Source organism: Enterococcus sp. DIV0802b, assembly GCF_050543535.1.
Classification (GTDB): domain Bacteria; phylum Bacillota; class Bacilli; order Lactobacillales; family Enterococcaceae; genus Enterococcus_D; species Enterococcus_D entomosocium.
Genome location: NZ_CP172941.1, coordinates 230,534 through 345,876, shown reverse-complemented (window position 1 = coordinate 345,876; position 115,343 = coordinate 230,534). Strand labels below are relative to the sequence as shown.

Here is a 115,343-nt window from a genome sequence, read left to right as displayed (position 1 = left end):
GGGCATCTTCATCGATCGCCGCTTCGATCAGTGCAACCAAATCATCTAAAGGCGTTAATTCCAGCAGCAAGTCATTCCACTCGCCACGGTTGATCCCCTGCAGCAATTGCGCGATCAAAGGCACTTGCTCCAAAGAAGATTTCAACTGCAGCAAATCGCGGCCATTGACATTTCCGAAGGCGACCCGTCCAACTAGGCGTTCCATGTCATAGACTTTCGTCAACGCTTCTTGCAGATCTGCTCGCTCAAAGAAACTGTCCAGTAACGATTGGACCATTTCTTGGCGGGCAGTGATTTTCTTTGGCTGGATCAAGGGACGATCCAACCATTGCTTTAACAAACGTCCCCCCATTGCGGTCTTTGTCTCGTCCAGCAACCACAAAAGAGTCCCTTGTTTTTTTCCGGTTCGAATCGACTGCGTCAATTCTAAGTTGAATTTGGAATAATGATCCATTTTCAAGGCATGATCGGGCTGATATTCCACGGCTTGTTGAATATGCGCTAAACTGCGTTTTTGGGTGATCGCCAAATAACTTAGCAACTTCCCTGTGACTACTTTTTCTAACTCTTGGGAGAGAGGTTCTGTTAAAAATTGAAATTCGGCATTTTCTTCCAACGTTTCTTGCTTAGAAAACACGACATTCAAGCGATTGGTCAGTGTTGTTTGCAATGATTCAGGAATCTCGCTGCACAAAACGACTTCTTTCGTTTGCAGAGCGGCTGCCTCATTGACGACGGCTTCTTCATCTTCCAATTGCGCTGCTTTTAATTCACCGGTACTTAGATCGACATAGGCAAAGCCAAAACGCTCCCCTTGCTGCAAAACAGCTGTCAAAAAGTTGTTTTCTTTGGCGGATAGGCCTTTACTGTCCATCACCGTTCCCGGCGTGATCAGTTGCACGACTTCGCGTTTGACCATTCCTTTGGTGGTTTTTGGGTCTTCCACTTGCTCACAAATCGCTACTTTGTAGCCTTGCTCGATCAAGGTGTCGATGTAATTGCTGGCAGCGTGGTAAGGCACCCCACACATAGGGATCGGTTCCTCCGCATTTTTGTTGCGGCTGGTTAACGTCAGTTCTAAAATTTGTGCTGCCTTGACAGCATCCTCATTAAATAATTCATAGAAATCTCCTAAACGATAGAATAAAAAAGCATCTTGGTACTGAGCCTTGATGCTTAAATACTGTTCCATCATCGGGGTATTTTTAGTTTTTTGAGGCATTGGTTTCATCCTCCTCGATGGCTTTATTCATTTTCTTTTGGATCTCCGTCGTGACATATTGCAGCAATTCATCTGCTTGCAGTAACGCTTGGCGATAAGCAACCACTAAGGGGTGCTGCTCGTATTCGTTTGTCAATGACGCATAACGCTGCTCCGCAGCTTTTTTTGCTTCGGGTTTCTCATAATGCTCAAATTGAACGATTTCTTTTTGCGCTTGCTTCAGCGCTTCTTCCAACTCCAGTAGCCCTTGGTTTTGCAAGGCTCGTACTTGAATTTCTTGAAATTCTTGAACGATCGGATGATTAGACAAAAGCTTTTGCAAAGCAGCCAACTCTTGGGCAACGTTTGATTCTTTGGTTAATTGCTCTTCCATGCTTCTCCTATTCTGTAAACGGGCGATCTTCACTGATTTGGATCGGACGGATCGATTTTGCTTTACCAGTGGCTTCATCAATCTCAAGCAAGCAAGCCGACAAAATACTGCGGCCTTTTTCAATCACTTCAAACCGTTGCGGCAACGCCGTCAAAAATTTTTCAATGACTGGTTCGCGTTTCATTCCCAAAATCCCATCATAAGGACCAGTCATGCCGACATCTGACAAATAAGCCGTTCCTTGGGGCAAAATCCGCGCATCGTTGGTCTGTACGTGGGTATGCGTGCCGACGACTGCCGAAACTCGGCCATCCAAATACCAGCCCATCGCTTGTTTTTCGCTAGTAGTCTCCCCATGAAAATCCACAAAGATAAACGGTGTACGTTTGCGGGCAATCGCAACCAATTCATCCATTTTGCGAAACGGATCATCAAGGTCTACCATGAACGAGCGAGCTTGCATGTTGATCACCGCCAACTCAATGGTGTTGACTTTCACAAACACCATGCCGACCCCCGGTGTTCCCTCTGGAAAATTGGCTGGACGAATCATTTTCTTCGCATCGCCAATAAATTCAAAAATGTCACGGTTGTCCCATGTATGATTGCCTAATGTCACGACATCGACACCATCTTGCAAAAATTTCTTATAAATTTTACCAGTGATCCCACGACCCGCCGCCGCATTCTCGCCGTTCGCGATCGTCACCTGTGGTCGATACGCCTTCTTTAATTTGGGAAGGTACTCCGTGATTGTTTCTCTTCCTAATGAACCAACTACATCTCCAATGAATAATACCCGCACACATTTTTCCTCTTCTCTTTTAGCTTCTTTTCTATTATAAGGGTTTTGGTCCAGAAAAAAAAGGTTCTTTCACTTGCTGTTCTTCCCTGCAGCAAAACAAAAAAACACGCTAGACTTTTTCGCTTTAGTCTAGCGTGTTGCCGCGTTCTCTAGGAAATGGTAGTGTCTTCTTTCCCGACATGTTCCACGATCGCCACGATCAAATCACGGGCTTTTTCCATCGCTTCCACGGTAATAAATTCATACTGGCCATGGAAGTTTTCACCGCCAACAAATAAGTTCGGTGTTGGAATGCCTTTATAGGTGATTTTCGAGCCATCGGTCCCGCCACGAAACGGCGCTTCGATCGGTGTCACACCAATCGCTTGCATCCCTGCTCGGGCAGCTTCGATACTGCGGGGATCTTTCTTGATCAAATCCCCCATATTGTAATATTGGTCATACAGCGTATAGGTGATGCGTTCTTGCCCATAGGCTGTGTTCAATTCGTCAATGATCCCCACGATGTTAGCTTTTCGCTGTTCAAAAAGCATATGATCGTGATCACGAATGATATAAGAAACTTCTGCTCGACCAATATGTCCCGTCAAATTGTGCAGTAGGTAAAAACCTTCATACCCGCGGGTGCGTTCAGGAACTTCCTCTGCTGGTAAGGCATCGTCGATTTGATGCGCGATTTTCAAGGCGTTGACCAAACGACCGTAAGCAGTTCCAGGATGCACACTCGTACCATCAATCGTTATATCAATACGAGCAGCATTAAAGGTTTCATATTCCATATGCCCCACACGACCACTGTCCATCGTGTAAGCAAATGCCACTGGAAAATCCGCCGCATCAAAGCGATCAGCGCCAGTCCCGATCTCTTCGTCAGGCCCAAAAGCGACCCAGACATCGCCACGTTTATGCGCATCCATCGTTTGTAAGATTCGCAGCGCGTCAATGATCTCTGCGATACCAGCTTTATCATCTGCACCCAGCAGGGTCGTTCCATCCGTTGTGATCAGCGTTTCGCCGACATAGTCTTTGAGATTAGGAAATTCAGCAGTTGTCATATAAATGGCTTTTTCTTTATTTAAACAAACATCCTTGCCATCGTAATTTTCATGGATCTGCGGCTGAATATTTTCAGCTTCGAAATTTGCCGTGTCTACATGGGCAATAAAGCCAATCGCCGTTTTTTCAGGATTACCAGGTAGACGTCCGATCACAAAACTATTCTTTTCATAGTAAGCAACATCCGCTACCCCCATCTCGATCAACTGATCTTTCAATAAAAGAGCCAACTCAACTTGTCCCGGCGTCGTTGGGATGGTCTGACTCGTCGCATCTGAGCGAGTATTCATTTTTGCATAGGTCAAAAAATCCTTTAAGATTGCTTTCAATTCTGCACGTCCTTTTTCTTCAATTCTTCTACTATCTTTATAACGACAAGGGACGATTGTCCGTTTCGTGGATCACTTGTCGAAAATCAGCAAAGCCAGCTGCTAACCCCCGCAACAAGATTTCTGCCGTTCCCATATTGGTAGCTAAAGGAATCTCGTACACGTCTGACAAGCGAATCAATGCCGTTACATCTGGTTCATGGGGTTGCGCGGCTAAAGGATCGCGCAAAAAGATCACCATGTCCAAGTCATCTTGCGAAATCATGGCGCCAATTTGCTGATCTCCTCCCAGCGGCCCTGATTTGTAGCGGTGGACAGGCAACTGGGTTGCTTCTTCGATCCTCTTCCCCGTAGTTCCTGTTGCGAAAAGTTCATGCTGCGCTAAAATTTCTCGATAGGCAGTCACTAATTTTACCATTACATCTTTTTTTCGATCATGAGCAATCAATGCGATTTTCATTTGCTGCATTCCCCCTTTTTTCTATTGTACCAATTTATTTTCTTTGCGACCGAGAAAAAACAAAAAAACATAGCACAGATGCCGTAAACCGACTGTGCTATGTCTAAAGGATTCCTTTTTAAATCAGTTGTAATTCTTTCAAGGCTAACCAGATGCCATCTTCATCATTGCTAGCGGTCACCATATCTGCGACTTGTTGGATCTCAGGGACCGCATTGCCCATTGCCACACCGACACCTGCGGCAGTCAGCATTTCACGATCATTTTGGCCATCACCAAAACAGATCACATCTTCTTGCGCTATCCCTAATTGTTCCGCGACGCACAGGATCGTTGCTGCTTTGGAGCCTTCTTTTGGAACGACATCCACACTGTTTTCATGCCAACGCACAAAACGCAGTTTGCTGTATTTCTCGTCAAAGAAATGCTCATACTCTTTTCCGTAAAAAGCCAATGCTTGATAGACTTCTTTTTCTTCGGGAAAATCCATGTCCAACTCAGGAAGTTGGGCACCAAAAGAATGCATCGCTGCTTCCATTTTAGCAATATCCAAAGAAGACGCTCGTTTCGCTGTATCCATCCCGACAAATGCCGTGTCGATCCCAAGCTCTTGGGCTTCTGCCACGAAAGCAGCCAATTGCGTTTCATCGAGTAAGTTTTTATACACCTGCTGATGCGAAAGAAAAGCAGCTGCGCCATTACATAAAATGTAATTATCAAAGGACAACGAACGAATAATATCTTGAGCGTGGAAACGACTGCGTCCAGTGGCAACGGTCACGAAATGGCCAGCATCTCGCAAAAGATCAAGGGCTTTTAGCGTACTGTCGAGTGGCTGTTTGTTCGAGTCAAGCAAGGTTCCATCAATATCAAAGGCAAAGAATTTCCGATTCATAAAAGGTTAAGGCTCGCTTTCTATTAAGAAGTAACTAAGATTTTGGTCTTGGTTGCGGTCATTTTTACAAAAAACAGCAAGAAAAACCGTACATACTTATTCTTAACATAAATAGGCGCTGATTTCAACGCTCCGTTAAGGGATGATGGCTTCTTCCTGGAGAAATGTTAGAGAAAAGAAAAAAAAAGAAGCATCGCTGCTTCTTTTGGTAGGTTCTAATTAGTCGACATAGGTCGATTTTGAGTTGTTCAACCATGCATAGCCCAGCCCCATGACCAAGCCACCGCCGATATAGTTACCGATAAAGGCAAAAACTAAATTATGGATCACACTGCCGACAGTCATACCTGCCAAGTGTCCGCCTGAAGCCCAGAAAGCTAAGGTAAACGCTGGGAAGTTAGCAATAACGTGTTCGAATCCTAAGAAAGCAAAGATGAATATGATGAAAATGATTGCTGCAACTTTTCCGGCATCGTCTTTCATCCGCATGCTTACTAGCACAGCTGTGTTTACAACGATATTGGCGAACATCGCTTCTACTAAAATTTGGATGGTCGATTTTTCTAATTTCGCAGTGATCGAGGTCAGCATAAAGTTGTCTGCGGTCAGCCCTTGAAAAGGACCTGTCAGTGCAACGATTGAGCCGAAAATCACCCCGCCGATCAAGTTGAACAAGACACACGTAAGCAAAATTTTCAATGCCAAAGGAATACTTAGACGTTTACGGTAAACCCCAACAGTCATATACAACATATTTGATGTTCCTAATTCTGCGTTCATATAAAGAATCATGACTAAAGACCAGCTAAACATAAATGCATATAGAATTTTCCCTAACCCGTGAACCATCGATTCACCTTTCATAGCGATCGCAAAAGCAATAGCTGTTCCGAGGGTCAAGAATAAACAAGCCATCATCGCACGTACAGCGTAACGCAAATAACTACTCTTGATCAGATCGATTTTCTTTTCTATGGAAGAATCGATCTTCTCAAATAATGGGGATACTGGATTCATTTTTTCTACTCCTTTTATGAATAATTTCACTTCGTTATCATTTGCACAATACTTTCATATTCTAATGACGAAAAGCTGTTTTGTAAAGAGATATTTGAAAATATAAGTAATTAATGAAAAATTTCAAGATTTGTTTTCATCAAATCCAAAGCCAGCTCCATCTTGACTTTTGCCCCTAGTTTGTCGTATACTATTCCTTGTGTAAAATAATGCAGCAGGAAAATAACAGCTCGTCACCAGTTCGTTGCCCCTCGGGTGCAATTGCGTAACCGCGGCTGCAAAGGTGAAGATTGAAGAACGAACTGCACGAATGTGAGTTTTTCAACGGATTATTTTACTCCAAACTATTTTATTGGAGGAACTAAATTATGTCTCGTTATACAGGACCATCATGGAAAATTTCTCGTCGTTTAGGAATTTCTTTATCAGAAACTGGAAAAGAATTGGCACGTCGCCCTTACGCTCCAGGACAACACGGACCAAACAGCCGTGGCAAAAAATCAGAATACGGCATGCAATTAACTGAAAAACAAAAATTGCGTCATATGTATGGCATGAACGAACGTCAATTCCGTACATTGTTTATCAAAGCAAGCAAAATCAAAGAAGGTAAACACGGTGTTAACTTCATGATCTTGCTAGAACAACGTTTAGATAACGTTGTTTACCGTCTAGGTTTAGCAACTACTCGTCGTCAAGCACGTCAATTAGTAAACCACGGTCACGTTTTAGTTGATGGCAAACGCGTTGATATCCCTTCATACCACGTTGAAGTTGGACAAGTCATCAGCGTTCGTGAAAAATCACAAAACATCTCAACAATCAAAGAAGCAGTTGAAGCAACAGCTGGCCGCGCGTCATTTGTAAGCTTTGATAGCGAAAAATTAGAAGGTTCATTAACTCGTTTACCTGAGCGTGATGAATTGTCTGCAGAAGTTGACGAAGCACTAGTCGTTGAATTCTACAACCAAAAACTTTAAGATTTCAACCGACACGATTCCTTTTTGGAATCGTGTTTTTTTGTGGAATCAACGGATTTACTGATCCTCTTAAGAAGACCCTTGAAAAAATACCAAAAAAACCGACAATGATACATCGCTGTATTCATTTGCCGGTTTTGTTCCCATTATTAGATAAAGTTCGCAACAGATTCGCCTTCTTCTTGCTTTTGGCGATAATTAAACATGAGCAGCTCTGTTTGGCGTCGTTTGAAAATGATCTTTCGTAAGTTTCGTGGCACGAATTTACGAATGTCTTCTTCATTGTACCCCACTTGGAGCTTGTTCTCATCTAAGATAATTGGCCGTTTCAATAAGTTCGGGTATTGTTCGATCAATGAAAGCAGCTCTTCTAGCTTCAACTCTTCTAAATCGATGTCTAACTTTTGGTACACTTTCGAACGAGTAGATATAATATCTTCCGTTCCATTTTTTGTTAAAGAAAGAATCTCCATTAGTTCATCACTATTTAATGGATCGCTAAAAATGTTTCTCTCTTTAAATGGCAGTTCATTTTCGGTCAACCATGCACGGGCTTTACGACATGACGTACAGCTGGGTGTTGTATATAGTGATATCATTTGTTCATTCTTCCTTTCTCTTTGATGTACTTCGATTTTTTGCCTGGTGCTCAACCTTCGATTTGATCGATCGTTTCCTGTTTGACGATATCGGCGATTCGAATATTGATCTCTTTGACTTTCAAAGAAGTCAAGCGGCTAATTTCTTCTAAAACCACTTCTTGGACTTGCGCAAAGAGTTTGGGGATATCTTTGCCGTAAGTCACGATTACTTCCAAATCAACTGCAACCTCTTCTTTGCCAACTTCCACATCGATGCCAGAAGCGACTTGTGGCTGTTCTTCAAGGTTTTCGGTCATATCTGAAAGAAATCTGCCATTTACACTAATCAAGCCATCAATGGACTGCAAAGCGACACCAACAATTGTTTCAATGACTTTTTCTTCAAAGGACAGTGGACTTGCTTGCGCTGCTTCATTAGACAAATTCCTTGTTTGCTGATCGTCAGTCATTTTTCACACTCCTTGGTTAAATAAGAAAGGATACTAGAGACATCGCAAAGTCGCATACACGACCTTGTCTAAAGTGGACATTCCTCTTGGGAGTTTTTTTCCCTACCTTTCTAGCATAAATTCTTTTTGTTTTTTTTACAAAGAAAAACACTTGTTTTCGGAATAAATTTATCGTGCAAGATAAAATGAATGCGCTAAAAAAATCTCGAAGCATAATTTTCTTGAAATGATTCGTTTTTCTTGACAAAAAAAAGAAAGCAGCTACACTGCTCTCTTTTATTCTTTGTTATTTTGACAAGGCATCTAATGGATCAACCAGTTGATGCCGGGCTAAACTAGGTGAAAGACTAACTTCAAAATGCAAGTGAGGACCTGTACTGTTCCCCGTACTTCCCATGGAAGCAATCACTTCGCCTTGTTCGACCGTTTGACCGACTTCCACTAAATTGCGATGATTGTGCGCATACAATGTCGTCAGCCCATCTTTGTGCTCGATAGCAACATAATTCCCCCATGAAGAATGATATTCTGAGCGGATCACCGTTCCTGAAAGACTAGCCATGATCGGCGTTCCTTGCGGGGCGGCGAAGTCCACTCCACGATGAAACCCATTGCCTCGTGGACCAAAGACAGAAGAGACAACTGGATTGCTGACAGGATAGATCATCTGTTCGCTGCCTGTCGGTAATTCTGCTTTCTCTTTTTCATAACTCGTCAGAGCATATGCTTCGATCAGCGCATTTAGCTTCTCATTGTATTGTGTATCTGATGCATAACGCCCGGTCAGATATTCCGTGGCATCTTCATAAGACTCCGTTTCTGATTTCCAAACACCTTTATAAAAATTCGGATTGTGGTCCAATCCTTCTTTCAACAATTTCGCATAATCTTTCAAAGAAGATTCGATACTGTCATATTGGCGAAACGTGGCATGAACTGTGTATAAATTACCGGAACCATCGTCTTCTTGCGTTTGGAAGGAAATCCCATTCCCTTCATAAAGTCCCTTAATACCAAATAGGTTATAAAAAGGCTCCTGGCTCAGACGACTTCTTCCGCTACCAGACTCTAAAATCGCTTGTGCAATCATGACCGATGCGTAAAGATCTTCTTCTTGTCCAACTTTACGAGCATCTTCTCCAATCTCCATAATAAAGTCCCACGTTTCTTTGACTGGCGTGACTTCAAATTTTGCTGGCTCATCTTCTTGCGGCGGCGTTACCGTCAACTCTGGTACGTTCGGTACTTCTTTGATGTCAGGCGAAGGCTGGCTTGGTGTTGATTCTGGCTCTGGATTTGGTGTTGTCTCTGGTTCTGGGTTTGGTGCTGGTTCTTCTGGTTCTGGCGCCGGCTCAGGTGTTGGTTCTGGCTCTGGATTCGGCTCTGGATTCGGCTCTGGATCAGGATTTGGTACCGGTTCTTCTGGTGTTGGTTCTGGCGTCGGGGTTGGTTCCGGTTCTGGCAATGGTTCTGGTGTTGGCTGTTCAGGAACAGGTGTTGACTCTCCTGGAACTACTTCGCCGTTTTCTCCTGGTACCGTTGCGGCATCTTCAGGGACCAAGCCCATTGTTGGCCCGTTCACTCCCGGAACCGTTGACTCAGCTGTATTTTGACCAGCAGTAGACTCGCTCGTTAAAACAGCCGCAGCCGCTGATACTGGCAGCAATGTTGAAAATTGACTGGTAATAATGGCAATTGCCATCCATTTCTTTATTTTCATTCGTGAACTTTCCTCCTTTATTCCTCCCTCTATCATACAAAAAATGCAAGAAACTTTGTAATCAATTTTTGCATTCCTATATGAAAAAGGAGAAATACTTGATTTTTCTAACGAATGAATGATCCAAGCCATTCATTTGCTCTCTAGTAAAAATACGCAAAAACAGCTCAATACCATCTTTTCAAATGTCCAAAACAAAAACAGCAGCGAGCGTCCTCCCTGCTGTTTTGATCTATCTTGACTCTATATCGATATATTCGCGATCATTTGACACTTCTTTATAGGCGGGGCGCATGATTTTTTGTGCGTTGACCAGCTCTTCGATCCGATGGGCGGACCAACCAACGATCCGTGCAATAGCAAACATTGGTGTATACAGTTCTTCTGGTAGATCCAACATGTTATAAACAAACCCGCTGAAAAAGTCGATATTGGCACTGACTCCTTTGTAGATTTTGCGCTTTTCATTGATGACTTGAGGAGCAATGCGTTCGACCATCGTATACAATTGATATTCTTGCCAAGCTTCTGATCCTTTTTCTTGTGCCAGTTTGGCTACATAATTTTTAAAGATCGCCGCACGAGGGTCGTTGTCGCTGTAAACCGCGTGGCCCATGCCATAAATCAATCCTTTACGGTCAAATGCTTCTTTATCTAGGACTGCTTCCAAATAAGTGCGGACGGCCTGTTCATCGGTAATATCAGCAACGTTGCGCTTCAAATCTCCCATCATTTCCGTCACTTTGATATTGGCGCCACCGTGTTTAGGTCCTTTCAAAGAACCTAGCGCTGCAGCAATCGTTGAATAGGTATCCGTCCCACTGGAGGTAACGACTCGTGTCGTAAAGGTCGAATTATTCCCGCCGCCATGTTCCATATGCAAAACCAGTGCCATATCCAATGTTTGGGCTTCTTGGAAGCTATATTCTTTCGTTGGACGCAGCATAGTCAAAATCGTTTCAGCTGTACTCAACTCTTCGGTCGGGCGGTGGATGTACATGCTCTCCCCTTGATTGTAATGATTGTAGGCATGATAGCCGTAGATTGCCAAGAGTGGAAAGACACTGATCAGCATCAGACTTTGTTCCAACACATTTTCAATACTGATGTCATCTGCTTGCGGATCATAACTTGCCAGTGTCAAGATACTGCGAGATAAACTATTCATGATATCAGAAGAAGGTGCTTTCATAATGACGTCACGAACAAAATTGGTCGGCAAAGTACGTTTTTCTGCTAATAGGCAATGAAATGCCGCAAGTTCTGTTTTGTTTGGCAGTTCGCCGAAAAGTAATAAATATGCAATTTCTTCAAAGCCAAAACGTTTCTCATTGACGAACCCTGCTACTAACTCATTGATGTCAATTCCGCGATAACGCAGCTCGCCACAAGCTTCAACTGGCTTGCCGGCAATGATTTTTTCTGGATAAATGGTGGAGATCGTCGTAAGACCTGCTAAGACCCCCGTGCCATTTAAATCCCTCAGTCCACGCTTTACATCATATTCTGAATAAAGATTCATATCTATCAAATTGTATTTCTGACATTGCGATGCAAGATAGGACAATTTCTCTTTCTTTTCTAATCTTTCCACGGTGATGTTACCTCCAATCTTTCTACAAACTATCGACTACAATGTTATTTAACCGTATACAAACATCGTTAAAATAGTCATCCTATAAAATCGTTGCTTTTTAACAAACTTTCACACATTATAGCACGATGTTTAGAAAATGAAATATTTTTCATAAATTTAATTGATTTTTTAAATTATCAACGTATAATTATTCCTAATAAGTACGATTATCTTCGTAAAAAGGAGGATTCTTATGAAGTGGCAAACTCAACTCACCGTCAATGACACCCAATACACGTATATTGACTTAGCGAAAATCACCCAAGACTTAGGGGCTGATTTATCTCGCTTGCCCTACTCCATTCGAGTTTTATTGGAAAGTGTTGCTCGTCATCAGGACGAGGAAATTACAGAGGATTATTTACCATTTTTAGCGAATTGGCAGGCAGAAAGCCCTACCGGTGTCGTGCCATTCAAACCAGAGCGGGTCGTCTTGCAAGACTTTACTGGGGTGCCTGCAGTCGTTGATCTGGCTGCCATGCGGGATGCGATGGTCGCTTTAGGCGGTGCCGCAGAAGACATCAATCCTGAGATCCCCGTCACACTCGTCGTCGACCACTCTGTGCAAGTCGATCAAGCCGGTACGCCTGGGGCGATCGCTTTTAATACGGAGCGGGAATTTGAACGCAACGCAGAACGCTATCAATTCTTGAAATGGGCACAAGGTTCTTTCGACAATTTCGAAGTCGTTCCGCCTGAAACAGGGATCATTCATCAAGTCAACATCGAATCATTGTCTGATGTGATCTTGCAAAAAACACACGAAGACCAACGTCTGCTGTTTCCTGATACATTGCAAGGAACCGATTCTCACACCACGATGATCAACGGTTTGGGGGTCCTCGGTTGGGGGGTTGGCGGTATTGAAGCGGAAGCTGCGATTCTTGGCGAACCTTCTTTCTTTCCTACACCTGAAGTCATCGGGGTGAAATTTATCAACGAGATGCCTGCAGGTACCACAGCAACCGATTTAGCACTAAAAGTAACCGAAGTGCTGCGGATCGAAAAAGTGGTTGGAAAATTTGTCGAATACTTTGGCCCAGGCTATGGTCATTTGAGCTTAGCCGATCGGGCGACATTAGCGAACATGGCCCCTGAATATGGTGCCACTTGCGGTTTTTGTCCGATCGATCAAGAGACCTTGAACTACTTGGCAACGACCGGGCGCTCCAGCGAGCTGATCGAACTCGTTACCGCTTACGCCAAAGCCAACCATTTCTTTTATGATGAAACGACCGTGCCGACCTATACTAAGACGATCACCATTGATCTAGCAGAAGTTCAGCCGGCATTAGCGGGCCCCAAACGCCCGCAAGATCGGATTTTGCTTCCAGCAGTCCGTCAGGATTTTGAACAATCAGTCACGGCAGCCGTTGGTCCCAAGGGCTTTGGACTTTCGGAGGATGAATGGCAAAAAGAAACCAGCGTTACTTGGCCAGATGCTGCAGCAGACAAATTAGAGACCGGCGATATCGTTTTGGCGGCGATCACTAGCTGTACGAATACTAGCAATCCTTTCGTCATGCTCTCTGCAGGCTTATTGGCCAAAAAAGCCATTGAAAAAGGTTTGACCGTCCCTCGTACGGTCAAAACCTCCCTTGCACCTGGCTCCCAGATCGTGACCACCTATTTGCAAAACAGTGGTTTGCTGCCGTATTTAGAGCAACTCGGCTTTTATTTAGTGGGCTACGGTTGTACCACCTGTATCGGAAATTCCGGTCCTTTAGAAGCGCCGGTCGCTGAAGCAATTGAGGCGGAAAATCTACTGGTGGCGTCGGTTCTGTCAGGCAATCGGAATTTTGAAGGAAGAATCCATCCACAGATCAAAGCCAATTATTTGGCTTCGCCGCCGTTAGTTGTTGCCTATGCGATCGCTGGCAGCACTCGCAAAGATCTTACAAAAGAACCATTAGCTATCGTCAATGACGAGCCGGTGTATTTGTCTGATATTTGGCCTAGCAATGAAGAAGTCAATACTTACGTTCAAGAATACGTCGGACCAGAAGCATTTCGCGCTGCCTATGAGCATCTTTTTGATGCCAATGAACGCTGGAATGCGATCGAAACCACCACGAGCGCATGTTATGAATGGGAGGAACAATCTACTTACATTGCTCATCCACCCTACTTTGAAACATTGACCAAAGAATTGCCTAAAGCAGATGTCTTAGCCGATCTGAAAGTCTTGGCAAAATTGGGTGATTCCGTCACCACTGACCATATTTCTCCTGCCGGCAGCATCAGTATGGATTCAGCAGCTGGAAAATTTTTACAAGAAAAAGAAGTTCCATATCGTGAATTCAATTCCTTTGGTTCGCGGCGCGGCAATCATCAGATTATGATGCGGGGGACTTTCGGCAACATCCGTCTGCAAAACCAGCTGGTTCCTGGCAGTACTGGCAGTGTCACGCATTATTTTCCAACTGGGGAAACCTTGTCGATATTTGACGCCGCTATGAATTACCAAAAAGCCGGCCAAAGCTGTATCATTTTAGCTGGTAAAGATTATGGCATGGGTTCTTCTCGCGACTGGGCCGCCAAAGGGACACAATTGTTAGGCGTTAAAGTCGTCTTAGCAGAAAGCTTCGAACGGATCCATCGCAGCAACTTGGTCATGATGGGGATCATTCCTCTTGAATATCTGGCTGGTGAAAGTGCCGCCTCTTTTTCTTTAGATGGCAGCGAAACATTCTCGATCGCTTTGCCAGAAGAGCCAGCGGTCAAGCAGCTGGTCGAAGTCACTGCGCAACGGACCGACGGAGGGACTGTCTCCTTTATGACCCGTCTACGCTTTGATGCCCCGGCAGATATTCGCTATTGGAAGCATCAAGGAATTTTGCCAATGGTCATTCGAAAAAAAGCGGAATTAGGAGGAGCTGCCCATGTCTAACCAAACAACCCATGAAGCAACGACGATCACCATTCCTTACATTGCAGGAGACGGCATCGGTGCCGAGATTTGGCAGGCTGCGCAACCTGTGATTGATGCAGCTGTGAATAAAGCTTATGACAATCAGCGCCACATCGAGTGGCTGGAAGTTTTCGCTGGAGAAGCCGCCTTTGAACAGACAGGGGAATGGCTGCCGCAAGCAACCATCGATACGATCAAGGCCCAGCAATACGCCTTGAAAGGACCGTTGACTACCCCGATTGGCGAGGGCTTTCGCTCCTTGAATGTCACCTTACGGCAGACGCTGGATCTTTATGCCTGTGTCAGACCTGTTCGCTATTTTACAGGGGTCCCTTCGCCTTTAAAACAGCCAGAAAAAACCGATATGGTGATCTTTCGCGAAAATACTGAAGATGTTTATGCTGGCATCGAATTTGCCAAAGACGACGACGCAACACAGCGTTTGATCCAGACACTGCAAGCAGACTTTGCCGTCAAGGCGATTCGTTTTCCTAAAACTTCCGCTATTGGCATCAAGCCGATCTCTTTAGAAGGCAGTCAGCGCTTGATCGCTGCTGCCATTGAGTATGCGATTACTCAAAAGCGGCCCACGGTGACACTGGTGCATAAAGGCAATATCATGAAATTTACAGAAGGCGGCTTTAAAAACTGGGGCTATCAGCTTGCAGAAACCACGTACGCCGACCAGTGTTTTACAATGAATCAATACAACAAAATCAAAGCAGAAAATGGTTCAAAGGCAGCCGAAGCCGCCCTTGCCTCGGCCAAAGCGGCTGGAAAGATCGTTGTTAACGATGTGATCGCCGACAACTTTTTACAGCAGATCCTTTTGTATCCAGAAAAATTCGATGTCATTGCCACTTGTAATTTGAACGGCGACTACATTTCTGATGCACTCGCTGCACAAGTTGGCGGCATCGGGATCGCCCCCGGCGCCAATATCAACTACGATACTGGGGCAGCCATCTTTGAAGCTACCCACGGAACGGCACCGGATATCGCAGGACTTGGCAAAGCCAATCCCTGTTCACTGCTGCTATCGGCGTGCATGCTATTAGAACATTTGAACTGGCCGGAAGCTGCTGCAATACTGACGCAAGCCATTGAACAAGCCTTGCAAAGTCAGCACGTCACTGCCGACTTCGCACAGTTGATGCCCGAAGCGGTCTGTTTAACGACACAAGCGTTTGGTGAACACCTCCTTCAGCTGATCCATTCGTAAACTCAAGCTGTGATTGAGTCGGCATTTGCCTGCTCAACCGCAGCTTGATTGCGTTTCCACCTTCTGAGAAACTATACTTAGAGCATGAAAGGGGGAATTCATTTATGAGTGAATTCAACATGAGAAAAATTGGTCAGCAGATCGCTACCAAACGCAAAGAAAAAAATCTGACCCAAAGCAACTTGGCAGACCAATTACTTGTCAGCTATCAGGCGGTCAGTAATTGGGAGCGGGGCAACTCACTGCCGGACATAGAAAAATTGCCGCAGCTAGCGGCGATTTTAGGCCTATCGATCGATGAGCTGTTAGGGAAGCCAGCAGCTGCGATTCAACATTATCAAGCAGGAACCGCGCAGCCAAAAGAAATCGCCGAACTAGCTCCGCTGATCAAACCGCAAGAACTATCGGCACTGATTCAAGAAGAACCGTTTCAAGAATCTTCTTTAGACCTAGACTTATTGCCTAGACTAGCTCCTCATTTGAATAGTGCTGACTTGCAGCACTTGCTTAATGGCGCCGAAAATATCCCAGAAGATGTCATGGAAGAACTCTTGCCGTTTTTGAAAAAGCCCCAAATAGAAGAGCTCCTTAAAGGCAACCACTATTCCATGGCTTTTTGGGAAGAGGCGGCGCCCTTTTTAACCCCCAACTTTTTGGCGGGAGAAATCAAAGGTTGGCTTGAAACCCCTGACTTTCGCTTTTCTGAGATTGAAGAACTGCTTCCCTTTTTACCTGCACCGTATCTGGATGAACTCCTGCAGACGGCCCTGGAACAGCCAAACGTTACCGCATCAGAACGCTTGTCTTATGATGAAATCGAAGAACTGCTGCCGTTTCTGACAGAAGCAACGATCTGCCGTCTCGTTCAAGCACTGCCCTTCTCAACAGATGAATTGGAAGAAATCGCCCCTTTCCTCTCCTCAAAGAACTTACTTGTCCTATTAAAAAAAGGACACTAAAAAAACAAGATTCTTCTTTACTTTTGGTAAACCACCGTTTATAATTTCGTTAACCAAATAAATCTTTTTTAGGTTAACGAAATTATTACTAGAGAGAAGGATTCGATGAAATTATCATTACGTGAACAAATCCATGCCGCATTATTTGCGATCATTATTGCTGTTCTTTCCCAATTGACGATTCCGTTAGGTTTGATCCCATTGACAGGACAAACCTTTGCGATTGGACTGGCGGTGACTTTCCTCGGCACGCGAACAGGAACGATGGCGATCATCATCTACTTGCTGTTAGGATTGATCGGTTTGCCCGTTTTCGCTGGTTTTTCCAGCGGTGTCGGTGTTTTGTTAGGACCAACCGGAGGCTATTTAGTCGGCTTCCTCTTTAACGGATTGCTTACTGGATTGGTCGTAGAAAAAACGGCGTTTCGCTACACAGGAGCAGTGATCGGCAATATTGTCGGTGCGCTGGCAACTTTGTTGTTTGGTACATTATGGCTGAAATGGAGCACTGGCATGGCATGGCCGGCGGCTTTTAACGGTGGTTTTGTTTTGTTTATTATCCCCGGGATCATCAAAGCCGTTGCCGCAGCTTATCTAGGTATCTTTTTAAGAAACCGCTTGGCGCAACGACTGGCTTTGCGTTAATAAAAAACACTCGCGTCATATGCAGCGATTCCCATCAGTTAGCTTTTTCGTCTAACTTTTGGAAATCGCCACATCACGCGAGTGTTCTTTTTTAGTTGTCGATCTCTTCAATCAACAACTGCGGCCAAACTTTCTGCCACTGCTTCATCGCTTGGCGTTGTCGGTAAACCGCAAGGTACTGGTCATTTTGGGCGAAATGCGGTGTTGGACGCACCCGAAAACTGCAAACATCCTGCCAACCGAAAGGCGCCATCAATTCAATCTCGCCTTGTTTCATTCGTGCCGCCACCGCTGTACAACGCTCTGGAAACTTCGTTAAAGCATCGAAGGTACTTGTATAAGTGGGTTCCTCGGCAAAGTTGTGCTGGTGCATCAATGCTTGATTTCGAACCTCCCAAGGAAATTCGGGAAACGAACGGCGCAGTTGCGCTTCGATCGCTGCTGTTTCTTCTAAGCTTACAGTCGGATCATAAAACACGACATCAATATCGGTTATCGGCACCTCCGCTATTTTTCCGCTGAGAAAACCCCATAAATAATTCCGCAGGTACCCGGCACACAGCCAGCAATCCGGCAGCTGTAACGCTTCAATGATCGTAAGCAGTTGTCGACATTCACGATTTTTTGCAAACAAGTTCTGGATCGCTTGTTCCTTCATTGGCGTCCTCCTCTAATGGGCTCAGGCTAGTTATTTCAAGGTCCAACCACCGTCGATGGGCACGATCGCCCCCTGCAAGTAACTAGCTTGCGGGCTGGCAAGAAAAAGGGTCAGCGCTGCAACTTCTTCTGGTTGCGCCCAACGCTTGACCGGCGTCTCCTCTGCCACCCATTGCGCCATTTTTCCGTCACCGGCAAAATCAGCCGCATTCATCGGCGTTTGAATCGCACCTGGCGCGATGCCCTTCACCGAGATCCCTTGATCTGCAACATCCAATGCCAACTGTTTGGTAAACCCGACGATCGCGTGTTTTGCGGTTGTATAAGCGATCCCACCTCCACCAGCGACCATTCCAGCGATCGACGCCATATTAATGATCGTTCCGCCACCATTGGCTTGCATCAGCGGCAAAATTTCTTTCGTTAAATAAAACATGCTGGAGACATTGGTTTGAAATATCTCCTCCCACTCCATTGATGTCGTCTCAGCGATCGTATGATAGCCATCTAGTTTCCCGGCTGTATTCAACAAGATCGTCATGCCACCAAAGTGTGTAACACAAGCTTGGACCGCTGCAAGACAATTTTCTTCCACCGCTAAATCGCAACACGTGCCGAAAAAGCGGGGCTGGGCTAAAAGCGTATCAGGAAACGATTGGCAGTCAACCCCAAATACTTGAGCGCCTTCTGCAAGAAACGCCTCTGCTTGCGCTCTGCCGATGCCTGAAGCAGCTCCTGTGACAAACACAATCGTTTTGTCATCGATCCACGATGCTGTCATTCCACGATTTTCCAATCTTCCGCAAGAATGTCGCAAACAGTCGGTGCGAAACTCGAGAATCCCTCATCTGCTGTTTTGATCAAAAAGTAAGGGGTGACTGGGGCATTGTCGTACACTTCGCCTTCAACGAATGTCACATAAAGTTCAAAACCGCCCCAACCTTCACGGATGATTTTTTTGCCGGCTTTTAATTCTGGTAAGATTTCTTCAAATGTCATAATTTTTCTCCTTTGTGTTTTTCTTCTAATGGTTTAAATTGCTTGGAAATTCAATTACGAAAACAAGCAGGACTCGGTTGCTGCGCTAATACGGCAGTAGTGTGATCGCTTGCGCCAATTCTTCTAAAAGATGCGTCGTTTTATAGTCCTCAAATGCCTCATGATGGTTTCGCAGCAGCGTCCGAACTTTCGTTGGCGAATATGCTTCTGCTAAGTGATTTTCCATAACGAACCGGCGGGTCAACTGCCATTCATAATAGTAGCCGAAGGGGCGGCAATAGTAGCTGGTTCCCGCAAGTTCTTTTTTCTCAAAGCGTCGATGGGTATGCCCAAAGACAACTGCCCGAACATTGGCGTAGCGGTCGATCACTGCGCCAAAATCAGGCGACCCTAAAAACGCATTTAGGTGGTTCCAGCGGGCATACTTGCCGGTCTGACGAACAATAAACGCTTCTTGGGGCACAAAATGGGTAGAAAGAAGAATTTCTTGGTCTTGCGGCAAACGGGCCAATGTTTCCGCTAAACGCTCATTGATGGCTTGGCTGATTTCCTTATCCGATCCCTTTCGCTGAATCATGCGGTCATACCAAAACAAATTTTTCAGCCGCAAGATCTCAGATTCACTGGTCAGATCAGAATATTGGTAGTCATACCAGCCATTGATTCCCAACAGCAGTGTTTTTTCTGATAAGCGATACGTCTGAAAATTAAGAAAGGCGGGATCATCGAAAGCCTCGATCTCTTGTTCCGTCAAGTCCACCATTTCATGATTGCCCCAGTGAAAGGTCGTTGGCACCTGTCGACTTTGAAAAAATGCGACCACGTCTAATAGCCTTTGCTTTTTATTCGCCACATCTCCTGCCAGATGCAGATGGGTCACCTGATTTTGCTGCAAATAATCAGCGATCAGCTGCAGATGGGGGTCGAATAATTGGTTGATATCGACGTGCAAGTCGCTAATAACCGCCAGCGTGCCCATATCAGCGGCCTGCCGTCTGCTTTTCGATCCGTAACAATTGGACATCATTAGCTAAGATCCCGCTATTTCCCACCAATTGCAACCGTTGATAGGTCGGTTCCACCTGCATCCGAGTCTGTTCTTCTAAATACACCTGAGCCCCTTGCTTCAACCAAATCGTGCCTAAAGGTGTCGTTAAAGGGGTGTCGTAGATCGCCAATCCTTCTTCTGGATAGCTCTGTGGCACGATGATCAGGCGAAAATGGATGTCCAAACGGCAGGTGATCTCCGTTGCAGGAAACGGACCGACGCCGTCTTCAAAATCCAAATAGAGACGATCATCTGGCTGTACATAAGAGGTTATTTTTTCAATTGCTGCTGGCTCAATGTTCAGTTCCATGACGAGAGCCCTCCTTTACATAATACGTTTTTTCCATTCCTCCAGCGTGATGCCACGCGTGACTTCATCGATGATTTCTTCACCCGATTTGCGGGCAGCTGGGATCGTTGCTTCCAATTTCATCCCAATTTTCTCCATGACCCGTCCAGACTTGGGATTTCGAGCATCATGTCGAGCAAAAATCCGAATCAATTCGAGTGTTTCAAAACCAAAATGCAGCAGTGTCATTGCCGCTTCTGGCATGATCCCTTGCCCCCAGTAATCGCGACTTAATGTATAACCAAGCTCAGCGATCTCTTTTTCAGATTCCACCCGTAAATCGATGGTCCCGATCATTTTGCCTGAGTCTTTTTCTTCGATCGCATATTTCCCTAAGGGTGCAGCAACAAAATACTCGGCAATGCGCAGTTTTGTTTCGTCAACCGACCCATGTCTAGCAAAGACGAAGGTCGTCGTTTCTTCATCATTTGCATAGGCAAACATGTCTGCTGCATCCGCCAAGGAAACGGGGCGCAAGAGCAGCCTCGGTGTCTCCAACCGCTGATTTTCTGCTAATAATAGCAAATGTCGTTCTTTTGTTGTCATAGGATCCCTACTTTCTATCAGAACTCTCTCACGATCGCACCCCTCTTTTGCTATTTGTTGGATATGCTATAATAAGCATAAGTAAACGCTTTGAGGAGGATACTTCAATGTCAGACGAATTAGAAAAACGCCTTGATACAGGAATGTATGGGACGCCTCGCGTCAACCCAGATGAACAGCGCAAGTATTTAGGCACGTTTCGTGAACGGTGTTATCTTAGTATGACAGTAACAGAAATGAAGAAGAAGGACAACCAGAAAACGCTCTTGAACGCCTTACCAGATTATCAAGGTGCGCTCGTGCTGCTCAACGGAAAATTGCCAGAATCGATCCAGACCGATTACATCACTTTACTGACCAAACAACAGATGGAATTTCGGATCGTCTCCGATGCCCAAGATGCAGGTCCAGACAGTATCGGCTTGCTGATTGCCGGGAAAGAAGCCGTCAATCAAGACGTCATCGATATCGAAAAAAAATACCCTGCAGCTGCCGCTCCATCAGATAAAGAGCACGAACAACCAGAGAAAACGTCATTTTGGAAACGTCTTTTCCATTAATAGGAGGAACTATCATGGAACAATCAACACCGCCCTACCTTTCATTAAAGAAAGAACTGCTTGATGCTTTGGATTTGCATATCGATTTGTTGAAAACGGCCCCTACGATCGAATCGAGCCATCTGGATGGCGTATTGTTCATGATGCGCAGCTTGGGTTTTATGCTGGATCGCGCTCCGAAAGTACTCCTACTGGAGGATCAGAATGAAATGAACTTTATGATGTTTCAATATTATAGCCTCCTGTCGGAACTGAAGTACAATCTCGTTTTAAACTTTCCCTATGCCTCGATTCAAGGCGTACCGTTATTGACCTTGATCCAACGTTTTCCTACCACGTATGAAAAAGAAATGAAACAATGGTGGGAAGCCCGAACGGGTCTCAAGGTGGAAGAAACAAAACAAACGATTGAGATCGCTGCTTTTGAATCCTAATAAAAAAGACTGCACACTTTCGAAGGGAATCACCTTCCAGAGTGTGCAGTTCTTTGCTCTCTAAGCTTCCATCAGCTTTCGAAGACTTCAGGGAACAACAGGCGTAAAACAGACATAGTTAAGCGTCGGCCTTTCCCGCTGTATGGATAAACGTGCATATGCATCGCTGGGTTGAAATTGGCTTCAATGATTCCATAAGCCCCCGGTTCATTGGCTGGCTTGGTTTTATCTGGAATAATCAGATCGATTCCACTGATAGACGCTTGTAATGCGGCGACCGCATCGACTGCTACTTGTTTGTAGTCATCGTTGAAGTCATCCGTTACATCGATAGAATCACCGCCAGTACTGATATTCGAGTTTTCTCGCAGATAAACGATCTGCCCTTCTTCCGGCACTGAATCAACTTGATACCCTTGCTCTTTTAACATCAGTTGTTCCAGTTCCCCTAATTGAATCAACTCTAATGGAGTCCGATGATGGGTGCCGCGCAATGGATCGAGATTTTTCTCTGCGACGAGTTCCGTGATCGTACGCTTGCCGTCACCCACGACATTGGCTGGGATACGTAATAAAATCGCATCGACTCGCCCATCGATCACGAAGAACCGATATTCCGTCCCTGATAAAAAGGTCTCAACGAGGATCGAATCATCTTCCGCAAAGGCAATGGCGACCGCCGCTTGATAATCCGCTAAAGAGGCGCCTTCTTTGAAAATCGAGATACCGATCCCATAGTTGGTGGTTTTCGGTTTTACCACAAACCCGCTGTGGGCGATTTGCGGATAAAACGCGATCGCTTCTTCTGTCGAAGCGAATTCAGCACCACCTGGTACATGAAAGCCATTTTCGGCTAAGATTTTTTTGGTGACCGTTTTATTCGCCATGATCAATGGGACGATGTACTGATCCTTACTAGTCATATTGGCATTTTTAACATATTCGATGTGGTCTTTCACGGCTAATTTCAAGAACTGATCCGTTTCATCCAGTACCGTCACTTCGATGCCTTTTTGGATCGCATCGAACAAGAGAATCTGGGTCGACAATTCCATTGCTCGAAAGCCAGCTAATTGATACGGTTTTTCCCAAGCAGCTTGATGATACTTTTGTCCCAGCAATGTTGCTGTCTGCGCTTGGCTAGTTGCTTGACTCGCTGAGAAAAGACGTCCGGCGAAGGTTCTTTCTGGTTCAGCCAGCATCACAGAAAGCTGATCCAAAAATGGCGGATGCGGCAGCTCAAGGGCTTGGGCAAAGTCCATCATTTCAGCAATCAGTGCTTGCGCTTCTTGCTGATAAGTCAATCGTGCAAGTGGGTGTTCTAATGCGACCTGATCATTTTTCTGATTGCCCTCTTCGATCCACGCATCGGCATCGCTGCCTTCTTCTTTTGTACTTAAAAACAATAAGAAGAAATGTAAGAACGCGACTTGCTCTTTGGAAATGCCATAGCGGGCAAAGGGATCGATATCGATATTTCTTAACTCAATATAACGGATACCAGCTGAGGCTAGATCTGCGACCCGTTTTCCCCCACGTAAACGCACTGGCGCATAAAATTCTTTTTCTTCTGAAAGCTTTCCTGTCTCCACTAAGTTGGCAATATCCGCAAGATAGGTCTCTAACGAAGCATAAGATACCTTGACGTCTTCGTGATTCGTGTAGCCATAACGGCTATTGCGAATACTGCGGACTGGTTCTTGCGGTCCGTTTTCTGTCGTAAAATAATTGGCTTCTGATGCAGGGGTCGCCCCAAAGAAATACGTCAAAAACCAGCGATAATGCAAATAATTGCGAGTTACTTTCAAATAAAGCGCCGTTTTAAAGGCTTGATAGCTTTCCTTCGTTTCAGATAAAGCATACAGTTGCTGCAAAAAGTCTTCCGCAAATTCAAAATTGAAATGTATCCCACTGACCATTTGCTTACGGCGACCATAAGTTTTGGCCAAATAGCGGCGGTAGAGCACATCTTCAAATTGGTCTAATTTAGCAATGACGATGTCTTCTTCTTTTTCTGGTAAAGCCGGTGGCATGCTCAAAGGCCAGAGCATTTCTTCTGCTGACATCGAACGATACGCCACATCATGAATAGCCCCTAAAAAACGGAACAATTCATCCACTGAATCAGCGACCGGCGTGATCAGTTCCAGTTGATTTTCCGCAAAATCTGTTTGGATATACGGATGGAAGCGCCGATTGCCCAGCGCTTTCGGATGATCGGTTCCCGCGAACGTCCCATCGAGCCGCACCCGTTGCGCTTCACGCTCAATCCCATAGCGTCCTTTCAATAAATAGGGAAAAAGCTCTTTATGTGATAACAATGTTTTTATTTTCATTCGACTGCCCTCTATGTTCTTCTACTATTTTTTTCTTATATTCTGTTTCTTTCCATCTATTATAGTGAAAAATGGTGAAAAATGCAGAAATTTGCTCTTCACTTGTAATATCTCTTACTAAAATTACCAAGAATTTATAAAATACTTGAATAAATTTGATATTTACCTTCAAAATAAAGTATACTGCTTATAGAACAGTAAATTATTATGTCCATATTACTCTTTTTGAAAGGAAGAATAGTGAATGAAGCCACTTAATCTTACCAAACGCGAACGTCAAATCATGAATATCTTCTGGAATTCAGACAAACCTCTTTCTGCAAATGACATTGCTGTCCAACAGCAAGATCTAAGCAAGAATACCATTCAAGCAGTCGTACGTAAACTAAAAAACCACGACTTATTGAAAGTAGCAGATATCGGCTACAGCGGTACTGTTTTGACTCGGTTGTATTCTCCGAATGTGACCCAAGAAGACTTCTTAGCAGCAGAATTGTCTGATCAATCGTTATTGAATTTGATTACGAACTTTATCGAAACCAACAAAGACATCGATACGTTGAACAACTTGGAAAAAATGATCACTGAGCGCCAAGGGGAACTTAAGAAATAATCTTTCCCCCTCGTTCAACTCGTTGTATTCTGCCTGATACTTCCCAAAGTTTTTAGACAGTGCAGAAGAAAACGAATCGTTCAAACTGCTTTTCCTGATTTTTGGCAAAGTCGTGCATCGCTGTACCCACATTTGCCACGCCAAGTGTTCTCAGCTTTCCGTCACAAGTCAAGCTCATGGAAAGAGACGACGGACCCGTTTTCTCTTCCCTTTGATCTCACAAAAGCAACAATAAAGGAGAGCCATGTGCAGGTATTTGACCTGACACAGGGCTCTTCTTTTTTTATTCTTTGATCAAGCCTTTGAATAAGCCGACGACAAATTCATTTGGATCAAATGGTTCTAAATCGTTGATGCCTTCTCCAAGTCCCACTAATTTGACTGGCAGCCGCAGCTCGTTACGGATCGCCAAGACGATCCCTCCTTTAGCTGTGCCATCAAGTTTGGTTAAGACGAGGCCAGAAACATCCGTCGTCTCTTTAAACTGTTTTGCTTGATTCATGGCATTTTGCCCCGTTGTTGCATCCAACACGAGCAAGACTTCATGAGGGGCCGTTGGGTCCACTCGCTGAATGATCCGTTTGATTTTTTCTAATTCGTTCATCAAATTGACTTTGTTTTGCAAACGACCAGCGGTATCTACTAATAAAACGTCAGCATTTTCTCGTTTTGCGCGCTCCATCGCATCAAACACAACCGCTGCTGGATCGCCTCCTGCATTGCCACGAACGACTTCAACCCCAGCCCGTTCACCCCAGACCACTAATTGATCGATGGCACCAGCACGGAAAGTATCCGCTGCAGCCAATAAGACTTTCTTGCCTTCGGCTTTGAATTGATGGGCTAATTTCCCGATGCTGGTGGTTTTTCCAACACCGTTCACGCCAACAAATAAAATGACGGTCAACCCCGGTTGCATGTTCAACTCGTTGACTTCACCGACACCCGCTTCCCCATATAGGTCAACCAATTTTTCGATGATGACATTTTGGACATCTGCCGTTTTCTTCACATTACGCAATTTGACTTCTTGTCTCAATGCATCCGCGATCTTCATCGCCGCATCAAAGCCGACGTCTGCGCCGATCAGCGTTTCTTCCACTTCTTCGAAGAAGTCTTCGTCCACCGTACGGAAGTTGGCAAACAATTCGTTCATCCGTTGCCCAAAGGTTTTCCGTGATTTCGTCAATCCTTTGGTGTATTTGTCCTGCACACTTTCCGTCTCTGGCGCTGCTTGAAGGATTGGTTCAGAAGCTGGTACTTCCTCTGATGGTGTATCCTTAGCCACTTCTTCTGGAATACTTGGTGCCTCTTCTCCTTTATTCGCTGTCGTTGCTTCTTGCTGCGGGGACACTTCCGCAGTTTCTTGCTCTGCCTCCAAATCACTGGAGTCGGCGGCTTCTGCAGGTGCCACTGGTTCTGAAGCGCCTTGTTCAGCAGGAGTTTGTGCTGGCTGGCTTTCTTCTGAACGCTGTGCCTCTGGTGAGTCAGCATCGACTATCGGTTTGTCGATTTCTTGCTCTGCTTCTTTGGTTTCTCCAATCAGCGCTTTTTTGATTTTGTCAAAAAATCCCATCTTACGCACCTCCTTTTAAGACATATTCTTCAATCACTGCTGCCACACCGTCTTCTTGGTTTGAAAGGGTGACAACGTCAGCCGCTTCTTTAATGATTGGCACGGCATTGGCCATCGCTACGCCAATCCCTGCATAGCGAATCATCGGCAAGTCATTTTCTTCATCACCGATCGCCATCACTTCTTCTTGCTTGATCCCTAAATCTTGCGCCAATAGGCTGATACCATAGGCTTTGGTGATTCCTTTAGGCATAAATTCCAACAGGTTATTCCGGCTTTTGATGATTTCATATTTCTCGCGGATCTCTGAGGAAATCTCAGGGATCTTAGGATCCAAAACTTCCTGATGGTAGGCGATCACCGCTTTATTATAGAGCATCGATTCATCCAGATCAGCTACGGCAAAAGGACGACAATCCAATAAAGGATTCAAGGAGCCATAAATCGATGGATGCGCTGCTGAAGTCGGCAAACTCAAGACGATCTCTTCTGATACCACGTCTAGAGGCAAATTTAAGTCTTCCGCCACTGAAACCAATTCATGGATATCTGCCAGCTGCATCGCTGCTTTTTCAATGATCTCGCCAGTCTCATTTTTTTGAACCAAACCGCCGTTAAAGGTGATACTGTAGTCGCCGGGTTCTTTCAGCGATAATTCTTCTAAATAGGGACGGATCGCCCGCAACGGACGTCCGGTACAAATAACGATTTTCACGCCTTGTGCTTTAGCACGAGCAAGTACCTCTTTGTTGCGAGGAGTCACTTCTTTTTTGTCATTCAATAACGTTCCGTCTAAATCGATCGCAATCAGTTTAATCATACCATTCCTCCTCTATGCTTGATCTGCTGCAAAACTACCGCCTTCACGCACTTCTTCTAAGCGCACGGACACGGTCTTCGACACTCCGGACTCTTGCATGGTCACACCATACAACACATCTGCGGCTTCCATCGTTCCTTTGCGGTGGGTCACGACGATAAACTGCGTATCATTTTGGAAAGCACTCAAGTAATGACCGAAACGAGAGACATTGGCCTCATCCAATGCTGCTTCCACTTCGTCAAGCACACAAAATGGTACTGGACGAACTTGAATAATGGAAAACAATAACGCAATCGCAGTCAGCGCCCGTTCGCCCCCTGATAGCAAGCTGAGGTTTTGCAATTTCTTGCCCGGTGGTTGGGCTTCAATCTCGATCCCAGTGTTCAATAAATCTTTCGGATCTGTTAAGACTAATTCCGCATGACCGCCGCCAAACATATTAGGAAATACTTGTTTGAATTGCAGACGGATCGCATCGAAGACTTCGCCGAAACGGGTTTTGACTTCTTCATCCATTTCAGACATCGTATCAAACAGCTGTGCTTTAGCCGACAGCAGATCATCTCGCTGACTCGTTAAGAACAAATGCCGTTGATTGACTTGTTCATATTGTTCGATCGCATTTAAATTGACTGGACCAATTTGCTCGATCGCATGTTTTAGTTCCTGAATGTCGATTTTGGCTTGTTCTGCATCCTCGATTTCAGGGAAATCTTGCGCGGCCTTTTCAAAGGTGAGATTGTATTCTTCTTGTAAATACAACAAACGATTGTCCATCACCAATTCTGCGCGATTTTTTTCGATCTCAACTTCAGTTTTTTCTGACAGCTTTTCTTTTTGCGTTAAGTTTTCAGCACTCAGGGATTCGTCTAATGCGCCGATTTCTTGTTGAACCACTTGCCGTTGTTCACGAATCACCGTCAATTCCGCTGTTACCTGCTGCTTGGTTTTTGTGAATGCTTCAATTCGCTGAAGAATGTTTTCTTCTGAAAACTCATGATCGCTGACGTTACTTGTCAAGGCAGCTAACTGCCGTTCTAAGGAGTGCTGACGCGCTTCGTTTTCTTCCAATGCTTGATTCGTAGCGGCAATTTTTTGCTGCAAATGCGCCACTTGTTCTTTTTGAACGGCGAAAGCTGCCTGCAAGCGCGCACTTTCTTGTGCTAAGGTTTGGCGTTTTTCCTCGATCAAGTCTTCTTCGGCATTCATTTGATGAATATCTTGATCGATTTTCGCCAATTGCGCCGCAATATTCTTTTGCTGTTCTTCCAAACTCGTCTTCTTCTCATCATATTCTTCAAAGAAGGCTTGCACTTCGCGATGTTCAAAATCAAACACTTGCTGCTCTTGCTTCAAGCGGCTCAGGTCATTCTCAAGATTTTGTAAGCGGCTTTGCAGCTCATGCTCCGTCATACGAGCCTGTTCCCCTTGCGTCCGCAATTCTTCTAGTGCTGCTTGTGCTTCTTTGGTCGCTGCTTCAAAATGCTGGACTTGCTTTTCCGTTTTTAAAAGCCGCAAATCCAGTTGCGCCGCTTGTGCCGTCAATTGTTGCAGCTCATTGCTTTGGCTAAACAAACTACCGGCATTTTTCTTCGTTGCGCCACCCGTCATGGAACCGCCAGCATTCATGACATCCCCTTCTAAAGAAACGACCCGATAGCTATAGTTCAATGCCCGTGCTAACGCATTGGCACTTTGCAAGTCTTCGGCAATCAAGATACTACCTAACAAGTTATCCGTAATGGTTTGGACGTGTTCAGACGACTGGACCAATTCGCTGGCAACACCGATAAAGCCAGACACTTGCTTGGCTTGATTGCGGGCATAATCTGGCAAATGACGGGCTTTGATGGTCGTCAACGGCAAGAAGGTTGCACGACCGCCGCGATTTTCTTTCAAATACGTGATGGCTGCCCGTGCATCCCGCTCATTTTCAACGACAACATGCTGTGCAGCGGCGCCTAGTGCGGTCTCGATCGCCACAGTATAGTCTTGCGGCACATCGATCAACTCCGCTACTGCGCCAACGATGCCGCTGATTTGCTGTTTGTTTTTCAAAATCAAGCGAACGCCTTGATAGAAGCCGCTATAATTTTCTTGAATATCTTGCAGACTGCGCTGTTTCGCTCGTACTTGCTGCACTTGACTCATTAACTGATACATTTTCTTTTGTTCTTCATCAAAGCGTTTTTTGTTGGTCTGGGATTTTTCTTGAAGATGGATGTATTGTTTGCGTTGTTCTTCTAAAATCGCCTTAGCCTGCGTTAGCTGTTCTTCCACGATTTGCGCTTCCGTCGTCTTTTCTTTCAACGACGTATTCATTTGCGTCTGCTTGCTCAACGCCGTTTGATTTTTCGCGGCTTCTTGCTGGTATTGACGCTCCAAGTATTTCAATTCGTTTCCGATCGTTGCCTGCTCTTGCATGGCTTCGACATATTGGCTACGCAATTCTTCAATGATTTCTTTTGCTGAACGTTGGTACTTTTCCTGCTCTTGCTGACACGCCAGCATCGCTGCTTCAACTTCCTGCACACTCCGATTCTTTTGTGAAAGCAAGCCGATCAGTTCCGCTTTTTCTTCATTTAAAAGCGTGACCCGTTCCGTAACTTCCTCTAGGGTTTCTTGGTATTCCGCGGAGCTTTTTTGCGTATGTTTTGATCGCTCATCTAAGACTTCTTTTTGCCCTTCGGCTTGCTTCAGTCCTTCGGTGACCTCTAAAAGCTGCTGATTCAAACGCTCCAACGTTTCATCAAAGGCGGTACGTTGTTGCCGCAAAGAATGTAGCGACAGTTCCCCTTGGTTAATCTTTTCGGAAATCTGCGCCAGTTCTTGGTTAAAGGTACTCAGTTGAGCTTTGGCTGTCTCCCACGCTTCTTTTGCTTTCGTGATCTCTAAGACCGCATAGGCCACATCAACCGTCGTCAATTTTTCTTTTAACGCTAAAAAGCGATTGGCTGCGTCACTTTGGGCTGCCAAAGGCACCAACTGATCTTCTAGTTCATAAATGATATCTTGTAGACGGCTTAAATTGTCTTCCGTTTCAAACAACTTTTGCTCGGCTTTCTTTTTCCGCTGTTTGTACTTCAATACCCCCGCCGCTTCTTCAAAAATCCCACGACGGTCTTCTGGTTTGCTGCTGAAAATTGCTTCTACCTTGCCTTGGGAAATGATCGAAAATGATTCTTTCCCCAGCCCAGAGTCCATAAATAACTCTTGGATGTCCTTTAAGCGGCAAGCTTGTTTATTTAAGAAAAAGTCGCTTTCGCCGGTTCTTCTCAAGCGGCGAGTCACGCTGATCTCACTGTAATCCATCGGCAAGTAATGATCGCTATTGTCTAAAACGATCGTCACTTCCGCTATATTTAGCGCTCTGCGGGTGTCAGAACCTGCAAAAATAACATCAGGCATTTTGCCACCACGTAGATTTTTGGCAGATTGTTCTCCTAAAACCCAACGAATCGCTTCGGTAATATTGCTCTTGCCGCTGCCATTTGGTCCGACGACTGCAGTCACACGATGTTCGAAATCAATGACTGTGCGGTCGGCAAAGGATTTAAAGCCGGCAATCTCTATTCGTTTTAAATACACTCCGCCAGTCCTCTCTTACTGTTCAAGATCCGCCAAGGCATTCGCCGCGGCGTCCTGTTCTGATAATTTCTTCGATTTTCCTTGTCCTTTTCCGATCAAGGTATCATCGCAATAGACTTCCGTCCAAAAAATCCGTTCATGGGCGGGGCCTGCTTCTTTGATCAAACGATAGTTGATGGAAACATCGCCGCCACGTTGCAAGACTTCTTGCAAGCGGGTCTTGTGATCCATCTCATGGGAAAAAGCACCTGCTTTTACTTTTGGAAAAACAACTTTCGTCAAAAAGCCGCTGACACTTTCCAGTCCTTGGTCCAAGTATAACGCACCTAAAAAGGCTTCAAATAGATCACAAAGCAAAGAAGGTCGTTTACGACCGCCAGAGTTTTCTTCCCCTTTGCCTAGACGAATGTATTCATCGAATCGGCAATCTTTGGCAAACATGGATAAACTGTCTTCGCGAACGATTGCCGCCCGTAGCTTCGTCAGCTTACCTTCGGGCAGATCTGGCAATTCACGATACAAATACCGTGAAACGATCAACTCTAAGACAGCATCGCCCAAAAACTCTAAACGTTCGTTATCTGACAAGTGCAAGTTGCGGTGCTCATTCACATAAGATGAATGCGTAAACGCTTGTTCAAGCAGATCTACATCATGGAACACAATATCAAACTTTTCTTTTAGTTCTTTCGTTAATTGTGTATTCATTTGTCACATTCCTTCATTAGTTTATCGACACTTCCCTATTATACTGGTTTTTGCCGAATTATGAAATGTTTCCTCCAAATTCTTGGAAAGACCGTAATAAAATTTTATCTACTTATTCTTCTCCTGTATAAAAAAGCCTGTTTTCCTCAGATACCTGCAAAAAAACAAGAAAAAAGACGTCCCAGAAAGGACGCCTTTTCAACGATCATTGATTAACGAGATTCAGCTGTAACTGAAATTGTTGCCCAAGGATTGTAATTCACATCATAGGCCCATGTGAAGTCTTTGACACGATTTGATACAGGTAACACCGCACTACGGTAAAGTGTTGGGATAACAAATGCTTCATCAGCAGCATATTCTTGCCATGCATCAAACGCTTCTTTACGTTTTGCTTCGTCAAACGAATCTTTTGAATCGATTGCTTCTAGCAATTTCGTATTTTCTTCTGATTCAAAACGAGTGTAGTTGAACGCAGAGTTAGGTCCATACAAGCCCATTGGTGATGGGTCATAGCCAGTATTCCATGCACCTTGGTAAACATCAATCTCAGGATCATCATTTTCCAATTTGTCATAGAATGCTTGGAAGTCGATCAAGCGACCTGTTGTGTATTGTACATCAAGTCCGATTTCATTCCATTGTTGGATGTAGTAATCTGCTAACGGTTGTGCTGTTTCGCCACCGGACATTGAAGCAAAGTTGATGGTCAATTTCTCACCATTTTTGTCTTCACGCATACCGTCGCCATCGACATCTTTGTAGCCAGCATCATCAAGTAATTGATTTGCTTTGTCGATGTTTAAAGTATAACCTTCAACATCTGTATTGTGTAATGAGCCAAATACTGGTGGGATCAATGTCGTTGCATTTGTACGCAAGCCATTGTAGAAACGGCTTCCGACAGCATCATTATCTAATGCATACCCCATTGCTTGACGCAATGATTTGTCAGCCATTTTTGAATCAGGATTATATTCTACTTTTCCTTCATCAGCATTCCATTTACCTAATTTGAAACCTAAATAGGTGTAAGCAGTATCTGTTCGGCCTAAGATTTGATAACCATCAGTATCTTTATAAGTAGGATACGTATCTGTCGGCATTGATAAAGCCATATCATATTGTTTTGCGTTCATCGCTTCAACAATAGATGAAGTTGGAACTGCTTTAAATGATAATTTATCTAGTTTTGGCTTATCTCCATAATAGTATTCGTTTGGAACGTACTCTACGGATTCACCAGCTACGATATTTGACATTACATATGGTCCGAAGACGATTGGATTTTTACGAACTTGATCGCTTGATTCCATATCTTTGACTTCGATTCCTTCAAAGGCGTGTTTTGGTAATGCAGAAGCCCAAATACCACCACCTGCTTGCATCATACCAGGGTGAACTTCTTTGTATTCGATTTTAACGACTTTGTCACTTTCTTTGGTGATACCAGAAATAGTATCAGCTTTGCCATCATGGTAATCTTCCATACCAACAATGTTAGTAAAGTTACTATCATAACGAATACCAGTATAATCTTTGTTACCAATTACTTCGTATGTGAAGATGATATCATCTGCCGTAACATCTTCGCCATCAGACCATTTCAGGTTGTCGCGTAAAGTAATTGTTGCTGTGTTGTTGTCTTCATCTAGCTCAAGATTTGCAGCCCCGCCGTCAACAATTTTGAAATCAGCGTCATTGACGAATAAACTTTCATTACTTGGCAACATAAATTGTGCATCATAGTTATCTTGATAAAATTCTGTTTGGAACAACCCTTGGAATTGCGTATCCATCACTACTGCAACATCCAAAGTACCACCTTCGATTGCCTCTGCATCATTGCTAACTTCGATTGGGAAGTTGCTTACATCTTCCGTATCGTTTGCTGCATTGCCGCCACCAGAAGAATCGGTTCCGCCGCCGTTGCTGCCACAAGCTGCCAATGCTAACACTGACAAAAGAGTGACCATACCAAAAATATTTTTCTTCATCCTGTATCCTCCTTGTTTATCCTAGTCGTTGACGCGCATCCGCTGAACGCTTAAATGCTTGACCAACGTAATTGATACTCAACATCAAGACTAAAATTAGAATTGATGCGGGTAACCAGATCCACTGTCTGTTGACCAGCACATCACCGCTGCTGGCATATCCGATCAGTGTTCCCAAACTTGGAACATTGGTCGGCAGACCAAAACCTAAGAATGTTAGTGTCGTTTCAATACCGATATTCGCTGCAAAGTTCATTGTTAAGTTGGTGATGATCAATGAGCTAAGGTTCGGCATGATTTCGCGGAACATGATGACAAAGTCATTGGTTCCGAGGGTTTTCGATGCACTAACATAGTCGCGACGGCCTTCTGAAAGGGTCTTACTTCGGAAGAGCCTTGCTTTTCCGACCCAGTAAAAGGCACTCATGACCCATATAAAGGTCCAAACGTTATAACGAGGTACGATCGATACGATAACGATAATGATCAACATGATCGGCAAAATCATAACGAAGTCAACGATACGCATCAAAATGTTATCAATGATGCCGCCGTAGTAACCTGAGATGATCCCTAGTCCGACCCCAACGATCGACGTAATGATCGTGATTGAAAAACCAATCAAGATTGAGTTACGCGCACCGATGATCAATTGTCCCCAAACATCACGGCCACCTTCATCCGCCCCTAAAAGGTAGGTGCCGCCGTTTGGCGAAATCGCGCCAGGTACAGCGTATTTATCAAGGATGCTGACACGCATCACTTGTGATTGATCGATAACTGCCGAGCCGATAAACACGAATAATAAAACTGCGACTAACAAAACTAATGAAAAGATCGCCATTTTATCTTTTAAGAATTCGCGAAAAATCATTTTCAATCCCATAGGCGGGATGCTCTCTTGTTTTAGTACTTTTTCTTTCTTTTCAGACACATTTATCCCCTCCTATTACTGGATTCTGATTCTTGGATCGACAATACTCATGATGATATCTGACAGCAGCGTACCGATCAAGGTCGCTAGTCCTAAGATCAATGTCAGTGAAGTGATCACGGCATAGTCCCGTTGGACGATACTATCGATAAACAGTTTTCCGACACCTGGGTAGGCGAAGATTTTCTCAATGACCACAGAACCTGCGATCAATGACGTGATCTCGTAGCCCATTTGTGATGCGATCGGCAACGATGCATTCCGGAAAACGTGACGTGAGAAGACTTTGTTCGTTGGTACCCCTTTTGAACGAGCGGTACGAACGAAATCCAATGATTTCGAATCAATGACTTCACTTCGCAAGTATTGGATCGTCACTGCTGTTCCTAATAATGCAGAAGTGATTGCCGGTAATAGTAGGTGATACAAGCGACTCCAAAACTCAGCCATGCCGCTGACCCCCGGTGCAACGGAACCACCCGTTGGGAACCAAGCCAATCGGTAACCGAAGATGAACAATGCGATCAACGCAAAGATAAACAACGGTACGGCGAAACTGAAGAAGTTGTAAACAACGACGACTTTATCAAGCAATGAATTTTGGTAACGTCCTGCCCACATCCCTAAAGGAATGGCAATCACGTAAGTCAAAATGACCGTCAATAAAGATAACCACAATGTATTGCTGATACGTCCTGCTAATAATGTTGAAACAGGCAATTTAAAGATGAAGCTTTGTCCAAAGTCCCCTTTTAAGGCATTTCCGATCCAACGGAAATACTGGGTATACCATGGGTCATTCAAACCAGCGGCTTCACGCATCCGCTCAATAACAGCTGGATCTTGGTTTGGATTGATCAAACCAGTAAATGGATCCCCAGGCATTGCTTGTGCGATCAAGAAAATCAAGATACTCAAAATAATGACTTGTGGGATCATCAACAACAAACGACGTAGAATTGTTTTCCACATTATTCAGCACCCCCGTTTTTCAATGCGACTTGGTGCGACTCGGTGATTTTACGCAAGTCATACACTCTGCCAGATTCGTCGTAGTAATCTTTTTGATGGGTCACATATTCCAACTCGACCTTGCGGCGGTTTTCTTTGTGAGCATCGCGATTTTTTACGTCGATTTGAGGAATCGCTGATAATAAACGTTTTGTATAGATGTGACGCGGGTCTTGGTAGATATCTTCCCGAGTCCCGATCTCAACGAAGCGGCCTTTGTACATGATGGCGATATTGTCGCACATATGTTTTACGACCCCTAAGTCATGAGAGATAAATAAGAAACTTAAGCCGAATTCTTGCTGGATCCGTTTCATAAAGTTCAGTACCTGTGCTTGCACGGATAAGTCAAGAGCTGAAACCGGCTCATCGGCGACGATCAGTTTTGGATTGGAAGCTACCGCACGGGCAACCCCTAACCGTTGACGTTGTCCGCCAGAGAATTCATGAGGATATTTGTATAGGGCATCTTCTGGCATCCCAACGATATCCAACAAACTTTTCACACGTGTTTTCTCTTCTTGATCGCTTAAGCGTTCAAAGTTGCGCAATGGTTCTGCGATAATGTCCACCACACGTTTTTTAGGATTCAAGCTAGACATTGAATCTTGGAAAATCATTTGGACATCTTTGTTGTAGTTCATTTTCTTGCGGACAGAACGTTTAGTCACGTCTTGCCCATCATAAATGATTTCGCCGCTAGTGATTTTTTCTAACCCAACGATAGCTTTCCCAGTTGTGGATTTACCAGAACCAGACTCACCAACCAATCCGTAGGTTTTTCCTTTTTCAATGACGAAGTCCACACCATCAACGGCGTACACGTGATCCGTGACGCGGTTGAAGAATCCGCTGCGAATAGGATAGTGGACTTTCAGATCTTTGATTGTAATTAATTCTGTCATCTACACTTCTCCTTCTTCGTCTCTAAAATGAAAATGCTTGTAGCATGTGCAACGGACCAAATGATCAGGTGCTACTTCATGCAAGACTGGGTTTGCTTCGTGGTCGCTTTCAGGGATCCAAGGAATCCGTGCAGCAAACCGACAACCAGTCCGAGGCATATTTTTCAAGGAAGGAACCACCCCTTCGATCACATGCAGTTCACTGTCTTGAGAATTTTCTTGAGGGATCGAGTTAAGCAATGAGCGGGTGTATGGATGTTTCGGATTGGCAAACAACTCTTCGGCTGATGCGACTTCCACAAACTGTCCCCCATACATTACGGCTACTCGGTCGGCCATCTCTGCTACGACACCTAAATCGTGGGTGATCAAAATGATCCCCGTTTGCGTTTCTTCTTGCAAATCTTTTAGTAGATCAAGGATCTGTGCTTGGATCGTCACGTCCAACGCTGTCGTTGGCTCATCCGCAATGATGATTGGCGGTTTACAAGCAATCGCGATCGCGATGATGACCCGCTGACGCATCCCACCAGACAATTCATGAGGGTATTGACGTCCTACACGTGGCGGATTTGGAATCCCAACTTGTTCTAATAATTCTAATGCTCGTGCTTGGCGCTGTTCGGCATTCATATCTGTATGATAAGACAAACCTTCTTTGATTTGGTCTTCGATCCGCATCAACGGATTCAGTGCAGACAACGGATCTTGGAAAATCATCCCAATATCATTTCCGCGAATTTTGTTGTATAACGTTTCATTTAAGTTTGACAAGTTTAAATCTTTATATAAGATTTCCCCAGTGATTTTCGTGTTGTTTGGGTCATGTAGCCCCATGATCGTTGTAGCCAACGTACTTTTTCCGCAACCAGATTCTCCTACGATTGCTAAGATCTCATTACGATCCAGTGTAAAAGAAATACCATCTACTGCGTCATAGTAATCGTCTTTGATACGAAAACCTGTGTGAAGGTTTTGAACATCTAGTAATTGATTATCTCTGGACAATCGAATACCCCTCTCTACTTTCTAAGATGTCTTGCGTTTTAATGTAAAAAAGAAGGAACATGCATTTCATTTCCAAAAGCTTTCTTAACATTGTATAATATATTCTTAATAATTATATAGAAATGCTAACAATAATGCAAGTCCCAGAAAACTTAATACACTGAATTTTCAGAAAATTTACATTACGCTTCCAACGCCGTCATGTCAGGTTTAACGATCGTTTTTTTGATTTCGATTCTAAAGAAAAGCCGCCCAAATCACAGCGGATCAATTATGAGAAAGAAAGAGCTAAGTCATCTAGGACTTAGCTCTTATGTCTGTCTTAAGCAAGATGGCTTGAAATATAATCAACCGCTCCACCGACTGTTTCGATCTGCTCGGCATCTTCATCAGAAATCTCGGTACCAAATTCATCTTCTAGTTCAAGGACGAATTCCATCACACTGATCGAATCAGCGTTCAAGTCGTCTTTAATGCTCATCGTATCCGTTACGTTCTCTGCGTCAATTTCAAAATGATTGGCGATCACGACCGCAACTTTCTTGAATACTTCATCTCGTGTCAACTGGCTTCACCTCCACGCGTTTGCACAAAACATAGAATGGCTAACAAACATTGTACTGCTTTCTATGCTTTTTGTCTAGATTTTTTTGCAATTTCATTACAATGATTGCATTATGATTGCGTTTCGTCTTTTGCAGCCGGCATTTCTTCAAAGTGGGCGACCAATTGTGCCACGACATCTGTTGCTAGCATCGTATGGATCTGCTTGATGGTGTACGCTACCGCTTCTGGTCCTGTCGCACCATGGGTTTTGATGACTGGTGCTTTCAAACCAAACAATACGGCCCCGCCATGTTTCGCATAATCCATTTCATTTTTCACTTTCCGCAATGCATCTTTCAGTAACAATGCGCCTAATTTTCCTTTGGTACCTGAATCAAGAATCGATTGTTTCAACAACGCCATCAAGTTCAAGGCGGTTCCTTCGATCGATTTCAAAACAGCGTTCCCAGTAAAGCCATCTGTCACGACGACGTCAGCTGCACCATCCAGTAATTCCCGGGCTTCGACATTGCCGATAAAGTGGATCGTAGGATCCGCTGACAGCAGTTCAAAGGCTTTTTTCGTTAATTCACTACCTTTGGTTTCTTCCGTTCCGTTATTTAACAAGCCGACCCGTGGTCGATTGATCCCACGAACTTTTTGGGCGTAAAAGGATCCTAAGACGGCATAGTTTGCCAAATGTTCTGGTTTATTGTCGGCATTGGCACCTAGATCCAGCATATCAAAGCCAGCATCTTTGCCGATCACTGGCATTGTGGACATCAATCCTGGACGATCGATTCCTTTGATCCGACCGACAATAAACAAACCAGCCGCTAACAAGGCACCGGTATTTCCAGCTGAAAAAATCGCATCTGCTTCGCCATTTTTCACTGCTTGTGCCGCTAAGACCATTGAAGCGGTTTTTTTCCGTCTGATTGCTTTGACGGGTTCGTCATCACTATTGATTTTTTCATCTGTGTGGATGATAGTGACATTTTTATCATCCGTCATGTATTTTTTGATTTCATTTTCTTTTCCGTAAAGGAGGAATTCAATCTCTGGAAAGTCTTTTTTCGCCAGCATGACTCCTTCTACGATCGCTTTTGGGGCGTTGTCTCCGCCCATTGCATCAACAGCAATCCGCATCTCGCTGCCACTCCCTTCATTTTCCCAATCAGTATAGCATATTCTTTAATCAAAAAATTGTTTGTCTGCTTTTTTTGCTGCCAAATAGTTCGCCAATGCCGAAAATTCTGGCAACAGCTGCCAGCCGTTTTTTTGCCAAAGCTGGGTAGCTTCGACTTGTGCCACTTCTAGAATATGGGCATCCGCGACCAAATCGGCAGCCGCAAACTCTGGCAAGCCCGATTGTCGATTGCCGAAGACTTCTCCTGGCCCCCGCAACTGCAAGTCTTTTTCGCTGACTACAAAGCCGTTGGTGGTTTCTGTCATGATTTTCATTCGTTCGACCCCCGTCTCATTTTTCGGGTTCGCGATCAAAATACAGTAAGAAGCATCGGCGCCGCGTCCTACCCGTCCACGTAATTGGTGGAGCTGGGCTAATCCGAAACGATCAGCATCGATGATCAGCATCACTGTCGCATTGGGAACATTGACCCCTACTTCGATGACCGTCGTGGAAACCAAGATCTGCAGTTGATTTTCTTTGAATGCTTCCATAATAGTGTCTTTTTCTTGATTCTTCATTTTCCCGTGCAGCATCCCTACTTGATAGGTTGGGGAAAAATAACTTTGTAGCTGCTCATAAATCTCCGTGGCATTCTTGACATCCAGCATTTCGGATTCTTCGATCAAAGGACAGATGACATACATCTGATGCCCTTGGGCCAATTCTTTTTGCGCCCACTCTAAGATCGATTCAAACTGCGGTGGCCGGACCCAGCGCGTCTCTACAGGAATCCGTCCTGCCGGCATCTCATCGATCACCGAAACATCCATTTCGCCATAAGCCGTGATCGCTAGCGTACGTGGGATTGGTGTGGCGGTCATAAAGAGCACATCAGGCAGATAGCCTTTTTCCCTTAAGACTTTTCGCTGATTGACCCCAAAACGGTGTTGTTCATCGGTGATGACTAAGCCAAGATGTGCAAAGTCTACCCCTTCTTGGATCAGCGCATGGGTCCCAACGATGATATCGATCTCCCCGGCTGCTAATTGTTCTAAGATGACCCGCCGTTCTTTTGGTTTGGTCGAGCCTGTCAAAAGAGCGGTGGTCACTTCTAAGGGGTCAAAGAGTTGATTCAAGCTTTCTAGGTGCTGTTGGGCCAAAATTTCAGTCGGCACCATCAGTGCGCCCTGAAAGCCAGCCGTCATCGTAGCATAGAGGGTGATCGCCGCAACGACTGTTTTCCCGCTCCCTACATCTCCTTGCAAGAGCCGCTGCATGTGCTGCGGACTTTTCAGGTCATGGCAGATTTCATTGGTCACGCGCTTTTGCGCATTCGTCAATTCAAAGGGCAGTTTACGAGTAAATTCTTTCAAGCGTTGCACATCATAATCGATCGCCAAGCCGTTTTTCTCGGCTTTTTCGCTTTTCTTCAGTCCTTGGATCTGCATTTGGAACAAAAAGAACTCTTCAAAAATCACCCGACGCTTCGCTTGATGGCTCTCTTGGGGATCTTTGGGAAAATGCATTGCAAACATCGCGGATTTCCGATCCAACAAGCGATATTTTTCGATCAATGACAAAGGCAAGATCTCTGTGATCTGATCACCAAAATCAAGAAATGCCTGTTTGATCAGTTCGATCAACACACTTTGACGCACGACTTTATTGACATGATAAATTGGGGCAAAGTCTTCTGCGCTCTTGCTGCCGAGAATTTTCATCCCCGTCAGTCCTTTGCGTTTGGCGTCCCATTTGCCATAGACGGCGATCTCTTCTGAAACCTCTACTTTATCCTTCAAATAAGGCTGATTGAAAAAGGAGACATTAAAGACATCGTGGTCTTGCATCATGCGAAATTGCAACCGACTTTTCTTATAACCAAAGCGATTGACGACCGGCGGGGAAACGACGATCCCCTTGATCGTTACTTTTTCTTGGTCTTGAATCTCCGCTAATTGCCGTTCTTGAATGTCTTCATAACGAAACGGATAATACTTCAGCAGGTCTTCGATGGTTTCGATCCCTAAACTTGCCAAGTCTTGGGCGCGTTTTTCCCCGACACCCTTTAATACCGTAAGTGGCTGATTTAGCATAGGTACCCTCCTTTTCCAAAGTGATTTTGTTTATTGCAGAGGTTCCTGCATTCATAGAAAAAGACGGAGCCAAAAATCATCTATGATTTTTGCCCCCGCCGCCTAATTTGTTTATTCTGCTGAGAAAAGATATGGATAAACCGGCTGATCTCCTTGATGGATCTCTACTTCGATCTCAGGATGCAGTTCAACGATCGCTTCTTCGATTTTCGCTGCTTCTTTGGCTTTGCCTTCTTCACCGATAATGATGGTGACGATCTCAGTATCTTCTGTGATCATTTTTTCTAAGGTAGTCATAGAAGCAGAGAAACGATCGGGAACAGAAACAACGATTTTGCCGTCCACCATTCCTAAGAAGTCGCCTTCTGTGATTTCGATGCCATCAATTGATGTATTACGGATCGCATGGGTCACTGAGCCACTGACAACACTTGCTAAGACATCAGTCATCGCTTGCTGGTTTTCAGCTAGTGTGGATTGCTCGTGGAAGGCTAGCATCGCCGTCATCCCTTGAGAGATCGTCCGTGTTTCAACAACCGCTACTGGAATCTCGGAAACTTCCGCTGCTTGCTGCGCAGCCATAAAGATATTTTTGTTGTTCGGTAATACGATCACTTGATCAGCATTGACTTCATTGATTGCCACCAAAATGTCTTCTGTACTTGGGTTCATCGTTTGGCCACCACTGATGACATAAGAAGCGCCTAGGCTAGTAAACAATTCTTTCAAGCCTTCGCCAGCCGCGATCGCGATGATCGCAAATGGTGTCCGCGGACGTTTTACTGGTGCAGTTTTTGCTTCTTGCTGATCGTGTTCCAAGATCGTTTCATGCTGAAGACGCATGTTATCGACTTTGATTTTCACCAACGAGCCAAATTTTTGACCATAATTCATAACTTCGCCGGGATGTTCCGTATGGACATGGACTTTGATGATCTCATCGTCATTGACCACTAATAAGGAATCCCCTAACTCGTTTAAGTAATTACGGAATGTTTCATAATCAAATTCACTATCTACAGTCGGACCTTCACCGATCTTCACCATGATTTCTGTACAGTAACCAAAGGTGATGTCTTCTGTCGCTAAGTGCCCTTGAACGCTGCGATGATGTTCGGCATTGACCATTTCGTCCATAGCCGCTGGGGAAGGTTCGAAGATTTCATCGGCTGGGTATTCCCCAGTCAATGCATTTAAGAAGCCTTCATAGATAAACAACAATCCTTGACCGCCGCTATCTACCACGCCGACTTCTTTTAAGACGGGCAATAGATCAGGGGTTTTCGCCAATGAACGTTTTGCGCCGTGAACCACGGCTTTCATCACTTCGATACAATCATCGGTAGTTTGTGCTTTTTTCTCGCCATATTCAGCTGAGATGCGTGCCACAGTCAAGATGGTTCCTTCCACAGGTTTCATGACTGCTTTATAGGCGGTTTCTACTCCATGAGTAAAGGCTTGAGCCAATTCTGGTGCAGTGAGTGTTTCTGCGGTCGGGATAGCTTTAGAAAAACCGCGGAATAATTGAGACAAAATGACGCCGGAATTCCCACGTGCGCCCATCAATAGTCCTTTTGAAAGTGTAGCGGCAAGATCGCCGACGTTTTCTGAAGTCGCATCTGCGACAGCTTTTGCTCCACTGGTCATGGATAGATTCATGTTTGTCCCGGTGTCTCCATCTGGAACAGGAAACACATTCAATGAGTTGACAAACTCTGCATTAACTTGTAGACGAGCCGCGCCTGCCTGCACCATTTCTTGAAACTGACTTGCGCTGATATTCGTTACCTTCACTTAGATAGTCCTCCTTAAAATCATCCGCCATGAACGGATCCCTTGCCTAATCTGGCAGTACACGTACGCCTTGAACAAATACATTTACCGAGTTCGCAGATACACCTAGCATCGTTTCTAAGTTGTATTTCACTTTTTCCTGCACGTTGCGGGAAACTTCGGAAATTTTTGTTCCATAGCTAACAATCGTGTATACATCCACTGCAATGCCGTTTTCTTCTTGGCGGACAACGACACCGCGAGAATAATTTTCTTTTCGTAAAATTTCATTGATGTTATCTTTGATTTGTTTCTTGCTAGCCATACCAACAATGCCGAACACATCTGTTGCTGCGCCTCCGACCACTGTTGCAATGACTTCATTGCTGATTTCAATAATACCTGATGAGGTTTGAATTTTTACAGCCATTTTATAGCCTCCTTCAATGGGCATGACCCATCTTTCTTCTTACATATTTTATCATAGCTGTACCGCAAATAAAAGGATGAGACATATGAAAAGGGGCTTTCTGACCAAACGTCTTGCATTTCGACCTTGTTTAATTTACAATGTTTACTGGGAAAAGTCAATGTTTCTTGAAGATTACTCTTGCTTTTTTCACCTTTCTGTGATAAATTCAGATGGTATGAGCTGAAATAGCGCTCCAACATCAAGGCAAAGGAGGAAATAACCACATGGCTAAAGTTTGTTACTTTACTGGACGTAAAACTGCAAGTGGAAACAATCGTTCTCACGCAATGAATGCGACAAAACGTACTGTGAAACCTAACTTGCAAAAAGTTCGCGTTATGATTGACGGAAAACCTAAAAAAGTTTGGGTGTCAACTCGTGCTTTGAAATCTGGAAAAGTTGAGCGCGTATAATTAGACCTTTTCGGCCGTTCGTTTTGAACGGCTTTTTTTGTACCCTTTTTTCTTTGGTGCGCTTTCACTTAGGTTTTCATTAAAGAAAATAGGTCTTTGTTTTTTTAATCGATTCACCTGTGGTAAACTAAGAAAAAATTGATAAAGAACAGGTGACTTCTTGTGACGAAAATAAAAACATTTGCCAAACAACATTGGCCTTATATGCTTGCTAGTTTCTTCTTGCCGTTTCTTATCATGGCAGTGATCTATTTGACCATCGGTATCTACCCCGGCAGCAGCCGCAGTGTCTTAGCCAGTGATGCCTTTTCGCAATTCTCAAACTTTCATGCCAGCTTTCGCAATATGCTCTTAGGCAAGCAAAGTATCTTTTATACATGGAACGCCTCTTTAGGCTTAAATTATCTGGCATTGATCTCCTATTATTTAGGGGGAATCTTCACTCCCCTCGTCTTATTTTTCCCAAATCAGCTAATGCCAGATGCGCTGTACTTTTTAACCTTGATCAAAATCGGCAGTGCGGGCTTGGCGTTTTGGTTCTATGCCAGCCAAACCTTTAAGATCCAACGTTGGCAGCATGTGACCTTAGCAGTCTGTTATGCCTTGATGTCCTTCATCACCGCCCATTCGGAACTGATCATGTGGCTTGATGCCATGATCTATCTACCGCTAGTGATTTTAGGTATTGACCGGTTAGTGAAAAAGAAAAAAACAGTCGTGTTATTTATCAGTTATCTGCTGTTATTTTTATCCAGTTTTTACATGGGCTTTATGATCGGTCTCTTTTCCGTGATGTATTTCTTGGTTCAATTGGGTCGCAACTGGAAGCAAGCTCGCGGGGCGATCATTCCTTACGGCATCACCTCTTTGTTAGCTGGCGGCGCCTCAATGGTGATCATCTTACCTGCCTTATTAGATTTGCGGTCGAACGGGGAAGAATTGACGACGATTTCTTCCTTTAAAACCGAAGCCACCGATGTCTTTGATCTCGTGATGAAAAACATGATCGGTGTTTACGATACGACAAAATACGGCTCCATTCCCTTCATCTATATCGGCTTATTGCCGTTGCTGTTGTGTATTTTATATTTTGTTTCGAAGAAAATCCGCTTGAAAGATAAATTCTTATACGCTGGCATGTTTGCTGTTTTGATCGCCAGTTTTTATATCGTGCCGATGAATCTTTTTTGGCATGGGATGCATGCCCCAAATATGTTCCTTTTCCGCTATGCCTATTTGTTCTCCTTCTTAGTGATCATGCTGGCGGGATACGGATGGGAGCAACTTCAGCAAAAAGATCGCGGATTGTTTCTCATTATTGGTCTTTCTACGATCGTGGTATTTGCCCTCTCCTACGCATTGAAAGGAGCCGGAACCTATGAATATGTTTCCGCTACTTCCTTTGCGCTAACGATCGTATTCTTTGTTCTTTACTTGTTATGTATTGGGTTCGGGCAATTAGGTCTTTTAACACAAAAACGAGTGACGATCTTGATGCTGATCTTCGTCTGCGGAGAAATGGCCGTCAATACGAGCGGCATGGTTCGCGGAATTTTGAATGATTGGAACTATGCTTCTCGTAGTTTGTATACAGAACCTTATCCGGACATCAAAAAACTAGTCACTCAAGCCAACGAAGACAATGATACCTTTTTCCGATTAGAAAACCTTGATCCTGTTTCTTCCAACGACAGTATCAATTATGGCTACAGCGGGGTCAGCATGTTTTCTTCAATTCGTAACCGCAATTCCTCAAGCTACCTGGATAAGCTGGGCTTTCGGTCTCGCGGCACCAATTTAAATATCCGCTATCCGAATAATACCTTGCTGATGGATGCTTTTACAGGAATCAAATACAATATCTCCAAGCCAAATCTCACCAAATACGGCTTTCAACGAGTCGGAGAATCTGGTGAATACAAGCTCTATGAAAATCAAAATGCGTTACCTCTAGGTTTCTTGGCTGAACCGACCATCGAATCGATTGAACAGCCGCAAAACGACAACTTGACGAGCCAGAAAAATCTTTTCAATGGCTTGGCCGATTTAAATTTAGAGTATTTTGCCTTTCAGCCGATCACGGTGATCCATAGTAAAAATACAGATATCACCAATGACGGCATGTATATGAAATTTACTGAGCAAGAAAGCAATGTCGCAAAAGAAGTGACTTGGCAAGTGGAGGTTCCGGCGAACTCGCAAGCGTACTTGAGTCTCTTCCCTGCCAACTTCGGAGAATTGGAAAGCTCATCTGCCACCGTGACAGTCAACGGTCAGCAGCGAGAAACGCAAATCAGTATCAACGGTCAATACTACGACTTAGGACATTATGAGACCGATACGACGGTTCAATTCACCGTCAGCTTCTACGGAACGCCTGAAATCTCCTTCCAAAACCCGCAAGTCGTGACCTTGAATACCAACGCCTACCAACAAGCAATTGATGCGATCCAAGAACGAGGGGTCGCTATGACTGTCGGCAAACGCAGTGCCAAAGCCGACATCACGACTGAAAAAGAGCAGCAGCTTGTAACAACCATCCCTTATGACAAGGGCTGGACTGCTACGCTTGACGGCAAAGAAGTCCCAATCACGGCCTTTCAAGATGGCTTTATCAGTGTGACGATCCCAAGTGGCACCCATCACTTGGAACTGTCCTTCTTACCGCAAGGCTTTGTTATCGGTGTTTGCTTGTTCTTTGGCTGCATCGCATTGTTTATCTTGTTTGCTTGGTTTTACCAGAAACAAGTAGCCAAAAAGCAAGTCTTGGACAACCAACGCCAACTCATGGATCAACCACCAGAAACCTAATCGAAAAAGAACCAACTCGTCTTTTTGAGGCGATCTCCTTAAGTTAGAGCAAAAGCTGACTTATGGGTGTCGCTCAATGATCGGTGAGTTTGGTTCTTTTTTGTGCTCAGGTTCCGCAGTTGTTCGCTCTAGTGGTCTTAGCATCCATTACCCGCTAGATCCCCTTCGATTCGGGGAGCAATGCCTAGCCCGTTAGCCCTTAGAGCGTTTAGCGAAACATAAGATAACTGTTGGGTTCTTCCGCATTTTTCTTGATGGAGTGCAACGATCGCTCCCATAATTTAACCATTTTGGTTTGTTTTAAGACGCGAAAGATCGAAAGCCCTTGATCGATTTTCAACAGTCCTTTTTCTTGATCGCCATAAATATACCAGTACCATCCTTGATAGCAAAGAAGATGCGTACTGTTTAGCATGTCTCCGCGATCTGCCAATAATTCCTCTGAAATGGTCAACACCTCTTTTGCCCACTCCAGGCGGCGAAAATTGACAAACGTCGTAAAACAACTAAAAATCAAATCCATTTGAATTTCTCGCATCAAGGACAAACCTTGTTCTTTTTTTGTGCGAGAGATAGCGATCTGCAGTAAGTGATAGGAGGTTTCGACAGGAAACAAGAATTGAAAATAACGAAACAGCAAAATCTCATAAACGCCCCAGTTGTCTACTTTCGTAAGGTAGGAAATGACGGGGCGGGTTTTGGTGCGTAGCTTTTCCATATAGTCGCCAGAAGAGTGATCGGGTTTAGGACCTGAGAGATTGATTTCATGTATCTCCTTTGTGATCTCAAGGTACAGAAAAACAAAAGAATGCTGTTTGGAAGCGGCGATCAGTTCGCTACGCATTTCCTCCAGCCCTTCTTTGCTTCTCTGGGCGTGGGCGTTACTCAAATAAGCTTCTTTGTTGATCCCTAAAATTCGATCCAGTAAATCCATAAATTCGCTCGTCATATAGCTGGGAAAGCTCATCAGGTTGTCGTGACCTTTTACGCCCTTTTGTTGCGCACGCAAATAATAAAACTCCTCCACTGTGACATGGATATTTTCTAATAAGCGTTCCAATCGATGAATACTGATACTTGAAGCACCTTGCTCAAATTTACTGATAAACGAGCGACTGTTTTGTTCATCCGCCACTTGAGCGATCGTATAGCCGCGCTCTTTGCGCAATTGTCGGTACAGTTTTCCTTCTTCCATAACCATCCTCCTCACAACGATCGGTCTACAAACACCAAACCAATCCCACTTCACGAATGAAGCTCCGCAATTAAATTTTCCTGTTCTAGATTCAAATTTAGATTCAAACCTATAAAATGTTGAGGAACAAAATCTGCGGCACCTTATTTACATGCCACTCTTTTAGCTGTTAACCACTCGTGACAGTAACCTCTGGTACGCTCCTGGTACATTTAAATTCCACTATAGTGGATTATTTTCTCTTCTTAGTATAAAGCATCCTATACTGATTTTACAACGTAGAACGTGAAAGGATGATTTCGATGAAAGAATATCAACAAAACAACGGCTATCGTGCCTTAGTCAACGCCGCCTTACTCAGCGGCATCGGCATGAGTTTATTTAATATCGTCTTTGTAGTTTATGCCAGTACATTACCCTTTAATGCCCTTGCTGTTTCCTTAGCCTCCATGGCACTGTTAGTCCCTGATCTCTTAAGGATCCTGACCGGCTATCTAGCCGATCGTACCAAAAACAAAGTGCAATGGATGATCAGCAGTCGACTATTACAAGGAGTCCTTTTTGTGGCACTCGCTTTTTTGATCCAACTGCCGCCTAGTTTATGGTCTTTCTTCCTTTTGCTAGGCATCAACATTGTATCTGATTGTTTGGGCGCTTATTGTTCTGGGTTACAGCTGCCCTATGTTCGCCGTCTTGTGCCTGCTGATTCCTTAGACAGTGCCATGGGCTTTCAAATGGCGTGTCAAACCACCGTTCAAATCGTCTTTCAAGGCATCGGTGCTTGGGGGATCATTTTACTGAATAATAACTTTGCGGCTTTTGGTTTGATCAATGCCGTGACGTTTTTCTTAGCCGCGATCGTGATCTTCCTGAACCGCTCGCTCTTCTATGCGGTGCCAGGGAAAATCAATCAAGCAGCAACACCACTCTTTCAGAATTTCTCGGATACTTTTAAATTATTGACTGGTACGGCTTTTCTTAAAAAGATGATCCTCTTTGCCTTACTGATCAATACCTTAGCTGCTAGTACGAGCGGTCTACTAAATCTCCAGCTGTTGGATGACCTTGCGCTTTGGTTTGCCACTTATGGCAACACCGTTGCGATGGCAGGCATCGCTACTTCGATCGGTATGGTCGCTGGCGCCTTGTTTGCTGCCGACTGGTTCAAGAATACCGGTTTGGTTCGCTTGATTGCGTATACCTCTTTCGTTTTATGTCTGTTGACCTTGAATTTTCTCTTCCTGCATAACCGTTGGCTCATGATTGTGCTGCTCTTTGCTGAAGGCTATCTGATTGGAAAAATCAATCCCCGCTTTTCGGCACATCTGATTCGTGAGATCGATGAAGAACATCTCGCCATCAGCAGCGGGATCTTTTCCACCATTGTGATGCTAGGGGGACCCGTCGGTCAAATGGTCTTTTTAGGCATCGGCAATCGCTATCACGTTGCTTGGAGCTGGCTGCTTTACTTGCTTTTTGCATTTTTAGTAGCGATCGCTGCCTTAGTCGCTGCCAGTACCTTAGAAAAAACACCCACCACTGCTGCGCCTAAAAACGCTGCGGAAAGGACTGAAGATTGGCAAGAAACAGCCCCTGTTTTGCCTGAGAAAAAATAAAAACACAAGCTTTCGCTTTCTCTTGTTGGACAAGAGCAGCGAAGCTTGTGTTTTTCCTTATTCATAGGCAACGTGAACCAAATACAATCCTTCTGGATGAGCTGTGGGACCTGCTGCATTTCGGTCTTTTTGCGCAATGATCGCAGGAATACTGTCCGGTGCGAGGCGTCCATTGCCGATTTTCAGCAATGTGCCCACCATGATTCGGATCATCTTGTACAAAAATCCATCGCCGCGAAAGGTGAAAATCAACTCATCTCCAGCGTCATTGACCGCCATGGACGCTTCATGGATCGTCCGCGTCTTGTCATCGACGGAACTGCCCGTCGCGCAAAAACTGGTAAAGTCATGGGTGCCTAAAAAATCTGGCAACGCTCGTTGGATTTTTTCCAAATCTAGCGGATACGGATAATAGCTGGCATAATGGCGGCGGAAAGGACTGCGAGGTTTCCCAATGTCCACTCGAAACTGGTAGGTTTTTTCAACGACTAAGTAGCGGGCATGGAAGGTATCGTCAACGATCTCCACCGATTTTACCGCAACATCTTCTGGCGTTTGGGTATCTAAACCAAAGCGCATTTTTTCCAGTGGGCGCTTTTGAGGGAAATCGAAGTGGATCACTTGCCCTTGCGCATGGACCCCCGCATCGGTGCGGCCAGAGCCATGAATCTGAATCGGCTGCCCATTGTTCATCTTCGTTAATGTCTTCTCAATCTCTTCTTGAACCGTTCGTCCATTGGGTTGACGCTGAAATCCTTGAAAATTCGTGCCATCATAAGCGATCGTCGCTTTATAGCGGACCATTTAATCACCTGTTTCTTTCTATTTTTTCACAAAAAAGCCTATGAGAAAAGTCTGATCGATCGACAGGCCTTTTCGAACCAGCCGCTGGGATCGCCAGCAGCCTCGTTGCTTCGTTAAGAACCTTTCGTGGGTTGACTTCAATCATAGGTCTTCGATTATCCTCTTAAGAACACTAACGCTACTGTAAAGAGCGCAAAAACGATGACAACCAATGTGTCCCGTTGATGCCAGTGCAAAATCCGATACTTCGTACGCCCTTCGCCGCCTTGATAGCCTCTGGCTTCCATAGCGGTGGCTAGATCTTCCGCACGGTTAAAGCTGCTGACAAATAAAGGAATCAACAAAGGAACGATCGCCTTCATCTTCTGCAACAGTCCCCCTTCGCCGAAATCGACCCCGCGGGCACGCTGAGCATTCATGATTTTTTCTGTTTCATCCATCAAGGTTGGCACAAAGCGCAACGCGATCGACAGCATCAGTGAGATTTCATGGACAGGGAAACGGATCGCTTTTAAAGGACGCAAAATGTATTCGATCGCATCTGAAAGCTCTAATGGGGGTGTCGTTAACGTCAACAAGGTCGACATGAAAATGATCAAAACAAAACGACAAAAAATAAAGATCCCGTTTTGGACACCAAATTCTGTGATGTTAAAGATCCACCAAGACCAGTAGACGTCGCCGCCGGTAGTAAATAAAATCTGTAACGCCACGGTAAATAAAATCAGCCAAATCAAAGGTCGCACGCCTCGAATAAAGAAGCCAAAATCGATTTTTGAAAAGGAGATACAAAAGAGCGTAAAAGCACCCGCTAATAAATAGCTTTGCCAATTATTCGCCAAAAAGATAATCGCGATAAAATAAAAACTAGCAATCAATTTGACTCGTGGATCTAAACGGTGGATCAAGGAGTCCCCAGGAATAAAACGACCGAAAATCAGTTTATTCATCATGGGCAGTCGCCCCCTTTGCTACTAAAACATCTGCCAGTTCATCAGCCGTTAGCGGCAACTGCTCAAATGCCAATCCTCTGGCTTGTAGTTGCTCCGCAAATGCGGTTGCTGTCGGTACCCCTAGCTGCTTTTCTTGCAGCCAGGCAGTGTCTTGAAACACAACAGACGGCGTGCCGGCTTTGACGAGACGGCCTTTTTCTAACACATAGACATAATCAGCATAGTTTGCCACATCATCCATCAAGTGGGTCACTAAAATGATCGTCATGTTCTTTTCCCGATGCAGGCGATCAAACATTTCCATCATCTCTTTGCGTCCTTGTGGATCTAAGCCAGCTGTCGGCTCGTCTAAGACCAAAACTTCTGGTTCCATAGCCAAGACCCCAGCAATCGCTACACGGCGCATTTGGCCCCCTGAAAGGTCAAATGGTGAACGTTCCAGAAAACTTTCATCTAAACCTACCAATTGAATGTATTCTTGGGCTAAACCTTTGGCTGCTTCTTCGGAGACCCCAAAGTTTTTCGGTCCAAAAGCGATATCTCTCGCAACAGTTTCCTCAAATAATTGGGATTCAGGAAATTGAAAAACGATCCCGACTTTTTTACGTAACGGTTTTAGATTTTTGTTGTCTGTCTCGGGTTTGATGACTCGCTCACCGATCGTGACCGTGCCAGTCGTTGGTTTTAATAATGCATTCAAGTGCTGCAACAACGTAGATTTTCCGCTCCCTGTATGACCGACTAAGGCGGTATAAGAGCCTTCTTTGATCTCTAAATCAATATCGAACAAAACCCGTTGTTCAAACGGAGAATGCGGTTGGTAGGTGAATCCTACTTGTTCAAAACGGATGTCCATAGCCAATCCACCATCCCTTCTTCAGTTAAGTACGCTTGCGGTACCGTGACGCCCCGCTGTTTTAGTGCCGCCTTTAATTTTTCAGGAAATGGCAGATCTAAGCCTAGCTCAATCAGTTCTGGACCTGCAGAAAAAATCTCTGCGGGTGTCCCTTCGCGGACGAGCTCTCCTTGACGCATCACCAGCACCCGATTGGCGTTGGCTGCTTCATCGATATCATGGGTGATCGATAACACGGTCAAATTGTTTTTTTCTTTGATTTTTTTGATCGTTGCGATCACTTCTTCACGACCTTCTGGATCTAGCATACTAGTGGCTTCATCAAGAATGATGATATCTGGGCGCAATGCAACGACGCCAGCAATGGCTACCCGCTGTTTTTGACCACCAGAAAGACGCGCGGGTTCCCGGGTCGCAAACTCGCTCATCCGTACTTGTTCCAGAGCGTCTTTGACACGAACCAGCATTTCTTCTCGCGGGATTCCTTGATTTTCTAAACCGAAAGCCACATCATCTTCCACCGTCGAACCAACGAATTGATTGTCAGGGTTTTGAAAGACCATACCGACCATTTTTCGAATATTCCAGATATTTTCTTCATTCAAAGGCAATTCGCCGACAGAAACACTGCCTTCTTGCGGCAAGATCAAGCCATTGATGGTTTTTGCTAAAGTTGATTTACCAGAGCCGTTATGGCCGATCAACGCCACCCATTCCCCTTTGTTGATGGAAAAGGATACGTTATTTAACGCGGCACGCTCTTCTTCGCTATAACGCACAGTAATAGCATTCAATTCAATGATTGGCTTCATGATAGACTCCTTCATTTGCGATTAATTCTTTCTAACACTACCAAAAAAGCGCACGTTTTTCAATGATTCACGCACGATTTGTCTCCAGATCTTTTTTTCACTTGCCATTACCTGTCTTGACAGGTAATCGAAAGTAAAAAAAAAGCACTTTATGATGAGTGCGTACACCTCGAAATACATCGAGGTGTAGGCGCTGAGCTAGACTCGGAAAGTTTCTTCCAACATCATAACACTCTTAGTAAACATCTATAAAGTGATGATAAGTGTGATTTTAAACAAGTTCTAGGATAACCATTGGTGCAGCATCTCCGCGTCTTGGTTCTGTTTTCAAGATACGAGTATATCCACCTTGGCGATCTGTGTAACGAGGAGCGATATCATTGAATAATTTTTGTAATGCTGATTCAATAACTACTTCTTCGTTTTCTTCACGTACACTTGCAACTTCATTACGAACGAATGCTGCTGCTTGACGACGTGCATGCAAATCACCACGTTTACCTAAAGTGATCATTTTTTCTGCAGTTGAACGAACTTCTTTCGCACGAGCTTCAGTCGTAACGATACGTTCGTTAATGAATAAATCAGTTGTCAAATCACGCAACATCGCTTTACGTTGGCTAGATGTGCGTCCTAGTTTACGATAACTCACGTGGTTTCCCTCCTTCACTTTCGAATGTTGTATCGGTCAGACGAACCGAACTAACGTAATCGAAAACGGTTTAATCGTCTTTACGTAGTCCTAAACCTAAATCATGTAATTTCACTTTGACCTCTTCAAGAGATTTACGGCCTAAGTTTCTTACTTTGATCATTTCTGGTTCAGATTTGTTTGTCAATTCTTGTACAGTATTGATTCCTGCACGTTTTAGACAGTTGTATGAACGAACAGATAAGTCTAATTCTTCGATCGTCATTTCCAACATTTTTTCTTTTTGTGTTTCTTCTTTTTCAACCATGATTTCAGCGTTTTTCGCTTCATCAGTTAGGTTAACAAAGATGTCTAAATGTTCAGTCATGATCTTCGCAGACAAACTCATTGCTTCCAATGGTTCGATTGAGCCATCAGTCCATATTTCCATCGTTAATTTGTCGAAATCATCCCGACGACCGACACGTGTGTTTTCTACTTGGTAGTTGACACGACGTACTGGTGTATAGATTGAATCGACTGGAAGAACGCCGATTGGCATGTCTTCTTTTTTGTTTTCGTCCGCTTGAACGTAGCCGCGGCCAGGTTTCACTGTTAAGCGAGCATGGAACGTAGCACCTTCAGAAACGGTACAGATATACATATCTTTGTTAAGGATTTCTACATCACTATCAACGATGATATCGCCAGCAGTTACTGTAGCAGGTCCTGAAATATCAATTTCAAGGGTCTTTTCTTCATCCCCGTACATTTTCAATGCAAGACCTTTAATATTCAAGATGATTTGAGCAACGTCTTCCCGAACACCCTTAACAGTTGAGAATTCGTGTAAAACTCCATCGATTTGAATATTGGTGATTGCCGCACCAGGTAAAGAAGATAATAAAATACGACGTAGGGAATTTCCTAGTGTAGTTCCGTAGCCTCTTTCAAGAGGTTCCACGATGAACTTGCCATAATCTTTGTCTTCATCAATCTTTGCGATTCTTGGTTTTTCGAATTCAATCATTCTTATCTATTACCCCTTTCAAAACGAAAAGTGTCTTGTTCAATGACGTATTTGTTACACTCAAAATGAGCAGCACTCATTAAACACGACGGCGTTTTGGAGGGCGGCATCCATTATGAGGGACTGGAGTCACGTCACGGATCGCACTCACTTCCAAACCTGCTGCTTGTAATGAACGAATTGCTGCTTCACGTCCAGAACCAGGTCCTTTAACTGTTACTTCAACAGTTCTTAATCCGTGTTCCATTGCTGCTTTGGTAGCTGTTTCTGCTGCCATTTGAGCGGCAAAAGGAGTAGATTTTTTGCTTCCTTTGAAACCTAATGAACCAGCTGATGACCATGCTAATGCATTACCATGAGTATCAGTGATCATTACGATTGTATTATTGAATGTTGAGTGAATATGTGCAATACCCGCTTCAATATTCTTTTTCACACGGCGTTTACGACTCACTTTTTTTGCTGCCATGAAGTTTTAACCTCCTTCACTTAGGAATTATTTTTTCTTGCCTGCGACTGTTTTAGACGGGCCTTTACGAGTACGTGCATTGTTTTTCGTGTTTTGTCCACGAACTGGCAATCCACGGCGATGACGGATCCCACGGTAAGAACCGATTTCCATCAATCGTTTGATGTTTAAGTTCACTTCACGACGAAGGTCACCTTCAACTTTTAATTTATCAACTTCTGCACGGATAGCATCTGTTTGTTCATTCGTTAAATCACGAACACGAACTTCTTCAGACACGCCAGCGTCAGCTAAAATTTGTTTTGCAGTCGTGTTACCAATACCATAGATATAAGTAAGTGAAACGACCACACGTTTATCACGAGGAATATCTACTCCTGCAATACGAGCCATATTTGTTACACCTCCGATTATCCTTGACGTTGTTTATGTTTTGGATTTGCTGGGCAAATCACCATAACGCGTCCTTTACGACGAATTACTTTACAATGTTCGCACATTGGTTTTACTGATGGTCTTACTTTCATGATAATACCTCCTGTGGTTTTACGGAGTACAATTATTTAAAGCGATAAGTAATGCGGCCACGGTTCAGATCATACGGGGATAATTCCACCGTTACTTTGTCTCCAGGTAAAATACGAATGTAGTGCATCCGAATCTTACCAGAAACGGTCGCTAGAACTTGGTGTCCGTTTTCCAATTCTACTTTAAACATTGCATTCGGCAAAGTTTCGACGACTGTACCTTCGACTTCAATCATATCTTCTTTTGCCACGCACAGTACCTCCTTGTACTTGTGATTTTCACACGATAAAATGGCGGAAACTCGGTTCCCACCTGATATTCTCAAACTATGCTCCTACTTAATAAAAAGTAGAAGTCGGACTGACATATTCTATCATATCCTGTCAAAGATTTCAAGAGAAAGTTTTAAGCTGCAAGTTGGACTCGGGCAATCTATGATTAGTCAATGATCTTTTGAACATCTTCGAATACAGCGTCGATGTCGCGATCCCCATCAATCGATTGCAATAACCCTTTGTCTTTGTAATAAGTCAAAATTGGTTCACTGCTTTTGATATTGACAGCTAGACGATTTTTGACCGTCTCAGGCTTATCATCTTCACGCTGGTAGAAGTCATGACTTCCACAACGATCACATGTTCCTTCCTCTTTGGGAGGATTGAACAATTTATGATAAGTTGCCCCACAATTGCGGCACATGAAGCGGCCGGCTAAACGTTCTACAAGAACTTCTTCAGGAACATGAATATCAATAACGGCATCAAGTTTTTTGTTAAGGTCAGCTAGCATCTCATCTAACGCTTTTGCTTGATCCAAAGTACGAGGAAAACCATCTAATAAGAAACCTTTCTCGGTATCAGGTTCAGCTAAACGTTCTTTAACGATCCCATTTGTAACCTCATCAGGAACTAATGCGCCTTGATCCATGTATGATTTTGCTTTAAGGCCTAGTTCTGTTTCGTTCGCCATCGCAGCCCGAAACATATCGCCTGTTGAAATATGAGGAAGACCGTATTCAGCAACGATACGTTCTGCCTGAGTACCTTTTCCAGCACCAGGTAATCCCATTAAAATGAAGTTCATTCTAATTCCTCCTGTAAGTTTTTGAATAGTGTTGAGGAAATCCTCAACACTTCAATAACTTTAATTGATGAAACCAGTATATTTCCGTTTCAGCATAAGCCCTTCTAACTGCTTGGCAGTATCAAGTGCCACACCGATAATGATCAATAGACTCGTTCCACCTAGTCCGATCGATTGCGGTAAATTCCAAGCCATCTGAGCGATGATTGGAAGTAAAGCAACCAATCCTAAAAAGATCGATCCAACCGTGCTTAATCGCATCAACAAACGCGATACATATTCTTCTGTTCCTTTACCAGGACGCACACTCGGAATGTAACTTCCTTGTTTTTGCAAGTTTTCCGCTAATTTCTCAGGGTTCACTTGAACAAATGCGTAGAAGAAGGTAAACGCAACAATCAAGACAGTGTAGATGATCGCACCCGGTACAGTGTTGTAACTAAAGATCGTTTGCACCACTTCGTACCAAGTTTCTCCTCTATATGAACTACCTAATGCTTGAATGATCGCATTTGGTGTTGTAATAAAAGAACTGGCAAAGATAACTGGGATAACCCCGGCAGCATTTACTTTCAAAGGAAGGTAACTGCTGGTAGGCGCTCCTGCTACCCGTTTTGTATATTGGATCGGAATCTTGCGTTCTGCCTGTTGAACATACGTTACTAAAGTAATGACGATCAACACAGCGATCACAAGCAGCGCCATAAAGATAGCATTTAGCCAGATATCCGATTGATCCACGTTAATGAAGTAATCTTCAATCAATTCTTTGATGCTTGCTGGTAAGCGTGAAATGATCCCCGCAAAGATGATCATTGACACACCGTTTCCGATACCACGCTCGGTGATCTGCTCTCCTAACCAAGTGACTAACATCGTTCCGGCTGTTAAAATCAGTCCGATCACGATATAGGTTGCCATATTAGGATTGTTTACAAACCCGAGTTGAGTGTAATAGTTAAATCCAGCCGTTAATGTCATGGATTGGACAAAGCCTAATACCAACGTCAAGTAACGTGTTGCCTGATTTAATTTCTTACGACCCACTTCACCTTGTTTCGACCATTCAACAAATTTAGGGACGATATCCATCTGCAACAACTGAATGACAATTGAGGCAGTGATGTAAGGCGAAACCCCCATCGAGAAAATCGAAAATTGTTGCATGGCGCCACCACTTACCAAATTCAACATGTTTAAAAATGGTAGATCCGCGATGGTATTTAGGCGACTTGCGTCTACGCCTGGCACAGTAATATGTGTTCCCAGACGAAAGACAAACAAGATTAAGACGGTGAACAATATTCTGGATCTAATATCCTTAACCTTAAAGGCATCCTTCAATAGTCTGATCATTAGATCACCTCGATTGATCCACCAGCAGCAACGATTGCTTCTTCAGCTGCTTTTGAGAATTTAGCTGCTTTCACAGTCAATTTCTTCGTTAATTCTCCGTTAGCTAATACTTTGATTCCAGCTTTTTCGTCTTTGACGATTCCAGCTTCGTGTAAAGCAACAGGTGTTACTTCAGCACCGTCTTCAAAGCGGTTCAAGACATCAAGATTGATGACTGCATATTCTTTGCGGTTCACATTTGTAAAGCCACGTTTTGGTAAACGACGGAACAATGGTGTTTGTCCACCTTCGAATCCTAGACGTACTCCGCCGCCTGAACGAGCTTTTTGACCTTTTTGTCCACGTCCAGCTGTTTTACCGTTACCAGATGAAGTTCCTCGTCCGACACGGTTACGTACTTGGCGTGAGCCTTCTGATGGTTTTAATTCATGAAGTTTCATAGGTTTGGCACCTCCTTAATCAAACTAGATCTGCTGATCCTTAGACCTCTTCAACGTCCACTAAGTGAGAAACAGTGTTAACCATGCCTTTGATTGCATCATTAGCAGGTTTTACAACTGTTGAATTCAACTTTGTAAGACCTAACGCTTTTACAGTATCACGTTGGTTTTGGGGACGTCCGATAATACTGCGTTTTAAAGTAATTTTCAATTCAGCCATTATAGTGTCCTCCTTAACCGATTAATTCTTCTACTGATTTGCCGCGAAGTGCTGCCACTTCTTCAGCGCGTTTTAATTGTTTTAAACCTTCAACTGTTGCGCGAACAACGTTGATTGGTGTGTTAGAACCTAAAGATTTAGATGTGATATCAGCTACCCCAGCTAATTCCAATACGGCACGAACTGGTCCACCAGCAGCTACCCCAGAACCTTCTACAGCAGGTTTCATAAGGATGCGTCCGCCGCCGAATACACCGATAACTTCGTGAGGGATTGTAGAACCAACCATTGGTACTTCCACCAAGTTTTTCTTCGCGTCTTCGATTGCTTTACGGATTGCTTCTGGTACTTCTTGCGCTTTACCAGTACCGAAACCTACGTGTCCGTTTTTGTCACCGACAACAACTAATGCAGCAAAACGTAGACGACGTCCACCTTTAACAACTTTAGTTACACGGTTGATCGCAACAACGCGGTCTTCTAATTCCAAATGTTTTGGATCAATATAAACCATGAATGGTGTTCCTCCTTCTCTTAAAATTCCAGTCCATTTTCGCGAGCTGCTTCAGCTAAAGCTGCTACACGGCCATGGTAAAGGTATCCACCACGGTCAAAGACTACTACTTTAATACCTTTTGCTGCTGCACGTTCTGCGACTAATTTACCGACAGCTTGTGCTTGTTCAGTTTTTGTTGCACCTGAAACTTCTTTGTCTAAGGCAGAGGCACTTGCTAGCGTCACACCCGCTACGTCATCAATTACTTGTGCGTAGATGTTTTTGTTCGAACGGAACACGTTTAAGCGTGGGCACTCAGCAGTACCAGAGATTTTGTTACGTACACGACGATGTCTTTTCTGACGTGTCTTGTTTTTATCTGGTTTTGTAATCACAATTTGTCACCTCTTTTAATTTTGCTAGCCTAAGCTGCTAGTCGTAAAGAATTACGACTATTTACCAGTTTTACCTTCTTTACGGCGTACAAATTCGCCAACATAACGAATTCCTTTGCCTTTGTAAGGTTCTGGAGGACGAACGCCACGGATATTGGCAGCCAATTCGCCAACGACTTCTTTATCTGATCCTTTAACGATCACAGAAGTGTTTGAAGGAACTTCGATTTCGATTCCAGCTGGCGCTTCGATTTCAACTGGATGAGAGTAACCAACGTTCAATACAAGTTTTTTCCCTTGTAATTGAGCACGGTACCCAACCCCGATTAATTCTAACGCTTTTTGGAAACCTTCAGAAACACCAACAACCATGTTGTTGAAGTTTGCACGGGTAGTTCCGTGGATAGTTTTCATTTCTTTACTATCATTTGGACGAGTGAATGTTACTTCGTTTCCTTCGATATTCATTGTGATATCAGAAGAGAAAGTACGTGTTAATTCACCTTTAGGTCCTTTAACTGTAATGTCGTTTCCGTTTTGCTTGATTTCAACACCAGCAGGAAGAACGACGATCTTATTACCGATACGACTCACTTAGAGGCACCTCCTTGTGGAATATTTTAAATTACCATACATAAGCGACTACTTCGCCGCCAACATTTTTTGCTCTAGCTTCTTTGTCAGTGATTACACCGTCAGAAGTTGAGATAATCGCGATTCCTAGACCATTCAATACTTTTGGTACTTCGTCAGCTTTGACATAAGCACGCAAGCCTGGTTTAGAGATACGTTTTAAGTTTGTGATAACACGTTCACCGTTTTTACCGTATTTAAGAAATACGCGGATCACGCCTTGTTTGTCATCTTCAATGTATTCAACATCGCGGACGAAACCTTCACGTTTCAAGATTTCAGCGATATCACGTTTGATTTTTGAAGCAGGTACTTCTAGGCTTTCGTGTTTAACCATGTTTGCGTTACGCACGCGCGTTAGAAAATCTGCAATTGGATCTGTCATGACCATGGGATAATTTACCTCCTTTATGCGAGTATAGTTTACCAGCTAGCTTTCTTCACGCCGGGAATTTGTCCTTTATAGGCAAGTTCGCGGAAGCAAATACGGCAAAGATGAAATTTACGATAAACTGAATGTGGACGTCCGCAACGTTCACAACGAGTATATTCTTGCGTTGAGAATTTAGCAGGGCGTTTGTTTTTAGCAATCATTGATTTTTTAGCCACGTAGTTCGCCTCCTTTTTTTATTTTTGGAATGGCATGCCTAATTGTGTCAACAATTCACGAGATTCTTCATCTGTGTTTGCTGTTGTTACAATCACGATATCCATACCACGTACTTTGTCGATCAAATCATAATCTACTTCAGGGAAAATCAATTGTTCTTTGATACCTAAAGTGTAGTTTCCGCGTCCGTCGAACGCTTTTTTGCTCACACCGTGGAAGTCACGGACACGTGGCAATGACACACTTACTAGTTTATCTAAGAATTCATACATTCTTTCGCCGCGTAGAGTTACTTTCGCACCGATTGGCATTCCTTCACGTAAACGGAATCCTGCGATAGATTTTTTCGCTTTTGTGATCAATGGTTTTTGACCTGAGATCAATTGTAATTCTTCAACAGCTTTGTCTAAGTTTTTAGCATTAGAAACAGCGTCACCGACACCCATGTTGATAACGATTTTATCAACTTTTGGTGCTTCCATGATTGAGCTGTAGTTAAATTTGTCCATTAATGATGGGACAACTTCTTTTGAATATTTTTCTTTAAGGCGGTTCATCTGTTAGCCCCTCCTTCCTTCATCAGATTATTTATCAAGAACTTCTCCGGTTTTCTTAGAAACGCGGACTTTTTTGCCGTCAACTTCTTTGTAACCGACACGCGTAGCTTCACCGTTCGATGGATCAACCACCATCACGTTAGAAACATGAATTGGTGCTTCCATTTCAACGATTCCGCCTTGAGGAGCAGTTTGAGAAGGTTTTTGGTGTTTTTTGACAACATTGACACCTTCAACAACGACTTTGTCATTTTTAGGAAACGCTGCTAGCACAACGCCTTCTTTGTTTTTGTCTTTACCAGTGATAACTTTAACTTTATCGCCTTTTTTAACAAACATGTTTGTTTCGCACCTCCTTTAGATAAGAATCACTATTACAATACTTCTGGTGCTAGGGAAACGATCTTCATAAAGTTGCCTTCACGCAATTCGCGGGCAACTGGGCCAAAGATACGAGTTCCACGAGGGCTCTTATCGTCACGGATAATAACCGCAGCATTTTCATCGAATTTGATGTATGAACCGTCTGTACGACGAGCTCCTGATTTAGTACGAACGATAACGGCTTTAACGACGTCACCTTTTTTGACAACCCCACCTGGCGTTGCTTGTTTAACCGTAGCAACAATCACGTCACCAATATTGGCAGTTTTACGACCAGATCCGCCAAGGACTTTGATCGTTAGAATTTCACGGGCACCTGAGTTGTCCGCCACTCTTAATCGGCTTTCTGCTTGGATCACGATGTGTATCCTCCTTTCAGATTTTGCAATTCACAATCTATATAGGAAAATCTCGTGTGATTAGATAATCACTGCCTTTTCAACAATCTCTACTAGACGGAAACGTTTCGTAGCTGATAATGGACGAGTTTCCATAATTTTCACGATATCGCCAACTTTTGCTTCGTTGTTTTCATCGTGTGCTTTGTATTTCTTAGAATAGTTCAGACGTTTGCCGTAGATAGGGTGGTTTTTCTTTGTTTCAACGACAACAGAGATAGTTTTATCCATTTTGTCTGATACCACGCGACCTTGGTAAACTTTGCGTTGATTTCTTTCTTCAGTCATACGCTAAATGGCCTCCTTCCACTATTACTTAACTTGTTCACGCAATACTGTTTTAATGCGTGCAATCGATTTACGTACTTCTTTGATACGTGCAGTGTTTTCTAATTGACCTGTTGCTAATTGGAATCTAAGATTGAACAATTCTTCTTTCAATTGTTTTTCTTGATCTAGCATTTCGGCAGTGGTTAATTCTCTGATTTCTTTAACCTTCATTCGATTCACCACCCATTTCCTCACGTTTTACGATCTTCGTTTTCACTGGTAATTTGTGAGAAGCAAGACGTAGCGCTTCGCGCGCAACTTCTTCAGGTACACCGGCAATTTCAAACATGATTTTACCACGTTTAACTGGTGATACCCATCCTTCAGGAGCCCCTTTACCAGAACCCATACGTACCCCGATAGCTTTGGCAGTATAAGATTTGTGAGGGAAAATTTTGATCCATACTTTCCCGCCACGTTTCATATAACGAGTCATTGCGATACGGGCAGCTTCGATTTGACGGTTTGTGATCCAGTGTGATTCAACAGCTTGTAAGCCGTATTCACCGAATGCTACTTCTTTTCCGCCTTTCGCTTCGCCACGCATTTTTCCGCGGAACTCACGACGGTGTTTTACACGTTTAGGTACTAACATGTTTATTTCCCTCCTTTCTCAGTGTTCTTTTTAGTTGGAAGAACTTCTCCACGATAAATCCACACTTTAACTCCTAGTTTTCCGTATGTTGTATCTGCTTCTTCCCATGCGTAATCAATGTCCGCACGTAATGTATGAAGTGGAACTGTTCCTTCTGAGTAACCTTCTGAACGAGCGATATCCGCACCATTTAGACGGCCAGAAACTTGTGTTTTGATTCCTTTAGCGCCAGAACGCATTGTGCGTTGGATCGCTTGTTTTTGAGCACGACGGAAAGCAACACGGTTTTCTAATTGACGTGCGATTCCTTCGCCTACTAATTTAGCATCTAAATCTGGTTTTTTGATTTCAACGATGTTGATGTGAACTCGTTTGCCAGTTAGGCTATTTAATTCTTTTCTTAGGTTTTCGACTTCAGATCCGCCTTTACCGATAACCATACCTGGTTTAGCTGTGTGGATTGAAATATTCACGCGGTTTGCTGCACGCTCGATCTCAACTGTAGACACAGCGGCATCAGCAAGTTTAGATGCGATAAATTTACGGATTTTCAAATCTTCATGTAGAAATTCAGCATACTCTTTTTCAGCATACCATTTAGCATCCCAGTCACGGATGATGCCTACACGCATTCCAATTGGATGTACTTTTTGACCCACTGATTGTCCCTCCTTATTTTTCTGATACGACTACAGTAATATGACTTGTACGTTTGTTGATCGGTGAAGCTGAACCTTTCGCACGTGGACGGAAACGTTTCATCGTTGGTCCTTCGTTTACGAATGCTTCAGAAACAATCAAGTTTTCAACATCTAAGTCAAAATTATTTTCTGCATTGGCAATAGCTGACATCAAGACTTTCTCGATGATTCCAGCTGCTTTATTTGGTGTGAACTTTAAGATCGCGATTGCTTCAGCAACGCTTTTCCCTCTGATTAAGTCAATAACTAGACGAGATTTACGAGGAGAAACGCGGACTGTTTTAGCAGTTGCTTTCGCTGATGTGATTTGTTCTGCCATTTTTGGATATCCTCCCCTCAAAATTAGCGTCTTGTTTTCTTATCATCGGCAGCATGTCCGCGATAAGTTCTTGTTGGTGCAAATTCACCTAATTTGTGTCCTACCATGTCTTCTTGGATGTAAACTGGTACATGTTTCCGTCCATCATACACAGCAATTGTAAATCCGATAAAATTAGGGAAAATTGTAGAACGACGTGACCAAGTTTTGATCACTTTTTTCTTTTCAGCGCCTTCTTGTGCTTCGACCTTTTTCATCAAATGGTCATCGACAAAAGGTCCTTTTTTCAAACTACGACCCATGGTGTACCTCCTCTCAAAATGTGCGACACACGGTCAAGTATATTACTTAGTTTTACGACGACGAACGATAAGTTTGTCTGATTTTGCTTTTTTGTTACGTGTTTTGTAGCCAAGTGCTGGTTGTCCCCAAGGAGAAACTGGTGCTTTACGTCCGATTGGTGCTTTACCTTCACCACCACCGTGTGGGTGATCATTAGGGTTCATTACGCTACCACGTACAGTTGGGCGTTTGCGCATCCAACGAGAACGGCCGGCTTTACCGATGTTGATCAATTCGTGTTGTTCATTACCAACAGAACCGATTGTTGCACGACATGATGCTAAGATCATCCGTACTTCACCAGAGTTCAAGCGGATCAATACGTATTTGCCTTCTTTACCAAGTACTTGAGCACTTGTTCCAGCTGAACGAATCAATTGTCCACCTTTACCAGGTTTCATTTCGATGTTGTGGATAACAGTACCGACTGGAATGTTTTCTAGTGGTAATGCATTCCCTACTTTAATATCTGCATCTGGACCAGAAACGACAGTCATGCCAACTTCTAATCCTTTAGGTGCTAAGATGTATGCTTTTACTCCATCCTCGTAATGTACTAACGCAATGTTAGCAGAACGGTTTGGATCATATTCAATCGTTTTAACCGTAGCAACGACGTTGTCTTTGTTACGTTTGAAATCGATCAAACGGTATTGACGTTTGTGACCGCCACCTTGATGACGAACCGTGATACGTCCGTTGTTGTTACGACCAGCATTGTTTTTCAAAGGAGCTAACAATGTTTTTTCTGGTGTTGAAGTTGTGATTTCAGCGAAATCAGAACTTGTCATATTACGACGGCCGTTCGTGGTAGGTTTGTACTTTTTAATCGCCACGTCTTTTTCCCTCCCATGTAAAATTTATGCGTGAGTTGCTTATTCAGCAGCTTCGAAAATTTGGATTTCTTTAGAATCTTCAGTTAAAGTCACAACAGCTTTGCGACGTTTTTTTGTATATCCTGCATATTTACCCATGCGTTTGAATTTAGGACGAACGTTGATGATGTTCACGTTTGCCACTTTCACTCCGTCAAAGGCAGCTTCTACAGCTTGTTTTACTAAAGTTTTGTTAGCTTTTGTGTCCACTTCAAAAGTGTATTTCTTGTCATCCATGGCAAGCATTGATTTTTCAGTGATCACTGGGCGTTTAATAACGTCTAGTAAGTTCATTATGCAAGCACCTCCTCGATCTGAGTAAGAGCAGTTTGTGTCACTAACATTTTGTCGTTAGAAACGATGTCTAGCACACTAATGTTATCAGCAGTAACTACAGAAACTTTTGGCAAGTTGCGCGCAGATAAAGCGGCAAAGTCGTTTTCAGATTCTAAAACTACCAATACTTTAGAGTCAATTGTCAAGTTAGCTAAAACTTGTTTGAATTCTTTTGTTTTTGGAGCATCAAAGCTTAATCCTTCTACTGCTACCAAGTTATTTGAAGCAACTTTTTCTGACAATACAGATTTCATTGCTAAGCGACGAACTTTTTTAGGAAGTTTGTAGCTGTATGAACGTGGTGTTGGTCCGAAGACTACGCCACCTCCACGCCATTGTGGTGAACGGATTGAACCTTGACGGGCACGTCCAGTTCCTTTTTGGCGCCATGGTTTACGGCCACCGCCACGAACGGCACTGCGGTTTTTCACAGCGTGTGTTCCTTGTCTTAATGAAGCGCGTTGCATGATGATTGCATCATAGACAACTGATTCATTTGGTTCGATTCCGAAGATTTCTTCGTTCAATGTAATTTCGCCATTTTGGCTTCCATCTTGTTTGAATAATGCTACATTCGGCATTCCTTAGTTCCTCCTTTCTTCCTATCTACTTATTTAGCTTTCACAGCTGATTTGATTGTAATCAATGATTTTTTCGCGCCAGGTACATTACCTTTGATCAAGATAACGTTGCGTTCTGCGTCTACGCGTACGATTTCCAAGTTTTGGATCGTGATGCGATTTCCGCCCATACGTCCAGCAAGACGTTTGTTTTTAAATACACGGTTAGGTGCAACTGGACCCATTGATCCAGGACGACGGTGGTAACGAGAACCGTGAGCCATTGGTCCGCGGCTTTGTCCGTGACGTTTGATAACGCCTTGGAATCCTTTACCTTTCGAAGTGCCGGTTACATCGATGATGTCTCCTGCTTCAAAAATATCAACTTTGATTTCTGATCCTACTTCTAAGCCCTCTAGCTCTACATTCTTGAATTCGCGAATGAAGCGCTTAGGAGCCGTGTTTGCTTTTGCAACATGACCTTTCGCAGGTTTGTTAGACAAAACTTCACGCATATCTTGGTAGCCGACTTGAATTGCTTCGTAGCCGTCATTTTCGATTGTTTTCACTTGTAGCACTACGTTTGGTGTAGCTTCTACTACAGTTACTGGAATCAATTCGCCAGATTCAGTGAAGATTTGAGTCATTCCCACTTTTTTCCCTAAGATTCCTTTGGTCATGATTACACCTCCATCTTAATTATTATAGTTTGATTTCGATATTAACACCGCTTGGCAAGTCTAGCTTCATTAAAGCATCAACAGTTTTTGGTGTTGGATTCACAATGTCGATTAGACGTTTGTGTGTACGCATTTCGAATTGTTCGCGTGAATCTTTGTATTTGTGCGTCGCACGGATGATCGTGTACAAGCTGCGTTCAGTTGGTAATGGAATTGGACCAGATACGCCAGCTCCAGTTCTCTTTGCAGTTTCTACGATTTTATCCGCTGATTGATCTAAAATACGATGTTCATACGCTTTTAAACGGATACGAATTTTTTGTTTTGCCATTGTTTTCCCTCCTTCGCCTATTTTGAAAAGTAGACATAGCTCCACGAAAATTTTCCGTCACGCTCGTCCATGGCAAAGCGTCCGGGCGTGTCGCAACCTCTCGTTTCGTAGCCGGCAGAAAATTTCTTTGCTGCCAGTGTGACTTACGTATTTACGTAAACAGCACCTTTATGATTATATTACGGATAAACATTGATTGCAAGCTTTTTTTATGGAAAAACCGGGATTCTTTTGCATTTCTTTCAGAAAATTTTCTTTTGTTTTCGAAACACAAAAAAAGAAGCGTTGCCCGCTTCTTTTAAGCGCTTCTTCAATTCCTATTTATGATAGAAGCAAACCTGCTATTGCGGCGCTTCTTCATTCATACGTCCTTGGGCGTGGGTATAGGCACCATGCCACACATGGCCCACATAGGGATTGATGACCACGCCTTCTTTGATTGCTGCTGTGACAAAGGCTTTCGCTAAGCGAACACTTTCCACGACGGGTTTGCCTTTTGCAAGACCGGCAGCGATCGCCGCTGAAAAGGTGCAGCCTGCTCCGTGATTGAAATCAGTAGCGATTTTGCCACTTTCTAACAAGAGGAAGGATTCTCCATCATAAACAAGGTCAATGGCTTTTGCTCCTGGCAAGCGATGACCACCTTTGATCACGACGTATTTAGCACCTAATTGATGGATTTTTTCAGCAGCTTGCTTCATGGCTTCCACACTCGTCAAATCACCCAAACCTGAAAGAATCCCCGCTTCTACTAAATTAGGGGTGACAACATCTGCTAAAGGCAACAAATGCGTGATGATGGCATCGACACTTTTTGGCTGTAAGATTTCTGCAGTCCCTTTGCAAGCAATGACGGGATCGATCACCACATTTTTAACTTGCTGTTGTTGAATCATCTTCGCTGCTTGCACAATATTGTCTTCATTGCCTAACATCCCCGTTTTAAGGGCATCCATCGGATCACCTGCAAAGGCGGAGATCAATTGCTTTTCAACAAGCGCTGGTTCCATTGCCGTTACTTCATGGCTCCAACCCGCTTGTGGATCCATCGTGACGATCGAAGCAATCGTGGCAAAACCAAAGACACCATACTCCTGAAACGTTTTTAAATCTGCTTCGATACCGGCACCTCCGGTTGAATCAGACCCGGCAATTGATATTACTTTTTCCATCTTCCTCATCTCCTTGTTCTTTTTGCTAAGTATAGTCAATCTTCCCCTTGACGAAAAGAGCCATTTGGCTTATTTTTAAACCATCCAATTGAAAAAGGTGGTGCAGGATGGCTTCATCAAGTATCGACAAACAAAAGAAACAACCGATTTACCAGCAGATCGTGACCCATTTTATCGAAGAGATCCAAGCGGGAACCTATGGGCCTGGGGATCGTTTACCACCAGAGCGCAGCCTTGCTCAGACTTTTGACGTCAACCGTTCCACCGTCGTCAAAGCGTTAGATGAATTGAAGAGCTTAGGATGGATCGAACGAAAACAAGGCAGCGGCTCTCGCGTATTGGAAGGTCGTTGGGGGAACCGACAAACACCGCTTTCTTATTTGCGCTCGTCTTTAAGCAGCCCTTACTTGCAGCAAGACCCTTACGTTCAACAGATTCAGCACTTGCGCACCGAGAAGGATGTGCTGGATCTGTACACAGGTGATCTACCTACCGATCTGATTCCCGACTTCACGTTTCCCGCCTTTACATGGGAAGAGATCCGCAAAGAAAGCACCAAAGTATTACCGACGGGTTATGAGCCTTTGCAAGAAATCTTATTGCAGCACCTTGCTGATTCCTTCAATTTGCCCATCAGCGGTCAAAAACTAGTAATTACTGCCGGTTCGACGCAAGGAATCACCTTGCTGATGCAAGTCTTATTGCATGCGGGGGATTGTATTGCGACAGAGGACCCTTCTTTCTTGTTCTCTCTCCCCTTGTTTTCCACGATGAATGTCCAGCTGATTGGGATCAAGCAGGATAGTGAAGGGATGCGGCCTGCGGCATTGGAAAAAGTGTTGAAGGAAAAGAAGATCAAATTCGTCTATCTGAACCCCACCTTCCAAAACCCAACTGGCCACACCATGAGCGAGCATCGGCGCCAAGCGATCATCCGCCTTTGCCAGACCTACCAAGTACCGATCATTGAGGATGATGTTTTTAGCGAGTTGGCTTTTGATGAAGTACCGCCCAAGCTAAAATCCATGGCTCCCGAAACCGTCATTTATTTAGGCTCGCTTTCAAAATTACTTGGGTCATCAATCAAAATCGGCTGGCTTTTGGTGCCAGAAGCGTTAGCCGACCAATTTGCCCAAGCGAAAAAACGGATGGCGATCGATACCACGATCTTCCCGCAAGTCCTTGCCAACATCGCCTTACGCTCCTCTGATTACCACCAGCAGCAGCGGACACTGCTTACAGAAATGGCCCAGCGCCAGCAAGACCTACTCCAACTCTTGCAGGCATTTCAGGAGGACTGGCAATGGCAGCCGACGAAAGGCGGTCTTTACCTGTGGTTGACTTGGCGTCACCGCACATTGACTCGCAAAGATTGGTCGCTCTTTTTGGCGAACGATTGCTTAGTAGCACCTGCGTTTCTTTTCAGTAACGATACGAATGGCTTGCGTTTGAACTATACCCGCTTAGCCAAAGATGATTTACCACGATTTCAAGAACGATTCACAAAAATCACCCAACAGTTAAAGGAGCAAACCTATGAACGAAACCATTGAGCTTTTGCACAATCATCGCACTTACCGACAATTTGACCCTGACTACCGCTTGAGCCAAGAACAAGTAACCGCGATTTTGACTGCCGCTCGTCAAGCACCAAGCTGGATGAATGGGCAAGCCTATTCGATCCTGGTGATCGACGACCCGCAGATCCGCCAACAAATGGTCGAATGGAATACTGGCAATCCTCATATCGCAGCAAGTTCACTCTTTCTGCTATTTTTAGCTGATTTAAATCGAACCAAAAAAGTTGCTGACGAAAAACAGACTCCCTATCCAATCGATGAGGGCTATCAGCCACTATTGATCGCCACCACTGATGCCAGCATCGCTTTGCAATCTGGTGCGATCGCTGCTGAATCACTGGGCTTAGGCACCGTCATTTCTGGCAGTGTCCGCAAAGACAGCGCCAAAATCGCTGAATTGTTGCACTTACCAGAATATGTCTATCCTGTGGCTGGCTTGAGCATCGGTAAACCAATCGTAGAAATGAAGGTCAAACCTCGCTTGCCAGAAGAAGCGGTCATTCATTACAACCATTATCAGGACTATTCTTATGAGGCGATCGAAGCGTACGATCAAACGATGACTGCTTTTGGAGAAGCCCGCGAGACCAAACCATGGTCAGAAAAATTCGCTGGCTTTTACAGCAATCGTCCTGACCAAGGATTTGACGCCTTCTTGAAGAAGCAAAATCTAATAAAATAAAAAGCACCGCTCTCTTTAGCTTCGATGAACCGTAACGGATTCATCAACGCTAGAGAGAGCGGCTTTTTTCTACAAAAGTCAAAAAAAGGGCTCTATAATTTATGGGACTGATGAATCAGAATTGATTCTTCAGTCCCATTTTCATTTTAGGTATTAAAAAACATATCGTTCTCTAGTATGATTAAATCACCACAAAATAAACAACTGAGAGGACGATATGCTATATGAATGATTCTATCAAAAAAATGCTGAGAATAATAGAGAAAGATTTGATGATTATAGAGGTCTCTTACGAGACCCTTCAGAAGAAAAAGACGTTGGTCGTCGATGCTGTTCTCTCGCCTACTCCTCGTGCTTGTAGAAGTTGTGGTTCTACTGTGGTAGATGGAAACGGGAAAACAATTATAGTGAAAAATGGGAAGAAGGAAACGATTGTCCGTTTTGAACAATACAATCAGATGCCTTTGGTTATGCGCCTAAAAAAGCAGCGCTATACCTGTAAAAACTGCCGAACCCATTGGACTGCTCAAAGTTATTTTGTCCAACCCAGACATTCAATCGCAAATCATGTTAGATATAAAATTGCTTCTTTACTGACTGAAAAAGTATCTTTATCTTTTATTGCGAAAAGCTGTCAGGTATCTTTGACCACCGTTATTCGTACATTGAAAGAGTTTAAAAGCTATTTACCAAAGCAATCTAAGAAGATTCTCCCCAGAGTATTGATGGTTGATGAATTTCGTTCGCATGCTTCCATAGAAGATAAAATGAGCTTTATTTGCGCAGATGGCGAAACAGGAAAATTAATAGATGTTTTGCCTACGCGTAAATTACCTCGATTAACAAGCTATTTCTTAGGTTGTACCAATCCAGAAGAAGTAGAATTCTTGGTGACAGACATGAACGCCGCCTACTTCCAGCTCACCAAACGTGTTCTGCCAAATGCGAAAGTAGTGATTGATCGGTTTCATATTGTCAAACACATGAATCAAGCGTTCAATGAGTTGCGTATCCGTGAAATGAATGAACTTCGTAAAGCCGGACAGAAAAGCCAGGCAGAAAAACTGAAAAAGAACTGGCGCTTTTTGCTAAAAAATCGTGCAAACATCAACCATTATGAATACAAAACATGGAAAAGTTTCCGAGCACCAAAATACCCATTTCTTACTGAAGCAATGATGATTGATCGATTGCTTGAGTTTTCTACGCCCCTGAAGGAGGCGTATCCCTTTTTTCATGAATTAGTTGAAGCCTTTCGAGACAAAGACCCTGACTTGTTTTTCTCCTTATTGACAGAACTTCCCAAAACGTTAGATGACAGCTTTCGGGAGAAGCTTCAAAACCTTCTGACCTATGAAGAAGGCATCACCAACGCAATGATCTATCCTTATTCCAATGGAAAAATAGAAGCGAAGAATACCCACATAAAGACAATGAAACGAGTATCCTACGGATTTAAATCATTCGAGAACATGAGAATTAGAATCTTTTTGATCAATCAATTAATCAAAGTAAGATAACAAAAAATCTGAGCCAGAATGTGGTTCATTCTGACCCAGATTTGATTTTACGCAACTCATCAGTCCTTATTGACAAAGAGCCAAAAAAAGAGCAAAAGCGCGTACGCTTTTGCTCTTCGATCAATCAAATTAAGCTTGGATTGAAGTTACAACGCCTGAACCAACAGTACGTCCGCCTTCACGAATTGAGAAACGAGTTCCGTCTTCGATAGCGATTGGGTGGATCAATTCAACGTCGATTGTTACGTTATCACCAGGCATAACCATTTCAGTTCCTTCTGGTAATTCAACAACACCAGTTACGTCAGTTGTACGGAAGTAGAACTGAGGACGGTAGTTAGTGAAGAATGGAGTGTGACGTCCACCTTCTTCTTTTGTTAAAACGTAAACTTCAGCTTTAAATTTTGTATGAGGTGTGATTGTACCAGCTTTAGCCAATACTTGTCCACGTTGGATGTCTTCACGAGCAACACCACGTAGCAATGCACCAATGTTATCCCCTGCTTCAGCATAGTCTAACAATTTACGGAACATTTCAACACCAGTTACAGTTGTTTTAGCAGTTTCTTCAGCAATACCAACGATTTCAACTTCGTCACCAACGCGAACTTGTCCACGTTCAACACGGCCTGTAGCAACAGTACCACGTCCAGTGATTGAGAATACGTCTTCGACTGGCATCATGAATGGTTTGTCAGTGTCACGTTCTGGAGTTGGAACGTATTCGTCAACTGCAGCCATTAATTCCATGATTTTTTCTTCGTATGAAGCATCGCCTTCAAGAGCTTTCAAAGCAGAACCAGCGATTACAGGAACATCGTCGCCTGGGAAGTCATATTCTGACAATAAGTCACGAACTTCCATTTCAACTAATTCTAGTAATTCTTCGTCATCAACCATATCCATTTTGTTTAAGAAAACAACGATGTATGGTACACCAACGTTACGTGATAACAAGATGTGTTCACGTGTTTGAGGCATAGGACCATCAGCAGCAGATACTACTAAGATCGCGCCGTCCATTTGAGCAGCACCAGTGATCATGTTTTTAACGTAGTCCGCGTGTCCTGGGCAGTCAACGTGAGCATAGTGACGTGCTTCAGTTTCGTACTCAACGTGAGCAGTTGAGATAGTGATTCCGCGTTCGCGTTCTTCTGGAGCGCCATCGATTTGGTCGTAAGCTGAAGCTTGAGCCAAACCTTTTTTAGATAATACAGTTGTGATAGCAGCTGTAAGTGTAGTTTTACCATGGTCAACGTGTCCGATCGTACCAATGTTTACGTGGGGTTTAGAACGGTCAAATTTTTCTTTTGCCATTTTAAAATGTTCCTCCTAAAAATGCAGTTTATTTTTTATATTTGATAGGTAGGGAGCCGCAGCTCCCCATCCCTTATCATCGATAATATTGTACACGAAACTCAGAAAAAAATATAGCTTTTTACTTAATTTCCTATACTTCCATCAATTATTCAGCTTTGCCGCCGTTTTTCTTGATGATTTCTTCTTGAACAGATTTTGGTACATCTTCATAGTGATCAAATGTCATCATGAACGTACCGCGACCTTGTGTTGATGAACGAAGTGTCGTTGCGTAACCGAACATTTCAGCTAATGGCACGATTGCGTTCACGATTTGTGAGTTACCGTGTGCTTCCATTCCTTCTACGCGTCCACGACGAGCAGTTACGTGACCCATAACATCACCTAAGTAATCTTCTGGTACAGTGATAACTACTTTCATCATTGGTTCAAGAATTACTGGATTTGCTTTCTTCGCTGCAGCACGTAAAGCCATAGAAGCTGCAACACGGAAGGCAGTTTCACTTGAATCGACATCATGGTATGAACCATCATAAAGTTTTGCTTTGATGTCTACTAATGGGTAACCGGCTAAGACACCGTTCGCCATTGAGTCTTCAAGTCCTTTTTCAACTGCTGGGATGTATTCACGAGGAACCACACCACCGACAATCGCGTTTTCGAATTCGAAGCCTTTACCTTCTTCGTTTGGTGTAAATTCGACCCATACGTGACCGTATTGACCTTTACCACCAGACTGACGTACAAATTTACCTTCCGCTTGTGTTGCTGCACGGAATGTTTCACGATAAGAAACTTGAGGCGCACCTACGTTTGCTTCAACTTTAAATTCGCGACGCATACGGTCAACTAAGACGTCCAAGTGAAGTTCTCCCATACCAGCGATAACAGTTTCGCCTGTTTCAGCGTTTGTTTCCACACGGAATGATGGATCTTCTTCAGCAAGTTTTTGTAAAGCAACCCCCATTTTATCTTGGTCAGCTTTTGATTTAGGCTCAACAGCGACTTCGATAACTGGTTCTGGGAATTCGATTGATTCAAGGATTACTGGTGATTTTTCATCACATAGTGTATCCCCAGTTGTTGTGTCTTTCAAACCAACAGCAGCGGCGATATCGCCTGAGTATACTGTTTGGATTTCAGCACGTGTGTTGGCGTGCATTTGTAGGATACGACCGATACGTTCGCGTTTGCCTTTTGAAGCATTCAATACGTATGATCCAGAGTTCAAGATACCTGAATACACACGGAAGAATGTCAAACGACCTACGAATGGGTCAGTCATTACTTTAAATGCTAATGAAGCAAATGGTGCTTCATCGTCAGCCGGACGATCAGTTTCTTCGTCTGTTTTAGGATTGATCCCTTTAATCGCAGGAACATCAAGTGGTGAAGGCAAGTAGTCGATGACTGCATCCAACATCAATTGAACCCCTTTGTTTTTAAAGGCAGATCCACAAAGAACAGGGAAAAAGTCAACAGTCAATGTTGCTTGACGAATACCAGCTTTCAATTCTTCTTCAGTGATTTCTTCACCTTCCAAGAATTTCATCATTAGTTCTTCATCAGTATCAGCAACAGCTTCGATTAATTTTTCGCGCCATTCTTCAGCTAATTCTACATATTCTTCAGGAATTTCAGTCTCTTGGATTTCAGTTCCTAAGTCATTTGTGTAGATTTCAGCTTTCATTTTTACTAAGTCGATAATACCAGTAAAGTCATCTTCCGCACCAATTGGTAATTGGATTGGGTGAGCATTTGCTTGTAAACGATCATGTAAAGTTGATACAGAGTATAAGAAGTCTGCACCAATTTTGTCCATTTTGTTACAGAATACAACACGTGGTACGCGGTAATCTGTCGCTTGACGCCAAACTGTTTCTGTTTGAGGTTCTACACCTGATTGTGAGTCCAACACAGTTACAGCACCATCAAGTACACGCAATGAACGTTGCACTTCGATTGTGAAGTCCACGTGTCCTGGTGTGTCGATGATATTTACGCGGTTTTCTTTCCATTGCGCAGTTGTCGCAGCAGAAGTGATTGTGATCCCACGTTCTTGTTCTTGTTCCATCCAGTCCATTTGAGAAGCACCTTCATGTGTTTCACCAATTTTATGGATTTTACCTGTGTAATAAAGGATACGTTCAGTTGTCGTTGTTTTACCAGCGTCAACGTGGGCCATGATCCCGATATTACGAGTTTTTTCTAGCGAAAATTCTCTTGCCATTCTAGGTTGTTCCCCTCTCATTCTTACTTAACTTAAGCTAAGGTTGTCTCAGTACCTTCCAATAAAAAGCAGTGAGGATCTTACCAACGATAGTGAGCAAATGCGCGGTTGGCTTCCGCCATTTTGTGTGTGTCTTCGCGTTTTTTCACAGAAGCACCAGTGTTGTTTGCTGCATCCATGATTTCTTTTGCAAGACGTTCTTCCATTGTGTGTTCGCCACGCAAACGAGCGTAGTTTACCACCCAACGAAGACCTAGAGTTGTACGACGTTCAGGACGTACTTCTACTGGTACTTGGTAGTTAGAACCACCGACACGGCGAGCTTTAACTTCCAATACAGGCATAATGTTTTTCATTGCTTGTTCGAAAACTTCCAATGGATCATTTCCTGTAGATTCTTTGATAATGCCAAAAGCATTGTAGATAATATTTGCAGCAACACCGCGTTTACCATCAACCATTACACGGTTGATCAAACGAGTTACTAATTTTGAGTTATAAATAGGATCTGGTAAAACATCACGTTTTGCAACAGGACCTTTACGAGGCATCCGTAACTCCTCCTTCCGAGATATCAGTTCTGATTTAAATAAGATTCATTTGATCTGTTTGTCTTAAAGATTAAGCTTTAGGACGTTTTGTACCATATTTAGAACGAGATTGTTTACGATCGTTAACACCGGCAGTATCCAATGCACCACGAACGATATGGTAACGTACCCCTGGTAAGTCTTTTACACGTCCACCACGTAACAAGACCACGCTGTGTTCTTGTAAGTTGTGTCCGATACCTGGAATATAAGCTGTCACTTCAATCAAGTTTGACAAACGAACACGCGCATATTTACGTAGAGCTGAGTTCGGTTTTTTCGGTGTCATAGTTCCCACACGAGTAGCTACCCCACGCTTTTGAGGTGAGTTAACATTCGTTTGAGCTTTCTTGAAACTGTTATATCCTTTGTTCAATGCTGGTGAATTTGATTTTTCAACCTTGGATTTACGAGGTTTACGTACTAATTGATTAATTGTAGGCATCCCTAGTTGTCCTCCTTCCTTGATTCGCTTTATAGTCCCACACATCCAGGTGGTTCTTTTTTTGCGATAAAAAATAATGCATTCTCTGCATTCATATCAACTATGCTTTGATAGACAGTCAGCACGTCTCCAACGAGAGACCTGTAGATAAAGCACCTTTGATAGAATATCATGCTTATTCTTACCTGTCAAGTATCCTCCCAAGCTTTTTTCAAAAGAAATCTGTTACGAAAAAATCCGCAAATTTTGCGCTTCTTCCTATATAATAGAGACAAAGCATTTATTTAAAAAAGGCGGGAAGAAAATGAACCTAAAAGAAATGGTCGGCATTGAAGCGGCTAGTTATGTAAAAGATGGCATGGTCGTTGGCTTGGGCACTGGCTCAACAGCCTACTACATGATTGAAGAACTGGGTCGACGTGTAAAAGAAGAAGGTCTATCGATCACTGGTGTCCCAACTTCTTGGGCATCGAAAAAACAAGCAGAAGGATTAGGTATCCCGATTCGCACCATCGATGAAGTGGACGCTGTGGATCTAACGATCGACGGTGCAGATGAGATCAGCAAGGATTATCATGGCATCAAAGGCGGCGGTGCAGCCCTTTTATTCGAAAAAATCGTGGCGTCTAACTCCAAAAAAGTTTTGTGGATCGTTGATGAATCGAAAATGGTCGAAACACTTGGTGCCTTCCCGTTGCCAGTGGAAGTGATCCCTTATGGCAGCCAACAACTGTTGCGTCTGTTCGAGAAGAAAAACTACCATCCAAAACTGCGTCTGAATGAAGAAGGCGAACCTTTAAAAACCGATTGCAGCAATTACATCATCGATCTTCATCTAGAAACGATCACCGCTCCTACTGAGTTGGCACAGGAATTAGATGCTACAGTGGGCGTGGTTGAACACGGTCTGTTTTTGGATATGGTTCATACGATCATTGTCGGATTGCCTGAAGGACCGAGTACCAAGCACGTTAGATAAAGGAAACAAAAAAGGAGAAGCAAAAATGCTTCTCTTTTTTTCGTTATTTTTCTTCAATCGACTTAATTTTTATTATTTTTTGTGCAAATTACCCTATCATTTAAGAAATAATTATGATACATTCAATAAAAAGGGAAAGGTAGGAGGGTTTATGAAAATCATAGGCTATGCTCGTTCAACGATCACCGATAACTCAACAAGTGAACAATTAAACAAGCTCGAAGAATTTGGGTGTCATGAATTTTTCCATGAGACATTTAGCGTGGAAGAAAGTGAAGAAAATCATTCATTGGAGTCAGTGGTGGCACAAATGCAGCCCGGTGACACCTTAGTCGTTACGGAACTGCATCGTTTAGGGAAGACGACCAGACAGCTGACCGATCTCACGGATCTATTAAAACAGCGAGAGCTTCATCTGGTTTCACTGGCAGAACAAATCGATACCCGCGGTCCGATGGGACAGGTTTACTTCAATTTGATGGAAGGACTTGCGATCATGGAACGCTCACTCATCAAAGAGCGCACGCTGGTCGGCTTAAATAAAGCCCGCAAAAAAGGCAAAATTGGCGGTCGTCCAAAGATCGATCCAAAAACGATCAAAAAAATCCGTCAATTGTACTACGAAAAAAAAGAAACGATTCAATATATTTCTGAAAAATGCGGTGTTTCTGTAGGTACATGCTATAAATACATAAAATTATCCGAAGAAGAATGGAACAAGTTACGTTCATAGTTGTCGACTCCCCCTAGAACAGCATGAAACAAAAGCGGTCCTCTTTTTAATGATCCCCTTTTGTTTTTCCTTAAGAATGGCGTTTTCCCCCAGCTTTTCCTCCAAAACCATGGAAATTCTTTGAGAAAGAGTGTACAATAAATACGGAATTGAAAATTTCAGAAAAATATCGAATATCTAAAGGAGAGTTTTACATGCCAAAATTAGTATTTTCTCGTCATGGACTAAGCGAATGGAACAAATTAAACCAGTTTACCGGTTGGGCTGATGTTGATCTAGCGCCAGAAGGTGTCGAAGAAGCAATCGAAGGCGGACGTAAAATCAAAGAAGCAGGCATCGAATTTGACGTTGCTTACACATCTGTTTTAACTCGTGCCATCAAAACTTGTAATTACATTTTAGAATATTCTGATCAACTTTGGGTACCAACGATCAAATCATGGCGCTTAAACGAACGTCATTACGGTAAATTACAAGGTTTAAATAAAAAAGAAACTGCTGAAAAATACGGTGACGAACAAGTACACATCTGGCGTCGTTCTTACGATGTTTTACCTCCATTGATGGAAGCTTCAGATGAAGGTTCTGCTGCAAACGACCGTCGTTATGCAATGCTTGACCCTCGCGACGTACCTGGTGGAGAAAACTTAAAAGTTACTTTAGAACGTGCATTGCCTTTCTGGCAAGATGAAATCGCCCCAGCATTAAAAGACGACAAAACTGTCTTAGTTGCGGCTCACGGAAACTCTCTACGTGCATTAGCAAAACATATCGAAGGTATTTCTGACGAAGATATCATGGATCTTGAGATCCCAACTGGTCAACCACTTGTTTATGAATTGAACGATGATTTGACTGTTGCGAAAAAATACTACTTATAAGCCTCGCTTATCGCTGCCCTTTTTAACCAAAGGGCAGTTTTTTTATTGGCATTTTCTCCCCCCTCTTTTATAATTGAGGGCATACTCGAAAGGAGCTTATTATGAAACTAGTCAAAAATGATACCGTTTTATTTTTAGGTGACAGCATCACAGATTGCGATCGTGATCGCCAAGCCCCCCACGATTTAGGACATGGGTTTGCCCGTCTCGTTGCCGATCAGCTGGCAGAGAAATTCTCCACTGCGGGCTTTACCTTTTATAACCGCGGGATCGGCGGCAATAAAGCTGCCGATGTCTTAGCCCGTCTCCAAGAAGATTGCCTCCAATTAGCGCCTGACGCCTTGGTCTTTATGATTGGGATCAACGACACGTGGCACAATGCCGGTGGTCCCGATTTTGGTTCAGAAGCTGCGGCAACGTCCTTTGAGGCAACCTACCGTCAAATTCTGGAACAAGTGACCCAACAGGGGATCACGCGTATTTTCTTGCTGGAACCTTTTGTATTGCCATATCCTGAAGATCGCCAAACCTGGCGGATCGATCTTGATCCGAAAATCCAAATCGTTCGTCGCTTAGCTGCCGCCTTTCATTGTCAACTGCTGCCGCTGGATGGCTTGTTTGCCGAAGCATCCGTCGCTAGCTCCCCACAGGCACTGACAGGCGATGACGGTGTGCACCCCACTCCTGCAGGACACGCCTTGATTGCGAATCAGCTAATGGCCCGTTTGGCTTTTTCTTCTGAAGGGTAAATAAACAGACCGCTCCGCGACAACCAAGTCGCAGGAACGGTCTTTTTAATGATTAAAGATAGGTTGAAGGAGTCAAGGAATCTTGGTAGATTGCGATCACGTCTTCTTCTTGTAGCGGTACATACGCATTTGTTGCAATAGAGCTGAATTGAACTGCTTGAGCCGCCATTTCAGCAAAATGAGTGTCATCGGCGATCCCCACTTCTGGCAAAGTCATCGGAATATCGCAAGAAGCAAAAAAGTCATACAGTTTTTGAATCCCCATTCGGGCAGCTAATTCTGGCACTGCTTCTTGGACACCAAAGACTTCTCTGGCAAAACGCGCAAATTTCGGCGCCGTTTCTTCATTCAATACATGAAGCATCCAGCGTGGGGTCAGGATCGCTAAGCCTACGCCATGGGTAATGTCATAAAACGCACTCAACTCATGCTCCATCGCATGACAAGACCATGCACCACCCTTGCCGCTTCCAGTCAAACCATTTAAGGCTAAGGTGCTCGCCCACATCAAATTCGCCCGTGCGTCATAGTCCGAGGGATCCTTTAATGCGATGGGCAGATTTTTAATGACTGCTTTTAGCAATCCTTCTGCTACACCGTCTTGGACATCTGTTCCTTCTGTTTTACTGAAATAATTTTCAATCAGATGGCTCATGATATCCGCTGAACCGGCAGCCGTTTGATAACGACTGACACTAAAGGTCGTTGTTGGATCTAAAAAGGATACTTTCGGTAAAAATTCGGGTCCGTGAACGCCAAGTTTTTGTTTCGTTTCTAGATTAGAGATCACTGCGCCGCGATTCATTTCACTGCCGGTAGCCGCAAGGGTCAAGATCGTTACTAATGGAATCGCTGGTCCTTGATAGCTTCTGGAAAGTACTAAGTCCCAAGGCTCTTGCTCACTGCAAGCCGCCCCAGCAATCACTTTGCTGCAATCAATGACAGAACCGCCGCCAACAGCTAAAATGACGTCGATCTTTTCTGAACGACAAAGAGCGGCTCCTTGACGAACGGTTTCGATTCGTGGATTTGGATCGACACCAGTCAATTCAGTGACTTGATTGCCGTTGGCAGTCAATTGCGCCATGACTGCATCGTACAAGCCGTTTTTCTTGATACTGCCGCCACCATAGACTAGCAAGACGTTTTTTCCAAATGTATTCAGTACTTCTGGCAATTCGTTCAGACGGTCTTTCCCAAAACGAATGTCCGTCGTTACATGAAACGTAAAATTATTCATTGTCTCGTCTCCTTTTTACACCTTTTCTTTTCATTAAACCATTTTCTGGCAAAAGTGCAACGCTTCTTCGTGGCTTTTTGCCAACAAAAAAAGATAACACATTCTCGGTTGCATGCAAACCAATACGATTTGGCTGCTTGCTCTATCAAAAGCAAGCAGCCCTCGCATCGTTCATGCACCGATCCTGTGGTATCTTTTTTACGCAATCGCTGTTTCTAAGCCAACTTTGATCATGTCGTTAAACGTCGTTTGTCTTTCTTCTGGCGTTGTTTCTTCTCCAGTGATGATGTGGTCGCTGACGGTACAGATCGCTAAGGTTTGAACGTGGAATTTCGCCCCTAAATAGTATAAGGCTGCGGCTTCCATCTCAACACCCATCACCCCAAGGTCTGCCAACTGTAACGTTTCCGTCATGTCATCTTTGTAGAAGGTATCTTCAGATAAGATGTTGCCGACGTGGGTCGTAAATCCTGATTCAATCGCTGTATCATAGGCTTTACGCAGCAGTGCAAAGTCAGCGATTGGTGGGAAATGGAAACTTTGGAAGTTTTTTGCCACCATCGAGGAACTTGTTGCTGCCGCTTGGGCAATCACAAGATCACGCACATGGACATCTTTTGAGATGGCACCACACGTACCGACCCGAATCAATTTCTTCACGCCGTAAGAGTTGATCAATTCATGGGCATAGATGCTCGCTGAAGGCATGCCCATGCCGGTTCCTTGGACAGAGACCCGCTCGCCCTTATAAACGCCTGTATAGCCCAACATTCCCCGAACATTGTTGTAACAGATCGGGTCTTCTAAAAATGTTTCAGCAATATATTTCGCCCGCAGTGGATCACCTGGTAACAAGATTTTGTCTGCGATCTCGCCTGCTTTTGCTTCGATATGAACGCTCATTCGTTTTTCTCCTTTGGTCTGCTTTTTATAGTACTGTTAACGTTTCTTTGATCAACGCTTTAAATTCTGCCTTGACCCGTTCCGTCGTTTCCACGACTTCTTCGTGATTCAAGCTCGCTTGCATACCAGCAGCCAAGTTTGTGATGCAAGAAACACCTAAGACTTTCAAGCCACTGTGAACAGCAACGATCACTTCTGGGACAGTCGACATACCGACAGCATCGGCACCGATCGTCCGAGCAAAGCGGATCTCTGCTGGCGTTTCATACGTAGGACCTGAGAAGCCCATATAGACGCCTTCTTTTAAGTGCAATCCTTTTGATGCGCCAACTTTTTGTGCCGCTTCCCGATAAGGCAAATGGTAAGCTTGGCTCATATCTGGGAAACGTGGACCCATTTCTTCTTCGTTTTCACCAATCAGTGGGTTGTCCCCCATAAAGTTGATTTGATCGGTGATCAACATCAAGTCTCCAGGCTGGAAGCTTTCGTTCACACCGCCACAGGCATTGGTCACGACTAAGGAATGAGCTTTCAATGCCGCCATCACACGGACGGGGTAAGTGACCGTCTGCATCGAATGGCCTTCATAATAATGGAATCGTCCTTGCATCGCTAAGACTTTTTTCCCAGCTAATGTTCCATAGACCAATTGTCCGGCATGACCGACCACTGTCGAAACAGGAAAATGCGGGATATCGTTATAAGGCAACACGATTGGGTTTTCGATCTCATCGGCTAGTTCCCCTAAGCCAGATCCTAAAATCAACCCAAATTCCACTTCACCGACGCCGCTTCCTTTGATAAATGCCGTTGTTTCTTGTAATTTCTCATGTAACGTTGTCATTTCATCACCTCTAATTTAAATGTTTTAAAAAGCTTGTTCCGTTTTCTGTAGCTGAAACACCAAAGTTTTCAGCGATCGTTGCGGAAATATCCGCATAGTAGCCTTGTGGCAATTGGCCTTGGCCTTGAAATTTCTTGCTGTACGCTAGTAATGGCACATATTCTCTCGTGTGATCCGTTCCCGTAAAGGTTGGGTCATTGCCGTGGTCAGCTGTGATCAACAGCAGATCCTCGTCTCCCATTGCTTCTAAGAGTTCTGGAATACGCAAATCAAAATCTTCAATGGCGTGGGCATACCCTACGACATCGCGACGGTGACCATAAAGCGCATCGAAGTCGACTAAGTTCGTAAAGCTTAGACCCGTAAAGTCTTGTTTCATCGCCTTCAATAATTGATCCACACCGTCCATATTGCTCTTCGTCCGTACAGAATCGGTGATTCCTTGCCCGTTGAAGATATCATTGATTTTCCCAACGGCGATCACGTCTTTTCCAGCTTCTTTCAATGAATCTAACACTGTATGGCCAAATGGATCGAGTGCGTAGTCATGACGATTGCTCGTACGAGTAAAGTTTCCAGGCTCACCGACATAAGGACGCGCGATGATGCGGCCGATCATATACGGCTCATCTTTCGTGATATCCCGAACGTACTGACAAATACGATACAATTCTTCTAATGGAATGATTTCCTCATGAGCGGCGATCTGCAACACTGGGTCAGCCGAAGTGTAAACGATCAGATCCCCGGTCTTCATTTGATGTTCGCCAAAGTCATCAATGACTGCTGTCCCAGAATACGGCGCATTGCAGACGATTTTGCGTCCAGAGAACGCTTCGATCTGTTGCAATAATTCATCGGGAAACCCATCTGGAAATACGCGGAAAGGCTTTTGGATATTCAAGCCCATGATCTCCCAGTGACCCGTCATCGTATCTTTCCCAACAGAAACTTCTTCCAATTTGGTTGCATACCCATCATGGTCAGCTACCGCCTTTACGCCTTCTAAAGGACGAATCGTACCTAGGCCTAATTGTTCCAAGTGAGGGATCGTTAAGCCTGCTTCTTTTGCAATATGGCCTAATGTATCTGAACCGACATCACCAAAAGCTGCCGCATCAGGTGCTTCACCAATTCCGACTGAATCCATCACGATCAAGTGTACACGTTTAAACATTCTATTCCCTACTTTCTTTATTTTATGCTTTTACAAGCGGATCTACTACCTCTATCATACTAAACTTAAGCAAAAATTGCGCTGGGTTGCTTTGGAAATTTCCTGACGCTTTCCTTTCACCCAGAGGATAGAAAAAGGGCAGGACACAGCAACACATTCATGTCCCATAGCCCCACCCTTTCATACTGAAAAAATTATTTAGATTTAATGTAGTTCTTCCCGTTAGCTTTCGGACCAGCAGCTTTTCCAAGGAAAAGAACGAGCACGATGATCGTCAAGGCATAAGGCGCAGCTTGTAAGTAAACTGCTGGAATGGAAGAGATGATTGGCAGCTGGCCACCTACGATACTGATGTTTTGCGCGAAACCGAAGAAAATCGCTGCTCCCATCGCACCAAGTGGATTCCATTTACCAAAGATCATCGCAGCCATCGAGATAAACCCTTGACCGGCGATCGTTGTCACAGCAAAGCGACCCGCGATCGATTGAGCAAACAAGGCACCGCCCATCCCACCAAGGAATCCAGAGATCAAGACGCCTGAGTAACGCATCACGTAAACATTGATCCCTAAGGTATCAGCTGCTTGAGGATGCTCACCGACAGAACGAAGACGCAACCCAAAGCGTGTTTTGAAAATCACGAACCACGCGATCACTGAGATCAAAATAGCGAAGTACGCCGGTAAGAACGTTTGATTAAAGAAAATCGGGCCAATGATAGGAATATCTTTAAGAATCGGGAAATTGAAATACCCCAATGTCCGTTGGATGTTATCGGTTTGCCCTTTGTTGTAGATCGCTTTAACTAAGAACACGGCCAAAGCTGGTGCCATCAAGTTCATCACCGTACCACTGATGATGTGGTCTGCACGGAAGTTGATGGTTGCCACCGCATGCAGCAAGGAGAAAACCACACCGACAAGTCCGCCGACGAGCATCCCTAACCACGGTGTCCACGCACCAAATTGTGACGCAAATTCAATATTGAAAACAATCGAGCTAAAAGCACCCATAACCATGATTCCTTCAAGACCCACGTTAACGATCCCGCTTCGCTCTGAGAACACGCCACCTAGCGCCGTCAAAATCAGAGGAGACGCATAAATCAATGTTTGAGTGACGATCGAAGAAATTAAACTAATATCCATTAGATGGTTCCTCCTTCCTGATCTTGATCGTTTGGTTGGGCTTCAATCTCCTGTACGACCAGCGCTTCTTTTTTGCCGTCAAAGATTTTTGCCAACAAGAAACGAATCACAAAACTGATCGCTACGAAGAAAATAATAATTGCGATATTAACATCAACTAATTCAGATGGAATACCTGCAAACTGCATGCCTTGTCCACCTAATTTCAAAATACTGAACAAGAGGGCTGAAAGCAAGATTCCGATCGATGAGCCGCTTCCTAACAAGGATACAGCCATACCGTCAAACCCGATGCTTAATGATGACCCTTGAACGAAGAAGTTTTCAAACGTTCCTAGTCCTTGAACGACTCCACCTAATCCGGCAAGTGTTCCAGAGATGATCATGGAGATAATGATCGTCCGTTTGCTACTCATCCCAGCATATTCAGAAGCGCTTGGGTTCAAGCCCACCGCGCGGATCTCATAACCAAGAGTGGTTTTTTTCATCAAGAACCAAACCAAAACTAAGAAGATTAAAGCTAAGAAGATCCCCAAGTTCAAGCGAGAGTTGCTCGTGATGCTTGCTAGAAACGGGGTCTGCATGGAGGCATTTTCCCCCACCATTTTCGTGACCCCTTTTGTCGTGATCATGGATTCGCTCATCACATTATTGACTAAATGGTTCCCCGTATAAAGCAAGATATAGTTCATCATGATCGTCACGATGACTTCACTCGTACCAAAGAATGCCCGTAGGAACCCAGGAATCGCAGCTGCGATCGCCCCGCATAACGCCCCTACGATCACGGCTAATGGCAAGACCACCAACCGAGGCGCATCCGGCATCGCTAGTGCGACCCAGATACTGGCAACCCAACCTGCTAGCGCTTGACCAGAAAGACCGATATTGAAGAATCCCGCTGAGTTTGCAACGGCAAATCCAAGAGCGGTAAAGATCAATGGTCCTGCTGTAACAAAAATCTCACCAATGTTGCGGGCATTTAACCCACCTGTTTGTCCGTTGATAAAAACGGTCCGGAACATTTGTGTATACCCTGTGATCGGGCTGTAGCCGAAGGCCGCCATGATGATTCCGCCAAGGACGAATCCCAACAAGACAGCGATGATCGGCACTAATATATTGCGGATCTTTTCTTTGCGGTTATTCAACCGAACCACCTACTTCCTCCATTTGCAGCTCTCGTCTTGCTTCCTCCAAGGAGTACCCTGCCATCAACAAGCCAAGCTCTTTCTCTGATGTTTCTTTCGGATCAACGACCCCAACGATCTCACCAGCATGAATAACAGCAATGCGGTCTGATACATTCAAAATTTCATCTAATTCAAAGCTGACTAATAAAACAGCTTTGAACTTATCCCGTTGTTCAATCAAGCGTTTGTGGATAAATTCGATCGCTCCGACATCCAACCCACGGGTCGGATTGGCAACGATCAATAGATCAGGATCGCGGCTGATTTCTCGTGCGATAATCGCTTTTTGTTGATTCCCGCCGGACAATGCCCGTGCCGGTACGATCTCATTGACTGTTCGTACATCAAATTCTTGAATCAAGTCACGAGCAAACTCGTTGATCTCTCCATAATCCAAGACACCTGCATTACTCAAAGGTTTTTTGTAGTAGGTTTGCAAGGCGATGTTTTCTGATAACATCATATCCAAGACAAGCCCGTATTTATGGCGGTCTTCTGGCACATGACCAACGCCGGCTTCGGTGACTTTCCGAGGCTTGAAGTTGGTGATGTCATCGCCATTCAGCAAGACCTTGCCGCTTTCGACTTTCCGTAAACCAGTGATGGCTTGTAACAGCTCTGATTGCCCATTGCCATCGATACCAGCAATCCCCAATACTTCACCTGCACGTACTTCTAAGCTTAAGTTTTTGACTGCTTCTAAGCCACGGTTTTCTTTTACAACTAAGTTTTCAACAGAAAGCACGACTTCTTTTGGTGACGCCTCTTTCTTCGGTGTCTTGAAGGACACAGAACGACCAACCATCATATCGGCCAACTGTTGGGAGCTGACGTCTTTGACATTGACAGTGCCGATCCCTTGCCCCCGACGGATAACTGTACAGCGGTCTGCCACCGCTTTGATCTCATCCAGTTTGTGGGTGATCAAGATGATCGATTTCCCTTCACGCACCAATCCGCGCATGATCTCGATCAGCTCTTCGATTTCTTGCGGTGTCAAAACTGCCGTTGGTTCATCAAAAATCAGTACATCTGCGCCGCGGTAAAGAGTTTTCAAGATCTCTACCCGTTGTTCCATCCCGACAGAGATGTCACGCACATAGGCATCTGGATCAACCGATAAACCATATTGTTCAGAAACTTTTTTGATTTCTTTGCGGGCTTTCTTGCGATCTAACACACCGAGATGATGGGGTTCGCTTCCCAAAATGATATTTTCTGTTACAGTAAAGGCGTCTACCAGCATGAAATGCTGATGCACCATACCGATCCCCAATTTGTTTGCTGCGGTCGGACTCGTGATATTCACTTTTTCACCATTCATCCAGATTTCACCAGATGTTGGTTCCAATAATCCTGACAACATATTCATCAAGGTCGACTTGCCCGCTCCATTTTCACCAAGCAATGCGTGGATTTCTCCTGGCCTTACTTGCAAGTTGACATCGTCATTGGCTTTGAACGTTCCAAACTCTTTGGTGATATGACGCATTTCTACAACATATTTTTCCTCAGCCAAATTACTCACATCCTTACTTTCTAATTCGCTTATACAAACCATTCGTCATGTCAAAAAAATAATTGCTATTGCTTAGGATGATTACTATCCTCATGAAAACCCGTAGCTTTCATCAACATAGTAATCCAACAACGATCATCTTGCCCTAGGCTAGGGCAAGATAACCGAAAAGAACCACTTTATTTTTCAGGTGTTTCTGGTACTTCTACTTTGCCGTCGATCACGTCTTGTTTCGCTGTTTCGATCGCTGCTTTGGCATCATCTGAAAGGAACCCTTCAGTAATGTCTACACCGCCATCTTTCAAGCCGTAAACAATGTGTTCGCCGCCAGGGAAGTTATCTTCTAACGCACGAGTTGAGATATCTTGTACCGCTGCGCCAACACCTTTCAATGTTGAAGCCAGTGTGAAGTTATCTTCTTTGCCGTCAGCAGTTGTGAATTTTCCTTCGTCTTGTTGATCGCTATCCACACCGATGACCCAAACTTTTTTGTCTTCTAGGTCTGCTTCGTTCAATTGTTCGTTGATTGCTTTTGCTTCTTGGAAGACACCTGCACCAGTACCGCCAGATGCGTGGAAGATTACGTCAGCGCCGCCTTGATACATTGAAGCTGCCAATGCTTTTCCTTTGGCAGGATCACCAAATGATGCTGCATATTGAGAATCAATGGTAATTTCTTTGCCTAGTTTTTCAGCTGCGTCTTGAACACCCTTTGTGAAACCAGCTTCGAAACGGTCGATAACGACGCCTTCTTCACCACCGATGAAGCCGACTTTGTTTGTTTTGGTTGTATAAGCTGCAGCATAACCAGCTAAGTAAGCTGCTTCATTATCTTTAAATGTTGCTGAAACAACGTTGTCTTTGCCTTCGATCACATCATCGATGATCCCGAATTGTGTATCAGGGTTTTGGTCAGCTGCTGCTGCGATTGAATCTTTCAATAAGTAACCCACACCGAAAATCGTTTTGAAACCATTTTGAACGGCACCATTTACGTTTGTTGTGTATTCTGATGCTTCATTTGATTGCACGTAGTCATAACCACCAGCACCGCGAGCGATCCCGTGTTCTTCCCCCCATGCTTCTAAGCCTTCCCATGCGGATTGGTTGAATGAACGGTCATCCACCCCGCCGATATCGGTAACGATTGCGACACTATGCGCTGCATCAGTCGTACCGTCTGCAGAACCGCCACCAGTTGAATCAGTTGAACCTGAATTTCCTCCGCCACAAGCACCAAGTAAAGTCAACCCAGCTACTGCAACAATACCTAAACTAAATAATTTTGCTTTTTTCATTGCTGTAAAGCCCCCTAAAAATATAGTTTTTTTCAACAGCCGCATCGACTGAATGAACATGGTTTATAAATCTTTGTTCGTAAAGTAATAAGGCAATAGGCCTTCTACCGTGGTTTCTTTGATCACACCATCATCGCCGACTAAGGTCACCGGCATATCTGGCGCACAAAATTCCACCATGACCTGGCGGCAAGCACCGCAAGGAGAGATCGGTTCTGGCGTATGACCCGCCACAACCAAATGTTGAAACTCTTTTTCGCCTTCAGAAACGGCTTTGAAAAAAGCCGTTCGTTCTGCGCAATTTGTTAAGCCATATGAGGCATTTTCAATGTTGATCCCTTGATATATCGTCCCATTTTTGGCAACGAGACAAGCACCGACCGGAAACTTAGAGTACGGCACATACGCTTTATCTAAGGCGGAAACGGCGGTGTCGATCCACTCTTTTTTCGCTATTGTCATTGTCTTCCCCGCTCTTGTTTTTAATTTTTGCTACTTCACTTAATGCTAGGCTTAATAGCCAGCACCTGTTGAGCCAGTCACGATGGCAACACTTGCGCTTGTTCCTAAGCGGTTTGCGCCCGCTTCGACCATAGCTGCCGCTTCTGCTTCGTTGTGGATACCACCGGAAGCTTTGACACCCATTTCTGGTCCTACAGTTTCACGCATCAAGCGAACATCTTCAATGACTGCCCCACCAGTTGAAAAGCCAGTTGAGGTTTTCACGAAATCTGCACCGGCTGCTTTGGCTAATTCACAGGCTTTGACGATTTCTTCGTTGTCTAATAACGCTGTTTCAATGATTACTTTGACAAGCGCTTTGTCTTTGGCCGCTTCAACGACTGCTTCGATGTCTGCTTGAACTTTTTTGTATTGTTTTGATTTCAAGGCACCTACGTTGATTACCATATCGACTTCATCTGCGCCATTTTTGATCGCATCTGTTGTTTCATAAGCTTTGACTTCAGATGTGTTTGCCCCTAAAGGAAAGCCGATCACGGTACAAACAGCCGTTGGTTCGCCTTGTAATTTTTCTGCCGCTAATGAAACCCACGTTGGATTGATGCAGACAGAATAAAAGTGATAGGTTTTTGCCTCTTCGATGATTCGTAAAACATCTTCCTCCGTTGCGTCTGCTTTCAAAATCGTGTGGTCGATCATGCGATTCAATTCCATTTTTATTCGCTCCTTATTCTGTAATAATGTCATGGATCAATGGCGGTTCTGCGCCATCTTCCCCAATTTCAATATTTTGGTCGATCAATGCTTTGACATCCTCGATTGCTTCGGTATTGCTGTAGATCGTCAATAGCGATTCTCCTTCAGTTACTGATTCGCCAACTTTCTTATGCAATTTGATGCCCACTGCATGGTCGATGTCTTCGTCTTTGGTCTTACGACCTGCCCCTAACATCATCGCCGCGATCCCTAGCTCATTGGCAACTAATTTCGTCACCACGCCACTAGTTTTCGCTGGGACTTCCACTTCATATTTCGCTGTCAAAATCTTGCTCGGGTCATCGATCACTGAAGCGTCTCCGCCTTGGTCTGTGATCATCTGTCTGAATTTTTCTAACGCTTTGCCTGAATGCAAGGCTTCTTCCAACAGTTGGCGTGCTTCTTCCAATGAATCAGCTTTTTTCGCTAAAACGACCATTTGGCTGCCCAGTGCATAGCACATTTCTTCCAAGTCTTTCGGTCCTTTTCCTTGCAGTGTCTCAATAGCTTCCACCACTTCCAAACTGTTCCCGATCGCTTCCCCTAGAGGTTGTGACATATCAGAAATGACTGCCATCGTTTGGCGATTTGCCAATTTTCCGATGCGGACCATCGTTTGGGCTAAGCGTTTGGCATCCTCCAAGTTTTTCATAAAGGCGCCATCGCCTGTGGTTACATCTAACACGATCGCATCGGCACCTGCCGCGATTTTTTTACTCATGATCGAGCTGGCGATCAATGGGATCGAACTAACCGTTGCCGTCACATCTCGTAAGGCATACAGTTTTTTGTCCGCAGGAGCTAAATCTCCTGATTGACCGATCACGGCCACTTTACTTTCGTTGACTAATCGGATAAAGTCGGCTTCAGAAAGCTCGATTTTAAATCCAGGGATCGCTTCAAGCTTGTCTAACGTCCCTCCGGTATAGCCTAAGCCGCGGCCAGACATTTTCGCAACCGGTACGCCAACACTAGCCACTAATGGCGCTAGGATCAACGTGGTCGTATCACCAACACCACCAGTCGAATGCTTATCGACTTTGATTCCTTCAATTGAGGATAGGTCGATCACTTCACCAGAATTTGCCATTGCTAGCGTTAAGTTCGTGATCTCTTCATCTGTCATATCTACATAAAAAATAGCCATCAACAAGGCACTCATTTGATAATCTGGAATACTTTCTTCAGTATACGCAGTTACAATGTAGTCAATTTCTTCCTTCGTTAATGACTTGCCGTCACGTTTCTTTTCAATTAAATCCACCATTCGCATCGAAATGACCCTCGCTTCCTTTAACATTATACAATAATTTTTCGTAGGGTAAACCACTTTAGTAAAACAGTTTACTAAATATCGCAAAACTATGAAAACACTTACAAGAAGAAATATACCGCATTATTTCTCGCTTGTCAATGTCTTCACGCTCTCACGAATAATTAATTTTGTATCAAAAATCTTATTTGGAATTCGCCGTGTCGGAAACTCAATGGCGTCCACTAAAAACTTTGCTGCGGTAAAACCGATCTCAAAGGTCGGCTGCATGACCGTGGTAAGCGGTGGTGTGATGTATTCCGATAATTTCAAGGCATCAAAGCCGATCACCGAATAGTCTTCTGGTACTTTTTTGCCCGCCTCATAAATCGCTTGATAACAGCCGATCGCCATGGCGTCGTTACCGCAGAAGAATGCTGTGATCTCTTTGTACTTTAATAATTCCTTCGTTGCTTCGTACCCGCCGGTAACCGTTAATTCAGCATTTTCTACATATCGGCCTTTAAAAGGGATCTGATGATCCTTCAAGGCATGGCGATAGCCATTGAACCGTTCCTCTAATTGATAGTAGCCGGTGATTTCTTTGAGCATCGCAATGTTGCGGTGACCGTTTTTGATCAAATAACTGACGGCTTGGTAGGCACCTTCGTATTCTTTCACGATTAAACGACCATTGTCCCGCTGATTGATCCCGCGATCGACTAAAATAATTGGTCGGTCATCAAAGAACCCGCTCTTCAAGGAATAATCCTCCGGCAGTAAATGCGGCGTCGCTAATAAGATACCATCTACCGAACGATGAGACAGTTCATTCAAATATTGAACCTCTTTTTCTTGGCTGTGGCGCGAATTGCATAACACTAGCATGTAACCTAGTGGATTGAAATAACTTTCCGCCCCTTCAATGACTTTAGAGAAAAAGAAATCCGTCACATCAGGCACGATCATTCCGATCGTTTTTGAATGGCGGTTGATAAGATTCGAAGCAAAAAAATCCGGCTTATAGTGATATTTATTTACGATATCTAAGACCCGCTTCCGGGTTTCTTCACTAAAACGGCTGCCTTTATTGTTTAGGATCTGCGACACGGTCGTGACAGAGACGCCAGCCATTTCAGCAATCTGTTTAATCGTCAATTTCATCTGCTTCTCTCCTCTCTTGCCTAAAGTGTAGCAAATTTTTCTCAAAAAAAATAGCACACTTTCAACAAGTGTGCGACTTTCTTTTTCGTTGATCAAAAATAGTCCGATGTTACAGACAGCTGATTAACCGACGCTGCAATTGCCCGAAAGGCTGCTGGCAATAGGCTTTTTGAGAAACCAACTGCCCAGTTGCCACTAACCAGCGCTTGCCTTGGCGATGCCTTTGATCTGTTGAGAATCAAAGAGCAGCTACGCTTCTTTTACGCTTTGAATGATGTAATAGCCTTTGTCTTTTTTGATGATTGCGGCATTGCCAAAGGTCTCTTGCATTTTCTTTTGAGCACTCGGCGCCCCTTGTTTCTTTTGGATCACGATCGTTAAAGTTCCCCCTGTTTTTAGTAGCGGAAACGCCCCCGTCAAAATCTCATGAACGACTTCTTTTCCTGCCCGAATCGGCGGATTGCTGAGGATCGCCGCATAAGCAGGTTGATTTAATTGGGCATAGATATTGGATTGATGGATATCTACCTGTTCAATGCCGTTACGCTGGGCATTGCCTTTTGCCAAATCCACTGCCCGCTGATTGATATCGATCATCTCGACAGGTCGCTGACTTGCATAAGCCAACGATAAGCCAACAGGACCATAGCCACACCCAACGTCTAGCAGACTTCCTTCTGGCAGCTCCGCCCACTCAAACGCATCGATCAGCACCCGCGAGCCGTAGTCCACCGTGTCTCGGGAAAACACCCCGCTATCTGTCACAAAATGAAAGTTCTTTCCTCTTAATTCAAACGACCACTGTTCAAAATCATGGGCCGTATCAGGATTTTCTGTATAGTAGTGATTACTCATGTTTATGCTCCTTTCTTCTATTCCCTTTTCGCTTGTTTTTTCTACTGGCTTCTACTGGTTTTTTCCTTGTTTCTTCTATTTGAACGAGTGAACATAGTGAAAACACCAGTAAAAAGGCGTGCAAGATTTGTCTGCTGTTTCTTTCTAATCATACCGAAAAACAGCCAGAAGTAAACGCCCAGCAAAAAAAACAACGAAAAAACAGTTTTTTGTTGTTTCTGCAAAGGAAATCATGTCTTTTTTCCAAGTTCTGCGGGTTTCTATGGTAAAATACTTTCGAACAGTGGCCTATCGCTTCTAATAGAAATCGATGATGCCGCAAAAAAGGAGCCTACTATGCAAGAAACCATGAATTTTTATCAAATTCCTCGTGAGCAATGGCAAGGGTTTTATACGAACGGCATGATGCCTTTCACTCAAGAAGAATTGGATAATATCAAAAGTTTGAACGACCGGATCTCGGTCCAAGATGTGGAAGATGTTTACGTGCCTTTATGCCATCTGATCCATCTTTATATGAAAGAGTTTGAATCATTGACCCTCAGCAAGGGACTCTTTTTACACCGCTATGTTAAAATGCCGCCTTTTATCATCGGCATCGCTGGAAGTGTCGCCGTCGGCAAAAGCACCACCGCACGACTCGTCCAAAATTTGTTGGCCCGTTTGTTTCCCCGTAGAACCGTCCAACTGATCACCACTGACGGCTTTTTGTACCCGAACGAAGTCTTGGAGGAACGCGGCAGCTTGAATCGCAAAGGATTTCCAGAAAGTTATGATATGGAAGCCTTGATCAACTTTTTGAATGCGGTCAAATCAGGAGAACCAGACATTCAGATCCCCGTCTACTCCCATGAAGTCTACAATATTATTCCTGATACGTATGAAACGATCAGTCAACCAGATATCTTGATTGTGGAAGGCATCAATACCCTGCAATTGCCTGCCAACCAACAAATCTATATCAGTGACTTTTTTGATTTTTCAATTTTCGTGGATGCCCAACCGGCACTGATCGAAAAATGGTATTTGGAACGATTTGAATCATTACTAGACACTGCCTTTCAAGATCCCAGCAATTATTATTACCAATATGCGATCGGGGATCGCAAGGAAGCGATTAAAATGGCAAAAGAAGTATGGAAAAATGTGAATTTAAAGAATTTACACGAGTATATCTTGCCTACACGCAGCAGAGCCGATATAATTCTTCATAAAACAAAGCACCATTTGATCGATGAAGTGTTCTTGCGTAAGTATTGACCGCTTCATTTTTATAATTATGCTGTTGAAAAGGCCCAGCCTTTTTTCAATAAAAACTAAAAGAATTGAGGTAATTTATTGTGACAAACGTTGACACTTTGCCAAACGTCGAAAAAATTATCGTACTTGATTACGGTAGTCAGTACAACCAGCTGATTACACGCCGTATTCGTGAGTTCGGTGTTTTCTCAGAATTATTGAGCCACCGCATTACCGCTGAAGAAGTAAAAGCGATGAATCCAAAAGGGATCATCTTATCTGGCGGACCAAACAGCGTCTACGACGAGAACTCTTTCGGCATCGACGAGAAAATTTTTGATTTAGGCATCCCAGTTTTAGGGATCTGTTACGGCATGCAGTTGATTACTTATAAATTAGGCGGAACAGTTGAACCAGCCAAAAACCGTGAATACGGCAAAGCAGAATTGGAAGTCACTTCTGATGCAGCGGCCCTTTTCCAAAACACGCCCGCAACCCAAACCGTGTGGATGAGCCACGGGGATTTGGTCACTCAAGCACCTGCAGGCTTTGACGTTGTGGCGACGAGCAAAGATTGCCCGATTGCTTCTATCCAAGATGCAGAACGCAAAATGTACGGTATCCAATTCCACGCAGAAGTTCGCCATTCAGAATACGGCAACGACTTATTGCGTCACTTTGCCATTGACGTTTGTCAATGTACAGGTGATTGGACAATGGACAACTTCATTGATATGGAAATCGCAAAAATTCGCGACCAAGTGGGCGACAAAAAAGTCTTGCTTGGTCTTTCCGGCGGGGTCGATTCTTCTGTCGTTGGTGTTCTTTTACAAAAAGCGATTGGCGATCAACTGACTTGTATTTTTGTTGACCACGGCCTCTTGCGTAAAGGGGAAGCCGAGCAAGTAATGGAAAGCTTAGGCGGCAAATTCGGCTTGAACATCATCAAAGTTGATGCCAAAGAACGTTTCCTATCAAAACTTGCTGGGGTTTCTGATCCTGAAGAAAAACGCAAGATCATCGGGAATGAATTCGTGTATGTCTTCGATGATGAAGCAACCAAACTAGCTGGCGATGAAGGCGTTTCTTTCCTTGCCCAAGGAACCCTTTATACCGACGTCATCGAATCAGGAACCGAAACTGCTCAAACCATCAAATCACACCACAATGTGGGTGGGTTACCTGAAGACATGCAATTCAAATTGATCGAACCATTGAACACCTTGTTCAAAGACGAAGTCCGTGAATTAGGGACTCAACTTGGCATGCCAGACAGCCTCGTATGGCGCCAACCATTCCCTGGACCAGGTCTAGGTATTCGTGTCCTTGGCGAATTGACAGAAGAAAAACTAACGATCGTCCGCGACTCGGACGCAATCTTGCGGGAAGAAATCGCAAATGCCGGCTTAGATCGCGACATTTGGCAATACTTCACCGTCTTACCAGGCATCCGCTCCGTCGGTGTCATGGGTGATGGCCGGACCTACGATTATACCGTCGGCATTCGTGCAGTCACTTCAATCGATGGCATGACCGCTGACTTTGCCCGCATCCCATGGGAAGTCCTACAAAAAATCAGCGTCCGCATCGTCAACGAAGTCGCACACGTTAATCGGATCGTGTATGATATTACGAGTAAACCACCTGCTACTGTGGAGTGGGAATAAAGTAGCAACCTCACTTGGTTGCGAAATATTGATTTAACAGTTTTTTAGTTCACTTGGAATGGATAACAATGACCTGTTTTACCTAGGTTCACCACCAAAATCCCGTCAGATTTCTCTGACGGGATTTTTGATTTAGGCTTAATCTGACAACCCTTTTGGGAAAATACGATAAGAAATTGTTGATTCTCGTTAACTACGTTAATCCCAATAGTGGGACTAACGCTCATATTGGAAATCAGATACGATAAAATAAGCTTAAATGCTTTTATTGCCTAAGTTTCTATAGAAGGTTTTTATTAAAAAATAAAAAACACTAAAAAGGGTGGACATGAACTATGAAGAAGAAAGCTGTCGTTTATTGTGTTACGGGGTCACATATTCAATTAGCTGCAGTATCCATTGCGTCAATAGTAAATACTTATGAAGGGAATGAACCTTTAGATATATTAGTAGTTGTAAATGAACTAGGGAACGAAGAAATACTGAAATTGAAAAGTATTTCTAGATTATATGGAGAAAAAAATGTAATTATTACTATTTGGTATCCACCTAAAATAATAAACGAAATAAAGAATTATAGTAATTCGCGTTTTCCTGAAGTCACTCTGTGGAGATTATTTCTACCTTCATATTTTAGCAATTATGATTACATTCTCTATTTAGATAATGACACTATTGTATACGATGACGTATCCAATTTCTTTGATTTGATCCCTGATCAAAAATCAATTGCTGCAGTTAGAGACTTCTACTTCTCAGTTATAAGTGATACAGAGGACAGCTTTAAATATTTTGGCGTAAAAACTATGAAGAATTACTTCAATTCTGGAGTTATTTTATTTAATGTAGTTGTGTTCAATGAACAGATACGACCAGAAGCCATAGTACGTATGATAAATAAGAATGAATACTTGTATTTAGATCAAACCATTTTAAACATTCTTTGTGAGAGAAGTGTTGAGTTGTTGCCTTATGAATACAATTACCAGAAAGATGATCATTGGTTATTTGATTGGGCAAAAAATGTGAATCCACTCAAATTTTTGAAAATTGAAAAAGCTAGAAAAAATATAAAGATTCGACATTTCGTTGAATTTGAAAAAAATTCGATGCCCTGGGAGCATCTTTCCATACAAGATAGATGGGAAAAAGATTTTTGGAATTATCTGTATGAAATCAAGTCAACAAGTTTAAGGAGTGGAAAACAATGAAAAAAAATTTTTCAAGAATTCGTTCGTTATTTTTAATTGCATTAATTTACTCTATAGGAACAATTTCTGTAGATGCAAAGTCAGCCGACATAGCGAAGACGCCTATTGTTGATTATTACTATCCTGGAATATTGTATGGTACAGCTACTTGTGTTAACGAATACGGTACCATCATTTACGACTCAAACTCACTAGGAGAAACCTACCAAGAGGCTGTCAATGAAGCTGCGCAATCATGGAATCAGTCGATTGGGAGATCGGTAATTGTCGAAAAATCAAGTGTAAATGCAGCAGATAACCAAGTTGATTTAGTTTTGCAATCAACGGATGGCGATTCCTATGCAGATATGGGGTACTCCGGATTTGGTTGGGGGAATAGTACGAACAGAATATTTTTGAATAAAGCTGCTTTAAATGACGCATCATCTGGAAAAGGAACCTCCGGCTACGTACAGCTGGTTTCAACTATCCGACATGAAATGGGGCATACTTTAGGTCTCCAACATGACAATGGATCAGTGATGGCTGATTTATATGATGCCCAGGTTAGCAACAATCAAGAGATGCTGGATGCAGCGCAAAAAACGGCGGACTCAATTTCTAAGGGGATACTTCCTGCTGTCCCATTATTCAACAAATATGCGATACTAAATATCCTTAATAATAGGGATAAAATCTATTATTTGAATAATCATCGTTCTAATCAAATTGCCTCAATCTTTTTAGATTCTCCTGCTGGAAAAATTTCTGGCGTTACTTTCATCGATCAAACAGTTGAAATAACAGGTAACTATAATTTGTATAAACTGTCTCTGTCCCCAAGAGATCCGTATGTAGGAACAATTTCTAGTAATAATCTTATGAATAGAACTGTTTCAGTTACTGAAGATATTGTTTCTATTTATGGTCAACACTATTATCTTTTTGAAATTGATGGAGAAGAGTATATTGTTAATCGCCGCGCCTTCGGATAAATTCGCTACCAATTCTTACTTGAAAAGTTGCCACTGCAATCTTGGAAAAGTGTGCTTGCAATCTTAGATACATTCTTTAGTGGCAAACATACGCCTTTTAAGTAAGAAGAAAATTAGCAAACGTTTCATGCTAATGCGCAAGTTTTCAGCATTTTCTGTGAGGATTTTTTTGACAAAACCTCGGCCCTTGAAAAGTAGTTAAAGGAATTAATAGTCAAAGAAAAGTCTATGTTTAGCCTTTCATCGTATCATTTTCTAGCTGACAAAAAACAGCTAGAGATTGATCCCTAGCTGCTGATGATGAGACAGATAGCATTGAAACACCTTACTCGACTACAATCACTTTATTTCCACCGTCTTGCTCCGCAAAGTTCACCGTAAATAGATTCGTCGAAGCATCATAACTGATTCCATCGCTTTGAGAAACGATTTTTTGGTAGTCTTTTGGCAATTTTAAGGTCATGGTCGTCGTTGTTTGAGTTGGATCAGAAAAGGCATAGATGGTTTTGCCTTCTCTACTTGTTCTAATCAATGAAAGAGGTTTGTTAGTAGTAATATCGGCGACACTACCTCCATCATTCTGCCAAAAATTGATACCTAAATAGTCAGTTTGATCAAGTTTTACTGCTTGAACTTCCGAGGTATTGGCTAAAATCTCCAGCGGTTCTTCTTGGGCATAGGCAGTCAGTTCTGTTTCATTGATACCTGGCAACATGACATACGCATAATGATCCTCCATGGGATTTTTGCCATGATTGATCAAGAATTTTCGATATTCTCCGGTATAAACCGCATTACTTGGAAAGGCCTCATTGATTTCTGTATAGCTGCCTGTTCGTGTTTCACTTACCACGTTTACTGTCGTTTCTTCTGGAAAATAGTAACCGATATTGGCCTGGGAATGATCGGAGTCTAACAACAACCACTGCTTGCTACTTGTTTCATTTAACTGATCAATACTTCCTTGATCAGAAAGGATTTGATAAGTATACGCATCGTTTAGTAAGCGATTATCCACGACCGTCTCAATAGAAGCTGTCGTATCACCAGTGATTCCCGCACCTAAAGCGACAATCTGCCCATCAATGATAAACCACGATTTTTTTGCCCGCACGTTCATAGGTAAAACATTCCCGTTATTTTTTGTACCCGTTTTGTTTAATGCCATTCCCACCGCAGCTGCACCATCATAAGCCACACCGCCTACCCACTTTTCTGGAGACGTTACCGTTGTAAAAGCTGAATTTTCATCCGCTAATTGTATGGTGTCCACGGTTGTTCCTGGCAAGCGATATGGATCGACGGTCGGCCAATAGCTAGAATTGAATTGAACTTGATCATCATTATAGAGGTAGAGCATCCCGTCTGCTGTATGCCACCCACGCTTGTTTTCCTTGTTGCCAGCTTCAAAGGAAGAAATGCGACTGGAATATAGTCCTAAACCCACCATATAATCAGTTGTTCGTTGAACAAAGCGATCCATTGAAGCGTACAGTTTTGTTCCCGTAAAAGGTAATGCATCCCCTGTAATCGATGGGTCTGCCAAGAGATTCATTGTCATTTGTAAATCATTGAAGTCTCTTGCATTCGTCAAATAATAGTCTGGATTTTCTTTGAGCCAATACTTGGCAGCTTCACGGAATTTTTGCTGGTATTGGGTTGGTGCGAATTGGGATACGATCAACAAATTATAGACTGTTGATGAGCCATAGCCGGCTTTGGTTTTGGCTGGAGCTCTTGAAATCGAACGACCATTGACCAACGGCAGCATTTCTCCTTGATAGATCAACGGCAAGAATGCTTGATCAACATTTTTAACAAACGTTTGTACGAGATCAGCGTCCATCTCAAAACTTGATCCTTGCGTGATAGCTAGAATTTGTCCCACACCCTTGATCAGTACATTTCCATAAGAACCAGTATAAGGGATCGTATTATGCTGAATAAAGGAACCATCTTTATAAAAACCATCGCCTTTTGTGACTAACTGAAATACTTCTTCGATACTTGCTGAAGCTTGGGTGATTTTCCCAGCGTCCCTTTGCAAAATGCCCAAGCCTAATACAGTAAGCGCGAGATCTGTACGATTAGCACCAGAAGTCACAAAATTTGGAATAAAAGCAAGCTCAGTAAAACTGCCTTGTGTCTTCGTATACAATTGCTTGAAGGGATCTGGTACATAACTGCTGATAATGGCAGTGTATTGCTGTAATTTCTCGGACGGTAACTCAGCGCCTAAAATCATTAAAGTACTGATCAGTTTTTGCGGGACACCGATTTGCCAATCCCACCAGTTTCCATGGTACTTTTTCCCATCATACCCTTTTCGAGTGACCATGAAATCTATCCCATCAATAATCGTCGTCGCCACTGCATCATCTTGATACAAAGAACTACCTTTCGTGCCATAGGCTAAAGCCATTTTCTGTAATTTTGTAAATTGAGTCGTTACATCCGCTGAAGCAGTATTCCCTTGTTCGAGGGGCCATAGGCTCGTTCGATCAGATGCTTTATTTATGGTTTGATACAACGCCTCAGCTTCTGAGGTGACCATCTGCACGTAATCAGCCATAGTCGGATTATTTGGATCATAGTGATCGGAAACCAGTTGATTTTGCCATTTTTCTTGCAGCTTCATAAATTCTGCTGTATGATCTTCCACGGGCAAGCTGCCGATAGGACCGCTGCGCATCGATAATACCTTCAGCTTAGATAAATTGCCAAACAAACGGATACCCACATACCCGGACCAGTCCCCATCAATTGCCGTACCATTGGGATAGTTTACCTTTTGATTCTCATAAAATAGCTGATCATTTAAAAAGGCACGAAAACTCGAGCCCTCATACTGAAGCAAGAGTTTATATTTTTGTCCCGCAATCAAAGTAGGTCCAGAAATAGCTGTCAGCCATTTTCCACCTGGTTGACCAAGTTGCCACTGCCCATCACGATTATAAGCAAACGATTGCCACTGATCTGTCTTTTGTTCATCTGCGCGAAAGACCACCCCAATGTTCGCTTGGTCTTCATATAAGAAAGTAGTTTCAAAATCCCCTGAAGACCGCTTGGGAGCATCTTTGTTGAGCGTTACTGATTCCAGATTGGTGCCTTGCTTCGTATTACTGATCATTAAACCAGTAGCATTTTGTGCTACTTCGGCTTTCCCGACTAAATCTTGCCAAGACCCTTTCTGGTTAGAAAAATCCGAGTGATAGATCGATTCTGCTTCCGGCAATTCGGGTATTTGTTCCTCGGCATTTCCAGAAAGACGAGAGGCGCCAACTACCGAATACAGCAACAAGAAACACCCCATGATCAACAGATATTTTTTCCCTTTTTCCATCCTTTACTCCTCCTATTTCCCCGCGCAAAAGATAGCGCTATCATTTCGTGGAATAGGAAAAGAGTGAAGAAATTCATTTCCGCACTCTTTTCCATTGATTTCAGCTATTCTTAAAAGAAAACAGGTTGACTACCCTAACTGCTTATACGATTTACAAAACAATCACAGCAGCTGCCCATTTCCTTTTACACCATGATTCTTTCCTAACCCAAAATACCAAACGCACTCAAAACGATCGACAAGATCAAGATGATCCAAATCACTCGAGTGGAATTTAGTTTCTTTTGGCCTAACATCCAGTAGGTCAGCAAGACGAGCAAGATAGGTACAAGGGATGGCAAGATGGCATCCAACGTGTCTTGGATCACTAATTCGACGCCGTCTTTTTTATAGACGAAAGGAACGGTCGCTTTAACGACAGAGGGAATCAAAGCACCAATCACTGTGACCCCTAAAACGGTTGCGGCATTAGTGAAGGCAGATAATTTGTCTTTCAAGGTCGTCACTAATTTGACCCCTTGTTTGTAACCTAAGGGAAGCAATGCTGCCCGACCGAAAAGTAACGCGATGTTGGCGATGATCCAGATGACACAACCAACGACGGAACCATTTTGCGCTAATGTGCCAGCAACAGAGCCAAAGATCGTTCCCCAAATCACGTGGAACAAGGAGTCACCGACACCGGCCAAGGAACCCATCAAGGCCGTTTTCAAGGCGATGATCGTTTCTTTGGCTTTGTGTCCGTCTTGTTCTTCGATAGCGACATCGATCCCCATGATCAAGTTCCCAAAGATCGCATTGGTATTGAAAAATTGATTGTGGGTCCGCAGCATATCTTGCAGCTGGGTTTCATCATGGCCATAGAATTTTTTCAAGACGGGCAGGATGCCGTAAAGGTAGCCCGAACTCATCATTCGCTCATAGTTCCAGTTTAATTGGCTTGCCAAAATATAACGCCAGCTAATGGTATTCAACTCTTTTTTTGTCAGTTTTTGATCACTCATCGCCATCATATCCTCCTTCAAAATCTCCGGCAGCTGCCGTTGCAACCGTGCCTTTTTCGCTATCACGTTTAAAGACTAACATTGCTGCTACAAGTCCGATGATGGAAACGCCGAGCATTGGTACTTGCAGATACGCAGCTAAAAAGAAGCCTAATAACAAATAAGGAATGTAGTGCTTTGTTGGCAAGTAGCGCAATAAGATCGCTACCCCGACGACTGGCAAGACGCCACCAGCGGTTTTTAGTCCGGTCATCAGCCATTCTGGCGTGTTATCGGTAATCGTCGTAACGACTGCATCTCCAGCTAAAAGCATCAATAAAATCGGAATCGCCCGTGACAACCCCCATAAGAAAGAACCCGATAAAACTAACCGTGGGATTCGTTTGACTTGCATGTTGTCGATGGCTCTATCGATCCGGTGAAGTAGAAATACGTTACAAAAACGAGCCACGACATCCAGTTGCAGCATCAGCAAGGACACTGGAACTGCTAAGCCGATGCCATATTCCGCGCCGTTTCCTGAGATCACGGCAAACGCTGTTCCCAGTACTGCGCCGGTAAAATAATCCGGGACGGATGCACCACCAAATGCGGCGATCCCCAAACGCATCAACTGTAAGGTCCCACCGACCATCAAACCGGTCTTTAAGTCCCCCATGATCATTCCAGAAATCATTCCGGCGATCGCTGGTTGGGTCAACGTATTGGAAATAAGTGAATCATTAATAGCAATAAAAGCATAAACAGTAATAAGAATGATTTGATACGCTGCTAAATGCATGAATTTTCCTCCTAATTGTATGAACGAGTCTTAACTGGCTAGTTATCGATCGTTATGTCGCCTCAGATAAATCGTGAAAAACACTCGTTTTTTGACAAATCTTCCGCTACACATTCTCCTCGATTCAATCCCTACCTGGTTTATCCTCGTAATTTCTTCATAAAGTCGATCGATGGTTCATTGGGTACAAGCTGTGCCGTGACGGTGATGCCTTTTGCGGCGATCGCTTCAAAGATCGGCTCTTCTTCTGGCAGTACTTGAATGCTTTTGGTCACTTCCCGTGCGCCTTCTTTGTAGCTCATGTTGCCGACGTTGATCGCTTTGATCGGTCCATCTGCTTCAATATAACGCAAAACATCTTGGGGATTTTTGAAAAGCAAAAACAACCGTTGTTTTCCATAACGACCGGCGCGAATATTTTTGGCTGCCGTTGCCACCGGAAGGACCGAAAGTCGCATCGAAGTTGGCGCTGCCATTCGTAAAGAAGATTTTTGTAATGGGTCTACGGCGGCTTCATCATTGGCTACGATGATCCGTTGCGTGTTTAAACTGGTGGACCAGATACCGGCGACTTGTCCATGGATCAAGCGCTCATCGATTCGACTATTGACGATATTTTCTTGCCCAGCATACGCACTGTAATCCCCTAATTCCTCTTGCTTTTCTTCTAAAATCTCTTGTTCTGCTTGGTTCATCCCTGCTTTGACATCAACGATGTTTTCTTTGGCTAAGCAAAGCAGCTCTTTGATCGTCGCTCGTTGATTGACGACTGCCTCGATCACTACGGACAATGTCATTCCAGCGAAGATCGCCACTTCGTCATCCTCTAAATAATTCTTGACTGCAACGTTGCACGGGGTTCCTCCTAATAAATCCGCAATAATCAATGTTGAACCGTTAAGGGCTTTCATTTTCTCGTTCAATTCTTTCTCAAATTGTAGATTGTCACTATCTGGTCGTAATGAAACGGTGTGAACGTTTGCTTGCTGGCCTACGATCATCTCCAGACTGCTTTTGACCCCTTCTGCCATGCCGCCATGACTGATCAATACAATGTTTTCCACTAATTTCCCTCCTACTCCGCAGGTCGCCCCACTTAACATGTTATGTTCCTTGTAAGCATACTATACCACATGGCAAGCCATTCGTAAACCTAATATCTTAACATATTGAATTTTATTTTTCAGGCCTGTATAGACTGGAAAACAACGAATTTTCTACACTAATTAAGTGGCAGGAAAGGATTTAACATGTTATGCTTGATGTATTCATATAGAATGGAGGGAAACCACTGTGCTGCCAAAGTATGAGCAGATCAAGCAAGATCTTTTACAAGAAATCAAAGACCATAAATTCATTCCCGGCGATAAGTTTTATTCAGAGGCGGATATCAAGCGGATGTATTCTGTTAGTTCGATCACGGCAGTCAAAGCGTTGAATGAATTGACGAGTGCTGGCTATCTGTATCGCATCCAAGGCAAAGGGACCTTTGTTTCAAAAGCAAAAGTATCTCAGAGTGTGAAGTTTTCCGACATTGAGCTGCATTCACTGGACCAAGAAAAGGTCAAGGTCCTTGCGGTGGAAGAAGGAAATGACCCAGAGATTTTGAAAGAATTAGGATTGGCTGCCAGTGCTTCCTACTACCGAATCAAACGAGTCCGCTATTTTGGCGACGTTCCTTTCTTGGTTCACATCACTCATTTGCCGAAGAAGCTGATGAAAGAACCGATCGCCAAAAACCTCAACCAATATGCTAGTGTTTATGAGCGGGTCCGAAAAGACTTTGCGATCGACCTTTTCTCATTGGCTTCTGTTGAAACCAACGAAATCGTCTTTCCTGATGACGCTGAATTGTTGAACTTATTGCAACTGAGCTTCCGAGAGCCTGCGGTCAAACAAGTCAAGCACTCCTATTTAGCAGATGGAAGTGTCGCTGAATACATCGTTAGCTACAAGCACTGGAAATATTTCAAAACAAAAATAGAAGTAGAGCCCGCGTAAATTTGGGTCTCTACTTCTATTTTTTTATTCTACGACAGGTTGATCACAGAAAACGAGTTCCTTGATCTCAACGCCATCGGTTTCAAATACCACGACTTCGTTGCTGCCTTTTTTCAAAAATTCTTTCGGACAGTATAAGGAATGCACGGGGCCACGTTGCCAATAGCGACCAAGATTGATGCCGTTGACGATAACGACGCCTTTCCCATACCCACGGCAATCGATAAACGTATCTCCTACCTCTGTCAGCCTGAAGGTCGTTTGATAAAAGGAGGGGTGTGTCGGATTTTTTCCTGCTTGATAATCGATGGCTTGTAGCTGCTCTGCGGAAAGCGTCAATGGGTAATGACGATAGCCTTGATGGAAATGAATATCTTGCATGATGCCCCCACGGATGCCTTTGGCTTGTGTAGGCCCGTTCAATTTAAACCCGTAGTTCACGCGCCCTAAGTTTTCTACTAAGACATCTAGCTCGATGGTTTCTTTATCTGGTGTCCCTTGGATCAACAGCTCCTCACCTAGCGTTTCTTGGTATTGGATCGCCTGTAATTGGCCGTCGGTAAAAATATGCAACCGATCGCTAGCTTCTACCACTTTTAATTTGTTTTCTCGATGATAGTTTTTTAACTGAACCGAATAGAGCAAATAGCCGTAGCCTGTGCTGGCAGCTTCCATTGTTAGAGGATACATGCTTTCTTGTGGTGCCATCAGCTGATCTTTGATAGCCAATAATGAGACACTGTTTTCGATGGGCAAGGTTCCTAATGCCGCTAATTGCTTGGTCCGTGGTTTGGCTTGCCACACTTCGGGACAGGCTTCTTTTATGGCTTTTTGTACCTGATAGTATTTGTCGGTAGGTTCTCCTGCTTCTGTCAGTAAAGCATCGTAATCATAGCTGGACACTTGTGGTAGATCCAGCGCTCCCCGAGCGGAACAGCCATTGTAAAAGCCAAAGTTCGTGCCTCCATGGAACATGTAGAGATTCAAGGAGCCGACCGCTAACATCTCTTTGACTTCATTAGCTAAGTCTTGACCGTCTCGCTTGATGATCGGCTCGCCCCAGCGGTTGAACCAGCCATCCCAGTATTCCATGCACATGATGGGCCAATTTTTGCCATGTTTTGCCATAAACTCTTTCATCACAGCCGCATTTTCCTTGGAACGACTGCCGAAATTGCCTGTGACAAAGATGTCGTCTTCAATCAATGTCCCAGCGTCCAGTACTTCTTCCCATGCCCCATCTGAGGTAAACAAGGGTACATCGATGCCGTATTCTTCCATCAACTCCTTGGTCTGGCGCAAATACGCTTTTTCCATTCCATAAGAGCCGTACTCATTTTCCACCTGCATCATGATCACTGGTCCCCCATGGGTGATCTGCAACGGCACAAGCTTTGGCAGCAAGACTTGGAAATAGTTGTGCACCTTTGCCATGAAGCGTGGGTCGGTTGAGCGCAACCGCATCGGTTCATTTAACAGCCAAGCTGGCAACCCGCCAAATTCCCATTCAGCACAGATGTAGACGGAAGGCCGTAAAATGACCATCAAGCCTAGCGTTTGGGCTTGCTTTACAAAAGCACAGATGTCTTTCATCCCCTCAAAGTCGTAGACTCCTTCACGAGGTTCGTGGAGATTCCAAGGAATGTAGGTCTCAACTGTGTTGGCTCCCAGTGCTTTTAGATTGTAGAGGCTATCTGTCCATTGCGCCGGTGTCATGCGGAAATAATGGATCGCTCCGCTAATCAATTTGATTGGTTTTCCATCTAACAAAAAATCTTCTTTTATCTCAAACGTTCGCATGTCGTCTTCCCCTTTACCAGTATCTTTGCCAATCAGGCAATGCCAATCGGATCAATCCTTCTAAATAGAAATAATCACCCCAAAGATTGGGCTCATCGATGCCTTTGCCTTCCGCATGAGCATACACACCATGCAGCAATAAGCCCTCATTTTCTGGCACTTGGTTCGCTGCATAATGTTCGCCTAATTGGTAAAGCATCCCTTTAGCGATTTTTTTAGCATCGGGATATGCCCCCATTTTCTCTGCTTCCAACAAGCCACAAGCCGCAATCGCTAAAGCAGAGCTGTCTTTTTCAGCAGGATGTTGGTCGTTAAAATCAAAGTCCCAATACGGTACCAAATCTGCTGGCAAATGAGCCAAAAACACCTCCACGATCTGCGGATAATTTTCTGGAAAAGGCTGACTATGCAGGTAGCTTTCATTCAAAGGAAGCCCTAAAATCGCCCAGCTCTGCCCTCGTGCCCAAATCGATTGGTCGCTGTTTCCTTGATGCGTCGCACCGTGACTTGGCTGCCCCGTCTCTGGCTCGAAATAATACGTATGAAAGGTGGTGGCGTCATTCTTAATGACGGTCTTTCGGACTGTCTGATAATGCTTACTCGCAACCTCTGCGTAGCGAGGCTCTCCCGACAATTGAGTTGCTGCAAATAAAAGCGGCAAGTTTAGTAACGAATCAATAATCAAGCGGTATTCTTGTGGGTCGCCATAAGTGCCCCAAGCTTGAATAAATTCCCCCTTTTCTTGAAACCGTGCCAGCAAAACATCTGCTGCTTGAATGACTTCTTGCTTGCAGTGTTCATCGCCAGTGATCTTGTAGCCCGCACCGGCAGATAAGCTATATAAAAAACCAATATCATGATGATCTAATACAAAATGGTCGTCTAAACGCGTTTGAAAACTGTCGATATTTGCCATAGCTCGATCAAGAAAGTTCTTTTCCTTGGTCCACTCATAGGCGAGCCACAACATCCCGGTCCAAAAGCCATTGGTCCAATCATCGTTGCCTTTCAGCCGATATTTGCCATTGGTGGCACAGGCTGAAGGAAACTGTGTGCCAAAGCGCTGACTATTTTTTTCGATCTGTTGGATGCACGCGGTGATTTTATCCGCTAACCACACATCGGTCACTTTTTCTCCTAACAGGATCAAGCGTTGTTTGTTCTCTTGCAGACGCATGTTTACACTCTCCTTAACTTGTTAACATATTAACTGAAATCATTATAACGTAAACGCACAAAAAAAGCGACCTTCCTTCCTTGATTCCTAAAAAAGAGCATGACAACTGCACACAAATGCAGACCTGTCATGCTCTTGTCCTCTTTTTTTTAACAGTTCCAACCAAATACTTCGATTTGTGAAAGAGCTGGGAAGGGGGAATCATCCTCTGCTTTTTGCAGCTCTTTATAGGTCAGCTTAGTCGTTTCTTTTTTCGGAAAACGAACTTCTTGAAAAGACGCCGTATTTGTCGTTTCCACCACCAGCTCTTCTCCATCAGCAAAGACCAAGGTCCCTTTGGTCCAGTAGCTATCATGGGGATAATCTGCCCGCAATAGGAAGCGAACCCGATCAATCAAGACGGGACGACCAAACTCAATGGTCAACGCAGCATCGGCTTGCTGATTGATGCCCCAAGAAGCAAACGGATACGAACCGTGGGATCGGTTGCCATATTTTCCATCAATCGCATTCTTGGCAAAAAAGACGGAATCATCTCGCGTTTCCACATTCGCTGAAGCATGAGGATACGCCCCTGTCGCTGACTTTTGATCATGGGCATTGAAGGATAAATTTTGATAATTCGTGATCTCAAACGCATGGGCTTTGCGCACCATCAGGTGATGGCGCTGCGAGGTAAAGGCCGTTTCCACCGAGGACTTTCGAGCGGACTCCGTCCAAGGAATCTGATACTCCCAAGTGGATTGGGAAAGATAGATCAGTGATGGTGCTAAGGTTTCATCAAGCTGAAGGACATAATACGGATTTTCCCCCGTCACCTCAATAACGATCTTATCTCCTTCCTCATAGGGATAGTTTTTAATGGCTAATACGGCCAAATCATCATCAGAAACTTGAAATGGCGCGGGTTCTTTTTCATGGTCGATGCGACCGACGATCACCTGGTCCTGCTTATTTTTTATTGCTAGCGTAATCATTTGGATCGATCCTTTCTTTTTCTACGATACCACCGACTAAACAAATCAAACGGTGCTTCCCTGGCGGAATATGTTGTGCTAAGTATGGAAAACTGGTTCTTGGAAAAAAGACGGAGGTATTGGCTTCTGGCTGAACAATACTGGCTTGTTGATAGCCTTCGATGTTGATGATTTGAGAACAAAAGCCCTCTTCACTGACTCGACTCCAGGTCGGTCCTGTTTGGGCCTGAGGCAACCGTCCAGTCAGCGGTACACTAAATCCGCCCTCACGAAGGTCCAACGAAATCGTCGTCGTCAACTCGTGCACGCGCACATGCCACTGACCAAATGGATAAATCTCAGTTTCAATCACTACCTCCCCAAAGGGAGCCCATTGGATAAAGATGCCTTTTTCCGTCACTCGATAATCCATGACTGCGCCCTTCGTGCGAAAATAGCTGCCATCTCGAGCAATAGCTAATGTACTATCGAAGGCGCCTTCGGCATACGTGACGCCGGCTTTCGGCACACTGAAGCCAAATTTGCTCGAATAGACGAATTTGCTGTATTTTGCTTGAGCATGCGCTTGCTGTTCAAGCATCAAACCTGCAGGATACCCCAACAAATGATGGTTTTTTTCATTGTGCACCAGCAACATATTGCCTTTTTCAATCCGTTTTTGCGGCTCTCTCTTGATTGGCTCAGGTTCAGCCCGCCAAAAAGGATGCGTTTCTGCGACCGCTAAAAGCAAAAAGGTCTTAAGCCCCCAGTAAGGCGAGCCTGGTGCATTGTACCCTTCTGCCATCACTTGATTTTCATAGTGGTATCCGATGGACAAGCGACCATCGAAAGTGAAAATTTCTTGTGCCATCCAATTGCGCAAGTGCTTCGCCAGTAGTCCTCGCACCTGTCCCCATGGGATAGCTTCGACGTCTGCGAAAACCAGTGCCGAGAAAAACGCCCCTTGCGCAAACCGATAAGTCAGGCTGCGGCCATAGGGCAAGGCTTCGCCGTCTTCATCAAAATAATAGATGAAATCTTGGGCAAATCGGGTGGCTCGTTCTTTAAAACGCTGTGCCCATTCTGGGTCTTCGTCTTGCATAAATGTAGCGTAAATCAAGCCATAATAATGAAACGCAAAAGGAATATAGTAATCTCGCTGCGTCGTTTTCCCATCTACGTACCAACCATCGCCAATGTACATGGAATCGATCAATGCCAACTCTTGGGACAATGCTTCTTTTGCCAACGGTTCCCCACAGTGAAACAGGGCAACGCGAATCAACACTTTGAAGAATGTCCAGTTGTTCTTAGGAATCTTGCACTCAAGTGCTTGGGATAGCCAAGCCACTAGCTTTCGCTGGTTCTTCTGCGGCAACGCTGTCCAAAAAGCATCCTTTTGCAATAAAAGAGTCAATGACAATGCGGCTGCTTCCACGATGTATTGATCATAATCCGTGATCCTTCCCCAGTAAAATGCGTGTTCAGGATCTGTCCCCGCGATCACTTTTTCCACATAAGCTACTCGTAACGGATCATCTGAGCAAATCCTCCAATAAGGCGCCAGCCCCCACAAAGGACGCACAAGCGCTTCCATCTCAGCCCGTGTTCGGTCATACACGGCCCCACTGCTACCTAGATTCAATCCTGGATAGTCATCTGCCAAGATCGCTTCTCGCAAAGGAGCGATCATGTCTTCCACTGCCCGCTGATAATCCAGACGCGTCAAAAACGGATTCTCTTTGATTGCCATTTGCTTCATACGCCATCTCCTTCTGTCAATTTACAGAACAGAATAGCAAGCCACGACTTTTTTATCAAGCGATTTTCTACTGGCAATACTGCTGAAAAATGAGAAAAGATTTTGAGGGATTTTTGACTTAACCTGTTAACAAAAAAAGAGGAATTGAAGCTATGGGAAAGTGATTGGAGAAATGGCGAAAGTTAACTGATTTAATATTAAGAAAATATGATAATCAATAGGAATATTTATTAAAAAAATCATAGAAAAGTTTTAACCTCATTTACTAATCAACACATACAAACACCATTGAAATACAAATACGCGACAGCAGTTGAAACTGCTGTCGCGCGCTTTGGGTCTTATGCTTTTAAAAAGCCAAGCATGAGGCACACTCCTACTTGCAACGATTGTCTGAGTTTTTCTGTTTCTATCTTTTTGCTCCCCTGCTCATTCACAGCCTTTTTTATAATTTATCTCCATTAGAAGCAATCACTTTCTTGTACCAATAAAACGAGTCTTTCCGATAACGAGCCAAACTTCCTTGTCCTTGGTCATCTTGATCCACATAGATAAAGCCGTAGCGTTTTGACATTTGAGAAGTTCCGCAACTGATTAAATCAATGCAGCCCCATGGCGTGTATCCCATGAGATCAACACCGTCTTTAACGGCTTCGCGCATTTGTTCAATGTGTTTTTTTAAATAATCGATTCGATACGCATCGTGAACTTCCCCATTGACTAACTCATCTTTCGCTCCTAACCCATTTTCACAAACAAATAAAGGTTTTTGGAAACGATCATATAATTTAATCAATGATATTCTTAACCCAATTGGATCAATTGGCCAGTCCCATTGAGAGAGCTCTAAATATTCATTTTTAATTGGGCTATCAAAAGTACCTGCTAATTTAGAAGCATCTTCTCTAGCCTCCGCAACATGAGACATATAATAACTAATGGCCACAAAGTCCACTGTCCCCTCTTGAAGGATATCCGCATCTTCTGGTCGGATATCGATGGACAAGTCATTCTCTGAAAAGTAGCTATAAATATAGCTAGGATAATACCCCCGTGCTTGAACATCAGGATAAAACATATTCAACTGGTTGGATTTCACCGCTTGCAGTTGATCTTCTGGCTTTGTTGTATGTGCATATGCTTCTATTTGATTGATCATACACCCAATCTCTACATCAGGAATAATTTCTTTCGCAGCTTTTACAGCCAATGCGCTTGCCAAGAATTGATGGTGAGACGCTTGATATGCCGCTTGCAATGAATCATCCACTAAATCTTCTAATATCCCCGCCCCTGTATATAAGCTATTAAGATTCATATTCATTTCATTGAACGTGATCCAATACTTCACCTTATTTTTATAGCGTTCAAGAATAACCCGGGCATACTTCTCAAACAAGGGAACTAGCTCACGACTGATCCATCCGTTGTACTTCTTCGTCAGTTCGATCGGCATTTCATAATGTGACATCGTTACCAAAGGCTCAATGCCATATTTCTCACACTCATCGAAAACAGCATCATAAAAAGCTAGACCTACTTCATTCGGCTCATCTTCAAGTCCCGTGGGGAAAATCCTCGCCCATGAAACTGATAAGCGAAAACATTTAAATCCCATTTCTGCAAATAAAGCAATATCTTCTTTGTACCGATGGTAAAAATCAATGCCCCAACGTTTTGGGAAAAGATAACATTCAGGATGCATCGCATACTCAGCTAACTCTTTTGAAGTGACGTTAAAAGTAAAATTATTTACTTTTCCAGAAGCATAAGGGTCTTTGTATGCGGCAAAATCTGAAGTTGATAATCCTTTTCCGCCTTCTAAATAAGCACCTTCGATTTGGTTAGCAGCGGTAGCTCCTCCCCATAAAAAATCATCTTTAAATCCTGTAAATTTTTTCATTATTTTCTCTCCTTTTCTATTATTGAATGCACATCATCAAGCGCGATGTCGTTGACTCCACATGCCTATCTCCAGTAATGATCACGTCTAAAAATTCTGAGCTATTGGTCACAATGATCATTGTTGTTAGATCATACCCACTTCTAGCTATTTTTTCTAAGTCAAACCTAATGATGGGTTGTCCTTTTTCGACTGTTTCGTCTGCTGCAACAAGATAATCAAAAGATTCGCCTTGCAGCTTGACAGTATCGATCCCAACATGGATCAAAAGATCGACACCTTCTTCTGAACGTATTCCTACCGCATGCTTCGTCGGAGTCATCATCGTGATTTTCCCGGAAAATGGTGCGTAGACTACGCCTTCTTCTGGAAAAATTGCTACCCCTTTTCCCATTAGCCCTGTTGAAAATGTCTCATCTGCAACGGTCGCTAAATCTCTGACCTCGCCTTCCATAGGAGAATAAACTTCAATTGGATATTTGGTTTCAACTGCTATATTGGTCGTTTTTTCTGATGCTTTTTCTGATGCTTCTTCTTCAAATCCCAAAAACATTGTTAGAACAAACGAAACGACAAAACTAGCGATATAACCGATCAGCGCATAAATAAAATTATTCGAATCCTGAATAATGTATGTTGGTAAAGCAGTAATACCAGGAATAGAAAATGCGGTCACTTGGACTGCAAAAAAGCCAAAAATCGTTCCTCCTACAGCGCCTCCTGCCAATGAGGCATAGAAAGGTTTCTTCAAGCGCAACGTTACGCCATAGATAGCTGGTTCAGTAATTCCGAAAATTGCAGGAATCAGAGTAGAAAATGCCAAAGATTTCGTGGTCGCTTTTTTCGCCTTCAAAGCTACCCCTAAAACAGCTCCAGCCTGTGCACTATTCGCAACCAAATTCATCGGCAAAAGCATAATATCGTAGCCTAATTTTTGAAGACTAGCAAATGTTCCAGGAAAGAAAGCATAATGCATACCTGTTATGACGATCAGCGGCATCAGTCCTCCCATCAACAAGCCCGCTAAAGGACCTGCAACGGTGAACAACGTGGTAAAGATTTCTTCTAAATATTTACCTAAAAAATTTCCTAGTGGTGCAACGATCGCTAAGAGAATCGGTGCCGTGACTAGTAAGGTCAACATTGGACTAAAAACGATGTTAACTGTTTTAGTAACTACTCGATCCATCCATTTATTGATATAGCTCATAAGAAGTACACCTAAAATAATCGGTAATACCGTAGAAGAATAGTTATTTAATGGAATGGCTAGACCAAATAACGATAATGCACTTCCTCCTTCTGCCGCACCATTGATCAGCGTGGGATACATGAGGATCGCTGCTAACGCAGCAGCCAGAGACTCTTTCGTCTGAAATTTTCTAGCTGCTGTGATAGCAACAAAGAAAGGCAAGAAGTAAAATACCGCATCTGAGAAGATATTCAATACTTCATAGGCAGAGCTCTCTGGTGAAAGCCACCCAACTACAACGAATAATGCCATGAGACCTTTGATCAAACCTGACCCGATGATTGCAGGCATCAGTGGCGTGAAGATTCCACTAATCACATCGAAAATTTTATCTAAGAAGTTCATTTTCTTATTCGAAGACCCTTCCATAGTAACCTCTTCCCCTAATTGATCGGCAACTTCTTTGTAGACTTCAGCCACCTTGGCACCAATG

At 43.7% G+C, this 115,343-nt stretch carries 117 protein-coding genes (2 of these 117 running past the window's edge); 23 read left to right on the top strand and 94 right to left on the bottom strand.

The window, feature by feature from the left end:
- From mutS to IGJ12_RS01645, 7 genes are all read right to left on the bottom strand, one after another.
- Window positions 1–1,222, bottom strand: the 5' end (the start) of a protein-coding gene (gene mutS, locus IGJ12_RS01675; RefSeq protein ID WP_010748644.1) for a DNA mismatch repair protein MutS. 1,331 nt of this gene lie to the left of the window's left edge; the window shows 1,222 of its 2,553 coding nt (coding positions 1–1,222); it begins with the start codon at window positions 1,220–1,222; its stop codon lies off the left edge, out of view.
- Window positions 1,206–1,595 (bottom strand): YlbF family regulator, encoded by a 390-nt coding sequence (locus tag IGJ12_RS01670; protein ID WP_008376299.1) that lies wholly within the window; start codon window positions 1,593–1,595, stop codon window positions 1,206–1,208. Before IGJ12_RS01670 ends, mutS begins: the two co-directional genes overlap by 17 nt.
- Before the next feature lie 7 nt (window positions 1,596–1,602).
- Window positions 1,603–2,400, bottom strand: a complete 798-nt coding sequence (locus IGJ12_RS01665) for a TIGR00282 family metallophosphoesterase (protein ID WP_010748642.1) — start codon at window positions 2,398–2,400, stop codon at window positions 1,603–1,605.
- Window positions 2,401–2,549: 149 nt separating this feature from the next.
- A complete protein-coding gene (gene pepT, locus IGJ12_RS01660; RefSeq protein WP_430619275.1) occupies window positions 2,550–3,785 on the bottom strand; it encodes a peptidase T in 1,236 nt (411 codons plus the stop codon).
- A gap of 37 nt (window positions 3,786–3,822) precedes the next feature.
- Window positions 3,823–4,245 carry a methylglyoxal synthase gene (locus IGJ12_RS01655; RefSeq protein ID WP_008376307.1) on the bottom strand — a complete coding sequence of 141 codons (423 nt, stop codon included), beginning with the start codon at window positions 4,243–4,245 and terminating at the stop codon, window positions 3,823–3,825.
- Window positions 4,246–4,363: 118 nt separating this feature from the next.
- The gene (locus IGJ12_RS01650; protein ID WP_005227160.1) at window positions 4,364–5,140 is read right to left on the bottom strand and encodes a Cof-type HAD-IIB family hydrolase; all 777 of its coding nucleotides are present in this window, start codon (window positions 5,138–5,140) and stop codon (window positions 4,364–4,366) included.
- 219 nt (window positions 5,141–5,359) lie between these two features.
- The gene (locus IGJ12_RS01645) at window positions 5,360–6,157 is read right to left on the bottom strand and encodes a formate/nitrite transporter family protein (RefSeq protein ID WP_005227159.1); all 798 of its coding nucleotides are present in this window, start codon (window positions 6,155–6,157) and stop codon (window positions 5,360–5,362) included.
- Window positions 6,158–6,525: 368 nt separating this feature from the next.
- Here IGJ12_RS01645 and rpsD point away from each other — a divergent pair, with 368 nt between their 5' ends.
- Entirely contained in the window at window positions 6,526–7,137 is a 612-nt protein-coding gene (rpsD, locus tag IGJ12_RS01640) for a 30S ribosomal protein S4 (RefSeq protein WP_005227158.1), read from the top strand.
- Between the two features lie 149 nt (window positions 7,138–7,286).
- Here rpsD and spx read toward each other — a convergent pair whose 3' ends face one another.
- The 4 genes from spx to IGJ12_RS01620 all read right to left on the bottom strand — a co-directional run bounded on the left by spx (window position 7,287) and on the right by IGJ12_RS01620 (window position 11,502).
- Window positions 7,287–7,736, bottom strand: a complete 450-nt coding sequence (spx, locus tag IGJ12_RS01635) for a transcriptional regulator Spx (RefSeq protein ID WP_008376310.1) — start codon at window positions 7,734–7,736, stop codon at window positions 7,287–7,289.
- Window positions 7,737–7,786: 50 nt separating this feature from the next.
- Window positions 7,787–8,188 carry an Asp23/Gls24 family envelope stress response protein gene (locus IGJ12_RS01630; protein WP_430619274.1) on the bottom strand — a complete coding sequence of 134 codons (402 nt, stop codon included), beginning with the start codon at window positions 8,186–8,188 and terminating at the stop codon, window positions 7,787–7,789.
- A gap of 286 nt (window positions 8,189–8,474) precedes the next feature.
- Window positions 8,475–9,908 carry a peptidoglycan DD-metalloendopeptidase family protein gene (locus IGJ12_RS01625; RefSeq protein WP_430619273.1) on the bottom strand — a complete coding sequence of 478 codons (1,434 nt, stop codon included), beginning with the start codon at window positions 9,906–9,908 and terminating at the stop codon, window positions 8,475–8,477.
- A 232-nt stretch (window positions 9,909–10,140) separates the two neighbouring features.
- Window positions 10,141–11,502, bottom strand: a complete 1,362-nt coding sequence (locus IGJ12_RS01620; protein WP_086332918.1) for a citrate/2-methylcitrate synthase — start codon at window positions 11,500–11,502, stop codon at window positions 10,141–10,143.
- 235 nt (window positions 11,503–11,737) lie between these two features.
- Here IGJ12_RS01620 and acnA point away from each other — a divergent pair, with 235 nt between their 5' ends.
- The 4 genes from acnA to IGJ12_RS01600 all read left to right on the top strand — a co-directional run bounded on the left by acnA (window position 11,738) and on the right by IGJ12_RS01600 (window position 17,281).
- Window positions 11,738–14,434 carry an aconitate hydratase AcnA gene (gene acnA / locus IGJ12_RS01615; RefSeq protein WP_430619272.1) on the top strand — a complete coding sequence of 899 codons (2,697 nt, stop codon included), beginning with the start codon at window positions 11,738–11,740 and terminating at the stop codon, window positions 14,432–14,434.
- Window positions 14,427–15,677 (top strand): NADP-dependent isocitrate dehydrogenase, encoded by a 1,251-nt coding sequence (gene icd / locus IGJ12_RS01610; protein ID WP_194199325.1) that lies wholly within the window; start codon window positions 14,427–14,429, stop codon window positions 15,675–15,677. The genes acnA and icd overlap by 8 nt, the downstream gene beginning before the upstream one ends.
- 104 nt (window positions 15,678–15,781) lie before the next feature.
- Entirely contained in the window at window positions 15,782–16,636 is an 855-nt protein-coding gene (locus IGJ12_RS01605) for a helix-turn-helix domain-containing protein (RefSeq protein WP_086332915.1), read from the top strand.
- Between the two features lie 105 nt (window positions 16,637–16,741).
- A complete protein-coding gene (locus tag IGJ12_RS01600; RefSeq protein WP_430619271.1) occupies window positions 16,742–17,281 on the top strand; it encodes a biotin transporter BioY in 540 nt (179 codons plus the stop codon).
- Window positions 17,282–17,372: 91 nt separating this feature from the next.
- Here IGJ12_RS01600 and IGJ12_RS01595 read toward each other — a convergent pair whose 3' ends face one another.
- The 6 genes from IGJ12_RS01595 to IGJ12_RS01570 form a co-directional block, all read right to left on the bottom strand.
- Complete coding sequence (locus IGJ12_RS01595) at window positions 17,373–17,939, bottom strand: nucleotidyltransferase family protein (RefSeq protein WP_008376325.1); 567 nt, start codon at window positions 17,937–17,939, stop codon at window positions 17,373–17,375.
- A gap of 30 nt (window positions 17,940–17,969) precedes the next feature.
- A complete protein-coding gene (locus tag IGJ12_RS01590; RefSeq protein ID WP_005232459.1) occupies window positions 17,970–18,719 on the bottom strand; it encodes a 3-oxoacyl-ACP reductase in 750 nt (249 codons plus the stop codon).
- Window positions 18,716–18,937 carry a DUF2829 domain-containing protein gene (locus IGJ12_RS01585; protein ID WP_005227147.1) on the bottom strand — a complete coding sequence of 74 codons (222 nt, stop codon included), beginning with the start codon at window positions 18,935–18,937 and terminating at the stop codon, window positions 18,716–18,718. Before IGJ12_RS01585 ends, IGJ12_RS01590 begins: the two co-directional genes overlap by 4 nt.
- A gap of 85 nt (window positions 18,938–19,022) precedes the next feature.
- The gene (locus IGJ12_RS01580; protein WP_005232461.1) at window positions 19,023–19,916 is read right to left on the bottom strand and encodes a metallophosphoesterase; all 894 of its coding nucleotides are present in this window, start codon (window positions 19,914–19,916) and stop codon (window positions 19,023–19,025) included.
- Window position 19,917: 1 nt separating this feature from the next.
- Entirely contained in the window at window positions 19,918–20,295 is a 378-nt protein-coding gene (locus IGJ12_RS01575; RefSeq protein WP_005232463.1) for an iron-sulfur cluster biosynthesis family protein, read from the bottom strand.
- 15 nt (window positions 20,296–20,310) lie between these two features.
- Window positions 20,311–20,880, bottom strand: a complete 570-nt coding sequence (locus IGJ12_RS01570) for a GNAT family N-acetyltransferase (RefSeq protein ID WP_005232465.1) — start codon at window positions 20,878–20,880, stop codon at window positions 20,311–20,313.
- Window positions 20,881–20,987: 107 nt separating this feature from the next.
- Between IGJ12_RS01570 and IGJ12_RS01565 the strand changes: the two genes are divergently transcribed.
- Together IGJ12_RS01565 and IGJ12_RS01560 are read left to right on the top strand one after the other, a co-directional pair.
- On the top strand, window positions 20,988–21,440 hold the full coding sequence (locus tag IGJ12_RS01565; RefSeq protein WP_005232467.1) for a YueI family protein: 453 nt from the start codon (window positions 20,988–20,990) through the stop codon (window positions 21,438–21,440).
- Window positions 21,441–21,454: 14 nt separating this feature from the next.
- Window positions 21,455–21,874 (top strand): hypothetical protein, encoded by a 420-nt coding sequence (locus tag IGJ12_RS01560; protein ID WP_005232469.1) that lies wholly within the window; start codon window positions 21,455–21,457, stop codon window positions 21,872–21,874.
- Window positions 21,875–21,945: 71 nt separating this feature from the next.
- On the opposite strand, the gene gshAB is transcribed toward IGJ12_RS01560, so the two are convergent.
- Window positions 21,946–24,210 carry a bifunctional glutamate--cysteine ligase GshA/glutathione synthetase GshB gene (gshAB, locus tag IGJ12_RS01555; RefSeq protein ID WP_430619270.1) on the bottom strand — a complete coding sequence of 755 codons (2,265 nt, stop codon included), beginning with the start codon at window positions 24,208–24,210 and terminating at the stop codon, window positions 21,946–21,948.
- A gap of 244 nt (window positions 24,211–24,454) precedes the next feature.
- Here gshAB and IGJ12_RS01550 point away from each other — a divergent pair, with 244 nt between their 5' ends.
- On the top strand, window positions 24,455–24,823 hold the full coding sequence (locus tag IGJ12_RS01550) for a BlaI/MecI/CopY family transcriptional regulator (RefSeq protein WP_005227140.1): 369 nt from the start codon (window positions 24,455–24,457) through the stop codon (window positions 24,821–24,823).
- A 283-nt stretch (window positions 24,824–25,106) separates the two neighbouring features.
- Here the strand turns inward: IGJ12_RS01550 and ftsY are convergent, their stop codons facing one another.
- The 14 genes from ftsY to IGJ12_RS01480 all read right to left on the bottom strand — a co-directional run bounded on the left by ftsY (window position 25,107) and on the right by IGJ12_RS01480 (window position 43,347).
- Window positions 25,107–26,399, bottom strand: coding sequence for a signal recognition particle-docking protein FtsY (gene ftsY / locus IGJ12_RS01545; protein WP_087664795.1), 1,293 nt, complete (start codon window positions 26,397–26,399; stop codon window positions 25,107–25,109).
- 1 nt (window position 26,400) lies between these two features.
- Window positions 26,401–27,219 (bottom strand): Cof-type HAD-IIB family hydrolase, encoded by an 819-nt coding sequence (locus IGJ12_RS01540; protein WP_016619609.1) that lies wholly within the window; start codon window positions 27,217–27,219, stop codon window positions 26,401–26,403.
- Window positions 27,220–27,231: 12 nt separating this feature from the next.
- On the bottom strand, window positions 27,232–30,810 hold the full coding sequence (smc, locus tag IGJ12_RS01535; protein ID WP_430619269.1) for a chromosome segregation protein SMC: 3,579 nt from the start codon (window positions 30,808–30,810) through the stop codon (window positions 27,232–27,234).
- 15 nt (window positions 30,811–30,825) lie between these two features.
- Window positions 30,826–31,518 (bottom strand): ribonuclease III, encoded by a 693-nt coding sequence (gene rnc / locus IGJ12_RS01530; RefSeq protein WP_005227136.1) that lies wholly within the window; start codon window positions 31,516–31,518, stop codon window positions 30,826–30,828.
- A gap of 212 nt (window positions 31,519–31,730) precedes the next feature.
- Complete coding sequence (locus tag IGJ12_RS01525) at window positions 31,731–33,515, bottom strand: oligopeptide ABC transporter substrate-binding protein (RefSeq protein WP_008376345.1); 1,785 nt, start codon at window positions 33,513–33,515, stop codon at window positions 31,731–31,733.
- Between the two features lie 16 nt (window positions 33,516–33,531).
- Complete coding sequence (locus IGJ12_RS01520) at window positions 33,532–34,401, bottom strand: ABC transporter permease (protein ID WP_153883525.1); 870 nt, start codon at window positions 34,399–34,401, stop codon at window positions 33,532–33,534.
- Between the two features lie 63 nt (window positions 34,402–34,464).
- Window positions 34,465–35,421 carry an oligopeptide ABC transporter permease gene (opp4B, locus tag IGJ12_RS01515; protein ID WP_005227132.1) on the bottom strand — a complete coding sequence of 319 codons (957 nt, stop codon included), beginning with the start codon at window positions 35,419–35,421 and terminating at the stop codon, window positions 34,465–34,467.
- Window positions 35,421–36,365 carry an ABC transporter ATP-binding protein gene (locus tag IGJ12_RS01510; RefSeq protein ID WP_005232492.1) on the bottom strand — a complete coding sequence of 315 codons (945 nt, stop codon included), beginning with the start codon at window positions 36,363–36,365 and terminating at the stop codon, window positions 35,421–35,423. Before IGJ12_RS01510 ends, opp4B begins: the two co-directional genes overlap by 1 nt.
- Window positions 36,366–37,373, bottom strand: coding sequence for an ABC transporter ATP-binding protein (locus tag IGJ12_RS01505; protein WP_005232494.1), 1,008 nt, complete (start codon window positions 37,371–37,373; stop codon window positions 36,366–36,368).
- A 322-nt stretch (window positions 37,374–37,695) separates the two neighbouring features.
- The gene (gene acpP / locus IGJ12_RS01500; protein WP_005227129.1) at window positions 37,696–37,938 is read right to left on the bottom strand and encodes an acyl carrier protein; all 243 of its coding nucleotides are present in this window, start codon (window positions 37,936–37,938) and stop codon (window positions 37,696–37,698) included.
- A gap of 110 nt (window positions 37,939–38,048) precedes the next feature.
- Complete coding sequence (gene plsX / locus IGJ12_RS01495; protein ID WP_005232496.1) at window positions 38,049–39,068, bottom strand: phosphate acyltransferase PlsX; 1,020 nt, start codon at window positions 39,066–39,068, stop codon at window positions 38,049–38,051.
- Between the two features lie 45 nt (window positions 39,069–39,113).
- Window positions 39,114–41,144, bottom strand: coding sequence for an ATP-dependent DNA helicase RecG (recG, locus tag IGJ12_RS01490; RefSeq protein WP_034878138.1), 2,031 nt, complete (start codon window positions 41,142–41,144; stop codon window positions 39,114–39,116).
- 111 nt (window positions 41,145–41,255) lie between these two features.
- Entirely contained in the window at window positions 41,256–42,938 is a 1,683-nt protein-coding gene (locus tag IGJ12_RS01485; RefSeq protein WP_005232500.1) for a DAK2 domain-containing protein, read from the bottom strand.
- Window positions 42,939–42,984: 46 nt separating this feature from the next.
- A complete protein-coding gene (locus tag IGJ12_RS01480) occupies window positions 42,985–43,347 on the bottom strand; it encodes an Asp23/Gls24 family envelope stress response protein (RefSeq protein WP_005227125.1) in 363 nt (120 codons plus the stop codon).
- 266 nt (window positions 43,348–43,613) lie between these two features.
- Here IGJ12_RS01480 and rpmB point away from each other — a divergent pair, with 266 nt between their 5' ends.
- Together rpmB and IGJ12_RS01470 are read left to right on the top strand one after the other, a co-directional pair.
- Window positions 43,614–43,802 carry a 50S ribosomal protein L28 gene (gene rpmB / locus IGJ12_RS01475; RefSeq protein ID WP_005232504.1) on the top strand — a complete coding sequence of 63 codons (189 nt, stop codon included), beginning with the start codon at window positions 43,614–43,616 and terminating at the stop codon, window positions 43,800–43,802.
- A 162-nt stretch (window positions 43,803–43,964) separates the two neighbouring features.
- A complete protein-coding gene (locus tag IGJ12_RS01470; RefSeq protein WP_087664793.1) occupies window positions 43,965–46,613 on the top strand; it encodes a YfhO family protein in 2,649 nt (882 codons plus the stop codon).
- Between the two features lie 208 nt (window positions 46,614–46,821).
- Here the strand turns inward: IGJ12_RS01470 and IGJ12_RS01465 are convergent, their stop codons facing one another.
- Entirely contained in the window at window positions 46,822–47,808 is a 987-nt protein-coding gene (locus IGJ12_RS01465; protein ID WP_087664792.1) for an Rgg/GadR/MutR family transcriptional regulator, read from the bottom strand.
- A 302-nt stretch (window positions 47,809–48,110) separates the two neighbouring features.
- Between IGJ12_RS01465 and IGJ12_RS01460 the strand changes: the two genes are divergently transcribed.
- Window positions 48,111–49,424 carry an MFS transporter gene (locus tag IGJ12_RS01460; RefSeq protein WP_087664791.1) on the top strand — a complete coding sequence of 438 codons (1,314 nt, stop codon included), beginning with the start codon at window positions 48,111–48,113 and terminating at the stop codon, window positions 49,422–49,424.
- Window positions 49,425–49,481: 57 nt separating this feature from the next.
- On the opposite strand, the gene truA is transcribed toward IGJ12_RS01460, so the two are convergent.
- From truA to thiD, 34 genes are all read right to left on the bottom strand, one after another.
- Window positions 49,482–50,228 carry a tRNA pseudouridine(38-40) synthase TruA gene (gene truA, locus IGJ12_RS01455; protein WP_010748617.1) on the bottom strand — a complete coding sequence of 249 codons (747 nt, stop codon included), beginning with the start codon at window positions 50,226–50,228 and terminating at the stop codon, window positions 49,482–49,484.
- A gap of 155 nt (window positions 50,229–50,383) precedes the next feature.
- Window positions 50,384–51,181 carry an energy-coupling factor transporter transmembrane component T family protein gene (locus IGJ12_RS01450; RefSeq protein WP_005227113.1) on the bottom strand — a complete coding sequence of 266 codons (798 nt, stop codon included), beginning with the start codon at window positions 51,179–51,181 and terminating at the stop codon, window positions 50,384–50,386.
- Entirely contained in the window at window positions 51,171–52,037 is an 867-nt protein-coding gene (locus IGJ12_RS01445) for an energy-coupling factor ABC transporter ATP-binding protein (protein WP_005232516.1), read from the bottom strand. Before IGJ12_RS01445 ends, IGJ12_RS01450 begins: the two co-directional genes overlap by 11 nt.
- On the bottom strand, window positions 52,013–52,849 hold the full coding sequence (locus tag IGJ12_RS01440; RefSeq protein WP_005227109.1) for an energy-coupling factor ABC transporter ATP-binding protein: 837 nt from the start codon (window positions 52,847–52,849) through the stop codon (window positions 52,013–52,015). Before IGJ12_RS01440 ends, IGJ12_RS01445 begins: the two co-directional genes overlap by 25 nt.
- Before the next feature lie 271 nt (window positions 52,850–53,120).
- Window positions 53,121–53,501: a 50S ribosomal protein L17 gene (gene rplQ, locus IGJ12_RS01435; protein WP_003128038.1), complete on the bottom strand. Its 381-nt coding sequence runs from the start codon at window positions 53,499–53,501 to the stop codon at window positions 53,121–53,123.
- A 70-nt stretch (window positions 53,502–53,571) separates the two neighbouring features.
- Window positions 53,572–54,510, bottom strand: coding sequence for a DNA-directed RNA polymerase subunit alpha (locus tag IGJ12_RS01430; RefSeq protein ID WP_008376367.1), 939 nt, complete (start codon window positions 54,508–54,510; stop codon window positions 53,572–53,574).
- 79 nt (window positions 54,511–54,589) lie between these two features.
- A complete protein-coding gene (gene rpsK, locus IGJ12_RS01425) occupies window positions 54,590–54,979 on the bottom strand; it encodes a 30S ribosomal protein S11 (protein WP_005227104.1) in 390 nt (129 codons plus the stop codon).
- Window positions 54,980–55,006: 27 nt separating this feature from the next.
- Window positions 55,007–55,372, bottom strand: coding sequence for a 30S ribosomal protein S13 (gene rpsM, locus IGJ12_RS01420; protein WP_005227102.1), 366 nt, complete (start codon window positions 55,370–55,372; stop codon window positions 55,007–55,009).
- A gap of 17 nt (window positions 55,373–55,389) precedes the next feature.
- The gene (gene rpmJ, locus IGJ12_RS01415) at window positions 55,390–55,506 is read right to left on the bottom strand and encodes a 50S ribosomal protein L36 (protein WP_002288710.1); all 117 of its coding nucleotides are present in this window, start codon (window positions 55,504–55,506) and stop codon (window positions 55,390–55,392) included.
- A gap of 32 nt (window positions 55,507–55,538) precedes the next feature.
- Window positions 55,539–55,757, bottom strand: a complete 219-nt coding sequence (gene infA, locus IGJ12_RS01410) for a translation initiation factor IF-1 (protein ID WP_002288695.1) — start codon at window positions 55,755–55,757, stop codon at window positions 55,539–55,541.
- 188 nt (window positions 55,758–55,945) lie between these two features.
- A complete protein-coding gene (locus IGJ12_RS01405) occupies window positions 55,946–56,590 on the bottom strand; it encodes an adenylate kinase (protein WP_005227100.1) in 645 nt (214 codons plus the stop codon).
- Window positions 56,591–56,650: 60 nt separating this feature from the next.
- Window positions 56,651–57,946: a preprotein translocase subunit SecY gene (secY, locus tag IGJ12_RS01400; protein WP_005227099.1), complete on the bottom strand. Its 1,296-nt coding sequence runs from the start codon at window positions 57,944–57,946 to the stop codon at window positions 56,651–56,653.
- Window positions 57,946–58,386, bottom strand: coding sequence for a 50S ribosomal protein L15 (gene rplO, locus IGJ12_RS01395; RefSeq protein WP_003128016.1), 441 nt, complete (start codon window positions 58,384–58,386; stop codon window positions 57,946–57,948). Before rplO ends, secY begins: the two co-directional genes overlap by 1 nt.
- Before the next feature lie 40 nt (window positions 58,387–58,426).
- Window positions 58,427–58,606, bottom strand: a complete 180-nt coding sequence (rpmD, locus tag IGJ12_RS01390) for a 50S ribosomal protein L30 (protein ID WP_003128015.1) — start codon at window positions 58,604–58,606, stop codon at window positions 58,427–58,429.
- Window positions 58,607–58,619: 13 nt separating this feature from the next.
- Window positions 58,620–59,120, bottom strand: a complete 501-nt coding sequence (gene rpsE, locus IGJ12_RS01385) for a 30S ribosomal protein S5 (protein ID WP_003128014.1) — start codon at window positions 59,118–59,120, stop codon at window positions 58,620–58,622.
- Between the two features lie 20 nt (window positions 59,121–59,140).
- Window positions 59,141–59,497 carry a 50S ribosomal protein L18 gene (gene rplR, locus IGJ12_RS01380; protein ID WP_005227097.1) on the bottom strand — a complete coding sequence of 119 codons (357 nt, stop codon included), beginning with the start codon at window positions 59,495–59,497 and terminating at the stop codon, window positions 59,141–59,143.
- Window positions 59,498–59,554: 57 nt separating this feature from the next.
- On the bottom strand, window positions 59,555–60,091 hold the full coding sequence (gene rplF / locus IGJ12_RS01375) for a 50S ribosomal protein L6 (RefSeq protein WP_005227095.1): 537 nt from the start codon (window positions 60,089–60,091) through the stop codon (window positions 59,555–59,557).
- Window positions 60,092–60,122: 31 nt separating this feature from the next.
- A complete protein-coding gene (gene rpsH / locus IGJ12_RS01370) occupies window positions 60,123–60,521 on the bottom strand; it encodes a 30S ribosomal protein S8 (RefSeq protein WP_005227093.1) in 399 nt (132 codons plus the stop codon).
- Between the two features lie 32 nt (window positions 60,522–60,553).
- The gene (locus tag IGJ12_RS01365; protein ID WP_003128010.1) at window positions 60,554–60,739 is read right to left on the bottom strand and encodes a type Z 30S ribosomal protein S14; all 186 of its coding nucleotides are present in this window, start codon (window positions 60,737–60,739) and stop codon (window positions 60,554–60,556) included.
- An 18-nt stretch (window positions 60,740–60,757) separates the two neighbouring features.
- On the bottom strand, window positions 60,758–61,297 hold the full coding sequence (rplE, locus tag IGJ12_RS01360) for a 50S ribosomal protein L5 (RefSeq protein ID WP_005227088.1): 540 nt from the start codon (window positions 61,295–61,297) through the stop codon (window positions 60,758–60,760).
- Window positions 61,298–61,324: 27 nt separating this feature from the next.
- Window positions 61,325–61,636, bottom strand: coding sequence for a 50S ribosomal protein L24 (gene rplX, locus IGJ12_RS01355; RefSeq protein ID WP_005232526.1), 312 nt, complete (start codon window positions 61,634–61,636; stop codon window positions 61,325–61,327).
- Between the two features lie 35 nt (window positions 61,637–61,671).
- Window positions 61,672–62,040: a 50S ribosomal protein L14 gene (gene rplN / locus IGJ12_RS01350; protein ID WP_003128006.1), complete on the bottom strand. Its 369-nt coding sequence runs from the start codon at window positions 62,038–62,040 to the stop codon at window positions 61,672–61,674.
- A gap of 60 nt (window positions 62,041–62,100) precedes the next feature.
- Window positions 62,101–62,367, bottom strand: coding sequence for a 30S ribosomal protein S17 (gene rpsQ, locus IGJ12_RS01345; RefSeq protein WP_005232528.1), 267 nt, complete (start codon window positions 62,365–62,367; stop codon window positions 62,101–62,103).
- A gap of 24 nt (window positions 62,368–62,391) precedes the next feature.
- Window positions 62,392–62,580 (bottom strand): 50S ribosomal protein L29, encoded by a 189-nt coding sequence (gene rpmC, locus IGJ12_RS01340; RefSeq protein WP_005232529.1) that lies wholly within the window; start codon window positions 62,578–62,580, stop codon window positions 62,392–62,394.
- Complete coding sequence (gene rplP / locus IGJ12_RS01335) at window positions 62,570–63,004, bottom strand: 50S ribosomal protein L16 (RefSeq protein WP_005226918.1); 435 nt, start codon at window positions 63,002–63,004, stop codon at window positions 62,570–62,572. Before rplP ends, rpmC begins: the two co-directional genes overlap by 11 nt.
- 2 nt (window positions 63,005–63,006) lie before the next feature.
- Window positions 63,007–63,663 carry a 30S ribosomal protein S3 gene (rpsC, locus tag IGJ12_RS01330; RefSeq protein WP_005226916.1) on the bottom strand — a complete coding sequence of 219 codons (657 nt, stop codon included), beginning with the start codon at window positions 63,661–63,663 and terminating at the stop codon, window positions 63,007–63,009.
- A gap of 13 nt (window positions 63,664–63,676) precedes the next feature.
- The gene (gene rplV / locus IGJ12_RS01325) at window positions 63,677–64,024 is read right to left on the bottom strand and encodes a 50S ribosomal protein L22 (RefSeq protein ID WP_003127973.1); all 348 of its coding nucleotides are present in this window, start codon (window positions 64,022–64,024) and stop codon (window positions 63,677–63,679) included.
- A gap of 23 nt (window positions 64,025–64,047) precedes the next feature.
- Entirely contained in the window at window positions 64,048–64,326 is a 279-nt protein-coding gene (gene rpsS / locus IGJ12_RS01320) for a 30S ribosomal protein S19 (RefSeq protein WP_005226914.1), read from the bottom strand.
- A gap of 42 nt (window positions 64,327–64,368) precedes the next feature.
- A complete protein-coding gene (rplB, locus tag IGJ12_RS01315; protein WP_005226912.1) occupies window positions 64,369–65,202 on the bottom strand; it encodes a 50S ribosomal protein L2 in 834 nt (277 codons plus the stop codon).
- Window positions 65,203–65,241: 39 nt separating this feature from the next.
- Window positions 65,242–65,535 (bottom strand): 50S ribosomal protein L23, encoded by a 294-nt coding sequence (locus tag IGJ12_RS01310; protein ID WP_005226911.1) that lies wholly within the window; start codon window positions 65,533–65,535, stop codon window positions 65,242–65,244.
- Window positions 65,535–66,158: a 50S ribosomal protein L4 gene (gene rplD / locus IGJ12_RS01305; RefSeq protein WP_005226910.1), complete on the bottom strand. Its 624-nt coding sequence runs from the start codon at window positions 66,156–66,158 to the stop codon at window positions 65,535–65,537. Before rplD ends, IGJ12_RS01310 begins: the two co-directional genes overlap by 1 nt.
- Window positions 66,159–66,187: 29 nt before the next feature.
- Complete coding sequence (rplC, locus tag IGJ12_RS01300; RefSeq protein ID WP_003127967.1) at window positions 66,188–66,817, bottom strand: 50S ribosomal protein L3; 630 nt, start codon at window positions 66,815–66,817, stop codon at window positions 66,188–66,190.
- 22 nt (window positions 66,818–66,839) lie between these two features.
- Entirely contained in the window at window positions 66,840–67,148 is a 309-nt protein-coding gene (gene rpsJ, locus IGJ12_RS01295) for a 30S ribosomal protein S10 (protein ID WP_003127966.1), read from the bottom strand.
- A 341-nt stretch (window positions 67,149–67,489) separates the two neighbouring features.
- On the bottom strand, window positions 67,490–68,320 hold the full coding sequence (thiD, locus tag IGJ12_RS01290) for a bifunctional hydroxymethylpyrimidine kinase/phosphomethylpyrimidine kinase (protein ID WP_087664790.1): 831 nt from the start codon (window positions 68,318–68,320) through the stop codon (window positions 67,490–67,492).
- Window positions 68,321–68,427: 107 nt separating this feature from the next.
- On the opposite strand from thiD, the gene IGJ12_RS01285 reads away from it, so the two are divergent.
- From IGJ12_RS01285 to IGJ12_RS01275, 3 genes are all read left to right on the top strand, one after another.
- Window positions 68,428–69,873: a PLP-dependent aminotransferase family protein gene (locus tag IGJ12_RS01285; protein WP_016611501.1), complete on the top strand. Its 1,446-nt coding sequence runs from the start codon at window positions 68,428–68,430 to the stop codon at window positions 69,871–69,873.
- The gene (locus tag IGJ12_RS01280) at window positions 69,857–70,582 is read left to right on the top strand and encodes a nitroreductase family protein (RefSeq protein WP_005232539.1); all 726 of its coding nucleotides are present in this window, start codon (window positions 69,857–69,859) and stop codon (window positions 70,580–70,582) included. Before IGJ12_RS01285 ends, IGJ12_RS01280 begins: the two co-directional genes overlap by 17 nt.
- 224 nt (window positions 70,583–70,806) lie before the next feature.
- Window positions 70,807–72,102 (top strand): ISL3 family transposase, encoded by a 1,296-nt coding sequence (locus tag IGJ12_RS01275; protein WP_429946989.1) that lies wholly within the window; start codon window positions 70,807–70,809, stop codon window positions 72,100–72,102.
- 129 nt (window positions 72,103–72,231) lie between these two features.
- Here IGJ12_RS01275 and tuf read toward each other — a convergent pair whose 3' ends face one another.
- The 4 genes from tuf to rpsL form a co-directional block, all read right to left on the bottom strand.
- Window positions 72,232–73,419: an elongation factor Tu gene (gene tuf, locus IGJ12_RS01270; protein WP_005226902.1), complete on the bottom strand. Its 1,188-nt coding sequence runs from the start codon at window positions 73,417–73,419 to the stop codon at window positions 72,232–72,234.
- A gap of 148 nt (window positions 73,420–73,567) precedes the next feature.
- Complete coding sequence (fusA, locus tag IGJ12_RS01265) at window positions 73,568–75,652, bottom strand: elongation factor G (RefSeq protein ID WP_005226900.1); 2,085 nt, start codon at window positions 75,650–75,652, stop codon at window positions 73,568–73,570.
- 80 nt (window positions 75,653–75,732) lie between these two features.
- On the bottom strand, window positions 75,733–76,203 hold the full coding sequence (gene rpsG, locus IGJ12_RS01260) for a 30S ribosomal protein S7 (protein ID WP_003127957.1): 471 nt from the start codon (window positions 76,201–76,203) through the stop codon (window positions 75,733–75,735).
- A gap of 70 nt (window positions 76,204–76,273) precedes the next feature.
- Window positions 76,274–76,687 carry a 30S ribosomal protein S12 gene (rpsL, locus tag IGJ12_RS01255; protein WP_003127956.1) on the bottom strand — a complete coding sequence of 138 codons (414 nt, stop codon included), beginning with the start codon at window positions 76,685–76,687 and terminating at the stop codon, window positions 76,274–76,276.
- A gap of 304 nt (window positions 76,688–76,991) precedes the next feature.
- Here rpsL and rpiA point away from each other — a divergent pair, with 304 nt between their 5' ends.
- The 4 genes from rpiA to IGJ12_RS01235 all read left to right on the top strand — a co-directional run bounded on the left by rpiA (window position 76,992) and on the right by IGJ12_RS01235 (window position 80,029).
- Window positions 76,992–77,666, top strand: coding sequence for a ribose-5-phosphate isomerase RpiA (rpiA, locus tag IGJ12_RS01250; protein WP_005226875.1), 675 nt, complete (start codon window positions 76,992–76,994; stop codon window positions 77,664–77,666).
- 151 nt (window positions 77,667–77,817) lie between these two features.
- Complete coding sequence (locus tag IGJ12_RS01245) at window positions 77,818–78,399, top strand: recombinase family protein (RefSeq protein ID WP_005226873.1); 582 nt, start codon at window positions 77,818–77,820, stop codon at window positions 78,397–78,399.
- A 194-nt stretch (window positions 78,400–78,593) separates the two neighbouring features.
- Window positions 78,594–79,280 carry a 2,3-diphosphoglycerate-dependent phosphoglycerate mutase gene (gene gpmA / locus IGJ12_RS01240; RefSeq protein WP_005226871.1) on the top strand — a complete coding sequence of 229 codons (687 nt, stop codon included), beginning with the start codon at window positions 78,594–78,596 and terminating at the stop codon, window positions 79,278–79,280.
- 101 nt (window positions 79,281–79,381) lie between these two features.
- Window positions 79,382–80,029 carry an SGNH/GDSL hydrolase family protein gene (locus IGJ12_RS01235; protein ID WP_430619268.1) on the top strand — a complete coding sequence of 216 codons (648 nt, stop codon included), beginning with the start codon at window positions 79,382–79,384 and terminating at the stop codon, window positions 80,027–80,029.
- Between the two features lie 52 nt (window positions 80,030–80,081).
- Here the strand turns inward: IGJ12_RS01235 and IGJ12_RS01230 are convergent, their stop codons facing one another.
- The 13 genes from IGJ12_RS01230 to IGJ12_RS01170 form a co-directional block, all read right to left on the bottom strand.
- Entirely contained in the window at window positions 80,082–81,269 is a 1,188-nt protein-coding gene (locus IGJ12_RS01230) for an iron-containing alcohol dehydrogenase (protein WP_420657317.1), read from the bottom strand.
- Window positions 81,270–81,467: 198 nt separating this feature from the next.
- Complete coding sequence (deoD, locus tag IGJ12_RS01225) at window positions 81,468–82,172, bottom strand: purine-nucleoside phosphorylase (RefSeq protein ID WP_005226852.1); 705 nt, start codon at window positions 82,170–82,172, stop codon at window positions 81,468–81,470.
- Between the two features lie 25 nt (window positions 82,173–82,197).
- Entirely contained in the window at window positions 82,198–83,016 is an 819-nt protein-coding gene (locus tag IGJ12_RS01220; protein WP_429970083.1) for a purine-nucleoside phosphorylase, read from the bottom strand.
- A gap of 10 nt (window positions 83,017–83,026) precedes the next feature.
- Window positions 83,027–84,193, bottom strand: a complete 1,167-nt coding sequence (gene deoB / locus IGJ12_RS01215) for a phosphopentomutase (RefSeq protein ID WP_422705469.1) — start codon at window positions 84,191–84,193, stop codon at window positions 83,027–83,029.
- Window positions 84,194–84,387: 194 nt separating this feature from the next.
- Window positions 84,388–85,341 carry an ABC transporter permease gene (locus IGJ12_RS01210; RefSeq protein WP_005232556.1) on the bottom strand — a complete coding sequence of 318 codons (954 nt, stop codon included), beginning with the start codon at window positions 85,339–85,341 and terminating at the stop codon, window positions 84,388–84,390.
- Window positions 85,341–86,492 (bottom strand): ABC transporter permease, encoded by a 1,152-nt coding sequence (locus IGJ12_RS01205; RefSeq protein ID WP_005226844.1) that lies wholly within the window; start codon window positions 86,490–86,492, stop codon window positions 85,341–85,343. The genes IGJ12_RS01210 and IGJ12_RS01205 overlap by 1 nt, the downstream gene beginning before the upstream one ends.
- Complete coding sequence (locus tag IGJ12_RS01200; protein ID WP_005232559.1) at window positions 86,485–88,095, bottom strand: ABC transporter ATP-binding protein; 1,611 nt, start codon at window positions 88,093–88,095, stop codon at window positions 86,485–86,487. Before IGJ12_RS01200 ends, IGJ12_RS01205 begins: the two co-directional genes overlap by 8 nt.
- 137 nt (window positions 88,096–88,232) lie before the next feature.
- The gene (locus IGJ12_RS01195) at window positions 88,233–89,351 is read right to left on the bottom strand and encodes a BMP family lipoprotein (RefSeq protein WP_034872080.1); all 1,119 of its coding nucleotides are present in this window, start codon (window positions 89,349–89,351) and stop codon (window positions 88,233–88,235) included.
- Window positions 89,352–89,414: 63 nt separating this feature from the next.
- Window positions 89,415–89,813: a cytidine deaminase gene (locus tag IGJ12_RS01190; protein WP_005226837.1), complete on the bottom strand. Its 399-nt coding sequence runs from the start codon at window positions 89,811–89,813 to the stop codon at window positions 89,415–89,417.
- Between the two features lie 51 nt (window positions 89,814–89,864).
- Window positions 89,865–90,527, bottom strand: coding sequence for a deoxyribose-phosphate aldolase (gene deoC, locus IGJ12_RS01185; RefSeq protein ID WP_008376411.1), 663 nt, complete (start codon window positions 90,525–90,527; stop codon window positions 89,865–89,867).
- A 13-nt stretch (window positions 90,528–90,540) separates the two neighbouring features.
- Window positions 90,541–91,842 (bottom strand): pyrimidine-nucleoside phosphorylase, encoded by a 1,302-nt coding sequence (locus IGJ12_RS01180; protein WP_430619267.1) that lies wholly within the window; start codon window positions 91,840–91,842, stop codon window positions 90,541–90,543.
- 123 nt (window positions 91,843–91,965) lie between these two features.
- A complete protein-coding gene (locus tag IGJ12_RS01175; protein WP_005226832.1) occupies window positions 91,966–92,985 on the bottom strand; it encodes a LacI family DNA-binding transcriptional regulator in 1,020 nt (339 codons plus the stop codon).
- A gap of 249 nt (window positions 92,986–93,234) precedes the next feature.
- Entirely contained in the window at window positions 93,235–93,840 is a 606-nt protein-coding gene (locus tag IGJ12_RS01170; RefSeq protein ID WP_429960335.1) for a class I SAM-dependent methyltransferase, read from the bottom strand.
- 336 nt (window positions 93,841–94,176) lie between these two features.
- Between IGJ12_RS01170 and coaA the strand changes: the two genes are divergently transcribed.
- From coaA to IGJ12_RS01150, 4 genes are all read left to right on the top strand, one after another.
- Window positions 94,177–95,100: a type I pantothenate kinase gene (gene coaA, locus IGJ12_RS01165; RefSeq protein WP_005226828.1), complete on the top strand. Its 924-nt coding sequence runs from the start codon at window positions 94,177–94,179 to the stop codon at window positions 95,098–95,100.
- An 80-nt stretch (window positions 95,101–95,180) separates the two neighbouring features.
- Window positions 95,181–96,746 (top strand): glutamine-hydrolyzing GMP synthase, encoded by a 1,566-nt coding sequence (guaA, locus tag IGJ12_RS01160; protein WP_430619266.1) that lies wholly within the window; start codon window positions 95,181–95,183, stop codon window positions 96,744–96,746.
- Between the two features lie 335 nt (window positions 96,747–97,081).
- Window positions 97,082–97,957: a glycosyltransferase gene (locus IGJ12_RS01155; RefSeq protein ID WP_016611513.1), complete on the top strand. Its 876-nt coding sequence runs from the start codon at window positions 97,082–97,084 to the stop codon at window positions 97,955–97,957.
- Window positions 97,954–98,931: a matrixin family metalloprotease gene (locus IGJ12_RS01150; RefSeq protein WP_005232595.1), complete on the top strand. Its 978-nt coding sequence runs from the start codon at window positions 97,954–97,956 to the stop codon at window positions 98,929–98,931. The genes IGJ12_RS01155 and IGJ12_RS01150 overlap by 4 nt, the downstream gene beginning before the upstream one ends.
- Before the next feature lie 325 nt (window positions 98,932–99,256).
- Here the strand turns inward: IGJ12_RS01150 and IGJ12_RS01145 are convergent, their stop codons facing one another.
- The 4 genes from IGJ12_RS01145 to IGJ12_RS01130 form a co-directional block, all read right to left on the bottom strand.
- Complete coding sequence (locus tag IGJ12_RS01145; protein WP_086332895.1) at window positions 99,257–102,274, bottom strand: polysaccharide lyase 8 family protein; 3,018 nt, start codon at window positions 102,272–102,274, stop codon at window positions 99,257–99,259.
- Between the two features lie 203 nt (window positions 102,275–102,477).
- Window positions 102,478–103,287 carry a PTS system mannose/fructose/sorbose family transporter subunit IID gene (locus tag IGJ12_RS01140; RefSeq protein ID WP_005226799.1) on the bottom strand — a complete coding sequence of 270 codons (810 nt, stop codon included), beginning with the start codon at window positions 103,285–103,287 and terminating at the stop codon, window positions 102,478–102,480.
- A complete protein-coding gene (locus IGJ12_RS01135) occupies window positions 103,271–104,059 on the bottom strand; it encodes a PTS mannose/fructose/sorbose/N-acetylgalactosamine transporter subunit IIC (protein WP_005226797.1) in 789 nt (262 codons plus the stop codon). The genes IGJ12_RS01140 and IGJ12_RS01135 overlap by 17 nt, the downstream gene beginning before the upstream one ends.
- Before the next feature lie 140 nt (window positions 104,060–104,199).
- Window positions 104,200–105,162 (bottom strand): PTS mannose/fructose/sorbose transporter subunit IIAB, encoded by a 963-nt coding sequence (locus IGJ12_RS01130; RefSeq protein WP_016619589.1) that lies wholly within the window; start codon window positions 105,160–105,162, stop codon window positions 104,200–104,202.
- A gap of 190 nt (window positions 105,163–105,352) precedes the next feature.
- Between IGJ12_RS01130 and IGJ12_RS01125 the strand changes: the two genes are divergently transcribed.
- Window positions 105,353–106,060: a GntR family transcriptional regulator gene (locus IGJ12_RS01125; RefSeq protein ID WP_034878155.1), complete on the top strand. Its 708-nt coding sequence runs from the start codon at window positions 105,353–105,355 to the stop codon at window positions 106,058–106,060.
- A 24-nt stretch (window positions 106,061–106,084) separates the two neighbouring features.
- Here the strand turns inward: IGJ12_RS01125 and IGJ12_RS01120 are convergent, their stop codons facing one another.
- The 6 genes from IGJ12_RS01120 to IGJ12_RS01095 form a co-directional block, all read right to left on the bottom strand.
- A complete protein-coding gene (locus IGJ12_RS01120; RefSeq protein ID WP_430619265.1) occupies window positions 106,085–107,860 on the bottom strand; it encodes a glycoside hydrolase family 35 protein in 1,776 nt (591 codons plus the stop codon).
- Between the two features lie 13 nt (window positions 107,861–107,873).
- A complete protein-coding gene (locus IGJ12_RS01115) occupies window positions 107,874–109,037 on the bottom strand; it encodes a glycoside hydrolase family 88 protein (RefSeq protein ID WP_086332892.1) in 1,164 nt (387 codons plus the stop codon).
- 149 nt (window positions 109,038–109,186) lie between these two features.
- Complete coding sequence (locus IGJ12_RS01110) at window positions 109,187–110,014, bottom strand: DUF7402 domain-containing protein (protein ID WP_086316775.1); 828 nt, start codon at window positions 110,012–110,014, stop codon at window positions 109,187–109,189.
- On the bottom strand, window positions 109,989–111,755 hold the full coding sequence (locus IGJ12_RS01105; RefSeq protein WP_086332891.1) for a DUF2264 domain-containing protein: 1,767 nt from the start codon (window positions 111,753–111,755) through the stop codon (window positions 109,989–109,991). Before IGJ12_RS01105 ends, IGJ12_RS01110 begins: the two co-directional genes overlap by 26 nt.
- Before the next feature lie 445 nt (window positions 111,756–112,200).
- A complete protein-coding gene (locus IGJ12_RS01100; protein ID WP_086332890.1) occupies window positions 112,201–113,658 on the bottom strand; it encodes a glycoside hydrolase family 1 protein in 1,458 nt (485 codons plus the stop codon).
- 19 nt (window positions 113,659–113,677) lie between these two features.
- Window positions 113,678–115,343 carry the 3' portion of a beta-glucoside-specific PTS transporter subunit IIABC gene (locus tag IGJ12_RS01095; RefSeq protein WP_430619264.1) on the bottom strand. Its footprint extends 191 nt past the window's final position, so only the last 1,666 of its 1,857 coding nucleotides appear in the window; its start codon lies beyond the right edge, outside the window — the gene reads right to left on this strand; it ends in the stop codon at window positions 113,678–113,680.

Coding starts and splice junctions, on each gene's coding strand:
- IGJ12_RS01670 (WP_008376299.1), bottom strand. CDS start 1,595: ATGGAAGAGCAATTAACCAAAGAATCAAACGTTGCCCAAGAGTTGGCT.
- IGJ12_RS01655 (WP_008376307.1), bottom strand. CDS start 4,245: ATGAAAATCGCATTGATTGCTCATGATCGAAAAAAAGATGTAATGGTA.
- IGJ12_RS01650 (WP_005227160.1), bottom strand. CDS start 5,140: ATGAATCGGAAATTCTTTGCCTTTGATATTGATGGAACCTTGCTTGAC.
- IGJ12_RS01645 (WP_005227159.1), bottom strand. CDS start 6,157: ATGAATCCAGTATCCCCATTATTTGAGAAGATCGATTCTTCCATAGAA.
- rpsD (WP_005227158.1), top strand. CDS start 6,526: ATGTCTCGTTATACAGGACCATCATGGAAAATTTCTCGTCGTTTAGGA.
- spx (WP_008376310.1), bottom strand. CDS start 7,736: ATGATATCACTATATACAACACCCAGCTGTACGTCATGTCGTAAAGCC.
- IGJ12_RS01630 (WP_430619274.1), bottom strand. CDS start 8,188: ATGACTGACGATCAGCAAACAAGGAATTTGTCTAATGAAGCAGCGCAA.
- IGJ12_RS01625 (WP_430619273.1), bottom strand. CDS start 9,908: ATGAAAATAAAGAAATGGATGGCAATTGCCATTATTACCAGTCAATTT.
- acnA (WP_430619272.1), top strand. CDS start 11,738: ATGAAGTGGCAAACTCAACTCACCGTCAATGACACCCAATACACGTAT.
- icd (WP_194199325.1), top strand. CDS start 14,427: ATGTCTAACCAAACAACCCATGAAGCAACGACGATCACCATTCCTTAC.
- IGJ12_RS01605 (WP_086332915.1), top strand. CDS start 15,782: ATGAGTGAATTCAACATGAGAAAAATTGGTCAGCAGATCGCTACCAAA.
- IGJ12_RS01600 (WP_430619271.1), top strand. CDS start 16,742: ATGAAATTATCATTACGTGAACAAATCCATGCCGCATTATTTGCGATC.
- IGJ12_RS01595 (WP_008376325.1), bottom strand. CDS start 17,939: ATGAAGGAACAAGCGATCCAGAACTTGTTTGCAAAAAATCGTGAATGT.
- IGJ12_RS01590 (WP_005232459.1), bottom strand. CDS start 18,719: ATGACAGCATCGTGGATCGATGACAAAACGATTGTGTTTGTCACAGGA.
- IGJ12_RS01585 (WP_005227147.1), bottom strand. CDS start 18,937: ATGACATTTGAAGAAATCTTACCAGAATTAAAAGCCGGCAAAAAAATC.
- IGJ12_RS01580 (WP_005232461.1), bottom strand. CDS start 19,916: ATGGGCACGCTGGCGGTTATTAGCGACTTGCACGTCGATATCAACCAA.
- IGJ12_RS01575 (WP_005232463.1), bottom strand. CDS start 20,295: ATGGAACTGAACATTGAGCCAGCAGCAATTGAAAAAATAACCTCTTAT.
- IGJ12_RS01570 (WP_005232465.1), bottom strand. CDS start 20,880: ATGACAACAAAAGAACGACATTTGCTATTATTAGCAGAAAATCAGCGG.
- IGJ12_RS01565 (WP_005232467.1), top strand. CDS start 20,988: ATGTCAGACGAATTAGAAAAACGCCTTGATACAGGAATGTATGGGACG.
- IGJ12_RS01560 (WP_005232469.1), top strand. CDS start 21,455: ATGGAACAATCAACACCGCCCTACCTTTCATTAAAGAAAGAACTGCTT.
- gshAB (WP_430619270.1), bottom strand. CDS start 24,210: ATGAAAATAAAAACATTGTTATCACATAAAGAGCTTTTTCCCTATTTA.
- IGJ12_RS01550 (WP_005227140.1), top strand. CDS start 24,455: ATGAAGCCACTTAATCTTACCAAACGCGAACGTCAAATCATGAATATC.
- ftsY (WP_087664795.1), bottom strand. CDS start 26,399: ATGGGATTTTTTGACAAAATCAAAAAAGCGCTGATTGGAGAAACCAAA.
- IGJ12_RS01540 (WP_016619609.1), bottom strand. CDS start 27,219: ATGATTAAACTGATTGCGATCGATTTAGACGGAACGTTATTGAATGAC.
- rnc (WP_005227136.1), bottom strand. CDS start 31,518: ATGAATACACAATTAACGAAAGAACTAAAAGAAAAGTTTGATATTGTG.
- IGJ12_RS01525 (WP_008376345.1), bottom strand. CDS start 33,515: ATGAAGAAAAATATTTTTGGTATGGTCACTCTTTTGTCAGTGTTAGCA.
- IGJ12_RS01520 (WP_153883525.1), bottom strand. CDS start 34,401: ATGGGATTGAAAATGATTTTTCGCGAATTCTTAAAAGATAAAATGGCG.
- opp4B (WP_005227132.1), bottom strand. CDS start 35,421: ATGTGGAAAACAATTCTACGTCGTTTGTTGTTGATGATCCCACAAGTC.
- IGJ12_RS01510 (WP_005232492.1), bottom strand. CDS start 36,365: ATGACAGAATTAATTACAATCAAAGATCTGAAAGTCCACTATCCTATT.
- plsX (WP_005232496.1), bottom strand. CDS start 39,068: ATGCGGATTGCTGTTGATGCAATGGGCGGAGACAACGCCCCAAAAGCG.
- recG (WP_034878138.1), bottom strand. CDS start 41,144: ATGCTAAATCAGCCACTTACGGTATTAAAGGGTGTCGGGGAAAAACGC.
- IGJ12_RS01480 (WP_005227125.1), bottom strand. CDS start 43,347: ATGGCTGTAAAAATTCAAACCTCATCAGGTATTATTGAAATCAGCAAT.
- rpmB (WP_005232504.1), top strand. CDS start 43,614: ATGGCTAAAGTTTGTTACTTTACTGGACGTAAAACTGCAAGTGGAAAC.
- IGJ12_RS01465 (WP_087664792.1), bottom strand. CDS start 47,808: ATGGAAGAAGGAAAACTGTACCGACAATTGCGCAAAGAGCGCGGCTAT.
- IGJ12_RS01460 (WP_087664791.1), top strand. CDS start 48,111: ATGAAAGAATATCAACAAAACAACGGCTATCGTGCCTTAGTCAACGCC.
- truA (WP_010748617.1), bottom strand. CDS start 50,228: ATGGTCCGCTATAAAGCGACGATCGCTTATGATGGCACGAATTTTCAA.
- IGJ12_RS01450 (WP_005227113.1), bottom strand. CDS start 51,181: ATGATGAATAAACTGATTTTCGGTCGTTTTATTCCTGGGGACTCCTTG.
- IGJ12_RS01445 (WP_005232516.1), bottom strand. CDS start 52,037: ATGGACATCCGTTTTGAACAAGTAGGATTCACCTACCAACCGCATTCT.
- IGJ12_RS01440 (WP_005227109.1), bottom strand. CDS start 52,849: ATGAAGCCAATCATTGAATTGAATGCTATTACTGTGCGTTATAGCGAA.
- IGJ12_RS01430 (WP_008376367.1), bottom strand. CDS start 54,510: ATGATTGAATTCGAAAAACCAAGAATCGCAAAGATTGATGAAGACAAA.
- rpsK (WP_005227104.1), bottom strand. CDS start 54,979: ATGGCAGCAAAAAAAGTGAGTCGTAAACGCCGTGTGAAAAAGAATATT.
- rpsM (WP_005227102.1), bottom strand. CDS start 55,372: ATGGCTCGTATTGCAGGAGTAGATATTCCTCGTGATAAACGTGTGGTC.
- rpmJ (WP_002288710.1), bottom strand. CDS start 55,506: ATGAAAGTAAGACCATCAGTAAAACCAATGTGCGAACATTGTAAAGTA.
- IGJ12_RS01405 (WP_005227100.1), bottom strand. CDS start 56,590: ATGAACTTCATTTTAATGGGATTACCTGGTGCTGGAAAAGGTACTCAG.
- secY (WP_005227099.1), bottom strand. CDS start 57,946: ATGATCAGACTATTGAAGGATGCCTTTAAGGTTAAGGATATTAGATCC.
- rplO (WP_003128016.1), bottom strand. CDS start 58,386: ATGAAACTTCATGAATTAAAACCATCAGAAGGCTCACGCCAAGTACGT.
- rpmD (WP_003128015.1), bottom strand. CDS start 58,606: ATGGCTGAATTGAAAATTACTTTAAAACGCAGTATTATCGGACGTCCC.
- rpsE (WP_003128014.1), bottom strand. CDS start 59,120: ATGGTTTATATTGATCCAAAACATTTGGAATTAGAAGACCGCGTTGTT.
- rpsH (WP_005227093.1), bottom strand. CDS start 60,521: ATGGTCATGACAGATCCAATTGCAGATTTTCTAACGCGCGTGCGTAAC.
- rplE (WP_005227088.1), bottom strand. CDS start 61,297: ATGAACCGCCTTAAAGAAAAATATTCAAAAGAAGTTGTCCCATCATTA.
- rplX (WP_005232526.1), bottom strand. CDS start 61,636: ATGTTTGTTAAAAAAGGCGATAAAGTTAAAGTTATCACTGGTAAAGAC.
- rpsQ (WP_005232528.1), bottom strand. CDS start 62,367: ATGACTGAAGAAAGAAATCAACGCAAAGTTTACCAAGGTCGCGTGGTA.
- rpmC (WP_005232529.1), bottom strand. CDS start 62,580: ATGAAGGTTAAAGAAATCAGAGAATTAACCACTGCCGAAATGCTAGAT.
- rplP (WP_005226918.1), bottom strand. CDS start 63,004: ATGTTAGTACCTAAACGTGTAAAACACCGTCGTGAGTTCCGCGGAAAA.
- rplV (WP_003127973.1), bottom strand. CDS start 64,024: ATGGCAGAACAAATCACATCAGCGAAAGCAACTGCTAAAACAGTCCGC.
- rpsS (WP_005226914.1), bottom strand. CDS start 64,326: ATGGGTCGTAGTTTGAAAAAAGGACCTTTTGTCGATGACCATTTGATG.
- IGJ12_RS01310 (WP_005226911.1), bottom strand. CDS start 65,535: ATGAACTTACTAGACGTTATTAAACGCCCAGTGATCACTGAAAAATCA.
- rplD (WP_005226910.1), bottom strand. CDS start 66,158: ATGCCGAATGTAGCATTATTCAAACAAGATGGAAGCCAAAATGGCGAA.
- rplC (WP_003127967.1), bottom strand. CDS start 66,817: ATGACCAAAGGAATCTTAGGGAAAAAAGTGGGAATGACTCAAATCTTC.
- rpsJ (WP_003127966.1), bottom strand. CDS start 67,148: ATGGCAAAACAAAAAATTCGTATCCGTTTAAAAGCGTATGAACATCGT.
- thiD (WP_087664790.1), bottom strand. CDS start 68,320: ATGGAAAAAGTAATATCAATTGCCGGGTCTGATTCAACCGGAGGTGCC.
- IGJ12_RS01285 (WP_016611501.1), top strand. CDS start 68,428: ATGGCTTCATCAAGTATCGACAAACAAAAGAAACAACCGATTTACCAG.
- IGJ12_RS01280 (WP_005232539.1), top strand. CDS start 69,857: ATGAACGAAACCATTGAGCTTTTGCACAATCATCGCACTTACCGACAA.
- IGJ12_RS01275 (WP_429946989.1), top strand. CDS start 70,807: ATGAATGATTCTATCAAAAAAATGCTGAGAATAATAGAGAAAGATTTG.
- tuf (WP_005226902.1), bottom strand. CDS start 73,419: ATGGCAAAAGAAAAATTTGACCGTTCTAAACCCCACGTAAACATTGGT.
- fusA (WP_005226900.1), bottom strand. CDS start 75,652: ATGGCAAGAGAATTTTCGCTAGAAAAAACTCGTAATATCGGGATCATG.
- rpsG (WP_003127957.1), bottom strand. CDS start 76,203: ATGCCTCGTAAAGGTCCTGTTGCAAAACGTGATGTTTTACCAGATCCT.
- rpsL (WP_003127956.1), bottom strand. CDS start 76,687: ATGCCTACAATTAATCAATTAGTACGTAAACCTCGTAAATCCAAGGTT.
- rpiA (WP_005226875.1), top strand. CDS start 76,992: ATGAACCTAAAAGAAATGGTCGGCATTGAAGCGGCTAGTTATGTAAAA.
- IGJ12_RS01245 (WP_005226873.1), top strand. CDS start 77,818: ATGAAAATCATAGGCTATGCTCGTTCAACGATCACCGATAACTCAACA.
- gpmA (WP_005226871.1), top strand. CDS start 78,594: ATGCCAAAATTAGTATTTTCTCGTCATGGACTAAGCGAATGGAACAAA.
- IGJ12_RS01235 (WP_430619268.1), top strand. CDS start 79,382: ATGAAACTAGTCAAAAATGATACCGTTTTATTTTTAGGTGACAGCATC.
- IGJ12_RS01230 (WP_420657317.1), bottom strand. CDS start 81,269: ATGAATAATTTTACGTTTCATGTAACGACGGACATTCGTTTTGGGAAA.
- deoD (WP_005226852.1), bottom strand. CDS start 82,172: ATGAGCGTTCATATCGAAGCAAAAGCAGGCGAGATCGCAGACAAAATC.
- IGJ12_RS01220 (WP_429970083.1), bottom strand. CDS start 83,016: ATGACAACGTTACATGAGAAATTACAAGAAACAACGGCATTTATCAAA.
- deoB (WP_422705469.1), bottom strand. CDS start 84,193: ATGTTTAAACGTGTACACTTGATCGTGATGGATTCAGTCGGAATTGGT.
- IGJ12_RS01210 (WP_005232556.1), bottom strand. CDS start 85,341: ATGGATATTAGTTTAATTTCTTCGATCGTCACTCAAACATTGATTTAT.
- IGJ12_RS01200 (WP_005232559.1), bottom strand. CDS start 88,095: ATGGTTTGTATAAGCGAATTAGAAAGTAAGGATGTGAGTAATTTGGCT.
- IGJ12_RS01195 (WP_034872080.1), bottom strand. CDS start 89,351: ATGAAAAAAGCAAAATTATTTAGTTTAGGTATTGTTGCAGTAGCTGGG.
- IGJ12_RS01190 (WP_005226837.1), bottom strand. CDS start 89,813: ATGACAATAGCGAAAAAAGAGTGGATCGACACCGCCGTTTCCGCCTTA.
- deoC (WP_008376411.1), bottom strand. CDS start 90,527: ATGGAATTGAATCGCATGATCGACCACACGATTTTGAAAGCAGACGCA.
- IGJ12_RS01180 (WP_430619267.1), bottom strand. CDS start 91,842: ATGCGAATGGTGGATTTAATTGAAAAGAAACGTGACGGCAAGTCATTA.
- IGJ12_RS01175 (WP_005226832.1), bottom strand. CDS start 92,985: ATGAAATTGACGATTAAACAGATTGCTGAAATGGCTGGCGTCTCTGTC.
- IGJ12_RS01170 (WP_429960335.1), bottom strand. CDS start 93,840: ATGAGTAATCACTACTATACAGAAAATCCTGATACGGCCCATGATTTT.
- coaA (WP_005226828.1), top strand. CDS start 94,177: ATGCAAGAAACCATGAATTTTTATCAAATTCCTCGTGAGCAATGGCAA.
- IGJ12_RS01155 (WP_016611513.1), top strand. CDS start 97,082: ATGAAGAAGAAAGCTGTCGTTTATTGTGTTACGGGGTCACATATTCAA.
- IGJ12_RS01150 (WP_005232595.1), top strand. CDS start 97,954: ATGAAAAAAAATTTTTCAAGAATTCGTTCGTTATTTTTAATTGCATTA.
- IGJ12_RS01145 (WP_086332895.1), bottom strand. CDS start 102,274: ATGGAAAAAGGGAAAAAATATCTGTTGATCATGGGGTGTTTCTTGTTG.
- IGJ12_RS01140 (WP_005226799.1), bottom strand. CDS start 103,287: ATGATGGCGATGAGTGATCAAAAACTGACAAAAAAAGAGTTGAATACC.
- IGJ12_RS01135 (WP_005226797.1), bottom strand. CDS start 104,059: ATGCATTTAGCAGCGTATCAAATCATTCTTATTACTGTTTATGCTTTT.
- IGJ12_RS01130 (WP_016619589.1), bottom strand. CDS start 105,162: ATGTTAAGTGGGGCGACCTGCGGAGTAGGAGGGAAATTAGTGGAAAAC.
- IGJ12_RS01120 (WP_430619265.1), bottom strand. CDS start 107,860: ATGCGAACGTTTGAGATAAAAGAAGATTTTTTGTTAGATGGAAAACCA.
- IGJ12_RS01115 (WP_086332892.1), bottom strand. CDS start 109,037: ATGCGTCTGCAAGAGAACAAACAACGCTTGATCCTGTTAGGAGAAAAA.
- IGJ12_RS01110 (WP_086316775.1), bottom strand. CDS start 110,014: ATGATTACGCTAGCAATAAAAAATAAGCAGGACCAGGTGATCGTCGGT.
- IGJ12_RS01105 (WP_086332891.1), bottom strand. CDS start 111,755: ATGAAGCAAATGGCAATCAAAGAGAATCCGTTTTTGACGCGTCTGGAT.
- IGJ12_RS01100 (WP_086332890.1), bottom strand. CDS start 113,658: ATGAAAAAATTTACAGGATTTAAAGATGATTTTTTATGGGGAGGAGCT.